This is a genomic window from Nostoc sp. LEGE 12447, from assembly GCF_015206985.1.
In the GTDB taxonomy this organism is placed as follows: domain Bacteria; phylum Cyanobacteriota; class Cyanobacteriia; order Cyanobacteriales; family Nostocaceae; genus Nostoc.
Window position 1 is genome coordinate 1 of record NZ_JADEXT010000020.1, and the last position, 115,343, is coordinate 115,343.

Consider the following 115,343-nt stretch of genomic DNA (forward strand, 5'->3'; position numbering starts at 1 on the left):
TGTTGCGGCAACGATAGTTTAGGGGTCGCCCTACGCAAAAATAGCTCGGTGCCAGGGATATTATTCAACCACAACAACACAAGAAAAGCCTTCTCAAGATTAATTGAGCAGGCTTTTTTTGTTTCACTAACTTATTAGGGCCTCATTCGTCCAATCGTGAGGCTGGAGAAAGATTTCCGTGAGTCGTGCCTCAGGCGTACCTGGTTCTGGCTCGTAGCAATATTCCCAGCGTGCTAGAGACATGAGAATAGATTCCGCTCGTCCCTGAGTTTGCAGACCGAAAACTGTTCCCCTGTCGTACACCAGATTAAACTCTGTATAACGACCTCGACGGTATAGTTGAAACTGGCGCTGGCGATCGCCATAATCTATTTCCTGCCGTCGTTCTACAATGGGCAAATAGGCGGGTAAAAATGCTTGACAGCAAGACTGCACAAAAGCAAAGATATCTTCCCAGTTACGAGATACCATTCCTACTTGCTGACTGTACAGTGCCGCCGGACTATCTATTTGATCTCCAACATAAAGACTTTCCACTAGCATCTTGATAGTCAAAGAAGATACCACCAATGTCCCGTTGTTCTTGGCGATGCTTCAAGTAGAAGTATTCATCACACCAGCGCCACCCTTGTTCAAACACCCGCCCTTCTCGAATCACGCGGGTACGTCCTTTTCCTCCTTCTGCTCGCTCCCAGTAGTCTTGATGAAAGCGTCTTCCCCGTCAAGTTGCTCTAAGCCTTTGCAAATCTCATCCTGTAAGTTCTGCATGAATTGCTGCACTCGCTCCCGTGAATCTTTGGGTGTCATGTTGGTAGGTGATGCCAGCAATACTGTGTTATTTGTGGATTCTTGCAGAGAATTATCGGGATGACGACTCATGTTAAAACTTCTGAAATTTTCCCGTAAATATCTATATAGTTATTTAGTTGTTAAAGTTAGAGGAGTTTCAAAACTTAATAAATTTAGGACTTATACACGGGTTAATCTGTAGGGCATTTCCTCTTTTACTGAAGGATTGTAAAGAGGTCTAGCAAAAGAACCATATTTATTATAACTTGATAACTATAGGACTATTTACTTGCTTACCGCATTACACATGGTTAATACCCTACCCAAGCCAGAAATTAAAACCCCCAGCAAAGAAACTGTACTCACCCCCCGGTTTTACACTACAGATTTTGAAACTGCCGCCAACCTGGATTTGTCTGCCCAGGAGACGGAGTTAAAGGCAATGCTGGCAGAAATGCGGACAGACTACAACCGTCATCATTTTGTTCGGGATGAGGTGTTTAACCAATCTTGGGAACACATTGAGGGTGAAGCAAGACAGGCATTTATTGAGTATTTGGAACGCTCTTGCATTTCTGAGTTTTCCGGCTTCTTACTATTCAAAGAACTATCCCGCAAGCTGAAAAATCGCAGTCCACTGCTAGCGGAGATATTTCAACTGATGGCACGTGATGAAGCTCGCCATGCCGGATTTCTCAACAAAGCAATGGGCGATTTTAAACTCTCCCTGGATTTAGGCAATGTTACTAAAACCCGCACCTATACGTTTTTCCCAATAGAGTGGGTACTTTACACTGTTTACTTATCAGAAAAAATCGGGTACTGGCGTTACATCATTATCTACAGACATCTAGAAAAGCACCCAGAAAACCAATTTTACCCCATCTTCCAATATTTTGAGAGTTGGTGTCAGGACGAAAACCGTCACGGGGATATATTCAAGGCGCTTTTACGTTCTCAACCGCAACTGTGGAACAACTGGAAAGCTAGGTTGTGGAGTCGCTTTTTCTTGTTATCGGTATTTGCTACTCACACTTTGACAGTTCATGAACGGGCTGGTTTTTACACGTCATTGGGACTTGATGCGACGGAATTTGACCGCGAAGTTGTTCGTAACACCAATGAAACTGCGGGCCGAGCTTTTCCTGTAATGTTGAATACCGAACATCCCCAGTTTTTCCCTCGGCTGCAATGCTGTGCGGGCTACAACATGAAAATTGCAGAGATTGAGAGCAGTTCTGTGTCCAAAGTTGTGAAGCTGCTTCGCAAACTACCTTTAATTGCAGCAATTGTTTGGAATCTACTGTTGGTTTACCTGATTAAGCCCATTGATGCTGAGGCTTTGCGGGAAACCGTGCGTTAGATTTAGCACTTATTGATGTAAACTACGCATTCCATGATTCTACAAAATGCGTAGTTTACTGATGTAGGCATCGCCGCAATACGGTTCGGTTAAAATCCTCCCGCCTGCGGCAATCCCCTTAAAAAGGGGGTAAAAGAGGGTTAAAAGCCTCCCTTTTTAAGGGGGTTGGAGGGATCTTCAAAAGATTAGAACGTTAACCGAACCGTATTGGGCATCACCCTCCAAATTCACCAATATATTTCTATTCTGCCTCTGACTTGATTGACACAACCCAGTCCCAGGGCTATTTAATTCTAAAAAGTTGTTTGAGTGTGTCTAATCCAAAAGAACATAAACGTTGAGCTTGTGCCATATTTTCAAACATATTGGTGCGGTATAAATTGAGTGTAAAATTGCGAGCAAGTGCAAAAATTTGAGTCAGGGGGGTAGTACGAATTCTAGACGCATCTTCACCTTGTGTAACGTCCCGAACGTAGTGAACTTTATTCTCAACACCCCAATGTCCTCTGATCCGTTCAGCTATTTCTTGAGCATTTTCACTTAAAGATGAAATGTAGTAACGAGTCTGGGTGGTGACTTAAATTACATTATGTGTGAAAACCTGACGCTCTGATTTGATTTGAATCAAAGTATTAAGCCCAGGCCAAGAACGAATACCATCAAGTGTTTGACAAATATTCACTTGACATTTTTCGACTCTACCATACCAGAATTTACTTATCTGATGACAAGTAAATTCTGGGATAAAATTATTTTTTACATCTTTAAACAAACCCGATTGATTGCCTTTTAAAGCATCGATATAATTATTCTCACTTTCTACAATTAACTGGCAAGTTTTTTTGGGTATTAATAGCATCAAATGCAAAAACAACTTCCTTGAGAGCAAGTTTCTCAATCAATTGCGGTAAAGCTTTAATTTCGTTGCTTTTGGCATCAACAACACAGCGGCTCCAAAATTACTCCTCGCTCCACAAGGTAAACGCTGACCAACATAATTGCTGGGTGGGAATCAGAATAGGGATTATCATTTTCTACTTGATATGAGCTTTTGAGGACTTTACCATCCATAGCAACAGTTTCTCCAGGAACTGGTTTGATCTCAAATAAATTCGTAAGGCATACGAAATATTCCTGCTAACTTATGTGTAATAAAGTAAGGTCAATTAACTGCTCGCGGTAGCTTGAAATCCAATCTCCAATTGCTAAAAATCCTTTATTTCCTGCGGCGATCGCCAGTGTAAAGAGTGCCAGGCATACCCCTCTTCTGTCACTCTCCGGGAGGGCGATCGCTAGAAGCCTGATAAGGCAATCAATACAAGCTATCTATTAGAAAAAAATGGGTCTTGTATTTGTTATTAGAAAATAAGCGTGCGATTGCTTGCTATACAAAAGCTCTAGAATTTAGAAATAGTAAATGTTTTCGGAGAGTGACAGAAGCTGTTCATGAGCGATCGCCCACTATGGATGAAAGAAACCATTCTGTTTTCTTAGGAGAGGGATACAGCAGTTTTCTTTTGCATGAAGTACAAAGAGCAGACTTTTAGCCACTTTGCTACTCATTTGCTACTCAAAACGGTAGCCTTAAAGAAATACACTATATTTTGGCTATGTTGCCTAAACCTAAGAAATATTGGACACCCCAGCACTGGGCAAGTTGGAAACCCTTTGGTATCGGCGAACAGTACCCTAACAACTACTGGGAGGTTTTTCGAGCAATCTGGCTGTCTCGTGACAAACTACCTTATGCGTGGAATATTCTTGACAAAGGTGTTTGTGATGGTTGCGCTCTTGGAACAACCGGGATGAAGGATTGGACTTTAGATGGCATCCATCTCTGCAATGTCAGGTTGCGGTTGTTGCGGATGAATACTATGCCAGCTTTTGACCCTGTGCTATTGGAGGATGTCTCGCAGTTACAAAAACACAAAAGTGCCCAATTACGCAACTTGGGAAGACTTCCTTTCCCGATGATGCGTCAACGAGGGGAAAAAGGCTTTCACCGTATTAGCTGGGATGAAGCTTTAGGGGTAATTAGCGATCGCATCCGCGCCACTACACCAGACCGCCTTAGTTTTTATATTACCAGTCGCGGAACTGTCAACGAAACTTATTATGCCACCCAAAAAGCTGTGCGGGCAATGGGAAGCAATAATATTGATAACGCTGCCCGCATCTGCCATTCTCCCAGTACGGCGGGACTGAAAGCTGCTCTGGGTGCAGGGGCCACCACCTGTTCTTATAAAGACTGGATTGGTACTGATTTATTAGTCTTCATTGGTTCCAACGTTGCCAATAATCAGCCAGTCACCGTTAAGTATCTCCATTACGCCAAAAAAGCTGGCACGAAAATTGTAGTTGTTAACACTTACCGCGAACCAGGAATGGAGCGCTACTGGGTGCCCTCAATTGTGGAAAGTGCCGTTTTCGGTACAAAGTTTGCCGAAGACTTCTTCTTAATTAATATGGGCGGGGATATAGCATTTTTGAATGGCACAATTAAACATATAATTGCTAACAACTGGGTAGACCAGTTATTTATAGATTTACACACAGTTGGCTTTGCCAAACTCAAAACATCTTTAGAAAGCCAATCTTGGGAAGAATTAGAGCGGCTTTCTGGTACATCCCGTGAGCAAATGTACGCCTTTGCCAAAATGGTCAAAGAAGCCAACAAAGCCGTATTTGTTTGGAGTATGGGCATTACTCAGCATGAATGCGGCGAAGATAATGTGCGAAGTATTATCAACTTAGCTCTTACCAAAGGTTTTGTCGGTCGGGAAGGCTGCGGTTTAATGCCAATTCGCGGACATTCTGGGGTACAGGGTGGGGCAGAAATGGGATGTTACGCCACAGTGTTTCCCGGTGGTAAACCCATTACCCCGGAAAATGCTGCTCAATTGAGTCAGCATTGGGGCTTTAAAGTGCCAGCGAGTAAAGGTTTAATTGCTCCAGAAATGATTAACGCCGCATATCACGGGGAATTAGATGTGTTGTTTTCCGTAGGAGGGAATTTTTTAGAAGTGCTGCCAGAACCGGATTATGTGGAAGCGGCACTGAAGAAAATACCATTGCGGGTACATACGGATATTGTTCTCTCCAGCCAAATGCTGGTGGAACCTGCTGATACTGTAGTGCTTTTACCTGCGACGACTCGCTACGAAATACCAGGGGGAGTAACAGAAACTAATACTGAACGCCGGGTAATTTTCAGTCCAGAAATTCCAGGGCCGCGCATTGGAGAAGCGCGTCCAGAGTGGGAAGTTTTTCTAGAATTAGCAAGGCGCGTGCAACCAGATTTGGCAGATAAATTGGCTTTTGCTGACACAGCTGCTATCCGTCAAGAAATTGCTCAAGTTATCCCTCAATATGCTGGGATTCAACACTTACAGCAGGCTGGCGATCAATTTCAATATGGCGGGTCACATTTGTGCTTTGGTTGGAACTTTCCTACATCGGATGGGAAGGCGCACTTTGGCGTATTATTGCCACGCCAAAGGGAATTACCAGAAGGTTATTTCTTAGTAGCAACGCGCCGAGGCAAGCAATTTAATAGTATGGTACAGGAACGTAAGGATGCAATTACTGGGGCGGTGCGAGAGGCAGTGCTAATAAATGCTGCTGATGCGGCACTGTTGGATTTAAAAGATGGGGATAAGGTAATTCTTAAGAATGAGTTAGGGGAGTTGTTCTGTCAAGTTTATATTGCGCCAATTCAGTCAGGAAACTTGCAAGTCCATTGGCCCGAAGGGAATGTGCTGCTAGATAAAAGTAAGCGATCGCTAGAAGGGGTTCCTGATTATAATGCGATCGCACGGTTGGAAAAAATTTGAATCAAGTCTAATTTTTTCAGCTTTAACATTTCCACCAGTAAATCCATTAACTTATATCCCTAAACCCCGTATGAAGAATTACACAGCGATCGCATGAAAAACCCTCTCCTGAACTTAAAATTTCTAAGATGGATATAAATGAACTTCTCAAATCTTATGCTGCTGGAGAAAGGAGCTTCCAAAGACTGAATCTGCAAGAAGCAGAATTAACAAATGCCAACCTCATAGGCGCAGATTTTAGCTATGCTGATTTACGTCAAACGCGACTTGGTAAAACTAATCTTAGCCAAGCTTGCTTACGAAAAGCAGACTTGAGTGAATCTATCCTTTGGGGTATAGATTTGAGTGAAGCAGACTTATATCGTGCTGTTCTCCGAGAAGCTGATTTAACGGGTGGAAAACTAGTCAACACACGCTTACAAGAAACAAATTTAATCAAAGCTAGTTTATGTGGTGCTAATTTGCATGGTGCAAACTTATCTGGTTCTCTGTTATTTCAAGCAGACTTACGCCCCAGTTCTGACCAGCGTACAGATTTAGGATATGCAGTTTTGACTGGGGCAGATTTGAGTTATGCTGATCTCAGAGCTGTTTCCTTGCATCACGCCAACTTAAATAAAGCAAAATTATGTCGCGCTAATCTCTCTAAAACAATACTGTGGGGGAACTTAGCGGCGGATTTAAGTGGGGCTAATCTACAATGCGCTTGTTTCTGTAAACATTACTTGTATAAGCTTACAAATTCACTACTCAGTAATATTAAATATCAACTTAATAAATGAATACTTATTAAGTACGTATACTTAATATTTTAATTGCTATATAGTTAATTAGCGGTCTATCACTTCAACACTTCATCAGTATTGCTACTCATCATTTGTGAATGATGCAGTTCCTTTCCAATACCACGACTACGATCAGGTAGTTTTGACATTAATTTGTTAGGGTTAGATTAACAAATCAATGAACAGTCATCAGTAAATAGCTAAAAACTGCTAATCGGATAACTGTTTTAATTAACATCATCAATGGCTTAAGTTTTCATATCACCTAGATGAAAGATCCAAGGTGAATATTATGCAATAAGGTGATAATTATCTTCTCACATTCAGTAAAACTAAAAATTGATTTTTAGGCTAATAACTAACAACTACCTAGAAAAAAGATATCAAATGGGTTTTATAGAAGGATGGCAATCTGGCTGATGATAAAAATCACTGTTTAGGCGTAGTGAAATCTAGGTATTGCGCTAAAAAAAGATTTTGGTGCTACTAATAATCTGTCAAATTCATTTTGACGGTTAGAAAGACGCGATAAATCGCCGTCTCTACAGGGAATTTATCCATCAATTATTTATTGACAGACTACTAGTCTGGCTATGGGTAAATGAATTTTACAAGCAGCAAATTTACTGAACATTTTCGAAAGATAACTAGGTATGATTGCAAATTCTATTCATGCTGAACACGGAGGCAAAAAATTTCAGGGATTTGGAGAAGACATCGTATTGAAGGGCAACTATAGATATATCTCAATTTCCTATCCAGGTATAATTCAATTGATATCAGGCTATTAACATGATGATAATCAAGGTATAATTTTGTTGAAACGCGATCGCGTTTGTATTTTTAACTTATGAGTCATTGCTCTCCCCTGACAATTCTACTAATTGATGATTGCCCCAGAGATCGGGAAGCATATTGTCGTTTTTTGAAGCAGGACAGGCTGTATATCTATCGTATTGGGGAGTTTGATACAGCAGCGCAGTCCATGAAATGGTGTCAACAGGAGATGCCAGATATAATTTTGCTGGATTTTGAATCGCCTGATGGGGATGGACTGAAGTTTATTCAGCAATTTCGGGAATGCCATAGCAATACCCAAGCTGCTGTGATTCTGCTGGCAGCAGGACAAGGGGATGAAATCATCGCTGTCCGTGCTATGAAAAGTGGTGTCCAAGATTATTTGCTTAAAGATAAACTCACAGCTGAAGTTCTTCAAGGTGCAATTCATCATGCCGTTGAACGGATACAGCTAACTCGACAGCTTGAACAAAGTCGGGAACAACAACAACTGATTGCCGCGATCGCCATTCAACAGGAAAGTAGATATCAGCAAGCACAGGCAGAGCTGGCAAAATGCCAATGGATAGAAGCATCTCTCAGAAGTGTTTTAGCGATCTGTTCTGATCGCGTCATTAAGTCAGATAAAGACGGTAATCCCATCCACATAGTTGATATCTGCGACGAGTTTCTCTACGATACGCTACGTGAACGCTTACAAGCTGAACAGAAACTCATTCACAACATAGATTTGCGAGAAGCAATTTTTAACGAATCTGCTGATGCCATCTTTTTGGTTGATCCACAAACGCTGCTCACCCTGGATTGTAATCGGCGGGCAGTAGAACTGTTTGAGGCGGCTGACAAAACTGAATTGATCGAGATTAATGGGCAGAAACTCCAGCGCCATCCATTCACCGCCAGCGAAACAGATGCGATCTTGACAGATATGCAGTCAAAAGGTGTCTGGAGTCAAGAGATTGAATATGTTACTCTTAAAGGTCAGATTTTTTGGGGAAACATAGCAGCTAAACCCATTACTGTAGCCGGACGTACCATGAATCTAGTCCGGGTAACTGATATTACAAAACACAAACAAGCCGAGGCACAACTGCGGCAGACGAATGAGCAACTTGCTAACACCAACGTGGAACTTGCCCGTGTGACTCGCCTGAAAGACGAATTTCTCGCAAACATGAGCCATGAACTGCGAACACCTCTTAATGCAATTTTGGGGATGTCAGAGGGTTTACAAGAAGGTGTGTTTGGCTCCATTAATGAAAGACAAGTAAAAGCGATCGCCACTATTGAGCGCAGTGGTAGACATTTACTAGAGCTAATCAACGATATTCTAGACTTGTCTAAAATCGAATCTGGCAAATTAGAATTGCAATGGAGTGATGTTTCTGTCAGAAGCCTCTGTGATGCCAGCCTAGTCTTTGTCAAACAGATGGCTTTGAAAAAAAATATTCGTCTTAATATTCATATTGCTGAGAATATTGACAGCATCCAAGTAGACGATCGCCGCCTGCGTCAAGTACTGATCAACCTGTTGAACAACGCTGTCAAGTTCACACCAGAAGGGGGATCTGTAACCCTAGAAGTCCGGCTAGAAGAAACAGGAGAGCATGGCAGCAAAGGAACAGGGGGAGTAAATTTTCCCTTGTCGCCCTCATTTGCCTCATCTTCCCCAAATCTTTGCTTCTATATTAATGACACCGGCATCGGTATTGCTCCTGAAGAAATTGGCAAGCTGTTTCAGCCCTTCATCCAGCTTGATAGCAGCCTCAACCGCCAGTACAGTGGCACTGGTCTGGGTTTGGCGCTAGTACAGCAGATTATTACCCTACATGGAGGAACAGTCTTAGTTAGCAGTGAAGTTGGCCAGGGAAGTTGCTTCACCATCCGCATTCCCTACCGTACTAATTTGCAAACAATACAAGCAACTAATTTATTGCCTAGTTATTGCTTACTTGCTGAGAATGCTCAAGTTTTGATTATCGAAGATTCTGTTGTGGCAGCTGACCAAATTACTCGCTACTTGAGCGAAATGGGAATGGAAACCATCACCTATTCCAAAGGTGAAGGAGCCGTAGAAGAAGTGCTGCGCGTTCAGCCTGGTTTAATTATCCTGGATCTGCAACTACCGAATCTATCGGGTTGGGAGGTACTAAATCAACTCAAGACCAACCCAAAAACCAAAAATATTCCAGCGATTATTATTTCAGTCGTGGATGAGCGTAGCAAAGGATTGGCTCAGGGAGCGTTTGAATATCTAGTCAAACCAATTACCCGCGCTCAACTCCAGGTAACTATAGAGAAACTGCAACATTTTACTGCTTCTGAGTCGCCAAATTTAACTGTATTGCCAAAAGCCGCGAAAAAACTACCTTTGATTTTGCTAGCAGAAGATAATCAAACAAATATTGATACCATGTCCGGTTATCTTGAAAGTCGAGGGTATCATCTCATTTTGGCAAACAATGGACAACAAGCTATTGACCTAGTTAAAGTTCAACGCCCCGACTTAATTGTGATGGACATTCAAATGCCGGAAATGGATGGGTTAGAAGCAATGCGCCGCATCCGTGACGATTGGCAATTTGTAGATATTCCGATTATTGCACTAACGGCCTTAGCTATGCCTGGCGATCGCGAAACTTGTTTAGCCGCTGGAGCCAACGAATATCTTACCAAACCCGTCAAACTCAAGCAGCTTGCACTCACCATTCAACAAGTTTTAGCAAGATAGCAGAAATTTTTAATGAATACTCAACCTTCTATTTTAGTGATCGATGATGAACCCGATAACTTCGATGTTGTTGAAACCTTGTTGGATAATGAAAACTACGAGCTACACTATGCTTCTAGTGGTCAACAAGCTCTGAATCGTCTCAACAGTCTTCAGCCCGATCTGATTTTGCTGGATGTGATGATGCCTGGTCTAGATGGAATGGAAGTATGCCAACGCATCAAAGCTGATCCACAATGGCAGATAGTGCCGATTATTATGGTGACAGCATTAACTGCTAAAGAAGATTTGGCTCGATGTCTCGCAACGGGCGCAGATGACTTCATTAGTAAACCCATCAACGGCGTGGAATTACGAGCCAGGGTTAATTCCATGTTGCGGATTAAGCAGCAGTACGACAGCCTGCAAGTTTTGCTTCAACTGCGAGAAGATATGGCAAACATGATTGTCCACGATCTCCGAAATTCTCTTACCAGTATTGTCCTCGCGGCTGAAATTCTCCGATTTTGCAATTTGTCACCCGAACAGCAACAAGGTAAGGTTGATCAAATTTTATTTGCAGGACAACAGCTACAATCATTGATTAATAGTTTGCTGATCATGGCAAAGCTAGAATCTGGAAAAATGCTTCTCAACTACACAGAAGTAGACCTTTATTTACTCTGTATGTCAGCATTAGCAGATTTTGAAGCGATCGCTACCCAAAAGAACCTGCTTTTGATAGGTGAATTACCTGAACCTGGTGGCATTGTGAAAGTAGATGTAACAATCTTTCGTCGAGTTCTAGATAATTTGCTCTCTAATGCTATTAAGTTCTCCCCATCTAACTCTCAAGTTACCCTACGGGGAGAGTATTTGGCAGCAGGTGGTGCGAAAGTGCAAGTTGCTGATGCAGGCCCTGGAATCCCTGAAGACGTAAGAAAAATCATATTCGATAAATATGAAGTTGCAAGTCGGATACCAGATATTTCGCAAATTGGTTTAGGATTGGCTTTCTGCAAAATGGCAGTCGAGGCACATTCCGGTACAATTACCATCGAAGATAATCATCCAAATGGTAGTGTTTTTACTGTATTTACTCAAAAATAAATTATTAACTCCAAAATTGCTGCATCTAGTCAGATTTTCAATAGGTACTCCTTTTAACTATTAATCAAGTATTTTGTGAGATTAATGTATTATTTTAGTACTATAGGAATCCGGTTTGATTTCTGTTCACGCAGCGTGACGTAGCTATATTTACTTGCGTGGGCAGGGAACAGGGAATAGGAAAGAAGGAATAGATCCATACTGAACTGAATCTTGTTCAAAAATCAAAGTGGGTTGCTATAGCGATAACTCAACTACGCTATTATGAAATTTAATAACTAATTAGTTATTAAAAAAATATTGTACCGACTATTAAATCTCCCTATGCCAAAAACTAAGCCACACAAGTCCGATCCAGCTGTTCTTGTGGCAGTTGCTGACTACTTCAAGGTTTTATCAGAGGCAAGTCGGCTACAGATTTTAGCCAGTCTAAAATCAGGGCCAATGAATGTGATGGAAATTGCCGAGGTTACTAACTTAGGTCAGGCAAATCTATCTAAGCATCTGAAAGTATTAACTCAAGCAGGGATTCTATCTCGTCAGCCCAAAGGCACGAGTGCCTATTACGAGATTGCCGAACCAATGATTTTTGAGCTTTGTGAGTTAGCGTGCGATCGCATTAGTGAACGCGTGCAACAGCAGGCTGAAAGCTTGAAAGTACTTCGAAGCAAAACAGCAGTTTTTTAAAAAATACCTGATGCCTTAATTGGGTAAAAAAATGCCCTCCTAGCTGCTGGTAATTAGGGGCATAATCGTTGTGCCCCTACAAATGATTCATATTCCCTTTAATCTTCGTCAAGGGCTGGGAAAGCTTCTTCAATCTGCCACAACTTATCTTTGTTTTCAACAAACCAAATACGAGTTTCGGGAGTTAATTTACTCCAAATGACTTCAACAGGGATGTGAGGAGATGCATATTGGTACTCCTGACCAAGTGACTTGAGATTGTCTGCCACATCGTGGGGAATTCCGAATTGTTCCCAGTCAACTGTTATATGTCTTCCCGAAACTCCGGCTGTAGGGTCGAAAATCAATTGTGCTGATCTGACTAAATCAGCAAAGTGTTTCGGTTTGAGTTTGGTGATCTCTTGAAGTTGGAGTGATTCGTTATGCTCTTGAGACATTATCGCCGCAGTGGTAAAGATTAGTGGTGTTTGAACTTACTGGCAGAGATTTTGATCCCAATATTTTTACTTTAGCGCAGAGCCGCTAACTTGATCTTGATTTCATCAGACACTGAATTTTCAGACCATCTAGAAAGAAACAATGCGATAGCTGTGCCAACGTCAAGGAAGAACGTACTCATAGCTGTATAATTTGCAGCATTTTTTCATGTCGGGTGGCAATGCAGTGAAATTACCACTGCTTATGTCTCGTTTTTGGGCACGGTATTTAGGTTATAAAGATAGTTACTTTAAAGCTTTTAAAATTTTTCGCTAATGTGTAGAGGCTAGATTCTTTACTGCAATAGCAAATAATAATTACCAAGCCGCACCACACAATTAAGTATGGCTACGCCACACTGCACGAACACGAATTAAAACGGATTTATCTAAAACAGAAAACTATTGCTATATCTATTGCCGTTTAGCTTAGGTCAATGCCAAAATATAAATACATTTTTTGTAGTAAAACAATAGTAAAAAACTATGAGCATGAACGTAAAATTACTAGAATTATCTGGGATTTTAGATGGTGTTAGAGGTAATGAGCTGCGTCGTGAAGTTAGCGACATTCTGGCAAATGGAGCCGATATCTTGTTACTTGATATGAAAGAGGTAAAGTTTATCGATAGCTCTGGTTTAGGTGCTTTAGTCTCAGCAATGCAAATGGCCCGAAATGCTAATACTAAACTTTTTGTTTGTTCGATCAGCGATCAAGTCAGAATGTTGTTTGAATTGACTAAAATGGATAGAATTTTTCAAACCTTCGCTGACCAAGATGAATTCAATCGCCAAGTATTGGCAACACAGTGAGTTCCTTGACTAGCCTAAATTGGAATCTGCACACTTGACTGTACTAGCCAAAATTAACTTTTACCAAAGAGAAGTCATCATCAAGATTATCTTGAGCATTCAAGATAAGAATATTCGCTAATAGTTCATTTAGAACACAGGGGCCTTTTAGACTATATTTAGTTAGTAAGTCAATGAAAGCATCAATACCCCAAATTTTCCCATCTGACTGATTAATTTCATAAACACCATCACTAAAAATGTATAAAATACTGTTCTCTTCGATCTGAAAAATAGCATCTTCAAACTGGACATCAGGTAAAAAGCCAATTGGTAGATCCAAAGAACTGAGCTGTTTAACTCGGATGTTTGTTGTAGAGGCATTTGATAACAGTAAAGCTGGTGGATGTCCGGCACTAGCATAAATAAGTTGACGTTTAAAACGGTGATAAACTCCATACCAGATTGTGAAGTATTTATCACCGTGCTTCGTCATTTGAAAGGCGTGATTGAGTGCTTTCAGGACTTCACTGGGTTGACAAAAGTTGGTGTTTGGTAGAGATTGCGATCGCAAAACATTCAGCACGGATACAGATAAGAGGGCTGAACCCACGCCATGACCTGATACATCCAACAAATAAATTGCCAAATTATCCTCGTCAATCCAATAATGATCAAAGCAATCACCTCCTAGCTGTGCTGAGGGAATAAACAGATTTTCTGTAGTTACTGCTCCTACAAGCGGTAAGGGTAAGAGCGATCGCACATAATCAGCAGCCTCAGCTAATTCTGCCTCCAAAATTTGCTTTTGGGTTTGTAAATCTTGATTTAGTATCTCCAAAACTTCTTTTTGACTTTGTAAATCCTGATTTAACTGGTGTAATCTTAGTCCTGCTCTTACCCGCGCTTTCAATTCATTCATCTCTATTGGTTTAGAGATAAACTCATCTGCTCCAGCGTCAAGTCCTCTAACTCGATCTTCCTCCTCTCCTCGAGCTGCTCCCCTAGCCGTCAATAGAATAAAAAAAGTGGTTGCTAACTCTGGATCTGTTCTAATTCGACGACACACTTCTAGCCCATCTACCTCGGACATCATCCAGTCACAGATAATCAGAGCAGGATGTAGTAATTGTGCTTGTCTAATTCCTTCCTCGCCATTTTTGGCGACACTAGTATCATAACCTTGATTTTGGAGTGTTTTTTTCAGTACTGTTCGCACTATAGGGTCATCATCAATAACCAAAATTTTAAACATAAATTAAAGTTTACTAAGTAAATTGAAGAAGAATTTAGAAGTCAGAATGGGCTACGTGTAGCGTAGCGTCCCGCAGGCTTGACGCTCTGCTATCCGCTCTTTCCGTCAGAATTCAGAATGAATTCTGCTTCGCTTAAAAGGAAGTAATTGCTCTAATTCAACTTATATGCAATTTAGTTTTAAATGTATAGTGAAAATACTCAAATTAAATAAATTAAATACGAATAGGATCGTCTCAAAATATTTTATTGGTTAAGAAGTGAAAAATAAAATTTATCTAAAAGTCAATACAGACCTGACAGCATCGCCTCAAGTATTATTTTGGTTCGATCAGATGAATCACCCGCCTATTTCTAACAAAGAAATTTGGTGGCAATGTCAAACACTGTTGATGGAAGGCTTTACTAACATTGTTGAACATGCACACAAAAACTTACCTATTGAAACTCCTATTGAAATAGAAGCTATACGGGTAAATAAATATATAGAAATTCGTATTTGGTCTCAAGGTGAGCCATTTGACTTAGAGCAGAAATTGCGGCAAATATCTGAATTTGATGAGAATGAGCAAGACCGGGGGCGGGGTTTAAAAATTATGTCTGCCATTGCCGACAAATTGAGTTATGAGCCAACAGCAGACAATCGTTACTGTTTATTTATTAGTAAATATTATTAATTCTCTTATCTAAGCTTTACTAGCTGTTAGCTTAATTATTAACCATAAGCAAAAACATCCTAAAGTGCTTTCTACAGAGAGACTAAATGTTTTACCAACCTTTCCAATAATCCCCCAATCAAGGCAGATAGTTATCGATTTGATTCGGTCGCTGTTAAAGAAAGAATTAACGCTTGAAATTGACGTGGTATTTTTATACAAGAACTATCTCGTGATTAAAAACTCTTGGATACATTTAACAAACTCTTCTAACTCTGAGATTAAGTGAGTAGTACCTCGACGTTCTTGATTGTGAGCTAATTGTTCTAACTTTTGTGCTGCTAAATGCATGGTTGTAGCTCCAATATTGGCACTAGCACCTTTAATTTGATGGGTTTGGAGCGCTAGTTGCTCATAGTCACTATCTGCGATCGCTATTTTAATGATCTCTAAACGAGGTTGCATATCTTCAACAAATATTTGCAGTAGTTCCAATTCAAATTCTAGGTTGTTTTCCGAGAGCTGATGCAAGCGTTCCCAATCAATTGGGAGGTCAACTGAACCTATATCTGTTGTAGAAACTTTCTGCTCTAAAACATATATTTCTTTTGCCTGGAATATCACACTTCCCCAACGCTGTAGCGCCGCCGCTAATTTTTCTTTGATTACTGGCTTACTGAGATAATCGTCCATTCCTGCATCTATACACATCTGTTGATCTTCTTTCATCGCATTAGCCGTCATCGCAATTACTACAGGGCGACGACTATTGACAAAGCTGCTTTCTTGCCAACGACGAATTTCTTTTGTAGTTTCTAAACCATCGAGAACAGGCATTTGGCAATCCATCAAAATTAAATCGTAGGGGATTTTTTCTAATAGCTGCAAAACTTCTTTCCCATTACCAGCAACATCAGCGCTATAACCTAGGCTTTGGAGTTGCTTCAAAGCAACTTTCTGATTCACCAGATTATCTTCGGCTAAGAGAATTCTTAATTTATGGAAGTCACGAGCCAGGAAGCGGGAGCTAGGAGAATGAGCGTTGCTGTTGTTTTCGTAATCTTTTAGTTTGAACTCTTGACTTCTAACTTCTGTCTCCTCCTTTATCTGCGTTCCTAAGATAGTCATGATGGTATCGAGGAGTCGAGATGGCTTAACAGGTTTGACCAAATAAGCCGCAAATCCTATTTTTAGCGCTCGTTGGATTTCATCGCGTTGATTAGTAGAGGTAAGCATAATCAAAGGTAGCCCAGCGATCGCTGAATTTGCTTTAATTTGCTCTCCCAAGGTCATGCCATCTATTTCTGGCATCTGCATATCAATCACAGCAATGTCATAGAGATTTTTTTGCTTGGCAGCCTCCTCAATAGCTTTGAGGGCAATAGTAGCCGAAGCAGCCTGATCTACTAACATTCCCCAACGCGTAGCTTGATGGTGGATAATTTTGCGATTAGTAGCATTGTCATCCACCACTAACAAGCGCCGATTAGTCAGAAGTTCGCGTTCGCTTTCTGAGGAAATAGGGTGAAATTGCTGGGCAAGAGTTACTTCAAACCAAAATTTAGATCCTTTACCCAATCGACTTTCTACGCCAATTTCTCCTCCCATCAAGCTTACCAGTTGCTTGCAGATGGCTAATCCCAAACCTGTGCCGCCATACTTGCGGGTGGTGGAAGCATCTACTTGGGTGAATGGGGTAAAGAGTTTGCATTGGTCTTCAGAGGTAATGCCAAGACCGGTATCTGTGATGGCAAAATAAATGGTGGCTGTAGTAGAGGAAAGCGATCGCAATTCTGCTCGGACTACTACCTCTCCATTGCTGGTGAACTTGATCGCATTGCTGATCAGGTTCATCAGAATTTGCCGCAGGCGGCCAGCATCACCTTGGAGTTGGGTGGGAACGTTGGGATAGATTAACGCTGCAATTTCTAATCCTTTATTATGGGCTGAGGGAGCTAATAATTCCAACACTTCTTCTAGACAGGAAGATAAGTCAAAATCTAGAGTTTCTAGTGCCATTTCCCCAGCCTCAAGTTTGGACAAATCCAAAATTTCATTGATGAGGCTTAAAAGAGCATCTCCACTAATGCGAATAGTTTCGATAAAATCCTGTTGCTCTGAGTTTAGGGGAGTTTCTAACATTAAGCCTGTCATCCCCAACACAGCATTCATTGGAGTCCGAATTTCATGACTCATGTTTGCTAAAAAAGCACTTTTGGTTTTAGAAGCTAATTCAGCTTGATGACGAGCAACTTCAAGTTCTCTTCGCTGTTGAGTTTCTGCATATAACATTTGGGCTTGAGCTAAGGCAATACCTACTTGATCGGCTATTTGTCGTAAAAGATGAGTTTCAAAGCTAGACCACTGGCGGGAACTGCCACACTGATGGACAATCAACAAACCGCAGAGTTCTTCTTTGACAAGAATAGGTATGACTAAATTGGATTTGACCCCAAATTGTTGCAGTAATTCTATATGCCTTTTTTGAATTTCCACTATATCAAAGTCAGCAAGCTCTAGATTCCGTTTTTGACGATATTGCTGTAGATAGTACTGTTGTGTATATTCCGCTTGAAAATAAGAATCAGTGAGCTTATTCTCTTTAATTGTTAACCAGCCAGAAACTACTGCCTCAACCACAGTACTTCCAGATCCATCTGTCAAAGGTTGATAAATCAAAACTCGATCACTATGGAGAATTTTTTGTACCTCCGTAACACTGACTTGGAGAATTTCTTGGATTTTCAAAGACTGACGAATCTTAAGGGTGATTTCAGTAAATAGTTGCGATCGCAAATTTTGGCGTTGGAGTTCTTCTTCTGCCTGCTTGCGCTCAATAAACTGCCCTACTTGCTCACCAATAGAATTCATGACTTTTGCCAAATCTGGGTCAGGTTGCTGGATTTCATGGCTAAAGCAGGTAATGACACCAAGGATGTTTTTACCACTATGGATCGGAAAACCAAAAGCTCCGTGCAGTTCTGCTTGGACAGCGATTTGAGAGCGGATGAAATCTTTGTCTTTAACTACATCAACAATCCAAACAGGTTCAGCACTCTCCCAGACACGACCAGGCAGGCCAATTCCTGGTGCAAAGGTGGTCTGCTGACTAAGGATCTCAAATTCTTGCATTCCTGAAGATATTTTATACCATGAATTCAGTAAACTTAGTAGATTCACTCGCTGATTTACCATCCAAATTTCACTTAGATCCCATTCCAAACTCTCGCAGATTCCTTGCAGGATTTGGGGCATAGCTTCACTGATTGTAGTTGACTCTGCTAAGACGCGCGTTGTAGAGTACTGGGCTTTGAGGTGCTGTTCTGCTCGTTTGCGTAACCGAAGCTCGTCGTAGGCATCGCTAATGTCAATACCTGTAGCAACAATGTATTCAACGCAACCCTCATCATCTTTCAAAATAGCATTAGCCCATGAAATTAGCCGCAGACTGCCATCCTTTGCTACCCAATAATTTTCATATTCTTTGGGCGCTTCACCAGTTCGCAACTGTTCAAAAACTGCTTTAACTGGTTCTACCTGTTCAGGAATGAGAAACAGGTTCCAGAAATGCCTTCCTCTCACCTCATCAAATGAGTAACCAGTTGTTTGTTCACAAGCTTGATTGAAGCGAACGATTTGCCCTTGTGTATCCAGAACTATTACCAAAGCACTAGCTGTATCAAGAACTGCTGAAATAAAGTTGCGTTCTTGGTTTAGCGTTTCCTCTGTTAATTTACGTTCTTTTACCTCACGATAAATGAAGTAGTAGACTATAGCCAGAGTTATAAAACTTAGGCAAATAGCGATCGCAAGTGTCAAAACTGTGTTGTTTGCACTGGTTTTTGCTTCTTGTGACTGCTGTTGAAGCAACCTTTTATCCTCATTTTCGATCTCATGGATGACCTTGCGGATATCATCCATAATATATTTCCCCTGATTTGTCTGGATTACCTGCAACGCTGCCTCGAATCCCTGATTTTGACGCAGGTATATAGTCTGCTTGAGTATGGCAAATTTTGCAGCTATCAGAGATCCAAGGGCGGCAAACTGCTTTTGTTGGCTAGGTTGATCTGCGATTAAATCCTTCAGTTCTACAATTTTTTGATCGATGTTTGCAACTACTGCTTGATAAGGTTCCAGATAACTTTCTTGTCCAGTCAGGATATAACCGCGTTGTCCAGTTTCAGCATCCTTTATCTCGGACAGTAATTCTTCTAGCTTATTGATTTTATCTTGGGTTTTTTGTACCTGATTACTAGCATCAATCAATATGCGTGTATTTTGATAAGAAATCATGCCAATCAAAACTAAAATTGCCGATGCTAACCCAAAACCTCCGGCTACTGTTTTAAAAAATTGTTTGCGTCTCTTGTGTGCCTGTTTGCGTGTATGAGTGACCAATACCAAACTTGCTAAGTTACGCCGCATTTCTAATTGCTTGATTACCTGGCGACCGATAATTCGCAATGCTTCAACTTGTTCTGGAGAGAGGTTTCTTGGTACACGGTCAATTACACAAAGTGTTCCTAGTGCATATCCTTCAGGGTTAGTTAGCGGTACACCAGCATAAAATCGAATATCCGGGTCAGAAGTGACTAGCGGGTTTGTCGCAAACCTTTCGTCTTGTGTGGCATCAGGCACAACAAAAACTTCCGGTTGCATAATAGCATGGGCGCAGAATGCCAAATCTCGCGGTGTTTCTGGGGCTTCCATTCCAACTTTGGATTTGAACCACTGGCGATCGCTATCAATTAAACTGATTAAGGCAATAGGAGTGCCACAAATATATGAGGCTAAATGGGTGAGATCGTCAAAGGCAGCTTCCGAATGAGTATCGAGGATCTTATACTCCAAAAGAGATTCGATTCGCTGTATTTCGTTATCAGGTAATGGTGCTTTCATTCTTCAGCCTTATCAGTGACTACTAAAATTTGACTCGCAACTGTCCTGTCAAGGAATTACCACCGTAAGCACTTCCCCCGGTTTCTTGATTTCGGACATTACTAAAGCTATAGCCAAGGTCTGCCTCTATATTTGGTGAAACCTTTACCGTACAGCGTGTTTGATAGGTATTGGCGTTATCAAATTCTCCTTTAAGTCGCTGCTGTCCTAAGTTGGCAGCGAGGCGACAGCGTAAGAAATTAGCAATATCTCCTTCCCAAGCCACCTCAGCGTTGTAAACCAGAAAATCTGGTGGGGAAAAATAGCCACTTGTGCGTTCTAAATCGCGATTGAAACTCAAATTGAATAAGTTAGCTGCCAGAGAAAACTGTCCGAACTTGCGTTCTAGCCGACTAAATGACTGCACCTCGGAATTACCATCGTTGTAACTACCTAAACGCAATGATGAAAACAAGCTGGTGTTACCGTCAATTTGCCAGTATAAATCAGGCCCAAATCGCCAAGCAGTAATTTGATTTGCTAAAGTTCGGGCATTGGATTTATAAGGGCCTTGTTCTAAATTACCTGATAGTACTACTACCGATAGCAATCGACCTGATGACGAAACTTGCGGTGGCGAAATGGGAGCCTCCACCTTAGCATTGAGATTGATAGCTGTAGGTAAACGATTGAAGACATCGACTCCGGCTGCTGTTTGCAGAGTCACTTGACCAATTTTTCCTTGCCATCCAACTTGCAAGGGAAAATTCGTAATTGATTCAACACCGCGTTGTTCAAATAAGTTAAAACCTGTTTTCACAAATATTTTATTGCCATTACTCAATCGAAACTGAACCGTTGGTTCAAAAAAGAAATTGGTTTGGCCAAAGTTATCTGTGTCATAGCGATAGTCCGTATGAATGCTTTCCAAAACTGCATTCGGCGTTCTTGGTTCGGTGGAAGTTTTTGGTGGACTAGAATTCTGCGGGAGTTCGGGTAGCGCTGGCCGTAATTGCAAATCAGGATTGAAGTTTTCGGGTGCCGCCATCAAAATAGGTGTTGGCTCAGGATTTACTTTGGTGACTCCCTCAATCAATTCTGAAGGTGATTTCCAGGTCTGATGTGCTTGGGTAGCTTGTAACTTAGCTTCTGATAATGTCCAAATACCTACGCTACAGATTACTCCCAATTGAATCTGTAGGCATCTCCAAATCAACCCAGTGTACGAACTATGTCGAGAAATAAAGAAATAAAGTATAAAATTATCTGCCATAGGTCAATACTATAGTTGTAAATAAAAAACTTGCTGCCAAAGAGTTTTCTGGCTGCTAGCTCATGTATTCAGCTTGGAATTATGATGCCCAAAATATATGCTTGTTAAGACATGGCAAAGAAAAAAGGTATTAATTTTATATACCTGCCCCTTGACTGTCTAATTAGTATTTTTTGCAAGAGCATCTTGCAATTTTTAATTAATAATTTTTAATTGGAGCGTACTCTTAGATAGAAGCAAGCTAGCAAGAGCGTCTCGTAGAGAAGCGACTTGACCGCTCAATGACCCAGGCAGCAACGAGAATAAACTCAGATTGCCCTCAATACTTGTCGGTTAAGGAGAAAAGGGGAATGGCAAAGGGGAAAGAAAAACCTTTAATCCAAACCCAGCAACCTTTTCCCCAAACCAAATTTCAGTTTAAAATCCAAAACCCAAGCAGTATTAGGTTCTATAAATAGCTATGCCCCACTATTAGGAGTATGTTCTGAGAAAAGTTTAAGGGAACAAGGGTAAGGGATGAATTTAAACCCTTACCCTTTTCCTTTAACCGAGAAGTATTGCCTTGAGTCCTATTGGTAATTCAAGATAGTTAGCAGATTTTTGAGATTAGGCGGGATATTCAGGTGAATAGTTACTGTGATTTTGACCCACTACCAACTGTTGTTTTTGAGTCTGCTGTTGCCATTTCAGAGTTTTTAGTATTGTCAACCTCAAGAGATCGGAGTAATTCTCGAATTACGTCTGTTGCTGGTCTTCCTGTCAAAGCACAGTAGTGTTCAAGTTTCTTCATTTCCTCAGCGGTGAGATTTACTGTTAGCCGTTTAACAGCCCATTTTTTATTCATAATCCTCTGTTTTCTTTCAAGTTTTGCTTTTTGTCGAACTCATCAAGCCATTATGATTGTTCCCGTAGTGCATAGCCTACACCACGGACTGTATGAATCAAACGCTTTTCATTATTCTCTTCCAATTTGAGTCGCAGATAACGAATATATACTTCAATAATATTAGAATCACCCATGAAATCGTAACCCCAAACTTTCTCTAAAATTTGATCTCTAGTAAACACCTGACGGGGATGTGAGAGGAGATATTCTAATAAGTCAAACTCTTTTGCTGTTAACTCAATGGTTCGTTTTTCCCGAAAAACTTCACGGGTGCGGCGATTTAAGCTTAAATCTTCAAATTGCAGCAAATCTTCGGCTGTTTCTTGCGTGCGGCGCAGATGGGCGCGAATTCTAGCTAGTAATTCCTCAATGCTGAAGGGCTTAACTACATAATCATCGGCTCCCGCATCTAATCCGGCGACGCGATCGCTCACTTCATCTTTTGCTGTCAATAAAATTACTGGTACTGTACTACCTGTTGCTCGCAAACGGCGACAAATTTCTAAACCTGTTAAACCTGGTAACATCCAATCTAGAATCGCTAAATCTGGCGATGAGTCTCGCGCTAGGGTAAGACCGGCAATCCCATCATGAGCTACACTTACTTTGTATCCTTCGCTACTTAGTTCTAATTCGACAAATCGTGCTAGTTTGACTTCATCTTCCACCAAAAGGATATGTGCTGTCATAAGTTTGCTCCTGCTGCCTCCTCTGTCTTCTTTTCTGTTTATCAGCACTGAGGGATATTTTGAATAATGTGACAAATTGTATCTTCATACTGGTCGCCGATATTCTTCCAGCCTGAAAGTAATCCCTTTATTTCAGATCGCAAAGTTAACAACTGATCGATTTGGCGATCAATTTGCAAAAGCTTGTCCTGGAGCTTTTCTTTGATTTCACCACAGGGAGCTTGCCCTTGGTCATAGACCTGAAGAATATTTCCAATCTCCTCTAAGCTCAGACCAAGATTTTGTGCCCTTTTAATGAAGGCTAGACGAGTCAGCACATCCAATGAAAACTGGCGGAAGCCTCCCTCTGTTCGTCTTGATGATTTGATTAAACCTAAACTCTCGTAATAGCGAATTGTCCTGATAGGGATTCCGCTTATATCTGTTACCTGACCAATTAAAAGCAGTTTTGTCTCCTGAGTTAACACGGCAGATTTTCCCAAATATTGTAATTATTATTACATATTTATACTAACTTCTGAATTCAGATGAGAGTTTAGCCAAATCTTGGTGCCAGTAGTTGAAATTTTTATTTAATTAGAGATATTACTAAGTTTTGATTTTTCAGATATCTATTCATAATAGATATTGGCTGATACCATCTAATAATTAATTAGTATAGTTTTAACATTTTTAATCTAATTTACTCAATATTTTACTCCTCGAATTTTATCTATTTGTTGAGTTACTATTTCTCATGGTACTGAAAGTAACTGTTTTTTTTTAGTTCGCATGTTACTTCTAGATCAACTGCTTCACCTCAAGTGAAACCATAAAAATGAATCTCAACTCGCAGACTTCTAGCTCAACCCGTAAACCTAAAACTTTCAATAATCCAGAACGTTTTATTGAAGGATGGTATTGGGTAATACCCTCTCGAAATCTGCGGGTGGGTGAAGTAAAACCTGTCACGATTTTGGGCAGAGAACTAGTGATTTACCGTGGTAAGGACAGAAGAGTAACTACCTTTGATGCCTACTGTCCCCACATGGGCGCTCATCTTGCTGAAGGCAAAGTTGAGGGTAATGCACTCCGTTGTTTCTTCCATCACTGGAAGTTTGATGCTGAAGGGATGTGTATTGATATCCCATGTTTAGAGACGCCGCCTTCCCTAAAGTTACAAAGTTGGCCCACTGCTGAAAAGTACGGCATGATTTGGGTTTGGACTGGAGAAATACCACAACAACCCCTACCTTTCATTCCCGAATTAGAACAAAAAGAGTGTGATATCGCTATCCATTCTCACTTTGTGATGAACTGTCATCCCAATGTGGTGATGATTAATGCGATTGATACTCAACATATCAATACAGTCCACAAACTGCCAATAGAAATTATTTTTGAAAGACAGGAACTGAACGAAAATGCAATTATCTTCAGTAACACTACAAACATTAAAGAGAATTCATCTTTCATTAAACTCATCCGTCTTTTCTACAAAAATGCCATAACTTACAGTATTTGCTATTGGTACGGTAGCATTGGCATTGTGACACTTGGCCCCGATTTCTTCCATATCCACACAATGTTTGCAGTTCGCCTCCATGAAGGTGGAAAAACTGAAGGTCAAATCCTGTTAATTACTAAGAAACGTAAAGGATTTTTTGGTTGGCTATCCAATCGAGTTGTGTTATGGCTGACTAAGATTGCAGGTAAATTTTTTCTCATGGGTGACATCAAGATTGTCCAAACAATTAAGTTTGATTTGAAAACTCCAATCAAAGCAGATCAGTCAATCATGCAGTTTATTAACCATGTTGAAAGGCAGCAATCTCTAATGTGGGGGACTTGGCAAGAAGCGCGATTGCGCGATGTAGAAAGCAAGCCTAAGCGTGAGAGATGGCAAGATACAACGAGTAATGACTAATATCATGTCTACATTGACCAAAATTCTGTTGAAGCTTACAAAGCTATAGCTTGACAGAATAATTATTTTATGTGTCAATTAAATGGACATGATATAACAGCTAATAAAAGTTAAAAGTTCAAGAAATTACTTTTAACTTTTAATTTATTTTTACTGGGTTCCTAAATTAATAAAAAGAAGTGGCAAAGCCACTTCCTAATTCCCAGGTAGAACCTAAGTTATGAGTATAACGATTACAAAAATTTGAAATAGTATAAACAAACACCAATTAGCGGAATATCTGTATTTTCCTTGTTTTCTGGGTGAGAAAATCGTAATTTCGATGCGCTAAATAACTGTATATTTACATAAGTCTTATGATTATAATGCAGACTCAAATGTAAGTTTTTCTACTGCATAGGCAGCGCGATCGCTATCAAACAGTATATTTACTATAGCCTTTGTATCTTTGAGCGTGACAGGTAAATCTGCATTTACGCTAATGAGTAAGGGATAACCGTTGGTAAAGCTTTGGTTCGTCATACGGTGGGTGAAGAATGCGATCGCATTTTCCTAAAACTTACCCGATGCCAACTGCGATCGCAATTCCTCTCTAACTGCTTAGATGCAATTATACGCATCTTGACTCAATTCTTAATTGGCACATCCCGATATTTTATTAACTGGCCACAGTAATTTACTAGTTCTAAACTTAGTATAAAACGTCGCCTCCAGATTCTTCCTACACCATAGCAAGCAAACCGATGTTTAGCATACTACTACTGACCTGGGTTCAGCACAACGATAATTTCTGTAAGTGTGATTCCCAAAGGTTTCCAATGGCGATTGCTGGAGGAAAAAGTACTATCCCCAGAAACAGCTTGGTAGTCATTGGCAAACTTTTCGTAAGCATTGGGAGCAGCGTCTACTCGTAAAATCAGTTTGCCTTGATAACGGGATAATTTACTACTATCCAACAAAATCGTACCGCCGTAATCCCACGCCAATCCATAAAGTTTAAAATTACCTAATTTCTTGCGTAACTCGCTCAATGGGGTTCCAACACCAATACCTTCGCGGGTTTTCCAAGCTGAACCCAGGTTACGCACATCTAAAGGTTTAGTACGAGTATTATCACTCCAAACTACTAAGAGCGTAGATGCGGAGCAGCTTGTCGTTAGACATCGCCCCTGATTTAGGTTTACCTGAGTAGCAGCGAAACTCCCTATTCCTTCAGCACCGGAAATGGTTTTATCAACGAGATGGGATGCACCAAACAGCTTCACTAAATCTTGCTTGGTGGTTGTGCGTGTTATTGGTCCCACTCGTTCGCCAGGAACAATCAAGGTGTTTGTTAATAATTGCGATTTAGCAACAGTAATTGGATGATTTATTTTCTGGGGTAGTGCAAAGGCTGGGTTTGCTGAATAGTTTAGTAATAAAGCTAAAGTAGCTGTAGCAATGCCTTTGATTGATGAATTCATCGGTTCTATTCTTGGGTAGTTAAACTATGAGTCAAACGTACTCATAGTTTAACTACTACAATTTACCAACTCCAGATTCCCGATTTTCCAAAAATTTTATTTCATCGCTCTAGTTGCATTTAAAATTGCCAGCAATGCTACTCCAACATCAGCAAAGACAGCTTCCCACATTGTCGCTATACCTAAAATACCCAATCCAATAAACACAGCTTTAATTCCTAAAGCAAAGCCAATATTTTGCCAAACAATTTGCCTTGTTTTTCTGGCGATTTGTATTGCTTCTGCTACCTTTGATGGCGCATCTGTCATGATGACAATATCAGCAGTTTCGATGGCTGCATCTGAACCTAAGCCACCCATTGCCATCCCAACATCGGCTCTGGCAATCACTGGTGCATCATTAATACCATCCCCAACAAAGGCAACTTTACCATGCTTGCCGGCGGTGCTGAGTAATTTCTCAATGGCATTAACTTTTTCTTCTGGTAATAAGTCTGCTTCGTAAGCATCTATGCCTAGCTGTTCAGCAATTCGGGAAGCGATCGCTTGATTATCTCCTGTCAACATTACTGTTCTTTCTACACCCATTCGCTTGAGTGCTTGAATAGCGTGTCTCGCATCTTCTTTGAGTTCATCAGCAATGACAATATACCCAGCGTAAATATTATCCACTGCTAAATGAACAACTGTTCCCTCTAACTGGCAATTATCATGAGCAATATTCTCTTTGTGGAGTAGGCGATCGCTTCCCGCTATCACGACCCTATTTTCAACCTTGGCTCTAATTCCATAGCCTGCAATCTCTTCATAATCTCTCACATCAAATTCATCAATCTTTCTGCCATAAGCCTTAAGGATAGATTGAGCAATGGGATGATTTGAGTGCGATTCTACTTGGGCGGCTAATTGCAGCAATTCTGTTTCATTGTAACCATTTAATGCTACTATTTTTACTACTTTAAATACGCCTTTAGTTAACGTTCCAGTTTTATCAAATACAACTGTGTTGACTGCATTTAGAGTATCTAAAAAAGTAGAGCCTTTAACCAAAATACCCCGTCTAGCTGCACCTCCCACTCCTCCAAAGTAACCTAACGGAATACTGATAACGAGTCCACAGGGACAGGAAATAACTAGCAAAATTAAGGCACGATAAATCCATTCTGAAGAACTTGCACCAGAAATGAATAAAGGAGGTAATAAAGCAACTGCTAGAGATATAAAAACTACTATTGGCGTATAATATCTGGCAAATTTAGTAATAAATTTTTCTGTCTCTGCTTTTTTGCTTTTGGCATTTTGCACCAAGTCTAAAATCTTGGCAATAGCAGAGTCATCAAATAGTTTGGTGACTCTAATGCTGAGAACACCCATTTTATTTATCATCCCAGCCAAAACTATTTCACCTAGCCTCACTGTTCGCGGTACAGATTCTCCAGTTAATGCAGATGTATCAACTTGCGAATTTCCATCTATAATCTCACCATCCAAGGGAATCTTCTCGCCCGGTTTGACGACGATAATATCTCCAATATTTACTGTTTCTGGGCGGACTTTTTTTAGTTCCCCTTCTATTTGGATATTTGCATAGTCTGGGCGGACTTCTAATAAGGCTTTGATGGAACTACGGGAACGACTAACAGCAATATCCTGGAACAATTCGCCAATTTTATAAAATAGCATGACTCCAACAGCTTCGGGCAATTTATGAATTGCGATCGCCCCTAGTGTCGCTACTGTCATCAAAAAAGTTTCATCAAATAATTTACCTTTAAGTATATTGCGTCCAGCCGTTTTTAAAACACTCCATCCACTCAATAAATAGGCAGGGATGAAAAGCAGATATTCACCTATTGAGTAGAATGTATTGTGTAATTGATTTTCAAAAATTACACCAGGCACATATAAACTTAAAATTGCTACCAAAGGCAATATCTCATTTTTTAGATTTAATTCTCCACCGTGATCGTGATTGTGGTCATGGTTATGATTCTCATCATGAGTGTGATTATGATCATGGTTATGATTCTCATGATGGTTGTGTTCACCGTTGCAACAACTTGAAGATTCTGAATGTATTTTCTGCTTCATATTTTGTGTTGAGGCTAGTAAATTACTTGGTATATAAGCCTTTTTTCAAATGTAATAAAAAAAAGAGATTTTTACAAGTTGAACATTTAAGAATGAGAATCTATATCAGATTTATTGTTAAATACTTATGTTATATTTTGGTTCAGATTAAGATTTATAGTTCTGTAAAGATAGCTATATTAGTTATCAATTTTGTAGAATAATCTAAGATATAATTTTTGTTCGTAGTGAGCAATGTATCACTTTGTATAAGATTTTAAAGTCTTGTTCCATAAACTTCAAGCCTGTTTGACTGCTTAATTCTGCTATGACAACTACTTTGCGATCAAACTTGGTAGATATGGAACTTTCTTAAATAACAAGTGTCAAGCTAGCTATTCTTAGGGGAAACCCACTTGAAGTTTGAAAGTGAATCGAATACCCTAAGCTAGTAGACAATTTTCTCAAGGAAATCTATGAATAAAAAAATTCTTCTGAATTTGCTTTCCACTTCCTCAATCTTTGTGTCGATGATGTCTACGCTGGTGGCATTTCATCCTGCCCATGCTAGTGGTGGTAGTATTACACAGCGATTACTGCACACAGAAGACGGTCGTACCTGTATCACTAACCCACATGGTGGAAAAGATTTTGTGTGCATTCGAGATTCAGAGAGAACAAAACCGTATACCTCCACCCGTTCTGCAACTATTGTCACATCAGTATCAGATCAGAATGTTGCCATGTTGAACTTTACTGAAGAGGAAAGTGATGCAGCAATCAAAGTATTTGGATGCGACTGTCCATTATGTATAAATTCTTTGCGTCAGTTGCAGGGTACTGGAAACTTGGTGTACTAAGGTTGAATAGCGCTGATAGCGACTACAACTTCTGTTAAATACATGTGATTAATTACGTATAGAAGATATACGAAACCAAAAAAGCATTTTTAACTACGTACCACTACTATTAAATTTAAATTCATTCTTGGGACAGTTCTTAGGGGCAATTCATGAATTGCCCCTAAAATGTAAATGTCTAGTTTTGCGTAGTCCTGAAAGAAAAAAACGCAAATAAATTATCAAAGACTCTCTGTGCCTAAGAGTGTGCTGTTTATTCCACCACCTCATTTACAGGGAATCTATCAATCAACTGCATTGCCCGATAAGCATTACGCTGGAAAGAGTCTGGCAAATGGGGAACGTGGGGTATTTGTGATAATAAATCCAACGTCCGGCGGAGAATTCTCACCACATCGCCTTCGTCCAAGGTGGTGTTTTCGCAGAGTTCTGTCCACTCCATTCCTAGCGCCCATTGTTCTACTATGGCAATTAACTCAAACTCCAACCATATAGGTAGCGCTACATTATACCGCCGTTGTAGTTGGAACATTTGGCGACGAATTCCCCGCAATTTTGCTAAGGCTTCTGCCACTTCATTACTAAGCTCAAAGTTAACCTTGCTATCTGGACGGGGTGTTTCCATCACCAAACCGGCGGCGGCGGCGGCTAAATGGTGGGGATCTAAGTTGTCCAATTCACCACTAGCGAATACCAAACCCAACCACAATTCATTCTCACCCCGAATGGCGGCAGCAATTCGCCCTAATTGTGTGGGCACTAAGTTATCTAAAGCGCCAAAGTGTTGCAGAATTAAGATTAAATTGAGAAATTCTTCCCAATGACGTTGTGACTGTTGCTCTACTTGCCCTTGCAACTGTTCGAGTTCGGCTTCTAGTTCGACATATTTGGCGCGACGCTTGAAAAGCGTGGCAGCATTGCCTGATTGATGTAAGGGATGAGCTTCTAATTGCTCTTGGACGGCAGCAGTACGACTGATTTGTTCTGCTACTTCTGGTGCCAGATGCAAAGATTCTACCGGATTGGGAATACGTACAGCGATCGCAAAGCTTTCTTCGTTACCACGGCGTGACTGTCCTGGCTTCAAAGGCATCTCTGGGGGTGGTAGTAAATCCGGTGACACTTCAATGCGTGGTAATTCGGCATATAAATCGACTACATCCCCTGTGGTTGCCACATACCAGCGATTATCATGCCCCAAGCATACCAAGTAGGGAGCTTGACCAGAACCAGGCGATTTTCCCACTAACACTGCGGTTACGGGTGAAGACACTGTGATGTTTTTGCCTTTGAGACTCAACAGAGTTCCTGACACTGCAAAGTCTAACATCATCCCTAATTCTTCTTTTCTATCTTCCTGTGCTTGCTCTTGCAGGGTTTTTAATATTTGGCGTTCTACTTTCAAACGTTGCCGCAATTTTTCATAAATAGCCAGTTCATTTTCATCAACGGCGGCGATTTGCTCATGTAGTTGAGCTAATTGTTTTTCCAGTTCGGCAATCTCATCGTATTCTGGTCTTAAATGCAATGTCGCCATGTACTGCCCAAAACTGCGCTCTATCAGTTCCCTGGTTTGTTCTAGGGTGTGGGTTTGCAGCAAGTTGAGTACCATGCCATAACTGGGCGTAAACTGGCTTACCAAGGGATCTGGCTTGGATGTCCCCAAATATGCCGCTTCTTTGGCTCCTTCAAAGGGAGTTTGGACTGTCACCACATGACCTTGTTTATCCATCCCCCGACGGCCTGCTCGTCCCGCCATTTGCAAGAATTCGGAAGCATTTAACAGGCGGTGTCCGGTGTCAGTCCGCTTGGAAAGGGTAGAAATTACCGTTGTCCGAGCGGGCATATTAATTCCCGCGGCCAGTGTTTCCGTGGCGAATACTACTTTAATCAGCCCTTGCTGAAATAGTTCTTCTACCAGTGCTTTCCATGCAGGCAGAATCCCGGCGTGGTGGGCAGCAATTCCCCGGTATAGGGGTGCAATTTGTCCAGAACGCCCGGCTTCAGGATTGCGGGCTAAAAAGTCATCAATCTGTTGCCGCAATATCTGGGACTCTTCGTTATTTACCAGCCATAAATCACCCACTTCCGCCACCGCTTTATCACATCCCCGGCGGCTGAAAATGAAGTAAATCGCAGGTAGCATATCTCGTTGCTCTAACTGGCTCAAGGTATAGATTATGCCAGGAGCTTCCGGTCTACCATTTCTTCCCCTGTCCCTTTCTCCCCCTCTGCCCTTCTTCTTCTGAAGCAGGCGGGGGTTAATTTTGGTTTTGCTATCATTCAACAGGGGAAATAACCCTTTGGGATTGCAAAAGTGAAATTCTAAGGGAACTGGGCGAAAATCAGAGTAAATCAGGTCTGTTGGACCGTGAACGCGATTTAACCAATCGGTGAGTTGATCGCTGTTGGCAACCGTTGCTGAGAGGGCTGCCAGTTGCACTTCCCGGGGACAATAAATGATGGATTCTTCCCAAACTGTACCGCGCTGGCGATCGTTCATGTAGTGGCACTCATCAAGTATCACCGCTTCCACGTCTACTAATGAGATGCCGACTTGCCCGATGGGTGTGCCATAGAGCATATTTCGGAAAATTTCTGTGGTCATCACTAAAATCGGTGCATCCCTGTGAATGGAGGCATCTCCAGTTAACAGTCCGACTTGATCAAACCCAAATTTTTCTCGAAAGTCACGTAATTTTTGATTCGACAGCGCCTTTAGGGGAGTAGTATAAAATACACGTTTTCCTCGCGACAGGGCGCGATAAATGGCGTATTCCCCGACTAATGTTTTGCCCGAACCTGTGGGCGCACACACGACTACGGAGCGTCCAGCGTTTAGGGACGCGATCGCTTCTTTTTGAAACTGATCCAGATCAAAGGGAAATATAGACCCTAAGTCAAGTTCTGGAGACGGCGCAGGATAATTCACTCAATCACATTTGCAACCAGATTGTTTACTATACTAACGAGTCTTTTGTCAACTTCGTTAATAGTCATTTGTCATTAGTCATTAGTCATTAGTTTTGCACAAAGGACGAATGACAAAGGACTCTTTAATTATTTTCCCAGTTCTTGCGATCGCTCTGTGGCAGCTTTCACTGCTTCAATTAAAGCTGAACGAAATCCTGCCTGTTCTAGCTTGGCAATTCCCGCAATGGTTGTACCACCAGGACTGGTAACGCGATCTTTAAGTTCTGCTGGGTGCATTTTGGTTTCATACAACAGTTTCGCTGTTCCCAGTACGGTTTGCAATGCTAATTGATTGGCAATTGCTCTAGGTAAACCTGCGGATACTCCGCCATCAGCTAGTGATTCTACTAGCAACGCCACGTAAGCGGGGCCGCTACCAGATAGCCCTGTAACTGCATCCATCAGCCCTTCTGAGACTTCCACAACTTCGCCCACAGCAGAAAAAATTTGTTGTGCTATTTGGTGATGCTTGGTATTGGTATATGCACCTAAACAAATAGCGGTAATTCCTGCTCCTACAGTGGCTGGGGTGTTGGGCATTGCTCTGATAACTGGCAATTGCACAAATGCAGCTTCTAGCTGATTTAAGGGCACACCCGCCAATATGGAAATTATCAGGGGTGATTGTTCTCTATTAATAATATCAATATCTGCTAATTCTTGAGCGATCGCGCTGAACACCTGCGGTTTCACTGCCAAAAATACAACTTCTTTGGCTTGGGTGAAAACCTCACTATTATCTGTCGTCACAGCAACATCGTATTGCTGTTGTAAAAAATCTAGACGTGAAGGTAGCGGTTCGCTAACTATGACTTCTGATGATTGATAAATTCCACGCGCGATAAGGCGGGATAAGAGCGCTTCTCCCATTACCCCACCACCAATTAAACCAAATTTTATAGTCATTGATCGTTAGTCATTTGTCATTAGTCCTCTGTCGTTTGTCATTTGTCACTACGATCAAAACCCGAGATAAATGACAAAGGACAAAGGACTAACAACTAATTTAACTCTATTGTGCCATCCGGTTAGTTTCGTTGCCCCAGGTTTGATTTGGAGAACCTGTAGGCCGAGAAGGACGTGCTGGCGGTTGTGGTACTTCATGAAGAACGCCACCTTGGGTGCTAACTTGGACACAGCTTGGTGTAAACAAGAAGATGCTCTCACCGATGCGCTCTTGATGTCCATCTAGTGCGTAAGTACCACCTGCAACAAAATCTACTGCCCGTTGTGCTTGGTCTGGGTCCATGATTGTCAGATTTAATACCACTGACTTCCGTTCTCGCAACGCTTGAATTGCCTGGGGCATTTCTTCAAAGGTGCGTGGTTCGAGGACTAAAACTTCCGAAATTCCGTTAATTGCTCCTGGCATACCAATCACATTCCCCATTGGCTTTGAACCTGCTGCGATATCATCTCCCATTGTAGGCACTGGTTCCCGCCAGCGTCGATTCTGAGCGGTTGCGCTCTCTTGTGGGGCTGGGGGTTGGGGATTTTCTTGCTGATACAGATTTTGGTAATTATTATTATCTGTTTCTGGTTCTTCTTCGTAATATTCGTATTCCACTTGCTCATTTAGACCTACAAAGTCTCTGAGTTTGGAAAAGATGTTGTTCATTGTCTGTGTACTCTCCTGGTGCGAATAGCCGTATTGACTTGGCTTAGGATTTATTGAGATAGGAGCGATGCCTACGGTAGTAAACTACGCTACATGGGTGGATACTTCAGCAAGTATATTGCTATTTGTAGCCCATACTACGCGTTTTGGCGATGAACTGACACTTATTGGAAAGGTCTGTGCATCGCCTAAACATAATAATGAGTCAAGATTATATCCTAAGGTTTATCCGAAGGAAAGTTCTTTTTACCCCATTTTCCCTTGGCGATTGCTCTTGTCAATACTATATCCTTTGTTTCTAATTGCACCAGTCTCTTACAAAATTCTTGTCATCAAATCCTGATCTCTATTAATACTGACCTGGAAAGCTGACGTTCGAGGGCTAAGAGCGATCGCCAAACAAAATTGTTCCTAATCGTACCATCGTTGCGCCTGCTTGCACTGCCAGTTCGTAGTCGCCTGACATACCCATAGATAGTTGCTGCATTTTTATGTGCGACCAGTTTTGCTCCTGGATTTTCTTTGCTAGCTCACGATTGAGATTAAATACATTCAAAATTTCGGGATCGTTTAATCCTGAAGGTGGAATTGTCATCAAACCTTGAATTTGTAAATTTTTGTATTGATCGAGTGTGGGTAAATCAGCCAAAAGTTCTGGCACACTCCAACCAGACTTGTTGGGATCGGGGAGAATTTTCACTTGCAGGCAAACCTGGGGACTCACTCCTAGCTGTTGGGCTAATTGATCTAAGCGCTGTGCCAGCTTCAAATTGTCCACGGAGTGAATCCAAGGGAATTGTTCGATTGCTTTTTTGGCTTTATTGCTTTGCAAATGTCCAATAAAGTGCCAGGTAATATCTGGTAAGTCTTGCAACTCGGCTTGTTTGCTGGCGGCTTCTTGGATGCGACTCTCTGCAAAATCACGAATCCCTGCGGAGTATGCAGACCGAATGGCCTGGGCAGAAACTTGTTTGCTAACAGCAATCAATTTGACTGAAGTTGGTAGGGATGAACGAATGGAAACAATACGTTCGGAAATCGAACTGTTCATTGGAAGGTGCGTTGGAAAACACTTTGAAGTTGATCGTACTCCTGAGAATGTCCACTGCGCCGCAGGGTACGTAAGCGGTTTTCCAACATCATTCTAGCCTCAGTCCTTCCTATTGGCTGGAATTTGACACCTTTAACGTCATTTGCGACCAAAAAAAACAGGCGCTGGGCATAAAGTGTAGTGAACAAATCCTGGGTTTCATCAACCATACAGATTTTGTAGAGTAAACCCCAAGTTGGATGGTTTATGTAAGTTTCTGCGTTTTCTGGATTCATTTAAGAGTCAAGGTGTAGTCAAGGTGGGAGTATATATATCTTTTCGCAGTGAATTACAAACATTCAGACGATAATACCAACATTCGTCAGAATATTTGCTTAAAATGCAAAACTGCGGTTACGAAGACCTTGATCTAGTTTCTAATTGGCAGATGAAGCTAGTGGTAGTGAAGCGAAATGGTACAACAGAAGCCGCAAAGCGTGGATTCAGAGAGTAGAGGCTGGTTGAGAAACATCACCATCTGCTTTGGTGACTTCAATTTACCAATTTGTAGGGACAAGGTACAAGATAGTCTTGATCCTCTTGTTAAAAGTTCGACGTAGCAAGGGAAAACACCCTTTGAAGCTCCCAACGACAACAGCGAACTTTTCAACTTCTTTCCATACTGCCACAACTATTGCTAAATGGCACAAAATAGCTAACTTAAGTGGGAAGTGGGGAATGGAGAATGGGGACTAGAAAAAAACTATTCCCTATTCAGCATTGTCAATTGTGCCTGGGCTTTGTGCAGAGATTCATACCATGCTTTATTCAGGATCGCTGTCTGCGACACTTCCCGCACCCACTTGCACACTGGATGGTTAGCTAAAAACTTGTTGCACGCAATCTAAAATAGGAAAACAATCTGATTAAAACTAAAAAGCTACGTAAAATGGTATGGGATCAATTTTCTGGTGGGATAACTGTTCAATTTCCCATACCACATTCAATACTTTTCGGTTAAACCCAATAATCTCTCTTTTGGTCTGGGGAAAGGGAAATTCAAACCCTTTCCCTTTCCCCTTTCCCCCTTAACCGAAAAGTATTGATACCACATTGTAGTCTAGACAACCTAATCAAGCGCCTGTAAAGGGGAGATGAGAAAGCGCGAAAAGAAAATACTACCTCTTACCATTTTCTGGGTGCAAAATTAGACCTGAGTTCCTATAGCTAGCCGTATTCCCCAGAATACAATTAAAGTTGCAATAGCAAGCCAGTCACGCCCTTTGAATCGTAAGTCGTGCCACTGCACTCGGTGCTCGTTGGGACTGGTAAAACCCCGCACCATCATTGCATTCGCCATTTGATCGGCTCGTAAGAGCAGATTTTCTAACAATCTCTCTGCGACTGTCATCCAAACTTTGAAGCCTCCTTTCAATCCCAGCTTTTTCCAATTAATTGCCCTTGTCATCACAGAGCGAAATAAGTTTTGCACTTCTTCTAAAACTAGAGGAATAAAGCGCAAAGACAAGGTTAAAGTTAAAGCAATTTCTGTGACAGGCAATTTGAAGCGTCGTAGGGGTTGCATTAAGCTTTCTATGCCAGATGTGATTTCTTCTGGTGCGGTTGTTAGCAGATAAAGGTTGGTGCTGTAAATTACGGTAAATATAATTGTACTCAGCCGTACTGCCAAATCCAAGGAGCGGCGAGTTACTTTGACTGGGCCTTTCTGCAATAGCACATAGTTGTATTTTTTGTTATTACTTGTTTGCTCTGGAACAATATTTTTGGATAATGGTTGCTGGGTTAATATTTGTTCATTAGCTGGCAGGCGTGGCTGATAATCTACACCCATTCCATCAGGACTGATGGCTCCGATCGCTAAGACAAAAAACGATAGCATTAATAGCCAGCCCATTTGTTGCTGCCATACTCGCCGGGGAATCCTAGCAATCAAGGTGGCAATAATCAATAGCACCACCAGCAGCACCCGCCAAAAGTTGTTAGCTAAAACATAGCTTGTTAAAAAGCTCATCAACCAGGCGAACTTGACTCGCGGATCGATTTTATGCAGCCAAGTTTGGGGTTGTTCTAAATAAAGTCCAAGTGGCAGCGATCGCAATAAATCCATTTTAGAGTTAAGAGTTAAAAGTAAGGAGTTAGGAGTAAGGAGTTATGAGTGTTGACTTAAACTCATAACTTTCTACCTTGTGTCGCTATCAAACTCTAGTCGATAGGGTTTTATAGTTAGCAAGCAATTCTGACTTTAACTCATAACTCTTGTACAGACGCGATAAATCGCGTCTCCTAACGATTCATCGCGTCTCCTAACTTAATTTGACGCGAGTTGCTCTATTAACATTACCAATTTCGGCATCCCGGACTTTTTTACTGCGCCACAGTAAAATAATTGGCGTGCCTTTAAATCCTAGCTGTTGACGGAATTGACGTTCAATGTATCGGCGGTAGTTGTCATTGAAGCGTTTGGAATCATTGACAAATAGTGCGATCGTTGGTGGCTGGCTACTTACTTGTGTACCATAATAAATCTTACCCTGACGACCACCACGGGATGCTGGCGGTGAATGCCAGCTAACGGCATCTGTTAAGACTTCATTAATAACTGATGTGCTGACACGCCGTTTGTGTGATTCAGCCGCCGTTTTCACCAACTCTAGAATTTTTTCTACCCGTTGCCCTGACAAAGCACTCACAAAAATTGTTTCTGCCCATTCGGTAAAATGTAACCGTGATTGCAGAGTTTTTTCGTAGTCGTAGATTGTGTAAGAGTCTTTTTCGACAGCATCCCACTTATTAACGACGATGATGCAAGCTCGACCTTCTTCGATAATCCGCCCAGCTAATTTTTGGTCTTGCTCTGTGACTCCATCTACAGCATCTAGTACTAATAAAACCACGTCAGCGCGACGAATCGCTTTGAAAGCACGGTTAATACTAAAGAATTCTGTGCCGTATTCTATATGTTTCTTTTTGCGAATGCCGGCGGTGTCAATTAAGCGGTAGGTTTGCCCCTCTCGTTCAATGACGGTATCAATAGCATCGCGGGTTGTGCCGGAAATTGGGCTGACAATTGCTCTTTCTTCGCCAACAAAAGAATTGAGTAAGCTCGATTTGCCCACATTTGGGCGGCCCACAATTGCTACTTTGATTTCATTAGTTTCTGGGATGTCTTCAACAGCAGGTATGTGATTAACTAACTCGTCGAGTAACTCTCCTGTGCCACTACCATGAATTGCGGAGATGGGGTATGGTTCGCCCAAACCCAATTCCCAAAACTCGGCAGCTTGCATTAAGCCTTGGTCAGGAGATTCACATTTATTTACAGTTAGTAGCACAGGTACGCGTTGTTGACGCATCCATTCGGCGATTTCTTGGTCTGCCGATGTGGGGCCTGTTTGACCATCGACGACAAAAATTGCGGCACAGGCTTCAGCCAGGGCTGTCATTGCCTGCTGGCGAATCAGTGGTAGAAATTCGGTATCATCATTAAAGACTAATCCACCAGTGTCTACGACTAAAAATTCGCGACCATTCCAGAAAGCTGGCATGTAGGTGCGATCGCGTGTCACTCCCGGTTCATCATGGACAATCGCCGTTTGTTCCCCGGCGAGTCGATTAACCAGGGTGGATTTGCCCACATTTGGGCGTCCGATAATTGCAACAATTGGCAGTGCCATAAAACCAGGGTAAGTGAGAGACGTAGTATATCATGTACTTACATTTTACTCACTTTAAGTTTTAATTTAGTTTTCCCATAATCTGAAGCGATGGGAGAGGTTTTTCTAATTCAAGTTAGTTGAAAAAATAAAAAAGGTAGGAAATCCTACCTCTTACCCAAAAAAAGCATTTTGTAACCAAATACCAAATTCAATATCACACAAGCTTTTGACAAATCTATTGCAAAGCTATGACAAGGATATGACGTTTAATTTGCAATTGACTTCGCTATTACTCCCAGTTGCAAGCCAGGCGGATAGCTACCTTCTTCTTTTATCCGCTTGATTTCTGCGTCTGTGAGCCGTAAATTTAACTTTTGGGCCAATGTTCGCACAATATCTCCCCGGTCAATTACACCAGCTACAGCACCGGCAGGAGAAAGTACAGTAATTCGAGGTAACTGCTCATTTTCCAGCTTGTTAATTACCTCAGCTATGGTTGTTGCTTCAGTAACAGTGGGTATTTCTGTTAGGGGATGCACAATGCTGTGTAAGGTTTGGGTTTCCCATTCACTCCTTTGGGTTAAACGAAAATCGTCAATGGAAACCAAACCTCGGTAACGTCCATCAGAAGCAGCAAAATAAACTTGTGAAGGAGCGGTTTCCAACAAGTATAAATCGGCAAAGGAGCGCAGTGTCTGGTCAGCATCGATAACCCGAAAGTCACGAGTCATCGCATCAGCCGCCACCACTTTAAGCAGGCTTTCCTGCAACGTAGTCATGTTGTCGTATGTGTTAGCGTTGCGGACAGCAAACCAACCTAACAGCGCAATCCACAAACCAAGTGCTAACTCCCTTGTCAAGAAATCTACAACAAATCCTAAAGCGATCGCACCATAACCCAAAATTTGCCCAGCCCTAGCAGCCCAGTGTACGGCTTGAAAACGATTACCTGTTATTTGCCATAGTGCTGCTTTTAACACTTGTCCTCCATCTAGAGGTAAGCCAGGAATCATGTTAAATAGTGCCACCACCAAGTTAATTCTCGCCAAATCTCCAACCATGATACTGAGTGGGCTAGTATCTGGGATGACAAGAACTCCTAGACTGAGCAGGAAAAATAGTATGATACTCACCAATGGCCCAGCGATCGCTACTTGAAAGGCTTTGAAAGGAGTTTTAGATTCTTCTTCAATAGCAGCAATCCCGCCAAACAGAAACAGAGTAATTGAATTAACTTTAATACCTTGCGATCGGGCTACCAAGCTGTGACCCAACTCATGTAGTAAGACCGAACCAAATAGCAGGAGTGCCATAACTATTCCAGCACTCCAAGCTATAGCAGTCCCCCATTCCTGGTAAGCTACCCCAAAGTTAAGGGTTGCCAACCCTAAAATCACAAACCATAACGGGTCTAGAAACAGGGGAATTCCAAATAAAGACCCAATTTTCCAATTTGTTTGCATTACATTGTCCTAAAACTAGATATCGCCAGTAGTTCCTATACAGCAATACTTGCGTATATACTTACACGTATATATCTGAGCATCAATTTGGTAGTGCCGAGTTCCAAAATGCTCTTATTTCTAGAATAAACAATTAATGCCTGTTAGACATTGGGCATTGGGCATCGGGCATTGTGCCAGAGGATGTCAAATCATAGTTCTTTCTTCTGCATAAATTAACTAAATAAGCCTTACAGAGGGATTAATCCCCTCTATAAGGTCATATAAATCCTCCTCTGATGAAGTAGTTGTAGCGTCCCTTAAGGGGAAGGTTAATGCCTCCCCCTTAGTTAGGCTTACTACACGGAGGCTGACTAATGCTTATGAGTTACCTTGCTGGAGAAAGAACTAAAATCGTTTTGAGGAGTTTTGTATTGATCGCAGCGTCACAAGTAACGCCGCGATCATCGCAAAACTACAAACGACCGATGTTAGTCAGTCCTAAAACGATACCAACGCCAACAATATGACCAAAAGCCATCGCACCAACAAATGTTGGAATACTAATTGGCAGGATGGGGAACTTGGGGCCAACTAGGGGTTTTTCGATCCTAGTACTTAGTAAAACCATTACTAAGCTACTGATGCTGATGATGATGCCTACTGTAGGATTCCACGCAGGTGTGGCGGGAACAGTTGCAGCTGCTGCTAGTAAAATAGAGGAAATCAAGCTTTTGTCTCCTAAAATGTAGACCTACAAAATTATAAAATTACCAAGGTACAAAAGTTTTTCGGATAGTTTAGACTTTTTTGCTAATTATTTTAGATTTGTTATATTTTCATGCGCGTTAAAATTTGCGGCATTACTCAACCACAGCAATCTATAGCGATCGCTTCTCTGGGCGCAACAGCGCTAGGATTTATTTGTGTACCAAACTCCCCTCGCTACGTGACTACATCCCAAATTCGGGCAGCAGTGGCAGAACTGCCGACAGATATTGACACAATTGGAGTTTTTGCCAACGCTAGTATTCTTGAAATCAGCCAGATAGTTGTTGATTCTGGGTTGACGGGAGTTCAGTTACACGGAGATGAGTTACCAGATTTTTGCTACCAATTACGTCAAGCTTTACCAAATGTCGAAATTATTAAAGCGCTTAGAATTCGCAGTCTTGAGCATCTGGACACGGCGGCTGATTACACAAAATATGTAGATACTTTACTACTGGATGCCTACCATCCCGAACAACTTGGTGGTACAGGTAAAACCTTAGATTGGAAAATATTAGAACAATTTAACCCCAATTGTCCTTGGTTTTTAGCTGGGGGATTAACAGCGGATAATATTCTGGAAGCTTTAAGTCAGGTTAGTCCTAGTGGCGTTGATTTATCTAGTGGTGTAGAACGCGCACCTGGAGATAAGGATTTAGATAAAGTAAGCAAGTTGTTTGAGAAATTAGGGAGATGAGGGAGCAGGGGGAAGAGGAGCAGGGGGAGCGGGAGGAGAATTCGTAACTCCTAACTCTTCACTCCTCATTCAGCACGGGCTAAACCTTAGCTATCCGCTAACGGAACTGTTTTGCCCATTCCCCATTTCCCATTCCCCATTCCCCATTCCCTAAAAGAATGCTGGTTGATGGCGAATCAAGTTAAAAAATTCTTCGCGGGTTTTATGCTCTTCTTGGAACACGCCAACCATTGCGCTAGTGACAGTCCAAGAACCTGGTTTTTGTACGCCTCGCATCACCATACACATGTGGCTAGCTTCCATCACAACGGCTACGCCTCGAGGTTCTAGAATGGTCTGAATTGCTTCGGCAATTTGGCGGGTTAACCTCTCCTGGACTTGCAAGCGACGGGAATACATCTCAACAATGCGGGCCAGTTTGCTCAGTCCTACAACTTTTTGGTTGGGGATATAAGCAACGTGCGCTCTACCCATAAATGGCAGCATGTGGTGTTCGCACAGACTAAAAAAATTAATATCTCGGACTAGTACCATCTCGTTATGCCCTTCATCAAAGATGGCATCGTTAACGAGTTCTTCAAGGGATTGGTTGTAGCCACTGGTAAGAAACCGCATTGCTTCGGCCACTCGCTTTGGTGTTTTGAGGAGTCCTTCGCGTTCAGGATCTTCGCCAACGCCCAATATTATTTTCCGCACTGCATCCTTCATTTCCTCTATCTGTTCCTCTTTTGGCGGGAACACATCAGCTTGTCGCCCGTTATTCGTATTGCGATCGGGTCTAGGAGTTATGGCTTCTGCCAAGTCGGGAATCAGAGGCGATTGAGAGTAATTGGAACCGTTGGAACTAGCGATAGTCATGATTCAGTCTTGGTTATGGTTTGAAAGTTGGTCATTAGTCATTAGTCATTAGTACATTGGTCATTTGCAAAGGACTGATGACAAAGGATAAATTAAAGTGCGCCAGCACTGGGCATCAGGGTCAATTCGTCAATAACTGCCTGTTGTGGTAACAGAACTGTGTGGAGAATTGACTGAGCCACTATCTCCGGGGTTAACATCTTAGAACGGTCTAAGTTGACATGGACTGTTTCTGTGTCCCAAAGTTCGGTATTGACTGCGCCAGGAGAGATAGCTGTGACACGAATGCCGTGGGTGCGTTCTTCTTGTGCCAGGGTTTGAGAGAGGGCAATCAAACCAGCTTTGCTGACGCTGTATGCTCCCCAACCGGGAAACGGTTGCTTGGCGGCAATTGAAGCGACGTTGATAATTGTGCCTGTGCCCCGATCGCGCATTGAAGGTAAAATTCCTAAAATGCACTGAAACACGCTGGTAAGATTCAAGTCAATTACCTGCTGCCATCCTTCTAGGGGAGTTTCGCTCAAAGTGGCTGTATAGGCAATGCCCGCACTGTTTACCAGAATGTCTATATCACCAAAGTCTTGGGCGATCGCTTGGATTTTTTCTTTTACTTCAAAGATCCGCGCTAAATCTACAGCGTAAGCTTTCGCTTCCACCCCAGTATGCTGTACAGCTTCTGCCACCGCCTCTAATTTATTCAAAGAACGGCTGACTAAGGCGACATCTATTCCGGCTTTGGCAAAGGCTAAAGCCGTTGCTTTCCCAATTCCACTACTGGCCCCAGTAATCAGGGCGCGTCGTTTTTGCTCAACATTCATGATGTCTCCCAATTTTTTGGCAGTTCCCAAAGCCTAGTACCACCCAATTATTCACATTGATCGGTTTAGATAGATTAAAGGAATCTAAAAATCTGATGATTTCTATTAAGCAACTGCTATGATGCAGTGCAATAGTGGGCATATTGTGGGTTTTATCAGTGAAGACAACAAATCGTCGCCCGGAAAACCACGCCGTACACTCAAATTAGATTACTCAATAACACAAAAGCTACTCAATTTGATTGAGTAGATTTGCCAAACATACAAATGCCTATGGCCAGATTGTTAAAAATCTTTAAGCACATAGGCAATTATAGCATTGCTGCTTTACTAATCCATCATTAGGCAGTGGTTTTAGTGGGCAACTTCTGTAAAAACACCAATTTTACGGAATTTTTCATAACGTAGTTGTCGGCGTTCTGGAGCGGTTAAATGGTTAAGTTCGTCCAAATTTTCTAGCAGCACTTGCTTGAGCGTGGTAGCAGCTTTTAAAGGATCGGAATGAGCGCCACCAGTGGGTTCAGGCAGTATTTGGTCGATAATTCCCAATCTTTTGAGGTCGTGGGAAATAATTTTCAGCGCAACGGCGGCTTGAGGAGCTTTACCAGCATCTTTCCACAAAATGGCGGCACAGGCTTCGGGGGTGGCGACGGTATAAACGGAGTGTTCAAACATGAGCAGGCGATCGCCTACACCAATACCAAGTGCGCCACCAGAACCACCTTCACCAATAACTGTGCAGATAATTGGCACATCTAAGCAAAACATTTCCCGCAAGTTGTAAGCGATCGCTTCTCCTTGACCTTGATGTTCTGCTTCCACTCCAGACCAAGCCCCTGGTGTGTCGATAAAAGTTAGTATGGGCATACTAAACTTGTTAGCGTGTTCCATCAACCGCATAGCTTTGCGGTAGCCGCCAGGATAAGGCATTCCAAAGTTACGGGCAATATTGTCTTTGGTATCACGACCTTTTTGATGACCTAACATCACCACAGGTTGCCCACTCAGACGACCGACACCACCAACTAAAGCCGGATCGTCACCACCACAGCGATCGCCATGCAATTCCATCCATTCATCACTAATAGCCTGAATGTAATCGAGAGTACTGGGACGACGCGGATGACGAGCGACTTGCAATCGCTGGGAAGGCGATAGACTAGTAAAAATTTCCTCACGTAGTTGCATGGCGCGTGCTTCTAGTTGACGAATTTGACCAGAAACATCAACGCCATTTTCTTCTGCAAGTTGCCGAATTTGATCGATTCGGGTTGCAAGTTCTGCTAGGGGCTTTTCAAAATCTAACAGTAGCGGTTTACGCTCGGTAGTTGCCATCGTAGGGTTTATCAATTACGAGTTATAAGTTATCTATCTTTTGTCCTTTGTCCTTTGTCCTTTGTCCTTTGTCCTTTGCAAATAACAAATGACCAATGACTAATGACCAAGGACAAATGACTAAACCAACAACGGTCTAAATCCATGTTTTACTGACACCCGGCCAATCTGCTCCATTTTATCTACGGTAATCTGATTCCGTCCCCACGAAAAGTTCGTGTATAACTTCTCAAATTCCAGCAGCATTGATTCGGCAAAACAGGCAAACAACTGACGGGCTGGCACGTCCATATTGACTATTTTCATAATTTTCCAGTCAATATCCAGGGAATGCTCTACAATCCCACCATTTAACACGTGTACGCCAGGATATTGAATTTTTGTCGCTAAGTTTTTAGGATAGCCACCATCAATCAACAAACAGGGTTGTTTCAAAGTGGTAGGGTCAATTTCCACGCCTCTGGGCATACTAGCAACCCAAACTACAACATCGGCTTGGGGTAGTGCTTCTGTCAAACCCATGATTTTCCCCCGCCCCAGTTCGCCTTGCAACTCTTTGAGACGTTCTTGATCGCGGGCGATTAGCAGGAGTTCTTGGACATCTGTTCTCGCATCTAGCCAGCGTGTAACGGCACTACCAATATCCCCAGTTGCTCCACATACCGCAACAGTCGCGTTTGATAGATTAATTCCCAGTTGTTTGGATGCTTCTTCCACCTGCTTACAAATAATGTAGGCAGTATGCGTGTTTCCTGTGGTGAAGCGTTCAAACTCTAGTTTGATATTGCGGACTTGGCTAAACTGCTCTAACTTAAAGTTTTCAAAAATAATCGAGGAAAATCCGCCTAAAGCTGTGATGTTAATGCCGTGCTTCTGTGCATGGGCCATAGCGTTGAGGATTTTCCGTGTTGCGGCTTTGATGCGGCGACTAGCTAGCATTTCCGGCAAAAAGCAAGATTCTACATACCGTCCTTCAATTTGTTGCCCAGTAACACTGGTGACAATAATAGTATCGACAATTTGCGGCGGGGCGCTGCACCAAAAGTCTAGCCCTTGATCGGCATATTCTGGGTATCCCAATTCTTGGGCTACCGCTTGAGCGTGTTCTAAACTAGTCAGATGTCCAATTAGACCAAACATGTAGTGATTATTAGGCTTATGCTGTCTTGAGGGGGGGAATTTAGGAGAGTTAGGAGGAGTTGTGGGTTAGGAGTTCTGAGTTCTGAATAACTACTCAGCACTCAGCACTCGTTACTCAGCACTTTTTTAAGCACCTATGAGTCCGTAGGCTGACAAGCGCATAATATCGCGAGTCGTAAAACCAATGTTACTCAATGCTTCACCATACTGAATCATGAAGTCTTCTACCAAAGCATCTTTTTCCATTGCCATTGTGTGGGCATCACCTTCTACTTGGTTGAGCATTTTCCAGACGATGGGTAGGTTCTGGCGATTTGCAAGTTCAAGTTCAGCTTTGGATTCTGCAAAGTGTTCTTTCAACCAAACTTCTCCAAAATTGAGGTGGCTGTATTCTTCTTTAACTACTCCTTCAGTAATTTTACGGGCAAAATCGTCGGCAACGGGGATGTAAATGTTATATGCTGCGATCGCAAAACATTCAATAATTAAAGACTGAATCAACAGACAAGTAACCACTTTCCCTTCTGCGGCAGCTGTTTGAAAATTTTGGTGTAGGCCGGAGAAAAACTCTTTGGCAAATTGCAAATCTGGGGTAACAGCCAAATTGCGCCCACAAGCTTCAAATCCTTTCTTGTGGCGGCTTTCCATCTTGGATAGGCGAATCAATTCATCATGAGATTCTGGCAGCAGTTGGGCTAGTGTGATGTAATTTTCATGGGCTTCTTGTTCCCCTTCAATCACGATCGCATTAATCCGGCTATAAGCATCTTTGTATGTTTCGCTCTTGAAATCTAATTCTTTAAATTGGTCTGTAAGCTGCTGCATGGTTATGTTTACTCCCGTAAAACTGAATTATTTGACACCAGGATTCGATTTACCCTATGAACTGAGGGTAACAATCACTGTGGTTTAATTTAACTTAACAAGTAGACTATGTTTATAGATTAATGGTTGCTGGGGGCAATGCTCTAGTACTAGCGAAATAAATGCTTTGCGGCTCAAGTTATGTCTAAACCAAACCCGAATCTGAAATCTGGTGATTTTTTGAGCCTAGTAGTCTTACTGCTAGGGGCATTTATCGTTTTACTACCGCTATTTGTGGTTTTTCTCACCTCCTTTGCATCGACAGCCGCCAGCCCAGAAAATTTGTCTAAAAATAACTGGTCTTTAGCTAATTACCGCGTTGCATGGCAACAGGGAAAATTTTTGCTGGCGTTTGCTAATTCTACCTTGGTAGCGATCGCTGTGACGGCGTTTCAGATTGTCACTTCTGCTTTGGCTGGTTACGCCTTAGCACGGCTGAAGTTTCGGGGACGGCAAGCACTGCTATTGGTTGTTTTAGCAACTTTGGTAATTCCTTTTCAGTTATTGGTGATTCCCATCTTTTTGGTTTTGAAGTGGGGACACCTGATAAATACATACTGGGCGCTCATTTTACCCACTGCTGTCAATGGGTTTGGGATTTTCTTATTACGTCAGTATTTCCAGACAATTCCTGTGGAATTAGAAGAAGCCGCAGCCATCGATGGGGCAACCAGACTACAAATATTGTGGCGGGTAATGTTACCTTTAGCCCGTCCGGCCTTGGTGACGCTGTTTTTGTTCACTTTCATTGGCGAATGGAATGATTTGTTTAAACCTCTGGTATTTACAACCCGTCCCGAATTAAGAACAGTGCAACTGGCGTTGGCTGAATTTCAAGAACAATTTACGAATAATTGGCCTTTGATGATGGCGGCGGTGACAATAGCGACAGTTCCAGTGATGGTATTATTTTTCATCGGTCAGCGTCAGTTTATTCAAGGTATTGCTGCAACGGGAATTAAGAATTAGCAAAGGAAACTATCTGAATTTTAGATTTTGGTGAAGCGCGAGATAAGTAAAATATTAATTTTTATGATGCTATGCATAATTGTTCCGGGCCCAGCTGAAGCAGAATTATACGCATTCTGTAGGAAATGGAAACAGTCATGAATTCTGAAACATTACAACAGTTACAAGCCGAAATTGAGCAAAAACTGCTTGAAAGTGTTAATAATGCTGATTTATACAGTGTGCTTGAGAAGTACGGTGTATTAGATGATAGAGCTTTAATCGTTCAATGGCAGTGTAATCTTGACCCAAATAAAATCAAATCTGGTGATGCAGCTAATATACAGCAAATAAATGAATTGTTGCCAGCAACTCCAAAACAGGAAATTGTGCTGATGGAAAAATCATGGTGTATTCCTTGCCCTTCAACTGGCAGTCCTCTAGGTTGTAACTGCTAAATAATTTAGTTTTTACACTGTAAAAAGTTTATTCTAGTGAGTATAAAAATACTGAACTTTGCATTTACTAGTTAGGGTACAGAGATAATTTCAAGTATCACCATAAGTTAGTGAGCAAGGACAAATAAAATTATCTTACGCAATGTAAGATGATTAATTAGATAGGCTCGTAGTCAGGGCTGAATCCCTTATTACAAACCTTTAATTGTTCACACTCACTTAACTTATTTAACTAGCAAAGAGCAGTATTCTAATATACTCTTATTTTTTGGGTGCAAGTTTGTCATGTCTCGATACCGAAGTAGTTGGTACTGGGAGTTAGGGATAGTGAGTACATTAGCAATTGCTGGAGTACTCACTTTCTTTGAGAGTTTTGTCTTAGCCCAAATACAAAAAGATGGCACACTTGAATCTGAAAGTTCAATCATTACACCAAAGCTAATCGATGGTCAGCTTATAGACCAGATTGATGGTGGGGCAGTTCGTGGTACGAACTTGTTCCACAGCTTTGAACAATTTTCTGTCTCTCCGGAAAGGACAGCCTACTTTAACAATGCAATAGATATTCAGAACATTATCAGTCGGGTGACAGGTAACTCGATTTCTAAGATAGATGGGATTCTGAAAGCTAACGGCACGGCGAACCTGTTTCTGATTAACCCTAACGGCATTATTTTTGGGCCCAATGCTTCTTTAAATATTGGCGGTTCATTTGTGGCAAGTACGGCGAGTAGCTTGAACTTTGCTGATGGTACAAAGTTTAGTGCTACATCTCCTCAAACTACACCTCTACTGACACTAAGCGTTCCTATTGGCTTACAATTTGGAGCAACTGCGGCTCCCATCCGCAATCAATCCCAAGCCAAACCAGATGGCGCAGTTAATATCTTTAGGCAAGGTGTTGGTCTACAGGTGCAGCAAGGCAAAACTTTGGCACTTATAGGCGGTGATATAACGTTAGAGGGGGGAAGTATAACTGCAAAAGACGGAAGAGTTGAGTTAGGAAGCGTCGCTGGTAATAGTCTGGTCAGTTTAAGCCCAACCAACCAAGGTTGGGTTTTGGGATATGAAGGTGTTCAAAATTTCCAAAATATCGAACTAATCAAGTTAAATAAAATTCCATCGATTGTAGATACTCATGGAAAGGGTAACGGTAATATCCACATACAAGGCAGGCTCATGCGGGTAGCTGGCAGTTTCCTAATTCTAGTTAATCCCTTTGGAGAGCAATCAGGAGGGGATTTGACAGTGAACGCCTCAGAGTCTGTAGTAGTTGAACAAGATGCACAACTGTTTACTCAGAGTGTATCCAACGGAAACTCTGGAAACATAAATGTCAATACTAAGAAGTTGGTGGTCAAAAGTGGAGCCCAATTGCAGGGGCAATTGACCATAAACGCTTCAGATTCCGTGGAACTAATTAGCGGCACTAACATCCCTCTCTTTCGAGATGGTAGTGATTTAATATCCAGTGGATTATTTAGTGCAACTTCTGGCGATAAAAACGCTGGCAACATCATAATTAATACTGGAAGGTTGCGTATCGAAGGAGGAGCAAGAATATCAACAAGCTCTGAGGGTATATACAGGTTTATTACTAACCAACTTACACCAGCTACAGGCAATGCAGGAAACTTGACCGTGAACGCTTCCGAGTCGGTAGAATTAATTGGAACTTCACCAAATGGTTCTAAGCTCAGTAGCTTGTTTTCTGGGACTCAAGGGCCTGGAGATGGTGGAAACTTGACCCTAACTACAGGGCAATTGATTATCAAGGATGGGGCTGCAATAAATGTGAGCAGCCAAGCTCGAAAAAATGTAATCTATATCGGAGATCCAAATAATCTAGGAAAAGCAGGCGATTTAAATATAATCGCTCGCTCCATACTTCTCGACAACAAAGGAAAACTCATATCTAATAGTGAGTCAGGTAAAGGTGGGAATATTACCCTACAGGTGCAGAACTTATTATTGATGCGCCGCGAAAGTCAAATCACCACTAACGCAGGTACAACAGGACTGGGTGGAGATGGCGGTAATATCATCATCAATGCACCTAATGGCTTCATTGTCGCTACTCCCTTGGGAAATAACGATATCACTGCCAATGCCTTTTCTGACTCCGGTGGTAAAATCACAATCACCGCTAAGAACATTTTTGGATTTGTACCACGCACTCGTGCAGATGTAGAAAAACTCGATCGAGAAGAAATCAACCCGAATAACGTGCGAACAAGTGACATCACGGCGTTTTCTCAACAAAACCCTTCATTAAATGGCACGGTACGAATCAACTCACCAGATGTTGACCCTAGTCAAGGATTAGTGGAATTGCCTGTAAATTTGGTTGATGCTTCCCAGCAAATTGTTGCTGGTTGTAATTCTGGTGGGAAAATAGCCAGAAGTTCATTTATTACAACTGGGCGTGGAGGGATAGCGCCCAATCCCACGGAGCCATTGATAGCTGATGATGCGGTGCTAGCAGATTGGATCACACTCTCTCCAGAGAGTCAGAATCATGCTGAGGGTATCCAGAAGAGAGTTGTTGTTCACAAGCAGAGAAACACAGAAGAATCACAGAAAGGTAATTCTGTCAATGAACCTACTCAAATTGTGGAAGCTCAAGGATGGGTAGTGGATGCCAATGGGAACGTGGTTTTGGTTGCTCAAGTACCCACTGCGTCGCCTCATAATTCTTCACTCATTGCTACATCTTGCGCTGGTAATTAGAATTTGAGATTCTCGTAAGTTTTGTTAGTGCGTTGGCGTAGCCCGTCGTAGATATCGCTTTTTCGCAATGACTTTTATGTAAGCAAGCGATCGCTCTCTCTCTCAACTCATCTGTCGGTGCGTTGGTGTAGCTCACCGTTCGCGTGTAGGGTCTCGTAGAGAAGGTATAGCCTCTTTGCCAGGTTGGTAGCCAGATTCATGAAGGCTTTAAGGAAATCTAGCAGAAATATATAAAGTTTTGTTACACAATGCGTAATTATAACTAGCCAAGCTGAAGTCATAATTATGCAAGTTCGCAAGAGCGTTAGAAACCTAATGCTATCGTGCCACTCTAGACTCCGTATCTTTGATTCCTTCGTTGTGAAGCTGTACTAATCGAAGTCAGGTTAATTTAGTACATCACAAAATAAGTTTACACATCTACCAGTCTGCAAGGAGAGCAAAATTCATGGAATCTCAAAACACACAACAGCTAACAGACGATATTCAAAAAGAAACTAGTCAGAACTTGAATAACTCTGAATCTAGCCGTGTAAGCGAAAATGATGGTACATCAGAAGATAATTATCATGACTTGCAAAGCAATATAGACCTTAATAAAACTGAATTGAATGACCTTAGTGGAGAGAAGGATGTCCAGAATTTCTCCGAAGGAATTCCGCCTAGAAAGAAAGAGCTAAAGAGTTGTGGTTGGTATAATGGCAAATATATTTGTCCATAGTTCTTATGAATAGCTTTTCTTTATATTTTTATTGTCTCAAATTGTTGAGAATAAAGACAATAAAGCCGTTTTGAATTGTTTGGAATACAAGTCTTTCACAGGGGTATAATATTGTTGTGCCCCTATAAAGTATTGTTTACAAAGGATAAATTCTAGAAGGTTTGGAAAAGAGCGAAAGATAAATTATCGATTTCAATCTAGTCTAGTTAATGCAACGTGAATTAGCAACGAAAAGACTTCGGATACTTTGAAATAAACAGAAGTTTTTTGGAAGTTTGAATAACCTCCCGATCTCAAATTTCTATTCTAAAATTGGAAATAAGATTAATGCAAAAATCTAACCTGATTTTTAAACCTCTCTCCACCACGAAGCAGAAGCAAGCTACCTAGAAGAGAAGCCAAATCAAATTTCATCACACTTACGTTATACAGGTACAGCATCACTGTTGTTCAGCAACTGATACTTTTTTAGAGCAGTACAATATCAAATATGAGTAATCTTTGGGTCTGGTTTAAAAGCTTAGGATTTGCAGTATGTAGTGCAATAGCTTTCTACGAAAACTCCGTTATTGCTCAACAAATTATCCCGGATAGTACTCTAACTACTAATTCTCAGGTTCAAACGCAGGGTAATATCACAATTATTGAAGGTGGAACCAGAGCAGGAAACAATCTGTTCCACAGTTTTGAGCAATTTTCCATACCTACAGGGATTACAGCTGACTTTCAAAATCCTACGGATATTCAAAATATTGTTAGCCGAGTAACAGGTAAATCTATTTCTAATATTGATGGCATCCTAAAAACCAACGGCACAGCTAACATATTTCTAATTAATCCCAACGGGATTATTTTTGGTCCCAATGCTTCTTTAAATATCGGCGGTTCATTTGTGGCGAGTACTGCAAGTAGTTTGAACTTTGCTGATGGTACAAAGTTTAGTGCCACAGATCCCCGAACCATACCTCTGCTAACAGTAAGTGTACCCATTGGTTTACAATTTGGAGCAACTGCGGCTCCAATTCGTAATCAATCTCAAGCAAAAAGTTCAGAGAGCACGATTACTAATATCCTCAATCAACCCGTTGGTCTACAGGTCAAGTTAGGCAAAACTTTGGCACTTGTAGGCGGTGATATAACGCTGGAGGGCGGAAATTTAACAGCAGCATCTGGACAAATTGAGTTAGGAAGTGTAGCTGCTAGTAGTATAGTCAATCTGAATCAAACAAACCAAGGCTGGTCTTTAGGATATCAAGATGTCCAGAATTTCCAAAATATTCGATTAATCCAGCGAACTATTGACGGTTCGGAAATTCCATCTACTGTAGATGCCAGTGGCAACGGTGGTGGCGGCAATATCCAGTTACAGAGTAGGACAGTGGAACTAGCTGGCAATCTTGTAGTTTTGACAACTCAGACTACGGGTGCGGAAAAAGGTGGAGACTTAACGATTAATACTAAGAAATTAGTTGTTAGGGATGGTGCACAAGTATTCACTAGTACTACAGGCAAGGGGAATGGAGGAAATTTGACCGTGAATGCCTACGAGTCAGTAGAGGTGATTGGTAGCGGTCGCTATCCAAATACTGATTGGGCTCAACCTAGTCTACTATCTACTTCAACTGGCACAGATGGAAAGGCAGGTGATATGACGATCAACACTCAGAGGTTGCGTATTCAAGATGGTGCAAAAGTAACAACAGAATCAAATGGTATATTCCAGCTGGGGCAGGAGGGCTTTCAATTAGTAGCAGCGAAAGGAAATGGCGGAAATTTGACAGTGAATGCCTCTGAGTCCGTAGACCTAATTGGAACCTTGGAATCTGGTAGTCCCAGTAGCTTAATTGCTTTGACTAACGGTTCCGGAGATGCCGGGAAAATAACAATCACCACAGGAAAATTGATAGTTCAAAACCAGGCTGTAATAGCTGTGAACAGTGAATTTTCTACATTTACCTACTTAGGGGCTTTACCCAATTTAGGTCAAGCAGGCGAACTTAATATAACTGCTCACTCCATCCTCCTTGACGAAGGAACACTCACATCTAATAGTGAGTCAGGTCGGGGTGGTGATATTTCGCTACAGGTGCGGGACTTATTACTAATGCGGCGCAATAGTCAAATATCTACTAATGCAGGGGGTGATAAAACTGGTGGTAATATCACCATCAAAGCATCTAATGGTTTCCTCGTCGCCACTCCCTTCGGAAACAATGATATCACCGCCAACGGCTTCTCTGGCTCTGGTGGTAAAATCACAATCACCGCTAAGAACATCTTTGGTTTTGTGCGGCGCACAGGTGCAGATGTAGACAGGCTTGATCCAACAGGCGAAAGAAACCCGAATAACCTGCGAACAAGTGACATCACCGCATTTTCTCGACAAGACCCTACATTAAATGGCACTGTCCAAATCAACTCACCGGATGCTGACCCCAGCAAAGGATTAGTGGAACTACCCGTAAATCTGGTTGATGCTTCTGAGCAAATTGCTGCTGGTTGTAATTCTGGTGCAAAAATAGGAAGGAGTTCATTTATTGCTACTGGACGTGGAGGATTAGTAGCCGATCCCACGCAGCCATTGATAGCTGATGATGCAGTGCTGGCAGATTGGATCACACTAGAGCCAGAGAGTAAAAATAGTGCTGCTGGTATTCAGAAAAGAGCGGTTCTTCAGGCGCAGCAAAACATAGAAGAAAAATCACAGAAAGTTAATTCTGTCAATGAACCTACTCAAATTGTAGAAGCCCAAGGATGGGTAATGGATGCCGATGGTAATGTGGTTTTGGTTGCTCAAGTACCCACTGCGTCGCCTCATAATTCGTCACTCACGGCTACATCTTGCGCTGCTCGTTAGACTTTGAGACAAGTTAAACAGTCTCTGAATTAAGGTTCAATTTCTGTAACTTGGCAGTAATCACGATCGCAATTACTGCCCATAAGTTCGCCTATTACCTATTCCCTAACTCGTCTCCTGAATTTGCAAACGAACAGTGTGTTCAGTTGCACCACTAAGTTGCAATTCCATAATTTCACCACCCAGAGGTTCCAAGCAAGTGAGGAGCGATCGCAAGTTGGGTGTACTTGCACCAGTATCTACATACAATCTATCTGCCAAATTGCCGATTCGTTTCCACGTCATGTAGAGTTTAGCGATCGTTTGTTCAATCTGCGATGCTTGATTGACCAAATCAGCAGCTATGCTCAAACAGCCGACTCTTTGCGCTTCTTCTAAGGCTGTTTCAATATCAACATTTTCCTGCGTCAGCGCTTGGACTTGAGCCGCCCCTTTGAGATATTTGGCCAAGTTACGCGCTTCGCTAGTTACCTGTTTCAGGGTATCCACATCAGGATTGGCAGCAATTTCTTTCTGGATAAACTTTTGGTGCGATTCTGGCAGTTTTTCCATTTCCTTCACCAATGGGGCGATGTAGCGCGGCGGAAGGGTGTTATCTGCGGCTTTTTCCTTGACTGATTCAGGTAATAAATCTGAGGACATGGCTGTCCATTCATCGCTGAGTTGACGCACTTCGCGCCTAGTGATGCGATCGCCTTTTTGGGCGGCTTCACTCACCATCTGTTGCACTTCTGGCGATGCTTTGGAGGTTTCAACAAATGCCCGTTTACTGAAGTTATTTACAGAACCGGGGTCGAGTTTACCGTCTTCAATGAGAGTATCGGCACTATTGGCCAGTTGAATCCATGAGTATGCTTGACTTTTGCTGATTTCCCGCTCTTTTAGCCATCGCAGAAAGCCAGTACCGCGCCCATCACCACCCACTTTTTCTCTGTCGCGGATCGCCCGTAAAATTCGCCCCCGCCAGATTTCAGTTTGCAAATCAAAGCGATCGCATACCTGCCAAGCTATTTCGAGTTGCTGTTGAAAATCTGATTCTAGAATCTGTTCATCTTCTGGATCGGGCAGTTCAAAGCTGATATCTGCTGGCTGTAGTAAAGCAGCAGCAAGGTCGTTGATGGAGTCGGTGTCTTGCACGATTGATGATAACTAGTGGATGCGATCGGCTTATTATGCCACAATCTGTGGACTATCACTTAAGGGGGAGTACGGTATTTTGAATTACTACACATATAGTAGGAAGGGGTAAACCACCCCAGTAAGGTATTTAATTGATCAGAGAGAATAAAAATAAAACGATGAACCAGGTAGACTACCTCCGCATTAGTTTAATCGATCGCTGTAATTTTCGTTGTCAATACTGTATGCCAGAGGGAGTAGAACTGGATTATATTCTCAAGCAACAGCTATTAACTAATGAGGAGTTACTCACCTTAATTAAAGAGGTATTTATTCCAGTAGGCTTTAATCGGTTTCGTTTGACAGGGGGTGAACCCTTATTGCGTCCACGTGTGGTGGATTTGGTCAGTGCGATCGCAACTTTACCCCAAACTCAAGACCTCTCTATGACCACCAACGGGTTTTTGCTGGCTCCGATGGCACAAAACCTCTACAATGCTGGTTTGCGACGAATTAATATCAGTCTAGACTCTCTTCATCCTGACACTTTTAACCAAATTATCGGTAATCAGGGGCGTTCTCGTTGGCAACAAGTTTGGCAGGGCATTCAAGCTGCCCATCACGTCGGATTCGACCCACTGAAGCTGAATGTGGTAGTGATTCCTGGCGTTAATGACCACGAAATTCTAGATTTAGCTGCCCTGACAATTGATAAACAGTGGCACGTTCGATTTATTGAGTTCATGCCTATTGGTAATGTGGATTTGTTTGGTGTTCGCGGTTGGGTATCTTCAGCCGATTTACGGCAACAAATCCGCGATCGCTGGGGCTTGACAGAATCTCAAGTTCGTGGGGCTGGCCCTGCTGATGTTTTTCAAATTCCTGGTGCGAAGGGGACACTAGGATTTATTAGTCAGATGTCAGAATGTTTTTGCGATCGCTGTAACCGGATGCGCCTGAGTGCTGATGGCTGGCTGCGTCCGTGTTTATTGAATGAAACTGGTCAAATAGATTTAAAAACTGCTCTGCGTTCTGGCAGTAGCACCACTCAATTACAAGAGCAGGTGAGGCATTTGCTTGGAATGAAGCCAGAAATTAACTTTAAAGGGCGCGATTCTGGAATTGTCGGTACATATACTCGCACTATGTCACAAATTGGTGGTTAGTCATTGGTCATTTGTCCTTTGCAAATAACTAGGGACAAATGACTAAGGACAAATGACGATTACGCTTGTCGTGAGTAGTACTCAACCACAAGTAGTTCATTAACTTGTAATGCCACCCATTCCCGTTCAATAACGCTGTTGACTTTACCAACCAACTTATTTTTGTCAAACTCCAAATGACTGGGAAGGTTTGCCAAACCGGGATATTGCAAGTTAGCTTCCACCAATTTGCGTGATTGTGCCCGATCCCTGACTGCAATTGTTTCACCAGGACGGCATTGGTAGCTGGCAATATTCACCACACGACCGTTAACAGTTACGTGACCGTGATTCACCAGTTGGCGAGCCGCTGGGATAGTCGGGGCTATACCCAAGCGGAAAACGGTATTATCCAAACGCATTTCTAGCAATTGCAGCAACACTTGTCCGGTAGAACCAGTAACACGTCTAGCTTTCCGCACATAGCGAAGCAATTGCTTTTCAGTCAAACCGTAATTGAAGCGGAGTTTTTGCTTTTCCTCTAGACGGATAGCATACTCAGAGCGCTTCTTACGGTTCTGACCATGCTGACCAGGTGGGTAAGCGCGTCTAGCGCTTTTACGAGTCAATCCTGGTAAATCGCCCAAGCGGCGTACAATTCTGAGGCGGGGCCCTCTATATCGGGACATGAGTTTCCTTAATCTAATCCTGTTTAAACTTTACCGAAACATTCAATTTTGACACTCCCCTGATTAAGAATCAGGGGATTCTTGGTTTTTTGAAGCTGCTTACCGAGGTAAGACGTATCTCACCAAGGTAGACGCATCGATTTTGCGCCAGTTGCTTTTAATCGGTAAACCCGACAAACTAGCCTCCAAGCCTGAATTCCGACCTGTCACGCCGTACTCCTGCCCATAACTTTTTTGTGTTTATTTAGTTTCGTAGGCTACTCAATCATTAGATTGGTTTACGTAGTATTCTTAACTTTGAAATACTTTTTACGTTGCCTACTTATCTTTCAAACAGTTATATTAACACAATTTCCGCCATAATTAATTATGTCTATACCTTGCTACCGCTGAAATTCTTGAATTGCAGAGGATTTTTAAAATATTTAAGTTAGCATAACTTTGGGTGTTTGGAGAATGGCAATGTCAATGAGCAAAAAAGTGGTTAACAGAGGGAAGAACAAACAAGCTAGTTCGACCTCCAGGAATTTAACAATACCAGTTTTGGCTATAGCTGGATGGTTGACAACGATCTTACCCAATCCAGCGATCGCTGCTTCCTACAGCAATGATTATAGTAACTGTGCAGGTCGTCTCCTAAAAGTGGGCGTAACGGCAGAAGCGGCATCACAAGCTTGTGCAGCTGCATTGCGTCCAACTGATTTGGCTGCTTGCGTGGTTAAAATTGATAAGGAAACCCAAATTGCTGCGACAGATGCACTTTCTTCTTGTGGGAAGGCCCGGCGACCTGAAGAGTTAGCTACCTGTGTAGTCGGTGTCAGTTTAAGTACTAAGGAAGAAGCTAATCCGGCAGTTTTAAATTACTGTGGACGTAGTTTGTTACCTGTGCGTTTTGGGCAGTGTGTGGTTGGCTTGCGTAGTCAAATCGATGTTCCTCCTGCTCAAGTCTTAGATACTTGTATTAGTGCTGATGATAGTGTTATCGGTGCTTCATCTTCAACACCACCAACCATCATTCCTGCGGGATCAAGTATCGAGACCGTTCCATTTCCAACGCAACAGACTGTTCCAGCACAACCTACTATTCCAACGCAACCCGGCGCTAATTAAATACAGTGCTTTGTAATTGCTGAGAATATAGGTTAATGAGTAAGGTGGGCATTAAAACGCCCATCTTATGAGTCTGTCCAGTTTAAATTTATAGGTAAGCAAGTTCGTAGAGGACTTACACAAAAAAATAGTCCAAACCTATATTTTCTGGTAGACGCAAATCATGTAGACGCAAAGCTTAGTCTACGAGTTCTCCAACAGAGTACTTGTAGGGTATTGCCCCTACTGCGTGTAGTTTTGAGTAAGTCCTATTGGAGTCAAAACTAGCTTGATTGAAGCAACAATATCTATATAATAAAATCCGTCATAATTGCTTTACGCTTGCAAATTATGCAAACTAAATACTTACAATACAAAAGTCACAAGCAGTTTTGTGACTTTTATACTATTGGTACAGTATGACAATGTAAATAGACCAATCATCCCCCTACTTTTAAGTAAGGGACAAAAGCGGTGAAAAGCTTATAAAGTAAGCTTTTTGAGTTTTGCGTAGTGCTACTAGTCTTCTTTTTCACCAAAAACCGTCTGTAAGACCACTGCAATACCACCGTCTTGATGATATTTATCTGCCCAAGCACGGATAACTTCATCCAATTCTTCCATAGCTTGCTCCATTTTTTCTGGGAGAATATCAAGTTCTTCTAATAAGCGCATGGCATTTCGTCGCCGTTCTGCCCAATTTTTCATCATGCGGAAATACCGAGCGGTATCTTCTACCATGATGTAAGTGCGTTCTTGATCGTCTGCTGGGGCGTAAAAAGGACGAGTAAGTGCGTAGAAGGGCATTCCCCAAGGAGAATCTATGCGTGTTACTGTGCCTGAGTAGAGTAGACGACGCTTGATATGCTCACCCAAAGCTTCACTCAAAGGCATTTGGTGTTCGGTTGGCAAGTCTTCTTGCGATCGCCTGTGCAAAAACTCAATCAAATCCAGAAACTCAAAAGAGCTAACTAACTGGGCATCTGGTAAATTACTTGGCAGTTTTTGCTCAATTTGTCTTTTTTCTTCACTTGTCAGACTTGTACCAGGTACGCGCGATCGCCCCGGTTGCCAAGGATACTTTTCTAGCCAGACGTAAGGCAATTGAATCAAATAGCGAGGTTCTTGAGAACCCAACATTTTTAACAGTTTGCCTTCTGTTAGCGCCTGTCTGACTTCTTCTACAATAATTTTTACTCGTTTCGGCTCTAAGTGGTGCAGATGCCCTGTCATCCGCAGGTTTTGTCCCTGCTCTAGATAGGTCATGTAAATTGCACACTTTGCTGCTGTTGCGGCTGCGTCTAAAAATGCCCCATGCCTGTGCCCACTCGTCCGCATGGCACTAAAAGCCAGATAAAGCATGATCTGATCCATCGCACTGGGGTCAAGACGTTTGATCAGATCTATGTCGTTACTCATATTACAGACAATTGAATAGCACGTTTACAGAGTTTTTAATCGATTGAGAATAAGGTAGTATACACCTGGCTGAAGCCGATTTTTCACTTCAGACTATATTAGTATGCGATAACCATGAAATCGGCGGTAGTGCAAACTACCATTTTCGCATATTTTCTAGTACACAGGCAGATTTAGTTGTTGTTACCATAACTGTCTCTGCATCTGACTGGAAAATTATAGATATCACTAAGTCCAGCTTGACTGCGGTTGACTTCCCAAAAGTTAACTGTGTTGCAAATAATCTACAAAGTTTTTAACTTCTCTGGGATTATTCTCATCTTTCAAGAGCAACAAGATCAAACTGCTTATACCTAATTATGGCACTATGCCGACTCGGAGTAAAAACTAGTTTGCGCGGTTCATCTGGGGTATTTGTTACTCGAAAAAGATGCTTTATATTCAGCTTTGGTGAATTATTTGTAGTACACAGGTGGTCGGAGATCGTTGGGAGTAATTTCAAAAGCAACCGCTTACCAGGTGTAGCAACATTCAGAGGTTGAGCCAAACGGCTCGTTGGGAACTATCATTTCGTTCACAACCTCCTGTGATGTCTCGGCAGTATAAGCCGTTGGCTTGAGAGAATATAGTAGACATCAAGTAGATCAATTAATTCCAATTTTAAAGTACCTATTGTTCTTTCAAATATCGCTTTTTATCATACCATTGTTTTCTGCTTTTGGAATAAAATTATGTATTTTAAAGTTTATAAATTATGACTATTTAAATATTTTATATTCTGAGTAAATCAAGGTTTGATGATATTTCTATTTTGACTTTCAAATCTAAGTCTGATTTATCTTTTGGTGTTGATGATTTGACACAGAAAGCTGCGATTTATTCAGACTGAATCGCATAGCCATGAGGCTTTTTGGCTCGTGTTAATCAACGAAAAATTAGTTAATAGGCATATATATAATAAAACATATTGGATTCCATCTGATAATTATTTAGAGATTGTTTTTCAATGGAATTATATTTTTTTCATGAAAGAATTTTAAAATTCCATGATTTAACTAATTCATCGGCTACTTGAAAGTATATTTTGACAGCGCTGTTTTATATACTTGAGAGACTGTAATTGCGTAGATAGCGTGTTACTAAAAAAAGACGAGAATCCGCAGCCGACTACGATATAAGCATCTTTATCTAAGTATCTAGGCGATCGCAGACTAAGTTGACGAGGACACAAAGGCATTAATAAAGATACCATCTCGTCAACCTCAAAAACATACAAACGAGGCATTTTGAATTCTGCCTTACTCGCAGGGCTTTTAGTAGGATCAAGGGACTAGCTGTTTTACGGGCGCGATCGCTCCATGTATTCATGTACCTTAAAAAACGGGTTACTCTCAACCCTTGTACTACTTTTTCATCTTCTAGTTCCAAAATATGCTGCAATGGTCTTCACTCCTTGCAAATTTCCTGTTTGAGCAAGTACTTGCGCTCAATTGCTTGAGTCAGTACTACTCGTACTGCTTATATATACGTGTTTTCCCTATCTGTATCAGGCTAAATTGCTAAAAATATATTACAAGTCAAGTTATTTTGATTACTCTTCGCTCAACTAGAGTGGTTCTCAATTGCATAGAATACATACCTAATCCCCGGATTCGTGGGTTGGGTTGAGCGTAAGCGTTACCCAACAAAGCCTTAATAATGTTGGGTTTCGTTCCTCAACCCAACCTACCGGTCTGTCCCATTAAATTTGATAGATAAGAGAACAAACCGCGATCGCGTAGCGTCTTGCACAGAAGGAAGAAGGAAAGATTAGTATTATCTGCACCTATCCGGCAGTCCTAAATCAACCGTGAAAACTTAAAGATCCCCGAATTCTAAAAATAATTCGGGGATCTTGGGCGGATTAGCGTCAGGATTGATGGTGAAAGTGATAGAAGGTAAACTAGCACCCATTACACCCAAACTGATTAAACTCGCCATTTAATTCGTGTTACTGGAGGGTTTAGCCTGATTTCGCATCGTTTCTAGGCTAAAAGCCGCCGCGCCAAAGGTTACTAACAACACTCCCAGAATTTGCACAATCTCTAAATTTTCTTGAATGATTAACCCAGCAAAAATCACGGTTAAAACTGGGATGCTACCACCGATAATCGCCGATCGCGAAGCACCTAATTTACTGATACCAACATTGTTCAGCAAATAGCCAGCAAGAGTCAGCACACCCAAGATAAATGCGCTTAAAACCAGTTCTAGCATTTTAGATGAGTCAAAAACTATCAAGTTCCAATTGCTTGGTAAAGGTAGCATCAAGCAGATAAAACTCAACAACAACATGGTAGCGAAGTTAATTAAGGTAAAAGTCACGGGATGCAGCTTGCTAGCACATACCCGTGTCAGAATTATGTAGGCAGCAAAAGCTACGCCCGAAAGAATGGCGGTGCTGCCTCCTAGTGAAGGATTACCGATACTGGTGTTGGGAGAACCTCCTAAAACTAACAATTCACCGCAGCAAATGGCTGCGATCGCACCGAAGCGGAATGTGGTAGGCCGATCGCGGAACAGAAACCACGACAATAACCCACTAACCATCGGATAGATAAAGAACAGTGCGATCGCCATTCCAGTTGTGACTTGAGCGATCGCAATGTAGATTAGCACTTGAGACAAAAACAAAAAGCACCCACTCACAACCGACAACAGCAAAATCCGCTTGGTAGCTGTATTAGCAGCTGTGGGATTTCCTCGCACTGAAGCGGCCAAATTTTCTAAATCTTGCCATAGTGTTGGATGCAACATGGGAGATAGCAATACCATCAGTGGTACTACTACCATAAACCGGAGCGTCAAAATCAACAGAGTATTGCCCAAAGTCGGCGGTAGCAGGCGTTCTACATCTACTACTCCAAAAATTTGGGAACCTTCGTGGAAAATCACCTTGATGGCTATGTTGTAAAGCGACGATATCACTGCCGATGAGACAATCAACAAGAAACCGACTTGCAACTGCGAAAAGCCGGAGGAATTAGGCGATCGCGATTCTGAGGGTTTTGCTGGCGGCTGCGGCTCTAGCGCAGTCGAAGGTGGTGATTTGGGTTTGCTCTGCGACACTCTGCGGATCACAGAATTTGGCTCAGTAGCGTTTCTTCTTCGTAAAGGTTGAGGTTGTATTGCTTCCGGCTTTGGCACAGATACAATAGGAGGCTCTGATGTTGTTTCGCTTTCTGACAAATCCTTATTGAGGACAGAAAGAGGTTCGGCAGCGTTTTCTTGTGGTGGCGGAACTACAGGAGCAGTAGGCTCTGATGTCGTTTCTCTTTCCGACAAGTCTTTGATAGGGACAGAAATTGGGTTCGGGGTGTTTTCTCTAACAACGGGAGACTCTGATGTTGTTTCTCTTTCCGACAAGTCATTGCTAGGGACAGAAATTGGGTTCGGGGTGTTTTCTCTAACAATGGGAGGCTCTGATGTTATTTCTCTTTCCAACAAGTCTTTGATGGAGACAGAAATTGTGTTCGCGGTGTTTTCTCTAACAACGGGAGGCTCTAATGTGGTTTCTCTTTCTTCTAAAAATTGATTCGGGATCGCGGAAATTGGCTCAGAGGAATTTTTTACTACTTCGCTAAAGGTTGGCGGGGATGGCTCAGAAGAATTGTTTTTTTCTGGCTCAGTAAACTGTAAAACAGTAGGCGTACCTGCTGCTGGTTTGCGTGAAGTTTCTTCTATAGTTTTTTCTAGTTCTCCATGCAGGCGGTTAACAAACTCCGCCAAAATCGTTTCCCCTTGCTGTTGCTGGCTATACATCCGTGACAACTGTTGGGAAAGATTACTTTGATAGTTTTTTAGCTCCTGTTGCAGCGAGTTAAAAGTAACAGTAACGGTGTCATCCAGGCTGTCAAACATGTGTTCGACTTTTTCATTGATTTCACCTACTACATTGCTGCTCACTTCAGCGGACTTCAGCGCAGCTTGTTCGTAAGACTTACCCTCTATGCTTTGGTTAGCTAAATTTGCCAGAGAGGATTGCAGTTGTGAAGATATATGTTTTGCCAGAACTTCTGCCAGTTGACGAATTAAGACTTGCTGTTCGGTGATTTGGCGCACTTGTTGTAAATGCTCTTTTTCCTCTACCAAGCCTTGAATCTCATCGGATAACCGATTTTTTTCTGACTGAAGTCGTTTTACATCTTCCTGCAACGCTCTGAGGACATTCTGCTGAAGATTTTCTAAGTCTTCAACTACAGCCCAAAGAGCATTTTCTGCTGCTCTAGATAGCTCGCCTCTGACTCTTGGGTTTTCTGGTTGCTTCTCGAATCGCCCCATTAGCTTCTAACCTCTAACACCTTGACGATAAAGCTGCTTCCGGTACGCTTTATTGGCGCTCATCCTAATTTCCTGTATTTTGTCAGATAAATTAAAAATTTTAACAGCACTTCCGCATTTCAACGTAATTCTGTCATACTGAACACAACTTGGCAAAGCACCAAATATACCTTACTGCTTAATAATCAGTATTTTTTCAGCATTGATTAAGTATTTAACCATTCGATTTTGGACTCCGGTTTTCCTCAGTCGAACGATTTTAGATTGTCGTATGGCTGTAACTAGCTTGAAATGATACCTTTTTTATTTTTGATCCGTTTCATGTACATCGATATAGTATTTGCCAATGAGATTTTTACTTTTAAATAAATCTCACTCCAAATAAATATTTATTGTTTTGCTACCAATAGTAATTGTCAAAGACTTGTAGATGCGTGTGCTTAGAGGATGTTTGAAAAATCCTCTTCTTGGTAGCAAAACGTTTTAGATCCTCCTAAACCACGCCAGTTGCTCATGGGGGAAACCCCCTTCTCTACGAGACGCTCCGCGAAGGCGCTAGCCTCTCCCTTTGGGAGAAGACCGCACTGGCTCCCCTTAAAAAGGGGGACTTTGATTCCGGTTCCCCTCTTTTTAAGGGGGGTTAGGGGGGATCAATAAGTGCCTAAAATCACAACTAACCACTTTTTAAACAACCTCTTAGGCAGAAAGTTATCTGACTTGCGAAACTAGTTGTAAATTTCTATGGAATGTAACTTGTGTGACAGTTTATATCTCTAAATGGAGATTAAAGTATCTTTCTGTGGAAATTCAAAGTTACGCTATCCCCTGCACAACATTCTAATGAATGAGCAGCAATTCTGCAAAAACACGCTTTTTTGCTGTTGTTGCAGTTTAAGTTCTACTTTGAGTAGATTTAGTAGATGAAAAATTTAGGAAAAGATTAATAATTCTTAGCGGAATAAAATTCGGGCGATGCTAAAAATGGCAGCGCTAAGTAAAGCACTCACAGGGATTGTAATTAGCCATGCAGCAGCAATACCTTTTAGTGTTTGGAACTTAATCGATTTAATATTTTGCACTAGTCCAATACCAACGACACCGCCGACAAGAGCGTGGGAAGTAGAGACTGGTAAACCTAGCCGGGAGGCGATGAGGATGGTGGTAGCAGTAGCAAGTTCGGCACAAAAACCACTACTAGGTTGCAAGGCAATAATGTTTTCGCCAATGGTGGCGATGACTTTTTTACCCCAGACAGCTAAACCACCAACAATACCAGCACCACCAAGGATTAAAATCCAAAGGGGAATGGTAAGACCATCTGTAGGTACGCTACCAGTGCGATTGATGTAAACGATCGCAGCTAAAGGAGCGATCGCATTTCCCACATCATTAGAACCGTGAGCAAAGGCGACAAAGCAAGCACTTAGTAGTTGAAATCGACCGAATAATCTTTCTACAGGATTAGGGAGTATTTCTCCCTTGTCTCCCTTGTCTCTCTTATCTCCCAATTGTCGCCAACTAAAGATTGTGAGTCCAACTGCTGCGATCGCACCTGTTAAAAGTGGGATGTCATGAGAAGGGATCGTAAAACCAAGCTCAATTACAAAATTGGTTAGCGGTTCAGTTAGCGATGGTAATACAATCACGCCGAATACACCTAGCAGCGCAGTACTCAACCAGGGAATCCATTCTTGTAACTGGACTATTTGATTGGGTTGATCTAAAATCCAGTGCTTGATTTGACTATAAAATAAACCAGCGATCGCACCACTAATTAATGGCGTTAAAACCCAGCCAATGCTAATTAAGCCAATTGATGACCAATCAATCGCACCTACTCCCAAAGCCACCCAACTAAATCCAGCGATCGCACCAACAACCGCATGAGAAGAGGATACAGGTAAACCGCGTGATGTGGCAATTTGCAACCACACACCACACGATATTAATACCGTTACCATCCCAGTAACTAATATTTGGGGTGTAGCCGCGAATAAGGCGGGATTAGCAATTTTCGTTGCGAGAGTTTCCGTTACCTCATGTCCAAACAATACAGCACCCGTAAACTCTAATACCCCAGCAATAATTAGTGCCTGTTTGAGAGTAACAGCTTTGGAACCAACAGAGGTTCCCATTGCATTAGCAACATCGTTTGCTCCGAGATTCCAAGCGACGTAGAAAGCTAGTAGAGCTACGAAAAGTAGGGTAATAAGCATTTTGTTGGGGACAAGGGGAAAGTTAAATGGGCGGTTAGAAATCGCATCTATACAGGCAAAACCCACACTTCGACAAGCTCAGTGACCGCCTGCGTGGGTTTCAAACACTCAATTTTTTGAGTCCGCACAGGCGGACTTTGTTTGTGTAGCCGCGTTCGCGTAGCGTGCCGGAGGCTCTATTCCATTCGCCCAGGCTTAAGTTGACTTCATCGTTGAACCTTTGAGCTTCATCGTTGAACCTCTGAGCTTCATCGTTGAACCTCTGAGCTTCGTCGTTGAACCTTTGAGCTTCGTCGTTGAACCTCTGAGCTTCGTCGTTGAACCTTTGAGCTTCATCGTTGAACCTTTGAGCTTCGTCGTTGAACCTTTGAGCTTCGTCGTTGAACCTCTGAGCTTTAAAATTCTAGTTTTAACACTCCCTAATCTTCCTTTTACGGATAAATTAAGATTTTATAAGTATCCGGTGTGGGTGCGATCGCTTGCTCAACAGCTGCTGATAAATCTTTTAATGGATAGCGATCGCTAATCAAAGTTTTTACATCAATTCGCTGATTAAACACAATATCAGCTGATAAACTCTGAAGCCGATAAGAGGAACTGTAACTGCCTATCAAGTCAATTTCTCGACGGTAGAGAATATTGGGGTTGATGGGAATTTCCACCTCATCAGGAAATTCGGCGAAAAATAAGATTTTACCGCCTTTGCGGGTACTATCAAGTGCTTGAAAGAAGGCTTTTTCACTGGGAACAGCCAACAAGGTAACATCAACACCTAGTCCACCAGTTAAGGCAGAGATTTTGGCGGGTAAATCAGGATCGCGCGCATCAAAAGCCGCTTCTGCACCGACACTCAAGGCTTTATCAATTCTAGAGGGTAGTAAATCAGTAGCGATCGCTTTTGCTCCGAAATACTTCACCAACATAATGAACATTAACCCAATTGGCCCAGCACCAGTAACTAACACAGTTTGTCCTGGAGCAATTTGAGCTTTTCTCACCGCCTTCAAACAGCAGTTAGTTGGTTCTACAAAACTCGCTTCTTCAAAACTAATATTATCCGGGATGGGAATCAACCCACCATTTTCCACAATATGTCCAGGAACCTTGACATAATCAGCAAAACCACCGCCACTGGCGTTAAAGCCGGCAGTAGTGGAGATGTTTTTGTAAACATCACACATAGAGAAATTATCATTTAGGCAGTAGGCGCAACGCATACAAGGGATGTGGTGCATCACTGCTACCCGTTGTCCAACTTGCCAACCTTTGACATTATTGCCTATTGCTGCGATCGTGCCGGCAGTTTCATGTCCAAAAATACGCGGCGGTTCATACAGTGGATAACGAATTTTCTTAATATCTGACTGACACAACCCCACAACCCGCACCTGTACCAGCACTTCATCTGGTTCCACAGTTGGGACTGGGATATCTTCGTAAGACAGTTGATTAACGCCTCTAAATACCTGTGCTTTCACGCTGGTTTTTCCCCACTCAACGATACTAGATGTAACATTAGTGGTGAACTTTAAGCTATCAGATTTGAGATTTCTGTGTTTTAGCTCGATAGAATTTTACGGGCGCATATCAGTATTTCTTTGCTGAGTAAATCAAATAGCTTTCTAAGAGATAAGGGTGTGTTAGGGCTTGCGTAACGCTGTATTATTTTTAAATATTTTCTCAATATTTTCTCCGAGACGCTAGCAATGACTATTCGCCATGCGACTGAAACTGACTTACCTGCAATTGTGGCAATTTATAATGCTGCAATTCCTAGCCGCATGGCAACTGCTGATTTAGAGCCAATATCTGTAGAAAGTCGCCTTCTTTGGTTTAAGGCGCGATCGCCTTCACAACGCCCGCTTTGGGTAATCGAAGTGGAGGGAGTAATTGCTGGATGGCTTAGTTTCCAATCCTTTTATGGGCGGCCCGCCTATAATACGACTGCCGAAATAAGTATTTATATAGCCCCTCAATTTCATCGCTGTGGTTTGGGACGACAACTATTAGCACAAGCAATTAGCGAAAGCCGTAGTTTGGGTTTAAATACCCTATTAGGCTTCATCTTTGCCCACAATCAGCCTAGTTTAAACCTTTTTAAAACATTTGGTTTTCAACCTTGGGGACATTTACCTAAAGTCGCCGAAATTGATAGCGTTGAACGAGATTTAGTAATTATGGGACTTAGAATTATTGACATTCCCACAGATTAAAACCGTAAACTGTCAATGATTGTGATTGAGTTTTCGTAAAAAGACATTTATTTTATAATCATGAGTTTTTATTGTAATAAATTATTTGTTTTAGCTAGTTTTAGCCAGTTAGGATATTCAGTCATCAGTAAATCATAAAGTTCTTGATCTGCTATACTTTCTGGATCTTCTAAACTAAAAAAATCTGAATTATCAATATAGCGATCGCTCATTTCATCCAGTCGTTCTAAGAAGGTAAAATCACTTGTTTTTGCTTGAGCTAACCAGCCTAAAATCCCTTTACCCTTAGCATCCTTACGTGACTTGCCAATAGCCATAAATTGCCAAAAAATAGGTTCATAGGAAGACTCTTTAAGATACTGTTCTGTTTGCGGCTCGTCAGACGTTGCTCCATCTGTAACAAACATGATATAGACTGGTTGACTTAAGGGTGTAGTATTTTTTTGGCTTCCTTTTTTAGATACTGGAAAAAAAACTTTTCTAATCATATTGATAGCTTTACCATAGTAAGTACCACCTTCGAGCGGATACTGTTTTAGTAGATTTGGAATAAAGCTTTTAAAATTTTCAATAGTCATTGTACCTACATTATGGGTTTCAACTCCGAATAGAAATATATCAATAGAGGCATTTTCATCAAAACGACATCCTAAAGCAAGGATTTTTTCAGCGAACCTCTGGATTTTACCTGTGCAATAGAGCGAACTCATTGAACCAGAGATATCAAGGCAAAGCACAACCTTAGCTTTATGATTGGTGAGATTTACTTTTTGAAGTGATATATCTGCTTTTTTAGTAAGATTAAAAATATGTGGTGCTTCACGTTCAAGCTTTTTATCTAATACTATATTTTATTGATTTTTATAGGCTGTTTTCTCACTTTCTAATTTCGGATATTCTTGAGTTTTTTCTTGTTTAGTTTCTCCAATATCAATATATTTATCTACAAAACTTTGTAGCCCAGAACTATATCCTTCTCCTACTGCTTGAAATCTCCATTCATTGTCCTTTTTATACAAGCGTCCAAATTCCAAAGATGTCTCTTGAGAAAAAGCCTCTTTTAAGTTATACCGAGCTAGAGAATTTTCGTTTTCGTGATTGTAAATCTTGATAAAGGCATTTTTTATTTGGCTAAAGTTTTGATTTTTTTCTTGCCCTTCATGAATAGTGACAACAAAAACTATTTCCTGAATAGCTGGATTGACTTTTTCCAAATCAACATAAATTGTCTCGTCATCTCCATTACCTTCTCCAGTTCTATTATCTCCTGAGTGTTTTAAAGAACCATCGGGTGATTGTAGGTTATTGTAGAAAATAAAGTATTTTTCATCGGGTATTTTAGCATTCGCATCTAACATAAATACGGAAGCATCAATATCATAATTTTGCCCAGCTTGATTTGTTTGCCAACCCAAGCCAATAGCTACTTTCTTTAAATTGGGAGATTCTTTAGAAAGATTAAATCTCCCACCTTTGCTTAATTCAATTTCCATTTCATATACATCCTATAACTTTAACTTTGGTTAATTAATTCATACAAAAAAAGGGGGGTATTCATGACTGTTACCCCCTTTTTACTTATTACCTTTTGAGATAGCTACTAAGCAGCATATCGTTCTACAAAACTTTGTAGCCCTGATTTATAACCAGCACCGACAGCTTGGAATCTCCATTCCCCATCTTTTCGATAAAGCTTACCAAATTCAATTGCAGTTTCTGCGGAAGCATCTTCATCTAATTCATACTTAGCAATTTGTTTTTCTGTGGCGTTATCATAAATTCTGATAAATGAGTTTCTGACTTGTCCAAAATTTTGCTTTCTTTGCTCTGCTTCATGAATGGTGACGACAAAAACTATTTCTTGAACCGAAGCATCAACTTTGCTCAAATCAATTTGAATTGTTTCATCGTCTCCAAGCCCTTCTCCGGTTCTGCTATCTCCTTCATGTTTTACAGAACCATCTGGTGATTGGGAGTTGTTATAGAAGACAAAGTATTTTTCATTAGGAATTTTCCCGTTAGCACCTAACATAAAGATAGAAGCATCAAGGTAAAAAACTGTACCTGTATCTGTAACGTTGATATCCCATCCTAAACCAATACCAGCATTTTTTAAGCTTGGCACTTCTTTTGAAAGATTGATTCTTTCGCCTTTGCTGAGGTTTATTGACATAATTACTCCCTATTTTTTCAAAACGAATTTTATGCAAAGTTGTTATTGAGTTGGGTAACTCAATAAGTAGTTAAGCATAGACTTTCATAAGTCCCTGCAAACCATTAACATTAATGCCGTTACCAATAGCTGCCATTTTCCACTCATTATTGTGATTGTAAATTTCAGCCATAATCATCCCGGTCATTCCTTTGTATTCAGAACCAGATAAATTATATTTGGCCAGTTCTTGATTGTTAGATGTATTAACCAAGCGCACAAAGGCATTTTGTACCTGTGCAAATTCTTGCTTACGAGCAATACAGTCGTAAATATTAACCGTAAAAACTAGTTTGACAATCTCTTTTGGTAGTCGAGCTAAATCTACAATAATTTGCTCGTCATCACCTGTACCTGCACCAGTGAGATTATCACCCAAATGGGTAATAGCTCCTGATTTGTGCAATAAATTTCCAAAGTAAAGAACGTTACCGATATCTGTTATTTTGTCATTTTTATCTAAACAGATTACAGAAGCATCCAAGTCGCAGTTTTGAGTATTACCGAAAGCCCCAAAAAAACTGCCACCAGAACGTTTTGCTATATCCCAGCCTAGCCCACACATCAGCTTTGTTAGCCCAGGTGCTTCTTTAGAAAGTGAGATACGTTGCCCTTTTTGTAGGTTGATTACCATGTGATAATTTTGAATATATTCAAACTGCGAATGTTTTTAAGTACTTGATTAGGTAGCTATTCGTATTAGTCTTCATTAAAAATTACTTCTAGCTTTTTAACTTTGTTAATTTCCACTAATTTTTGTAACTCAAAATTGGCATACAAAATCATGCTCCATTAAAGTAATGAACAATAAAGCTACAAATTTTTATTGTATGATTTCGTTTTTATGTCGGAGTTAGCTAAGGCGTTTATCTATTTGAGTTAAATAATAATACGCCGCATAATTGAAGACATATCATATTGTTATGCGCTCTATCGTAGTCACATTTAAAAGCAGTGTAATCAGGAAAAACACGTAATATCCAAGATTTTTGTATTTATACCACATATTTTTTGCCAGTATTACTGATCTAATTGTCGTTATAAAGTAGACTATAACTGCGCTAAACTATTAAAAATTATTGTCTTTATGTTTAAATCCAAGTGAAAGCTCGGAGTCTAGGACTTTATTGTCAATAAGTTATAGCAGTACCAATGTTCTGATCGTTTGATACTGCGATCGCTACAATTATTTATCAGAGCAAGCAAATGTAGAGACACAAAATTTTGCATCTTTAAATATTTGTTAACAACGCTGCAACTGCGTTAACAACACAACAATTTCATCAATAGCCTGACGCAGAATGGTTGCAGGTTGCTCCGATTGATTCACAATAATACTAAAAACTAACGGCTCATATTTAAGCGCATTTATATATCCAGATAGAGAGACTACACCCGTTAATGTACCTGTTTTTGCTTGCACAATGCCCTCAGCAGATGTGTTTTGAAAGCGCCCTTTTAAGGTTCCAATTTTACCTGCTACGGGTAAAGATGCGCGATACACATATCCTGCTGGTGTTCTTGCCATCCCTCGCAAAGTTTGTACAAAAGCTTCTGGTGTCGCTAAGTTCCGACGTGATAAACCTGAACCATCTACTAAAATATAATTTGCTGGTTCAACTCCCAATTGAGTTAAACTCGCTTTGACAGCTTCTAAACCAATATCAACGCTAGTTTTAGTTTTCACTCTGGGTTTTTCCCCAGCTAATGCTCTCAATAGTGCCTCAGCATAAAGATTATTACTATTTTGAAGAGTTTCCATTAATAATTCAGATAAAGGTGGTGACTCTACAAAAGCTATTTCTTCTTGATTAATACCACCATTTACTACTAATGTTTGTCCCAAAGTAATTTTCTCTGTTGCCAAAGCAGTACGGAAGCGCCGTAAGAAGTAATAATTAGGATCAACTACAGGCAAATCTATTAAAGACGGTTCTGAATTCGTTGTTAGTTGTCCTTGAATTCGCAATACTGTTCCTGATAATTCACGGGTAACATTGATGTAGCTTGGTTGATTTTGGGCAACGGTTACGGACTGATTAATTGTCCGCCACTGTTTCGCCTCGCCAACATCAGTCCATACCACTTGTAAAGATTTACCTACAGCCTGCGGTACAAGTTTTAAGCTAAAAATATTTTGATTCAGAATAAAGCTGTTAACTGGTGCGCCATAGTCTGACTGCACATCTTCCCATTGCCAGGTTGGGTTAACAATATCCCCTTGAATATAACTATCATCAGCTATCAACCTCTGAATTTGAGTAATACCTTTCTGTTTTAGCTGCTGTGCTAATGTTTGCAGTTGAGTATCACTTAAGCTGGGATCTCCCCTACCGACAACACGTAAAACACCATTGCCATTCTGATAAATAGAGGTGCGAATCCGAAAATTAGCACCCAATTGCTGCAATGCAGCTGCTGTTGTCAGCAATTTGAGGTTAGAAGCAGGAGTAAAATATTTTTGAGCATCCCGACTATAAAGAGTTTGCCCACTTGACAGGGGTTGTACCAAAATTCCCCAGCGCACCCGACTAAATAAAGGACGATTGATTACAGCATCTATAGCTGTTCCCAGTTGGGTAGAGCAAATTGATTTTGTACTGGTTGTTGGCGCGACTTGGGTTTGTGCTTTCGCAATAGGACTAAATCCTATCTGGCTAGTCAAGAATATTAACAAAACACCCAGTGGTTGATTAAAAGTCTTAAGTCTCACCAATTTTTCTTATCCCAAAGATAGATATTTTTAGCTTGCCAACAACTTCTTTCCGGAGAGAGAAGAATTGGCTCAGTAAAGTTACTTAACTAGTATAGGGAAAATGTTCACATGTTTCATACGTGGGCGATTGCACAAACATAATTTATGGGACTACAAAATAGAAACGTAAGTCAACCTGCACATACTACAGAAATACGAAATCGAGGCAACAGTGTGAGTACATTTTTATCTGGGGTAGCTGTATTACTCTCTACTTTGGCTTTGGGATGTAGCGGCTATGTAGCTTATGAAGTTTTCACGTTACGGCAGACACTAAATGCTAGTAATACAGTCAGCAGCACCATTCCCACTCAAGTGCCAAGTCCTACAGCTACAACTTCTCCACAAGCAACAGCCTCACCATCTCCAGCCAGTGCTACAACTTCAGCAATTAGCCCTGGTCAATTTGTGCAGCCTGCTTTTGGCAAAAAGGCAGAAGTTGAGTTACTTTCAGCAAAGCGAATTAAAGATCCAGAAACTGGAAACCGTGATGTGGTAAATCTGCAAATGCGGATTCGTCGCCTTGCCACAGACGGAGTTGTTGGTGATATTATATCGGTGGCTAGTACAACAGCCCGTAATGCTGAGACTAGCGTAACCTACAAAGGAGTTGCTCTCAATCGCTCAACAGGAAGCGTTTCTTTGTTTCAAGTACGCCCACAAGCCTCCGCAGATGCTTATATCTGGCTAAGAGTTCCCGATGGTGTTAATAACTTGGACATTTTTGTGCCAGATACAGCCGCATTTAAAAATGTACCAATTTCTAATTAGTCCTCTATCGGACAATACGGTTCAGAAGACGCGATAAATCGCGTCTCTACAATAAGGGTTTTGTTGCTCATTCTGAACTGTATTGCTCTATCGGATTAATTTTGATAACATGCAAGATTCCCAACTTCTTTATGAAGTCGGGAATCGGAACAACTTAACTCAAACAAAATTATTTCATACTCTAAATTAGCAACCTCAAATTAAAGATGGTAGATGACTGAGGTTGCAATTCAATAAAGATTACTCCTCTTCTTCTTCTTCGTCTTCTCCGAACACTGCATCTATAAGTTCTTGTGCGCGTTCGTCTGAAATTTTTAAGGCTTCTTGAAGTTCAGATATATAATCTTGTTCAGCTTCGGGTACTTCTTCGTCAATCCCCACAACTAAGATAGCTGTGATGTATGCAGCTTCACGATAACCTCTATTGGGTAAGGATTCAATGGACTGGGCGATTAAATCTTCTGGTTCTTCTTCTTCAATCAAGCTGACGACTTTTTCGGTCAATTCTTCAAAGTCTTCTTCAGAGTAATCTTCAAATAAGTCAACCCGACCGAGAAATTCACTTAAAGCATATTCTTCTGTGGAAGAAATACCTTCACCATCGGCTGCTGCGGAAAAAAGTCCAAGGAGTGCGATCGCAACTTCTGGTTCTAGAGCAACTGAACTAACACTACGGCCTTTGGGCAACTTGCGTTTAGACATAATTATCCTCTAAAAGTTACGTGATATTTCAGGAAGTCATATTTTGCGGTTTATCATGCTTCCTCGATTTATGATTCCCAAAATAATGCGGAAATATACATTGGGATGAATCTTTTTTTCATAAAAAATACGCAGAGAATATATTTGTCTGCGTATAAAAACGGTTAAATTGCCTTAAGCGATCGAGGTTTTTAGTACTTGTGTGTACACCATAGCTTGGCGGGGTAAAGGGAAAGGGGGAAGGTGGGGCCCCCACGAAGTGGGGATAAGGGGCAGGGGGAAAGGTTTTAAATCCCTTACCCTTTACCCTTTACCCAGACCTCACAAGCGCATTTTTGGGTTGGCAGACTACTAGTTTCCCCTTTCTAATGTTATTTTGGCGATCGCATTTGTTGATTTAGCGTTCGCATTTGCTGATTTGGCGTTTGCATTTGTTGATTTAGCGTTCGCATTTGTTGATTTGGCGTTTGCATTTGTTGATTTGGCGTTCGCATTTGCTGATTTAGCGATCGCATTTGTTGATTTAGCGTTCGCATTTGCTGATTTGGCGTTTGCATTTGCTGATTTGGCGTTCGCATTTGCTGATTTGGCGTTTGCATTTGTTGATTTGGCGTTCGCATTTGCTGATTTGGCGTTTGCATTTGTTGATTTAGCGATCGCATTTGTTGATTTGGAGTTCGCATTTGTTGATTTGGCGATCGCATTTGTTGATTTGGCGTTCGCATTTGCTGATTTAGCGTTCGCATTTGTTGATTGGGCGTTTACATTTGCTGATTTAGCGTTCGCAGTTACTAATTCCACTTATTCTCAAACAGCAAAAACAATCTGCTCAAATGCGATTCTCTAATAGAGAAGCAATTAAACACTTATTGATTGGTTCTTCGAAAGCCGTCACCAGTACAATTCACTATTTGCAGGTAATTGGCTATGCAAGTGTTGGAGACTGGAGTCAACTACTACCAACCGCTAATCCTGGCGAAGTAAGAAGATCCCACACCACTGCTAGCTAACCCTGCACTTTTACCACTGGCGACATTAGCCAGAACCGACTCACCCGCAGACTTATTAACTCAAGTCGCTACTGCTGTGAGGTGCTACAACTGATTATGCGTCTTTTGACACGACGCTTTGCTGCAATTGAACCAGAGATAGAAAAGCAGATTTGCACATTATCCATTGCTCAACTAGAAGACTTAGCTGAGGCGCTGTTAGATTTCTCCAGTCAAAGCGATTTAGTGAATTACTTAAGAAATATCTTTTTACCTCAACCCAATCAGGAAGATTAAGCTATCTCTACGCAAAAGGAAAGGGAGCAGAATTAGGGGAATTCCTGTATCTTTCTCCCCTTCTCTTTGCTCCCCTACCTCTCTAGTCTGAATTATCAAAAAGCGTTACAGCTTCGTCCCACACTCAGCACAGAAGTTGTGGTTAGGAGCATTTTTGGCATTGCAGTTACTACAATAAACTGGCTCTGCTGCTGCTTTGGGCGGTTGCTTCTGCAAGCCGACCATTTGAGCGTTGCTCTTGCCTGGAGCTACCATTGGATAGCAGTTTTCGTCTCTGGTGACGTGGACATTTAAGATTACTGGCCCTTTGTGTGCCAGCATTTCGGCGATTGCATCTTTTAATTGACTGCGATCGCTGATTACCATACCCTTAATCCCATAAGCTTTTGCCAATAACTCTACGTCTGGCATTCCTACTTCCATATTGGAGCATGAGTAACGCTCACCATAGAAGGCTTGCTGCCACTGGCGCACCATTCCTTGCCAGCCGTTATTGATAATTATTGTCTTGACATTTATTCCATACTGTGCAAGTGTACCAAGTTCCTGCAAACACATTTGGAAACTGGCATCACCGCTAATACAGATGACTTCTTCATCAGGAAATGCCACTTTCGCGCCCATTGCAGCAGGTAAGCCAAAACCCATCGTTCCCAAACCAGCGCTAGAAATCCAGCGCCTTGGGCCATTCTTGAGGAATTGTGCTGCCCACATTTGATGTTGTCCCACATCTGTGGTGTAGAAAGCGTTGGGTGCTTGGCTATTGACTTCTACAATCACTTCTTGGGGTGAAATGCTGTCGGCGTGATGCGGCACTATTAGAGGATACTCATCGCGCCAACGGTTAACTAAATTTAACCATTCTTGGTTTTGATTAGGTGTCGCCTTAACCCCTGTTTCTTTGCAGCGACGCAACAAGTCTACTAAGACGTTCCGCACATCGCCGACAATGGGCACTTCGGGAACGCGGTTTTTGCCGACTTCTGCGGGATCGATGTCGATGTGAATGACTTTAGCGCGAGAGGCGAATTCGTCTAATTTGCCTGTAACGCGATCGTCAAATCTAGCGCCGACGCAAATCAGCAAGTCACAATCACTCACAGCAAAGTTAGCGTAAGCTGTGCCATGCATCCCCAACATTCCCAAAGCTAGGGGATGATGTTCGTCAAAGGCACCGATCCCCATTAAGGTGGTGGTGACAGGAATGTTGAATAATTCAGCTAGTTCTTTGATTTCTTCATGGGCACCAGCTGCGATCGCACCACCACCGATATACAGTAGAGGACGGCGACTTTCAGTAATCAACTGAATTGCAGCATTAATTTGCCGGGGATTTCCCTTCACCGTAGGACGATAACCGCGTAACTTTACTGAACCTGGTTTTACAGGTACATAGTCAAATTCTTCTAAAGCTACATCCTTGGGGACATCAATTAAAACTGGCCCTGGTCGTCCAGTGCTAGCGATGTGGAAAGCTTCGGCGACAATTCGCGCCATATCTTTGGGATCACGCACTACATAAGAGTGCTTCACGATGGGTAGCGTAATGCCGTAAATATCGGTTTCCTGAAAGGCATCTGTACCAATGGACGGACGTGCTACCTGCCCCGTAACCACAATCATTGGGATTGAATCCATGTAGGCGGTGGCGATCCCTGTCACCAAGTTGGTTGCTCCTGGGCCAGAAGTGCCAAAACATACTCCTACCTTCCCAGTTGCACGGGCGTAACCGTCTGCGGCGTGGGCTGCGCCTTGTTCGTGTCTCACGAGAATGTGCTTAATAGCACCAGTTGCTTCCACCTTATACAGGTCGTCATAAATTGGTAGAATTGCCCCACCAGGATAACCAAAAATATAATCAACGCCGTGGCGATGAAGGCTGTCAAGTAGAGCAAAACCGCCAGATGCACGTTTGGGCAAGATTGGCGGGCTAGAAGCACGAGACTGTTTGTGATTCTCAGTTTGTGGGAGACTAATTTGGGAGAGCGATTCTCCTGCGGAGACACTTCGTGAACGCACGGTCAAACCTCAGACTATAGCTAAAGTTAATGCTGAATTCTGTAGTTAAGATTTCATTTTAGTTGAAAACTTCAATGAAAACCTGATTAATTTTTATATTAGATATAAAGATAGATTATTAGCCTACATTAATTAAATTACGTCTTGCAAGACATTGCGGGTATTTTTCCAAGCCCAAACACCAACAACAACAACAACAACACTCATTGCTACCAGCACAGTTCGCAAGCCCAAAACATCAGTTAATGGCCCAGTAATTGCTAGGGGTAACGCCAGAGCGATGTTTACGGCATGATTTTGAAAGCCAAATACTTTACCGTGCATGGTAGATGGTGTTTGCTGTTGAATTAAAGTTTGCATGGGTACGCCAATTAGGGCAGCACCTATACCCAAAAATGCACAGAGTGCTAGCGCCAGTAATAAGTTGTGCGTAAAAGTGAACACCCCTAAAACTAGTGCCATCATCAAAAATCCAATTAAAGGTAAGGGTTTGTGATGCAATTTATCACCCCAATGACCTAAAATCGCTGCACCAGATACCATACCCACCCCTGCTGCTGCTAAGAAAAAGCCAAACTGTTTTTCTTTTAAACCAAACTCTTCAGCTAATCGGATTGTCAGCACTGTTAACGCTGCAAACACACAATATAAAGTTGTCAGTTGCAGCATAGCGTTCAAGATCAAAGGGTTTTTCTTGAGATAGCGTAGGCTTTCAGTGAATTCAGCCCAAGGGTTATTTGATGCCCGATGTTCCCTTGGTCGTTTGGGTTCTTTAAACTTAATCGGTTGCATGATTGCAGCCGACAATATGTATAATCCACCAACCACAAGCTCTTGACCGTATTCTTCTCCCATCCAGCTTTTCGCCAAACTCAAAATCGGCTCTCCGATAGCAAAGCCAACAATTAAAGCTCCCATCATCGTGCTGGTAAACAGCGCATTGGCTGCTAACAAATTTTCTCGCTTCACCAACAGGGGAATGGCTGCTTGTTCAGCTGGTGCAAAAAACTGCGTCACCGTAGAGATGGCAAAAGTCAGGATTAATAGAATCAGAAACTGTCTTGGTAACAAGGGAAGACACAGTGTTAATATTCCCCGCACAACATCTGAGCCAACCATAATTAGCTTTTTTGGCAAGCGGTCAACAAAGATACCACCAGCAGAGCCAAACAAAATTGCTGGTATTGTAAAGGACAGCATCAAAGTTGAGTACATCGAGTTTTGTGCCAACCCAGGAAGCGGTGAATAGTTCTCCAAGAGAGCAATCATCAAAACGAAGAAAACCTTATCTGCTAACTGGGACACTAGTTGTCCAATCCACAGGAGCATAAAACCACGGTTTTTTAGCAGTGCGCCAAACCCGTTATTAACAGCAGCTGGTTCAGTTGGAAACATTTAGATACTTTCTTTCTTTGGGTAGATGGGACATGGGGAATGGGATATTGGGCATTGGGTATGGGCTATGGGCTATGGGCTATGGGGTATAGTTTTTCTTGACTGTCCCCTGTACGCTATCACCTGTAACCTTTTCCCTTCCCCACTCCTAACTCCTAACTCATAATTCTATTGTCCGGACTAATTTGCTTCATAGCGCTTTAACAGCATAAGCAAAAACTCAGCTGCTGTCAGATAACCTTTGGATGGAGAAATTTCAATGGATGAATCTACCCACCAGCCTTGTACAGCTTGGGAGGTAGATTCAGAGGGGCTTTTCGTTAGACATCGCCACATAGACAAATGATCAACTGCTGGTTGTGCATAAAAGTTATTTTGCCCACAACCTAGCAAACAGGAACTCCAATGCGTGAAATAATCATGACTCATCCGATGAATCGGAAAATTACCCTGTAGTGGTACTCCCCATCCATCTATAGCAATAAAAGCTTTGACACTACCACCCAAGAGTTGCCACAAATGCGCTGCCCCTATTGCCCCCACTACGCCAGCACTAAAGCTAATGAATATAATTGGTGATTTTAAAGAGTCGGTCAAGCTATACCTGCGGTGAGCTACGCTAACGTGCAAAAACTGCAAAATGTGAAACGCCGATAAAACCAAAACATCTTTACCTGGATAAACCAGTATATTTGCGTAATTATGTGTGATCGCGCCATTAGAAACCATATCTAATAATCCGACTTTAAAGCTTTCAGTTAAGTCTGGTTCATGAATTCCAGGGCAAATAATTATAGTCATCTGTCTATTCTGATTGGGCATTGGAAGATAATTCTACGGTTGGGTTAGGGTTTTTTGATGAAGATTCTAAATCACAAAGATGCGATAAATCGCCGTCTCTACAATAATCAATCCTTCGTTTTGACGGCGATTTATCAAGTCTCTTGGCTTAACCGAACTGTATAATTTTCCATGCCACTTGCCCTGAGCCTCCCGCAGAGAAGGGATGCCCAATGCCCCACGTAAGTTTTGTATGTCTTTTGATGTATTATCTTGATTTCCCCACCTATCCTATCCCCCTGGATGGGATAATAAGTTACAAGTAAGGAAGGGACATGTGTAAGCTATTCCCTTATTTTATATTTCTCTGCACTCTGGTTATATTGAGGAACTAATTGTGGTTGCCACGCCGGAAAAAGTACAACACACCCACGAGCATCTATCAGGTAAAGACCGTGTAGCCGTACTGCTTATGGGCTACGGCGAAGTCGAAAGCTACGAAGATTTCGCCAACTATAACGAACAGGCTTTAAATCTACTGACAGCCAAATTCGCACCAGTACCGACCTGGATTTATCCCCCTCTGGCAAAGCTTTTGGCGCTATTTGACCGCCATGAGTGGGGACACACACACCACGATTTTATCTCTCCACACAACGCCATCTTTGAACAGCAACGGGCTGGGATTGAGAAGAATTTACAAGAAAAATGGGGCGATAAGGTTCAAGTTTTCAAGGCTTTTAACTTCTGCGCTCCTTTCCTACCCAATCAAGTCTTGGCAGAAATCAAAAACCAAGGCTTCGAGAAGCTGCTAATTTACCCACTGTTGGTTGTTGATTCTATCTTTACTAGTGGGATTGCGATCGAGCAAGTTAACAATGCTCTCGTTGAGTTGGCTGATGGTGAGGAACACTGGGTTAAAGCACAGCGTTACATTCCTTCTTTCTTCAACGAACCAGCTTACATCGATTTGATGGCTCATCTGGTTGAAGAGAAGATTGCTGAGTTAGCAGGAGCTTATCTCCCTTCTCAAATCGGGATTGTGCTAATGAATCACGGCTGTCCCCATAAAGCTAAAGGCTTTACTTCTGGGATTGCCGAAAGTGAAGCAATGTATGATTTAGTTCGGGATAAGTTGATTAACCGTTATCCGTTAATCTCGGTGGGTTGGCTCAATCATGATACGCCCTTAATTGATTGGACACAGCCAAACGCCGAGCAAGCTGCAAATAACCTGATTCAGTTGGGTGCAAAAGTGGTAATTTTTATGCCAATTGGCTTTGCCACAGAAAACCACGAAACGCTATTGGATGTACACCATATCATCCATGCTTTAGAGAAACAGCATCCTGGTACGAACTACGTACAAATGGCTTGCGTTAACGATCACCCAGAATTTTTGGCAATGGTGGCCCAATGGGCTGATGATCATATTGCAGAGTTGTTGTCAGAGCAACCTTTGGCAGTTAATCCCCAACTCGCTGGAGATCACCATCACCACCATCATCATTAAGTTTTGAGTTTACGAGGGTGGGTCTAGCTTTGCCCACCCTACAACTAATTTACGCCTCGCAGCTTGCGAGTATTATCAACTAAACTCTGAGCAAATTCATCAAATCTTTGAGAAAGCTTCTCATCTACTAGCTTGCCTTCAGGACTGAATGCACCCCAAGCTTGTCCGATCGCAATTTGTTCTGGAATTACCCAACCATGCACCCATCTGACAATTAGCCGTAGGTCATTTAATGCGTTACTATTTGACTGACCGCCCAATACGCTGATTAGTCCTGTCACTTTATCAGACAGTTGCTCAAAGCTCATCAAATCTAGAGCATTTTTCAGGACACCACTAACCCCACCATGATACTCAGGTGTGGCTAAAATTAATCCATCTGACTGGCTGACAGTATCCTGTAACCGCTTAACATCTGGGTATTCTAGATACTCTTTTGCGCCAGTGCAAAACGGTAACTGCAACTGTCTTAAATCAAGAATTTCTACCTCTGCACCAAGGGCTTCTACCCTTTGCACTGCTACTTGTAAAGCAAGCTGCGTATAGGAGTTTGGTCTTAAACTACCACCAATACCAACAATTCTCACCATAATTAACCTACAAACTATTAACTAGCTACTATCACCAGATTTCTTAAAAAGCGGAATCGTTATGACTATGTTTATCTTAGCGATTTGTGTCCGAATGTGTCAAATTAATCTCTGCTGGAAAATTTGAGGATGAAAAAGTTAGGAGTTAGGAGCCAATACGGTTCGGTTAAAGGGGAAAGGGGAAAGGGAAAAGGTTTTGAATAAATTTTTACCCTTTACCCCTTACCCAGACCACAAGGAAAGTGAAAAATGCTTATCCGAACCGTATTGAGTTAGGAGCCAGAATAATTATCCAGGTTGCTCAAATTTATGTAATAACCGGAGAAACATGGGAATGCTTTTGTGTGGAAGTTAGACTAGATAAGAAAAGTGTAATTTCCAGTTATTACAATTTTTGGTAGAAGAATAGGCATAAAACCATAGCTCAACTTGTGCCAGCAGACAAAGGGTAATTATTATGACAAATTTGGGAAAAAAAGCATTGGTAAAAAGGCAGTCATCAAAGCGAGTTGCTTGGGTTGGTGCGAAGGCATTGCCCGCCGTAGGCATCGCAGCTAGCTTGATTATGTTACCAGGAATTTTCGGGAGTAGCCCCGTCTTGGCACAAAAACCAGAGAGTACTTCTAATACTTCTAGTACCTCTCTAAACTATGGTGATTTGCTTAAGAAAGCGAAGGCGGGAGAAATCCAAAAAGTAGAGCTTGACGAAACCGAACAGCTAGCCAGAGTTTATCTCAAAGGGCAAAAGGAAAATACGCCACCGCAACAGGTGAGACTTCTGGCACAAAACACAGAGTTAATTAACATACTCAAAGATAAGAATGTTGAATTTGGCGAGGTTTCCTCTGCTAACAGTCGAGCTGCTGTTGGGCTGTTGATTAATCTTATGTGGATTTTGCCACTGGTAGCTTTAATGCTATTGTTCCTCCGACGCTCTACAAATGCTTCTAGCCAAGCGATGAATTTCGGCAAATCCAAAGCTCGTTTCCAAATGGAAGCCAAAACCGGAGTGAAATTTGAAGATGTCGCCGGGGTTGAAGAAGCTAAAGAAGACCTTGAAGAAGTTGTTACTTTCTTAAAACAACCAGAAAGATTTACGGCTGTAGGTGCGCGGATTCCCAAAGGAGTGCTCTTAATTGGCCCTCCTGGTACTGGTAAAACTTTACTAGCAAAAGCGATCGCAGGTGAAGCTGGTGTCCCATTCTTCAGTATTTCCGGTTCAGAATTCGTGGAAATGTTCGTTGGTGTGGGTGCATCTCGCGTGCGTGACCTTTTCAAGAAAGCCAAAGAAAATGCCCCATGTCTAATATTTATCGATGAAATTGACGCAGTAGGTAGACAACGGGGTGCTGGTATCGGTGGCGGTAACGATGAGCGCGAACAAACCCTCAACCAACTGCTCACCGAAATGGATGGTTTTGAAGGCAACACAGGCATTATTATTATTGCTGCCACTAACCGCCCAGATGTTCTAGATGCAGCGCTGCTCAGACCAGGACGCTTTGACAGACAAGTGATGGTGGATGCACCGGATCTCAAAGGGCGACTGGAAATTTTGAAAGTCCACGCACGCAATAAGAAAATTGACCCTAGCGTATCATTAGAAGCGATCGCTCGTCGCACTCCTGGATTTACTGGCGCAGACTTAGCCAACCTACTCAACGAAGCTGCTATTCTCACTGCTCGGAGACGCAAAGAAGCTGTCACCATTTTAGAAATTGATGCTGCTGTAGATAGAGTCGTTGCAGGTATGGAAGGTACCGCCTTGGTAGACAGCAAGAGCAAACGTTTGATTGCCTATCATGAAGTTGGACACGCTTTAGTAGGCACATTGCTCAAAGACCATGACCCTGTGCAGAAAGTTACATTAATTCCACGGGGGCAAGCACTCGGATTAACTTGGTTTACTCCTAACGAAGAACAGGGGTTAGTTTCCCGTTCCCAACTCAAATCCCGGATTACTGCTACTTTGGGTGGTCGCGCCGCCGAGGAAATCGTTTTTGGTAAGCCAGAAGTTACCACAGGTGCAAGCAATGACTTGCAACAGGTGACAGGGATGGCGCGGCAGATGGTGACACGCTTCGGGATGTCAGAATTAGGCCCATTGTCTCTGGAAAACCAGAGTGGAGAGGTATTTTTAGGACGCGACTGGATGAATAAATCAGACTATTCTGAAGAAATTGCCGCCAAAATTGATTCACAAGTACGCGAAATTGTCAATAACTCTTATATCAAAGCAAAAGAACTGTTGGAAGAAAACCGCATAGTTTTGGAGCGTTTAGTAGATTTGTTAATAGAAGAAGAAACAATTGAAGGCGATTCATTCCGCCAAATCGTTGTTGATAACGCCCAAGTAGCTGATGCACAATTAGCTGTACCTCATTAGACATCTGATGAAAAATAATGTAGAGACATAGCAGTGCTAAGTCTCTACAATAGTTCTAAAGAACACATAACGTAAATACGTCGTTTCAAATTTTTATTAATCATTACTTTGATAGAAAATAGACCCACAGTGTAGGGGCAATATATGAATTGCCTCTACACTATATAATTTTGCGTAAGTCCTAAAATATTTTGGGAATCTTCTTGTGCAAAAGTAGAAGGCTACCCAATACGGTTCGGATAAGCATTTTTCACTTTTCTTGTGGTCTGGGGAAAGAGAAAGGGATAAAGGGTAAAGGATTTATTCAAAACCTTTCCCCTTTTCCCTTTCCCCTTTAACCGAACCGTATTGGAAGGCTACCTCAGCATTTCCACAAACTGGTACATAAAGCCTTACTACTGTAAAGCTTAAGGTATTGTATTATATAGACCCAATCAACGTACTACAAGTGGAAATAGACATTATGAAACATAGATTTTGGGCAAGCTATTTGCTTGCGGCTTTAGCATTTCTTCCTTTAGAACCTGTAATGACTACACAGGTTTTGGCAACAGAGTCGGTTGTCCAACTGGCACAAGCCAAATCTGCTTATACGCAATATATGCAACTCGGCTATAACGAAACCAAACGGAGAAACTATCGAAAAGCTTTAGGATATTTTCAGCAAGCAGAACGGCTACGTCCTGGAGATAGATATGCTACTTCTGCAATTAGAAATGTTACAAGTTACATCCAACGCGGTAGAAATCGTATTGCCTTTGTCCCAGGTAGACCTGGTAGGGTAAGGTCAGCAGGAACACGAGGAAGTTGCTTTCAAACTGGACAAAATATCATTCCTCTGACACCGACAGATAAGGAAGCTCAACGAACCACAGCAGAGCGTCCCACATTATTTTTCTATGTTCCTCAAACCTCGACAACAGTACAAGCACTAGAATTTGTTTTGCGGGATGATGATAGCTCCGACCCATTGTATAAAGGAACTTTCAAACCTGTTGGGCAGAATGGTATTGTTAGTGTAAATGTACCTGCTAATCAGCCATCTCTACAAATCGGTAAAGAGTATAGTTGGACTTTTTCAATGATTTGTGATACCAACAACCGCGATAAAGACTCTTATGTAGAAGGTACAATAGTGCGATCGCAAGATGAAAATCTATCTCTTCAATTAAACCAACCAAACACAGACTTGGATCGCGCAGTTCTATTTGCAACTGCTGGATTTTGGGAAGATTCCCTCAGAACTTTAGCTAATTTACGCCGCCAGCGTCCTAACGATCCTGAAGTTCAGAAATATTGGGAAGATTTGTTGAATTCAGTAGAGATTAAAGAAGTTGTAAACAAGCCTTTATTGCCCTGTTGTACTGTTCAAAAATAAATTAAAAATTACTTAAAAACCCGGTTTTGATAGAGAAGCCGGGTTTTTACCATTCATAGGTTTTGAGACGCGATAAATCGCCGTCTCTACAAGATTTTATGTTACAAAAACGACGTTCATTTCTAAGAGGATGTTTGAAAAGTCCTCTTCTTGGTAACAAAACGTTTAGATCCCCCTAAATCCCCCTTAAAAAGGGGGACTTTGACTCCGCTTCCACCCTTTTTAAGGGGGGCTAGGGGGGATCAATGAGTGCCTAAAATCACAGCCAACTACTTTTCAAACAACCTCTAAGTGTGCTGCGATCGCGTACCCGCTCACCGGAGGCGATGGTCTCCGACCGACCGGAGGTCATCGCAAACGAGACAGTTAATCTGAGATATCGAACAATTAGTTTGCAATACTTAATATTAGATTATCTAATAATTAGTTTTCCATGATATTGTGTTCATCAGTACATATTTTTTTGTATGCATCGTGTAGACTCTATTTGCGGAGTAAGATTGCTACATAAATTTATGGTAATTCGAGCGCCAAGCAGCAGCAACCCTAGTTTTGCTGTGGTATTAACCTGACTTACAGTTTGGTTATTTCATTCCATATAGAGCAACTGAAGTCTACATTTTAGTTGCTTTGAAAGCATTCCATTATTACATTCAGTGTGGAGTTAGCAGTAAATGCTAGCCCAAAACTTTGTATGGAAAGGATTTTATCAATCTGCCATTTGAGTATTTTTTAGGTGGATGTCAGCAGTTGAAAGCAAACATATTTTTGTCTACTCATCAGACACTATGCCACGTAGTTATAAGGATTTTACAAACAGTTAGGAATTAGCGATCGCACACTGACGTTAGACGAAAAGCCATTAGCTATACCCAAATCAGCAATCACACTAGAGAAAACAAAAAAGCTTATGAATACAACACGCAAGTTTCGTTTAGGTGCATTCGTTCAAGCCACCGGTCATCATATATCCTCTTGGCGACACCCCGATGCACAAGCAGATGCTGGATTGAATTTCGAGCATTACAAGGAAATTACCCAGACTGCCGAACGCGGCTTGTTTGATGCAGTTTTTCTAGCAGATAGCCCAGGAGTCTGGGGTGGCGCTCCAGAAAGTCAGTATCGCAACGGTAAAATCGCCCATTTCGAGCCGGTCACTCTTTTCTCAGCCTTGTCCTCTGTTACCAAAAACATTGGCTTCATTTCCACCGCCTCGACTACTTATGAAGAACCCTACACCTTGGCCCGGAAGTTTGCCTCGTTGGACTACTTGAGTAACGGCCGCGCAGGGTGGAATGTAGTCACTACAGGCAATGAGAACGCCGCCCGTAATTTTGGGCTTGAGCATCATCCAGAACATAGCCAGCGTTATGAACGCGCCGAAGAGTTTGTGGAAGTGGTAAAAGGTCTGTGGGATAGCTGGGAAGATGATGCTTTTATCCGTGACAAAGAATCTGGTGTCTATTTCGATCCAGACAAACTCCATACACTTAACCATAAAGGCAAATATTTTTCTGTCCAAGGCCCTTTAAACGTCGGTCGTCCGCCTCAAGGCTACCCCGTGATTGTTCAGGCTGGAGCCTCGGAATCTGGACGGGACTTAGCTGCACGCACCGCCGAAGTGATTTTCACCGCCAATCAAACCCTAGCTGATGCCCAAGAATTTTATGCTGATGTGAAAGGGAGATTAGCACAATATGGGCGATCGCCAGACGATCTAAAAATTATGCCCGGTGCCTTCCCAATCATTGGCCGTACCGAAGCAGAAGCTCAAGAGAAATACGAATTTCTGCAATCTTTGATTCATCCTGATGTCGCCTGGGGAATTTTAAAGAACTACTACAAAGGTGTGGATCTGTCGAAATATTCTCTAGATGATGTGGCTCCCGAACTGCCCAGCGACACCAACACTAACAAGAGTCGTCTCAAACTAGTCAGAGATTTGGCAACTCGTGGCACTCTCACACTGCGTCAGTTGTATCTCTCTCTTGCCACCGCACGAGGACATCGCACCATCCTTGGTACACCCGAAACCATTGCTGACCAGTTAGAAGAATGGTTCAACAATGGTGCAGCAGACGGCTTTAATATCATGCCGCCAATTCTCCCCACAGGATTAGATGAATTCGTTAACCAAGTCGTTCCCATCTTGCAAAAACGCGGACTGTTCCGTACCGAATACGAGGGTGGTACCTTGCGTGAAAACCTAGGATTGCGTCGTCCGGTCAATCGTTTTGCTGCAAAACAAGTAGACAAGAGCCTCGTGTTGGCGTAAATGACTTTGTAAGAATTCAGCACCCAGGAGTCAGAATTCAGAATTTAAAAGGAATGTAGTATGACCGGGAAATTTATGTATGAAGTATTCTTCTGATTCTTTAACTATTCTGACTTCTGAATTCTGACTCCTGAATTCTTACATGACTTTTAATATCTGCACTGTGCTTAAGCAGCCATGAAAAGTCATTAGCTATACACAAAACAGCGATACCAAAGGTAAAGCTACCGCTAACGCAATATAAGAAAAAAGCTTATGACTACAACACGCAAACTTCGTTTAGGCGCATTCATTCAAGCTACAGGTCATCACATATCAGCTTGGCGGCATCCCGATTCACAAGCAGATGCTGGGCTAAATTTCGAGCATTACAAAGAAATTACCCAAACTGCCGAACGCGGCTTGTTCGATGCGGTTTTCCTTGCCGATAGCCCCAGTTTACAAGACAATAGTGAACCGGAGGTGCTGAAGCGCAACGGTAAATTAGCAAAGTTTGAGCCAGTGACGCTATTTTCCGCACTAGCACCATTAACCAAGCATATTGGCTTTGTTGCTACCGCTTCTACCACTTATGAAGAACCTTATACCCTTGCTCGGAAGTTTGCCTCGTTGGACTATCTGAGTAACGGTCGGGCGGCGTGGAATGTAGTCACCACAGGTAATGAGAATGCCGCCGGTAATTTCGGACTTGAGCATCACCCGGAACATAGCCAGCGTTATGAACGCGCCGAAGAGTTTGTGGAAGTGGTGAAAGGCTTGTGGGATAGCTGGGAAGATGATGCTTTCATCCGCGACAAAGAATCTGGTGTATATTTCGATCCAGATAAACTGCACACACTCAACTACAAAGGCAAACATTTTTCTGTCAAAGGCCCTTTAAACGTCGGTCGTCCGCCTCAAGGTTATCCAGTGATTGTGCAAGCTGGTGCTTCTGAAGTCGGTAGGGATCTGGCGGCACAGACTGCTGAAGTTATTTTTACTGCCAACCAAACCCTGGAAGACGGGCAAGAATTTTATGCCGATGTAAAAGGCCGATTGGCTAAATATGGTCGCCAACCAGACGATTTGAAAATCATGCCGGGTGTGTTCCCAGTGATTGGACGCACTGAAGAAGAAGCCCAAGAAAAATACGAATTCCTGCAATCGTTAATTCACCCATCGGTGGCATGGGGCTTACTCAAAACACGTTATAAAGGCATCGATTTATCTGGCTATTCACTCGACGATCTTGCACCACCGTTGCCCAGCGATACCAACGGCGGTAAGAGCCGCCTCAAGTTACTGACGGATCTCGTCAATCGCGGCAACCTAACGCTGCGTCAGTTGTATCTCTCTGTCGCTACCGCGCGCGGTCATCGCACCATTATTGGTAGCCCTGAAAGTATTGCTGACCAGTTAGAAGAATGGTTCAGCAATGGTGCAGCAGATGGCTTTAATATCATGCCGCCAATTCTCCCCACAGGGTTAGATGACTTCGTTAACCTAGTTATCCCCGTCTTGCAAAAACGTGGATTGTTCCGTACTGAATATGAGGGCAATACCTTGCGTGAAAACCTGGGATTACATCGTCCAGGTAACGGTTTTGTTGCCAAACAAGTGGACAAGAACCTGGTAGTAGCGTAAATAAATTTTTCACAGATGCTTATGCCATACCTTTTAAACTGCACCTTCTGTAGATCGCCGCCTACAGAATTTAGAAAATTGTAGAGACACGCGATTGTAGAGAGACGCGATAAATCGTCGTCTCTACAAAAAATGTATTCGTCAATAGCAGCATCGGACGCTGAAAAAAACCTGTAATTTTTGTGCCGTAGGCAAGGAAAAAACATGACTGAATATAGCCGATTAAAGACCTCACGCTCCGCCGCAATCAGAGCAACCCTTGATTATCCGGTAATCGATACCGACGTTCATACCAATGATTTCACACCAGCGTTTGAGGATTACATCGCCAAGTACGGCGGCGTGAAACTTGTAGATGAGTTACGTAAAACCGAAGCCTCCCGTCTTAACTCCAAGAGCAACGGGAAAGATTGGTATCAACAAACGCCTGAAGAACGCCAATACAACCGCACAATCCGATCGCCTTGGTGGGCGAGAGTTACCAAAAATACGCTGGATCTCGCTACTTACACCCTTCCTGAATTGCTCTATGAACGTCAGGCGGAGCAAGGCTCAGACTATTCCGTGCTGTTTCCGAATAATGTCCTAGCACCTGCTGGAGCCAGTGCAGAGAATCGTCAGGCACTGCAACGCGCGGTTAATCATTATCATGCTGATATTTACCGCAAATATAGCGATCGCCTGACACCGGTAGCTGGTATTCCCTTAACCAATCCCCAAGAAGGCATTGAGGAGCTAGAGTTTGCAGTAAAAACACTTGGGTTAAAAGTGATTAATATCACTGGCGGAGTAAAACGGCCGATTAAAGCGATCGCTGATAAATATCCAGCCGATAAATTCCCCGAAATCGCCAAATATGCGTCTTATATCGACTTTTACGGACTAGATAGTGAATACGACTACGATCCTTTCTGGGCCAAAGTCGTGGAATTGGGCGTACCCGTCACCACCCATTACGGTAGCCAAGGTTGGACTGGACGCTCTTCCATTAGTAACTACATGAACAACCATATTGGTCACTTCGCCGATGGTTCGGAAGCATTTGCGAAGGCGTTGTTCTTCGGTGGTGTTACCAAGCGTTTTCCACAGTTGCGTGTAGCGATGCTCGAAGGTGGTGCAGATTGGGGTGCCCGCGTCTACATTCATTTGGTAGATCGTTTCTCCAAACGCAATATCAAGGCACTGGAAAATTACAATCCAGCATTGACAAATCCTGATGAGCTATTTGAAATATTTGAACGCTATGGTGCAGAAATTACTCAAGGGCATTCCCTCGATAAGGATGAATTGACCAAGACTGTACTGGGAGCTTCATTTAGCCGTCATAGCCGTGCGCCAATTGGTAGCGAATTGGATGATTTTGCAGCAGCAGGTATTGAAACAATTGAAGACATCCGCGATCGCTGGGTGAATAGTTTCTTCTTTGGTTCCGAGTCTGACGATCGCACGATCGCTACAGCATTCAATGACAAAGCCAATCCCTTGGGAGTCAAAATCAACGCCATCTATTCCTCCGATGTTGGTCACTGGGATGTACCAGACTTAACTTCCCCACTAGCTGAAAGTTGGGATTTAGTTCAAGAAGGCGTTATTTCCGAAGCCGACTTCAAATCCTATGTATTCGCTAATCCCTACAAGTTTTACACCCAAGCTAACCCTGAATTTTTCAAGGGTACTGCGATCGAATCCAAGGTAGGTAACACCGAATTTAAACAAGTGGACAAGAGTCTGGTGGTGGCATAAAAACCGAGATGAGGGCGTGGGGAGGAGATGAGGAAAAATAATCAATGCCCCATGCCCCAATACTACTCGGTTAAGCATTTTGAACTCAGAATTTGGTTTGGGGAAAAGGTTAAAGGGTAAGGGTTAAAGGTTTTTTCTTTCCCTTTTCCCCTTCCCCTTTTCCCCTTAACCAACAAGTATTGCCCCATGCCCCATGCCCAAATAAATTAGGAGTCACAACCATGTCCGTTGAACAACGCTCTTACAATGGTTCCTTGCCTTATCTTTTCTCGCCTGTTTCTGATAATGCCAAGCAACCTGCACCCTTAGTACTGTTTCTGCATGGAGGACGCGATCGCGGGACGGATCTGAATGTGCTACTAAAATGGGGTCTACCTCGTTTCGTAGATTTATCCGACTCATTACCTTATGTCTTCGCCGCACCCCAGATTTTGGCTGAACAAACTTGGGCAGATCGAGCAGATGACGTGCTGGCTTTGCTTGATGAACTGATTGCTTCCCAGCCCGTTGATCCAGCGCGGGTGATATTAGCCGGGTTTAGCTTAGGCTCGGCCGGGATCTGGCATATCGCTGCTTTGCATCCCAATCGGTTCACCGGTCTAGTACCTGTATCTGGACGTGTACCCAAGACACTTGGAGAAAGCGAACTAGCTGCACTCAAAGATATTCCCGTTCAGATATTTCAAGGTGGACAAGACAAAAATCTGCCAATAGAGGATACAGAGAATTTTGTTGAGCGCTTACGCAAAGTCGGCGGAAAAGTCGATTTGACAGTGTTGCCAGAAGGCGATCATTTTATTGCAGATGAGGTATACAGCGATCCGAAGTTGCAACAGTGGCTAGTTTCCCTGAGCCGTCGCAACACTGCTTTAGTTGTCTGAGGCACAAAACCCCAAAAGTCAGCGCTCAGAGACTTGGTAAGAAGCAAGGGAGCAGGGGGCAGGGAAGCAGGGGAGGCAGGGGGAGCAGGGGAGGCAGGGGAAGAAGAACTATTTATTGATTCTTGAGCCATTCCCCATTCCCCATTCCCCATTCCCCATTCCCCATTCCCCATTCCCAATTCCCAATTCCCCATTCTCCATTCTCCATTCCCATGACTTTAGCAACCACCAATCTTGGAAAAACTGGATTAACTGTTTCCCGCCTTTGTCTTGGTACCATGACCTTTGGATTGCAGACTGACGAAGAAACTTCTAGAGATATCCTTGACACGGCAGCCGATGGCGGAATCAATTTTTTGGATACAGCCGACGTTTATCCCCTCGGCGGCGGGCTTGCCACTGCTGGACGTACCGAAGAAATCGTTGGGCGCTGGCTCAAAGGGAAACGCGAACATTTTATCTTAGCTACCAAGTGCGTCGGCCGGGTTGGCCCTGCACCTTGGGATCAGGGTGCTTCGCGCAAACATATTTTAGATGCGATCGATGCTTCCCTACGACGTTTGGGAACTGACTATATCGATCTGTACCAATTGCACTCCGATGATGCTTCCACCCCACTCGATGAGACTCTAGAAGCACTAGACGCGGTAGTTCGTGCTGGCAAGGTACGCTACATCGGGGTTTCCAACTTCTTAGCGTACCGACTCGCCCGCGCCTTGGGTCGCGCCGAAACGCGCAATCTAACCAGATTCGTCTCAATTCAGCCCCGCTACAACCTGTTGTTCCGCGAAATTGAGCGAGAACTATTGCCCCTAGCCAAAGAAGAAGGACTGGGTGTAATTTCCTACAATCCCTTGGCGGGTGGTCTGCTCACGGGGAAACATATTCTCGCTCAAGGCCCCACTTCCGGTACACGTTTTACGTTAGGTGCTGCCGCAGAACGTTATCAAGAACGCTATTGGCACGATCGCGAGTTCGATACTGTAGAGGAATTACGCACAGTCGCGGATCTCGCCGGATTTTCCCTCACCACCCTAGCAGTAGCTTGGGTTTTATCTAATCCCATTATTACTGCCCCCATCATCGGCGCTAGTCGCCCACAACAACTTGCTGACAACCTCAAGGCAGTGGAAGTAAAACTCGACGACAGTTTGAAACAAAAGTTAGATGACTTAACCGCCGAATACCGAAGGGGAGATTCTCTTCGTTAGTTTTAACTGATTTTCATAATTACGAATTGGTATTAGTCGCTTGCAAACTGGAAGATTTAAGCATATTAACGCCCAGAGTTTTTGGAAATGACAACCAAAATTCCTTCAAATCAGAAATATCTCATGGATAAAATAGCTAGCATTAAACGCCGTCGTTTTCTCCATTTCGCTACTTCAGGGCTATGCGGCTTTTCTATGGCATATCTGTTAGGGAGTTGTAGCGATCAAAGCGAACAGTCTTCTTTGCTAAACAGTACTAATGCCAGTGAAACTTCCCTTGGAATAAAAACGAAAGTTCTCCGCATGGGATATCAAAGTGCGGGGGATCTCTTCAGAAATCGGAAAGTTTTAGAGAAACGCTTGGAACCGTTGGGGATTAAGGTGGAATGGGCACAATTTGTCCAAGGGCCCCAACTTATGGAAGGGATGGCTGCAAAAAAAGTTGATGTGGGATCTGTGGGAGAAACACCACCAATTTTTGCACAAGTGGCTGGGTCAGAACTTGTTTATGTAGTCGGTACACAAAGAAACCAAAGGACAGGGACAAGTAGTGTTATTGCCGTTCCACCGGAATCTCCCCTTCAGAAGTTTGAGGATATTAAGGGTCAAGAAGTTTACTTTCAAAAAGGCTCGGCATCGCATTACTTTATTATCAGAGCCTTGCAATCAATCGGCTTGACTCTCAAAGATATTAAAATCAGAAGTCTTCCCACAATCGAGGCACGGGCTGCTTTCCTCGAAGGTAAAATTCCCGTTTGGATGACAGGAGATCCCCACTATGCGATCGCCCAAAAGATGGGTCGAATTCGAGTCCTCAAAGATTCTGTTGGGCTAGATTCTCCTGGTGCTTACTATATTGCTGACAGAAAGTTTGCCGAAGAAAACCTTGGTTTGCTAAAAATTATCATTGAGGAGCTTAATAAGCTCGATAAGTGGGCAGAGGCAAATCGAGGTGAAGTTGCCAAATTGATGATTTCTGAACAAAAGCTCGATCCAGATGTGGTAGAAATAGCGATGTCTCGTCGCACTTTTGTAGGACGTAGAGGACTTAGCCCTACGCTGATAAAAGAACAACAACGTGTAGCGGATTTATTTTTTGATGAGGGTGTAATACCAAAGAAAATCAACATTCAAGATGCGTTACTTCCGCCTGATATCTATACTGCAATTACCCCACCAGAAATTATGATCTAGTGATGTACAGTAGGGAGCAAGCTTGAAATTCTTTTGGTAGTTTTTCTCATTCATTTATGTCTTAACTTATCTGATAGCTACTATAAGTATTGCTAAAAGACACACATCAAGCTTGTAATTTTCATAATAGTGAATGGGCAAAATATCCGTCCCAAAAAAAACTTTTTTTCTAGCTAATGTGCAAATTTAATGTCCAAAAGTTTATTAATTAAACGAGTAAGTAAGTCAGCTACAACCAAACAGCAAAAGTTTTTAAACAGTGCTGCCAGAAGTCCTTAATACCACCGGACGGCTTATATAGTCGTCCATTTTTATCTTGCAGAACAGCCAAAATGATGCTAGTGGATCGACCTTCATGACGAAAAAGACCAGACAATTCAAACCCTTTCAACGTGCTGCTGATGCACCAAACCTACCATCAACTCCATTCAGGTTCATTTTGTATTTCGTTAACCAGTTTCGCTGGTGGTATGTGTTAATGGTGAGCCTGGAGATGGTACACGCAACCTGTGGCGTTATGTTGCCTTATGCCATTGGTGAGATCATCCGAGGTGTGACGAAATCAACGGGCGACAGCCAGCCCATTTTTGATGCCATGAGGCAACCCCTGATGCTGTTCATCGCCTTGAGTGTGGGTGAAGTAATATTCGGGCGTTCGGCTGGACTCTTGCAAACTATCCTCCATCCAATCCACCGACAACATATTGTGCGATCGCTATATGCCTACTTGCAACACCATTCGCATCGCTATATGAGCAGCAGTTTTTCCGGGGCATTAGCACATCGGATTAGCGAAACTTCTCTGGGTGTTACTCAGACGATGCAAATGTTAATTACTGAATTTATGGCAGTAATTGTTGTGTATATTGTTGCCACGATGTTACTGTATCGCGCTTATCCTCCCCTGGCTGCACTCGTGGGCGTGTGGGCAGTTCTTTTCATCACTATTTCGTTCTGGCTGGCAACTCGCTGCCGAATTTACTCTCGGAAAGCCGCAGCCGCAAGAAGTGAGACAACTGGTATCATTGTAGATACAGTAACAAATCTTACCAGTAGCCGATTGTTTGCTCGTTTGGGTTTTGAACGACGTTATTTGAATGAGCAATTAAGCCGCGAACTCAAACAGGTGAGAAAGTCCAACTGGTATTCGGAGCGAATTCGCTGGTTTCAGTTCATCTCGGCAGCCATTCTGAAAATCAGCACCCTGTATTACTCGCTCTTTCTCTGGAGTCAAGGGAAGATCGCTACTGCTGATTTCGTCGTCGCAACTAGCCTGTCGCTATTGATCATCATTGAAGCCCGGAATTTGAGCCGCCGCTTTCTGGAATTTTTTGAACATATCGGCAATGTTGCCAATGGTGTCTTTACCATCGTTCAACCCCACGAGTTGGTCGATCGCGATCGCGCGATCGCACACCCAATTACCCAAGGTAAGATTGAGTTTCGCCGGGTGAATTTCAATTACTCTGATGAAAAGAAAGTTTTCAACAACCTTTCTGTCACCATCCAAGCCGGACAGCGTGTCGGATTGGTAGGTTTCTCTGGTTCGGGAAAATCCAGCTTTGTCAATCTCATTCTGCGTTTATTCGACCCCCAATCTGGACAGATTATTATTGATGGGGTCGATATTCGAGACATGACTCAGGATGCCCTACATGCTCAAATCAGCTTGATTCCCCAAGATCCATCTCTGTTCCATCGCACTCTGCTAGAAAATATTCGTTACGGACGCTTAGATGCAACCGATGAGGAAGTGTTCGAGGCGGCGCGAAAGGCTAATGCTCACGATTTCATCATCCAAAGTCAGGATGGTTATAATTCTCTGGTGGGTGAACGTGGTGTCAAGTTATCTGGAGGACAGAGACAACGTATTGCGATCGCTCGCGTAATCCTCAAAGATGCGCCGATCCTGATTTTAGATGAAGCCACCTCTAGCCTCGATTCAATCACCGAAAAAGCGATCCAAGATACCCTCGACTTAGCAATGAATGGGAAAACGGTCATTGTGGTGGCTCATCGACTATCTACCATCGTCCATCTAGACCGGATTTTGGTGTTCGATAAAGGTCGCATTATTGAAGATGGTTCCCACGCTAAACTACTGGCACTTGGCGGTGCTTATCACAGGTTATGGAAAATGCAAGCAGGTGGATTTATCCCAGAAAATCCTGGCGAGGAACGCATACATGAGGTTCGCAGTGGCACAGATAACGTTCAAAAGGGAATGATCGCTTGACATTTGCCGCTACTTGAGGTTCAATTCCAGATTTAATTCAGGAATTGTGCGGGAAAGAGTCTATAAAACTTATGACTTCAGATATCAAACCCATTTTTGATACCCTGGCTGATGAGGAATCTGCCATCGACTGGAATCGTTTGTTGGTCGAAATCCTGACCGTTTTCGACTGCTCTACAGGTACTATCCATACCCTAGATTGGGAAAGCCAGTTATTGCACCTAAAGGCTTACCAAAGCATTCCAGAATTTCTGTTGCCTAAAATGACGGTAATTCCTATCGGCAAAGGGATGGCTGGTGTCGCCGCCGAACGTAAGCAACCCGTACAGATTTGCAACCTGCAAACTGACGAACAGGGGGTGGCCAAACCCTCAGCAAAAGAAACTAAGGTAAAAGGCTCCATCACAGTGCCACTTATGCTAAATGGCAGATTGTATGGAACCTTGGGTATTGCCAAGTCTGTTTCTTATGAATTCACTTCCAAAGAGGAAGAGATATTAATGGAGATTGGAGAGGCCATTAGCCGGAAAATCGTCAGTTAACAGGATTAGCAACTTTGCTAAACTGATTTAACTGACGTTCTTGGCACTATTTCTGACTAATGGTTTCTGGTGTGATGGCTGCATATTGTTCGCTACTCAGCATCGCTTCCTTGATATTGATTGGTTTAGGAATCACTTTTTCTGTGGCAAACAAATCTGCAATTTTCTGTTGATTTTCCATGATTTCTGGCGTAATGGGTCTTAAGCCATAAGTTCGCCTTCCAATCATTGTTGCTAAAATATCTTCATCAATTTTGAGATGAGGAATAGTCAGCTTTACAACTTCTGCTCGGTTCTTTTCACCCCATTGACCTGTGTTATCTATCTCTTCAAGAACCAATCGTACTAATTTCGGGTTTTCTGTGGCAAATTTTCGCGCAGCCATGTAATATCCGCCCTGAGTAGAGATGCCGCTAGCATCTCTCAAAACACGAGCATTTGCCTTTTTTTGTGCTACAGCTAAATAAGGGTCCCAAGTTACCCAGGCATCTATTTTTCCTTGAATAAAAGCATCACGGGCTTCTGAAGGAGGGAGGCTAATGGCTTGAATATCACTATATTTCAAACCAGCCTCTTCTAAAGCTTTTATTAATAAGTAATGGGAAGCAGAACCCTTTTGGAAAACTACTTTCTTACCTTTGAGATCAGCTAAAGTGCGAATTGACGAATTATTTTGGACGATAATTCCACTTCCTTTACCTGTGCTGGGTTTATTACTAGCAACATATACTAAAGATGTACCAGCAGCTTGGGCAAATATCGGTGGAGTTTCGCCTACAGAACCAATATCAACTCTACCTACATTCATTGCTTCCATCAGTTGCGGCCCAGCGGCAAATTGTGCCCATTCAACGGAAACACCTAAAGGCTGTAAACGCTTTTCTATCAATCCTTTAAGTCTGACTAGATCCCCAGAGCTTTGATATCCCATACGGACAGTTTTAGTTTTAAAACCAGTGGTTTCATTCCCTGCATTTGGGGTTGTCACTGAACAACTAATTAAGGTAGTTGAGATTGTTAATAATCCAGGTAATAGGAATAGTGAAAAACGCTGAAAAATATTAACTCGTGGCTGTTTGAAAGCGGTAATCATGGACGTGATACTTTGTTTTTATTTTGCTAATAGTTACCGATGTTCAGTAGGCTCACATCTGTAAATTGGTGTCAACTTAAGCGCCAATCCTTTTAAAACTTCATTTCCAGGCAGAGGCTAGAAATATTCCTCATTGATTGGGCATTCTGAAAGAAGACTGAACACCTATGACATCTGTTCGTCTCTACTGCGTATTGCTCTTAATGTAAGTTCAATGAAACTCTTCTAGACTTGAACTTAAGTTCAAGTTTCTCTCTGATTCGGAGAGGGGCGGTTTTGTGTGGTAAAGCCTTTTATAGGCCTTTTTATTCATATTGTTAAGCGAACACCACATAAACCGTCAAACATTACATTATCCTTAACCCAAAGATTTAAACTTTTTGAAGCTGAAGGTTCTTCTGGAAAAGTTCTTGAACGTTTTTCCAAGCATCGGCAGCAGCTTCGGCATTGTAGCTAGGGCGATGGTTGCAGAAAAAGCCATGTCCTGCACCAGAATAGCGAAATATAGCATGAGGAATCTGATTTTTCTTCAATTCAGCCTCAATCTGTTCCGTTTGTTCTAAGGGGATTCCCTGATCGTCAAGGCCAAAGAAGGCGTAAATGGGGCCTTTGATATCAGGAGTGCGGGTGATGGTTGGTTCTCCACCACCGGGAGTTGAGTTGGGAATACCGCCACCATAGAAGGAAGCTGTAACTTTAATATCTGGTAAAGTGGCAGCTAGATAAACTACGTGACCACCAAAGCAGAAACCAATGGAGCCGATCGCATCTCCTTGCACATTTGGTAAGGTTTTTAAATAGGCGATCGCAGCCTTAATATCACTCAATATTTCCTCGGCTGTTGTCTGTTCCTTATATCCTCTTCCTTGCTGGACATCTTCAGGGGTGTATCCACCCTCAAAACCGGGAGCAGTGCGTTGAAATAAAGTCGGTGCGATCGCAACATAGCCTTCTTTGGCAAATTTCTCAGCAACTTCTCGAATGTGAATGTTAACCCCAAAAATTTCCTGAATCACAATAACGGCTGGGAAGCTTCCCTTTTGTGCAGGTTCAGCTAAGTAAGCATCAATTTGCAAATCCCCGTTAGGAACTTTAACTTGAGTGGTGCGAATTTCTGTGTTTGTCATCTTAGGGATTAGCCTGTAATTACTTTGAGAACGAAATGTTTTGTGGTAAGTTTTGTACAAAAATACTTAAACTTTACCGATTTACCGTAGTTTATAGAGTAGTATTTCACAAACAATGTCCAAAGGCAAGTCCCAATACTTGTCGGGTTTTGAGGAAAAGGGGAAGGGGAAAGGGAAAAGAAAAAACCTTTAACCTTTACCCTTTAACCTTTTCCCCAAACCCAATTCCGAGTTAAAAATGCAAAACCCGAGCAGTATTGAGGCAAGTCCTTATTTAAGAAGGAAATAGCTTACGGGAATAGGGAATAACTTTTTTCTGTCCCCTAAATTCTGAGATATCCCAACAGGAGAATGAAAATGGCGCTCAAAGCAGTTCATCATATTCAGGCAACTTATCCTCAAGAGGTAGAGGATGCAATGCTATCTTTCTACAGCAGAATTTTGGGATTGACTGAAATTCCCAGACCTGATGCGGTTAAAAACGATTCAGGAGCCTGGTATCAGGTGGGAAACATTGAATTGCACGTTAGTAGAGAGAAAAACGCCAATAACCAAGTATCTAGAAGACATTTTTGTTTCCAAGTCGATGACTTGAACACCTTTGAGAAACACCTAAAAGAATATGGAGTAGAAATTATTCCCGATCAACGACCACTACCAGGATGCGTGCGGTTTTTCCTCCGCGATCCCGGTGGGAATCGTATAGAGATCGCAGAGTTCGTCAAGAGTACTTAAAAAGTATATTCTTTACATTTTGATTGTCTAAGAATATGCACAAAGCAGCACCAACATCCCGAATCCTGATAAAAAATACTTAATATTGAAAAGAGCGATCGCTCTTTTCAAAACAAAACCAGTAACTAATCTGTTACGCAAATAAGATTGCACATCAACTGGTGAGGTTGTCCTTTGTCCTTGGTAAACACTAATGACTAATGACTAATGACTAATGACGGTCTACACAGAAAATATTGCAATATGTAGCGCGTTAGCTTAGTGAGGTATTGTATTCAAACAAGAATCCCTAGCTAGCAACTAAAAAATTATAAACGCAGAGATGATCAGACTTAGCCCAGAACACTTGCAAACTATCCGCACCCATGCCGAAAGCACTTATCCAGAGGAGTGTTGCGGTATGATTTTAGGCTATTTGGCTAGTGAGGGCAAAATTGTAGTAGAAGTCATGCCAACAGAAAATGCCTGGAATACAGAAGCGGGTGCTGAGTTTTCAGGGGAACGCACAGCAGAGAGTAAAAGACGGCAATATGCGATTGCACCCGAAGTTATGCTAAAAACCCAAAAGGAAGCACGTAATCGCTCACTGAACATCGTCGGCATTTTTCATTCCCACCCAGATCATCCTGCTATCCCTTCAGAATGCGATCGCTTATATGCTTGGCAAGGATACTCGTATATAATAGTTACCGTCCAAAACGGTAAAGCTGGAGAACTTAAAAGCTGGAGCCTTGACGATCGTCATCAATTCCAAGCAGAGACAATTGAAAATTTAAAATAACTGGCTTAGTTCAAAGACAGTCACTCGTAGCGGTTTTAGCCGCCAACACGGATAGAAAATTCATCTTCCCCACTCCCTATCTCCATAAGAGATACAGTTTTTCGATAGGATTAATATTCCGCTCTCCCAGATCATAACTGCTATGCTCAATCCCAATCTGGACGAAATCCAGTTGACCAAAGACGATTACGAACGCTACTCCCGACACCTGATTTTACCGGAAGTAGGACTAGAAGGACAGAAACGCCTGAAAGCCGCCAGTGTACAGTGTATCGGTACAGGTGGACTAGGTTCACCACTACTTTTATATCTGGCGGCGGCGGGTATTGGACGCATTGGGATTGTCGATTTCGATGTTGTTGATACTTCCAATCTGCAACGCCAAGTCATCCACGGGACATCTTGGGTGGGTAAACCCAAGATTGAATCGGCAAAAAACCGCATTCACGAGATTAACCCCTATTGTCAGGTTGATTTATATGAAACTCGCCTGACTTCCGAAAATGCTCTGGAAATCCTTGAACCTTACGATATCGTCGTAGATGGGACTGATAACTTCCCCACTAGATATCTAGTTAACGATGCTTGCGTATTGCTGAATAAGCCCAACGTCTACGGTTCAATTTTACGCTTTGAAGGGCAAGCCACTGTATTTAACTACCAAGGTGGGCCAAATTATCGTGACCTTTTCCCAGAACCACCACCACCAGGAATGGTTCCCTCTTGTGCCGAAGGTGGCGTACTCGGTATTTTGCCAGGAATTATCGGTTTAATCCAAGCAACCGAAACTGTCAAAATCATTCTGGGACAAGGTAATACTCTAAGTGGACGATTGCTGCTATATAATGCCTTAGATATGAAATTTCGGGAGTTGAAACTGCGTCCTAACCCGATTCGCCCAGTGATTGAAAAGCTGGTAGACTACGAAGAATTCTGCGGGATTCCACAAGCTAAGGCAGAGGAGGCAAAACAGCAGTTGGAAAGTCAAGAAATGACTGTTAAGGATTTGAAGGAATTGCTGGATAGCGGTGCAAAGGATTTTGTACTACTGGATGTCCGCAACCCCAATGAGTACGATATTGCCAAGATTCCTGGTTCAGTGTTAGTACCCTTACCAGACATTGAAAATGGCAATGGCGTTGCGAAGGTAAAGGAAATATTGAACGGACACCGCTTAATTGCTCATTGTAAGATGGGCGGGCGATCAGCAAAAGCCCTCGCCATCCTTAAGGAAGCTGGGATTGTCGGGACAAATGTCAAAGGCGGAATTACCGCTTGGAGTCGAGAAATCGATCCTTCAGTTCCAGAATATTAATAAGAGAGGCAGGAGGCAAGAGGCAGGAGAAATACTGCTTTGCCTCCGTTCTCTTTTACACCATGAGCAGAGCTAGTTTGCGCTTTAAGTCTTCCATTCCCTTATCTCTTGATCGCTTTTTTGGAATTAAAAGTTAAAAATTAAGAAAAAGAATAGTTTTTAATTAATTAATTTTGGTACAAAGCCAACAATAATATATAACGCAGTGTTAGCGAGTCCACGTACTCCTTCCCTACGGGACGCTGCGCTAATGGAGAAGCAAACTACCCGCAGCGTCTGTCTGCGACACGCTCCGCGAACGTAGAGAGCGTTTTGGAATTTTTAATTAATAATTTTTAATTTTTAATTGGAGCGAAGCGACTTGACTACCTCAAAATCTCATCTCAATATTTTATGGGTGCAAGTTTGGGTGTTAGCAGTAGTGCAGGGAGCAATTACTCTCACCTGGTTAATTTATAATATATATTTGCCACAACTTTTGACTCAGTTTGGTTTTCCCGCCTCGCTGGCAGTTGCTTTGGTATTAGTCGAAAATGCCTTTGGTGCGGTGCTAGAACCATTGATGGGTGGACTTTCAGACCAAGCTAGACGCTGGGTAGGGACTCGATTTCCCTTCATCTCAGTAGGTATGATTTTGGCATCGGCTTTGTTTATTGCCATACCATGCGTTGTGAGTTTGATTCCACCTACTACTGTAATGCGATCGCTCTTACCTATAGCATTGGTAGCCTGGGCATTAGCAATGACAATATTTCGTTCTCCAGCGATGTGCCTCCTGGGGATGTATTCTACACCAGCCCAGTTACCTTTAGCAGTAAGTGTTGTAACTTTGGCAGGTGGTGTAATTGGGGCTTTTAGACCGATAAGCTACAAGTTTATTCTCAGCTTAGGGCCAGTTTATACTTTTGCGATCGGTTCTTTCGTCATGCTGGCGGCGGCGGCTGTGTTGCGGTTAGTCAATGCTCCAGAAGCACCTGTGGATAGACACCAAATAGAAGTAGTAAAGTTGCCGTTACAAAAATTGGCTTTGATTTTAGGAACTGGTTTTGGTGTAGCGTGGGGTATTAGATTCCTCTTTGATGTTTTGGGTAAAGTACTCAAGACCCAACTGAATACTGATAATGTTGATCTGCTTATGGTGTGGATCGGATTAGCGATCGCAATTGCCAGCATACCAGCAGGAATCTTCGCCGTCAAAATTGGTAATCGTCAAGCAATGCTTTGTGGGATCTGTGCAATCATTCCTTCGTTAGTAATAATGATATCTGTGGGCGCACAAATCCCGATAATTCTATTAATCGTTGCTAGCTTTAGTTTAATTGTCAATGGCGCAATTCCTTTTGCTCTAGGACTAGTACCTCCTCGGTGGGCGGGATTAGGAATTGGGACGTATTTTGGTGGATTCGCTTTAGCAATGAGTTTGTTTGGTGTCATCTTTCCCAAGTTACAAGCAATAACACCTTTTGTTGGTGCAGTTGGAGGTGCATTGGCATTTTTGGTTGCTGGTGTTTGCATTGCGGTAAGTGGCATTTTTGAAACGCAGAGGAACGCAGAGGTTTAACGCAGAGGGACGCAAAGTTATCTTCTGCGTCCCTCCATGTATGAATTACGAATTACCTACGGGTTTAACTTGACTCAACAAATCGTGCAGTTTTTCGCCTTCAATGACTTCTGTTTCTAAGAGTTGAGTAGCGATCGCTTCTAGCAAGTCTCGATTCTGTCTAAGAATCTCTAGGGCTTGTTCGTGGGCTGTTTCCACGATTTCCTTGACTTCGCTATCAATAGCTTTTGATGTGTCTTCACTCACCGCCCGCCGAGGATTAGCCCCGCCATTACCCAAAAACATCGATTGTTGTCCTTGTTGGTAAGCTAATGGCCCTAAGACTTTGCTCATACCATAAGATGTTACCATCCGTTCTGCCAAGTCAGTTGCTCGTTGCAAATCGTTGGAAGCACCTGTTGTAATACTGTTAAACACAATCTCTTCGGCGGAACGTCCACCTAACAGAGTTGCAATCTGACCCCGCAATTCCTCTTCATTCATCAAAAAGCGGTCTTCAGTTGGTAATTGCAGAGTGTAGCCCAAGGCAGCCATCCCACGGGGAATAATCGAAATCTTTTCTACCCGACCGTTTCCTGTGGTTAGCGCCCCGACCATTGCATGACCAACTTCATGGTATGCAACAATCTTTTTCTCAGTCTCGTTCATGACGCGACTCTTTTTCTCTAAGCCGGCGACTACCCGTTCAATTGCTTCGGCGAAGTCTTCTTGAGCAACACTTTCACGCAGATTACGAGCTGCTAATAATGCTGCTTCGTTGACCAAGTTTGCTAAATCTGCGCCAGCAAAACCAGGAGTACGAGTAGCGATCGCTTTTAAATTTACATCATCTCCTAATTTTACCTTTTGAGCGTGAATCTTGAGAATTGCTTCCCGACCAGATAAATCAGGACGGTCTACCAACACTTGGCGGTCAAAGCGACCTGGACGCAGCAATGCAGAGTCAAGACTTTCAGGGCGGTTGGTCGCTGCTAGGACAATCACCGTTGCATCACCAGCCGCAAACCCGTCCATCTCCGTTAGTAACTGGTTGAGAGTCTGTTCTCGCTCATCGTTACCACCGTAGAAGCCGTTACTGCTACGAGACTTACCGATCGCATCTAATTCATCAATGAATATAATACAAGGAGCCTGTTTCTTTGCCTGCTCAAACAAGTCCCGCACTCTGGAAGAACCCACGCCGACAAACAATTCTACAAACTCGGAACCAGAGATGCTGAAGAATGGAACACCTGCTTCTCCTGCTACGGCTTTCGCTAAAAGTGTCTTACCAGTACCAGGAGGGCCAACTAACAACACACCTTTAGGAATTCTCGCGCCAATTTGCGTAAACCGTGCTGGAGTCTTGAGGAAATCTACAATTTCTACTAACTCAGTTTTTGCTTCTTCTACGCCAGCCACATCTGCAAAGGTGATTTTAGCTGATTCGCCTTCAACGTAAACCTTAGCTTTGCTCTTACCAATGGAAAGCGCACCTTGAGGACCACCGCCGCCACCACGTGACAGAAAGAATTGCCAAATACCAATAAAAATCAGTGGTGGAATCACCCAACTTAAGAGGGTTGTAAACCAAGTATTTTTGGGTGGAGGTGTAGCAGCGAACTCAACTCCCTTTTCTTCTAGCAGTTTGGGTAACTCTAAATCAAAAATTGGTGTAGTTGCAAACACCGGGCCCGGCTCGCCATTTTCTGTTTTTAGTTCGTAGAGAATCTGGTTTTGACCAACAGAAACGCGATTAACTTCCCCTTCTTGTACTTGATGAATAAATAGGCTGTAAGGAACACCAGTAGGGCCAGAAGCAAATAAACCAGGCAAAAATAGATTTAAGAGCAGGAATATTCCTGATACTGCCAGTAAGATATTAGCAATAATCCGAAACCGAGGTGATTTAGGTTGTTCTTTAATTGCCATAGATGTTGTTACCAATCCTTAAGAATGAAAACTGTTGAGAATGTAACTTTATAGTAGAGTCTCTTTTTAAGTCCATATAATTGAAGCAGCTTATACTGTTTCCAACCAATCAAAAATTTGAGCTAACTGATCCAGTGTTACCAATCCATATTGCCAGAGGGTCATAGCCAGGAAGTTGGGGGTCTGCTCACAATGTCGCAAAGCCAGAGAAATTGCTCCACCAGAAATACCCAACTCTTCTTCTAAAAAATGCACCAATTGATCTGTAGCTTTCATCGCAATGTTAAACAATGTTAAATAAGTTTTATTTCTGAGAGAGTTTGACTTGTGTGATGCAATGTCCAGGTTGCATTGCAAAGTTGTTCAATTTGTCTTAGATCCTTAAGGATACTACCTATTTTCATAATTTCTCCTGTTTAGCAATGTCGTAGCATTTTTTTATTTATGTAACTAAACTTAACAATTAAATTAATCTTTGGGAACTAACAAGCAAATACGGTTTACCGTACTCAAAGGCTTAACACCAATGGAAATGAGAAAATTTAATGAACAGAACGCCGTTCAAGAAGACGCAGAGATTGTGAGAAGCGAAGAGAAATCCCCAGCCTCCTCTTCCATATCCTGACTTTTCATGTTATGTGGAAAAGTCCACCAAAAACCTAACCCTCTAACCCCCTTCCCGACGCGGGAAGGCTACGGTGTACACACAAATCATCTGATCCCCCTAAATCCCCCTTAAAAAGGGGGACTTGAAGAAATTTCCCCCCTTTTTAAGGGGGGTTAGGGGGGATCGAAACACTGTTAGACAACTTTATAAGACTTGTGTGTACACCGTAGCCCTTTCTAAGGGGGGTAATTTAACTTGTGTTTACACTGTGGCTACGGTGTACACACAAATCATCTGATCCCCCTAAATCCCCCTTAAAAAGGGGGACTTGAAGAAATTTCTCCCCTTTTTAAGGGGGGTTAGGGGGGATCGAAACACTGTTAGACAACTTTATAAGACTTGTGTGTACACCGTAGCCCTTTCTAAGGGGGGTAATTTAACTTGTGTTTACACTGTAGGCTTTTAGAAGAGAGAAATAGAAGTGAGGTTTTCCAGATACCGTGAAACTGGGTTGGGGTTAAAGGTTTTTTCCCTTTTCCCCAAAAGCCGAGAAATATTGGTTGTTATGTTCCTTTTTCAGCAACAAAACTAACTAATACCACAGGCTGCTAGTTTTACAGCTAAAGCATTCGAGTATCGCCACGGTTGAGAACCTATGTCTGCGTTTATAATTTTGTTAAGCGATCGCATTTTTGCCCAAAATTCTCCGTGGGTAAAAGGGTGAGAGTATAGTTTTTCTTGCCACTTTACCAAGGATTGCCAACCATTGTGAATCCAGACCAATAATAAGGATGGGTAAGTAATTGCTCCCCTTCATCAGCACTGTTAGTAGGTAAAGACAAGTTCCCCAGTACTCCCAAACCTTCTAATTGACCATTTTTAACATAAATTTGCCCTTTGGCCATAGCTACCTGAGCCTGTCTGAGGGCTTCTGCCTTAATTGGAGCTGTCCTCAAGTTTTGATAAAATTTTGTCATCAAGGCTGCTGTACCAGCATCATTAACCGACCAAAGACTAGCAACACTAGTTTTCACGCCTGCCAGCACTGCTAAACCTGCAAATCCAAGCTCCGACTCTTCATCTCCTAATGCTGTTCTACAAGCACTCAGCACCAGCATTTCAACTTCGGGTTCATTAAAGCGCAACTGTCGTAATTGGTTCAAGCGTAACTTGTCTTCCCACAGTTGAATATAAGAATTACTCAAAGCGCCGGTAGTAAAATCGGCATGGGTTGCCATGTGAATAATCCCAAAAGGTTGTTGGCGGCGGATAGTTTTGAGATTTTCTAAGGTAGCTTGCTTATCTAACAATAATTTGCCCTGCCAAAGTTTAGACACCAGTGTTGATAACTCCAGGGGAACTGCTGGTAAAGGCTCTTGTCCTTGTGTACTCTGAGAAACCCCTAGCGCTAAAATTTGAGATTTTTTAATGTCTTTATAAAGGGTGTTAGTCAAGCTGATACTGGGCATCAAGCCAATGCTATATTTTTCTACTAGAAACCCCTTGCCATCATGAAGTGCTGCCATTGGAGTTGAACGTAACCCCATATCTGGTAAAAATACCAAATTATTGATTTCTCTTGCCTGCAAATCGGCCTCTAGTGGTGCAATTATCCAGCGATAAAGTTGTTGAGATGGACGCAAATAACCAGTGCGGCGACGGTTTTGTGGACTAACTATTTGGTCACGAAATTCTTGAGCTACTTGGAGAACTTTGGCTCTGGTAGTTTCTGGGATACGCTTGCGGATGGGGTCGCCTTTTCCAGTGACTACGACTATTTCCAGTTGGTCGCTATTCTGCTCTGCTAGAGTATTTAATTGTTTAGTAAATTTTTGAGATTTGCCCAAATTTCTCTCTGGTATTATCTCCACAGGAACAAAACTGATGTAAATAAATGCAGGTTTAACACCAGTTGCTTCTTCAATTTTGCGAGCAATTTCTTTGGCATCATCTAGTGTTTTAATTTTAGGATTCGGGATGCCTAAATGGTCGGCAAAATCATCTGTGAATTGATCTTCGGGTGTGGGATCGGTATTAATAACAGGGTTATCAATCTTAGGATTATTGAGACCAGGGACATTCGGTTTATCTGGAGTGCATTGGAATGAGCAAGGGGGAGGATTCGGGGTAAAAGTCGGAGTAGGGATTGGGGTAGGAATGGTGGGAGGAATCTGACTGACGTTGATTCCTATCTGTACAGGTGCAGAAGAGGAAACGCGGTCATTTGCACTAATTACAAAGGCATTTAGTGACCCATTTACATCAGTCGGAGGGGTATACACCAAAGTATCGCCGCTAGATAAGGTAGTTACACCAGGAATAACGGGAAGTCCATTGACAGTCAGATTTCCTGTATTCACTACATTAACTTGGATGGAGGTGATGTCATTATTAGCATCGCTGACCAGTGCAGCCAGACTAGAGAATGTCAAGGTAACAGGTTGATTGGTCTGGGTGTTGGGTAGCGATGAGTTTGCTGTTAATACAGGCGGAGTGTTGACGGAAGTAATGGTGATGCCGGTTGGGGTACCGATGGCATCTCCGCCAGTTGGCAAGACTGGAAAGTTATTTGAAGCGATTATTGAAGTGTCGCCTGTATTAATTGACCCTGTTGTGCCATTAACACTTGCATTACCGACGATAAAATCTACATTGTTTGGGCCACCATCATGTCGAATTCTAACCGTACCTCCCGTTGAAGGTTGGACGTTACCGCCAGTAAAAAATCCACCAGTTGCGATCGCTTCACCTGTTCCTGTTCCTTGAATCAGTCCGTTGGTTAGCACTTGCACATTGCCACCTTGAACAGTGTTTCCATCAACCAAATCGTCTGCTACGGACTGTGTGTTGATGTTGGTAAAACTAATATTGCTACCAGCAGTATTGGTAGTCTGTAAAGTAACGTTGCCACCTGTAACATTTCCAGTTCCATCGACTCCAATGGCGATCGCTGAGGCATTAATGGCATCATTAACGGTGATATTCTCTGTGGCAGTTAAGGTGACTGCGCCAGCCGTGCCAATAAAACTGCCACCTCCAAACTTGGCTACTGAGGAGTTAATCGCTCTAGTGGTAATGCTACCTGCTGTAGTTGTTGCGACTATATCGCCACCCGTACCTAAGCCACCAGCATTACTGGAAAACGAATCGATAGTATCAGTGAGGATATTGCCTGCCGCAGTCAAAGTCACCGTTCCACCCGTGGCATTGCCAACCCCTCCACTATCGCTGGTGTTGATCTGATTTAGGGTAATTCCACCATTGCTACTTACGACTTGAACATTACCTGCTGAATAGCCTTGTCCACTGGCAATAATGTTGCCTGCACTAATGTTGCCTGTCGCCAACAAACTTACATTGCCGCTTGTAAGGAAATTACGAGTTGTGTTTAGATTTCCTAGTAATAAGCTGGCTCCCGAAATGTTTATTGCTCCTCCGGTTGTCTGGATTGTGTTGGTAGGGTCAACAAAGTTTACAGAGCCACTTTGTGAGTTTAGGCTGAAGCTACCGCCGCCCAAGGCTAAAGTAGCTACACCATCGGTAGTTACTCCGGGTGTAGCTCCGGTGATGTCATTGATCGTAATATTGCCTGTAGCTTGTAAGCTGATATTTACACCCGAAGCTGCGATCGCACCCCATGAAACTGTATTCGCCCCAATATCTGCATCGCCAAAGGCAATATTGCCAGCTGTGCCATCAAAACTACCCACTCCACCATCGATAATTGTCAATGTGCTGGGGTCTAATAATAAAGTGCCAAAGCTACCATTTGCGGCTGAAGTATCTACCAAACCGTTGAAAGTCAAGAAATTTTTGCCTGATACTTCGACATTTCCACCATTCCCAAAATTTGCTCCTCCACGTGCCGAAATGTTACCAAAATATTGAGTTGTATCGTTACCCCAAACAATTACCCGTCCGCCGTTTCCATTCAAATTGCTATCGGCATTAATGACAGAGTTGGAATTAACATAAGTTTGATCTGCGTTGGGTAAAGTCCCCTTACCTTGGTAATCGCCGCCAATTAACACAGTACCGCCGCCATTGCTTCCAGAAGCGTTAATATTGGCATCAACCAACGCAACTTTTTTACCCAAAGCAATTACCGTACCGCCTATTTGACTTGATACATCCACTGTCCCAGAAACAATTGTTGTGCCTGGAGTTGTGGGAATCGTCACATTAGAGCCTGTCAATTTTACAGTCCCATCAGGATTGGCAGTTAACCCAGTGTTACCAACAGTGAGCAATTCAGGTATTGAGGCGATGGGAATTGTCCAGTTATTGGGTTGGTTGCTACTAGAGGCGAGGGGCTGAATTTCCAGACTCAGCAGATTTCCTGGCTGACTGAGACGCACCCAATTTTGCCCTGGTACAGATGTGATAGAAATCTGCCCTCCCGGTGCCGAAAGTTGCCCGGTGTTGACTACAGTACCACCCAATAAATTCAAATTTTGCCCAGCACCTACTGCCAAATTTCCAGCATTTGCGATCGCTCCTGGCTGGTTCATACTAAAGGCAAATCCGTTGGGGTTGCCAACTAAAGCGGCATAGTCATTAACACCAATAGCGTTGAACCAACTGCTGCCAAAACCAATGCCATTGGCTGTTGTCACCGTGAAAGCACCAGGTACATTTAAGCTGGCGTTTGATCCAAAAATAAATCCGGCTGGATTCATCAAGAAGAGGTTAGCATTGCCACCTGTTACCTGAATTAAGCCATTGATAACCGAGGCATTCCCGCCTGTAATTCGACCAAGGATATTTTGCAGCGCCGGACTAGCTTGAAAGTTGGCGATTTGTTCTGGTGAAATCCCAAATTGTTGAAAGCTGTGAAAGAGGTTAGCACCATCTCCAGAAGTTGTACCGCCAGTGATATTAAGTTGATTACCGTTGGGTGTAACAATTGTGTTTGTCCCATCGGCAGCAGGGACAATTTGTTGTGTTTGGGCTAATGCCGTACTAGTGACTGTCACCAGAGGCAAAATAGCTAAGACTGAAGCGGCGATTTTGTGTAGTAGAGGTTTTTTACGCCGCAAGATGAAGCGACCTGTGGGCAATTCTACATCGATTTGTAACTTGTCTCCTAATCCGCGTCGCCAAAGTGCTTGAGCGATCGCCTTCTGTGACCAGAGTATTTGTTCTGTTCTTCTAGTAACAGAGATGCTTTGAGAATGATTTCGGTAAAAGTAGAGGGGCTGTTTGACTCGGCGTACCTGGGTTACTTCTGAAAGTCGGAGACACAAATCGTAATCATAAGCACTACTTGTAAAGGATGCGTTCACACCTCCCACCCGATCGTAAACTGAACGGCGCATAAGACGGAAGTGGAAAGTCATGAAGTTTACCAATAGCCCCTCTGGGGAGTAAGGAATGTCACAGCGATGACCGTAGCCGATGACTTTACTTTTTTCATCAATATTTAAGTAGTCGGTGTAAACAAATCCTGTTTCTGGGTGGTGATTCAGTACTGTAGCGGTTTGGGCGAGGGCGGTGGGGGCTAGGATATCATCACTGTCTACGATACCGATGTAACTGCCGCTAGTTTGGGCGATCGCTATTTTACAAGCCGCAGAAACTCCTTGATGCTGTGCTTCTACTACCCGCACTCGCCTATCTTGTTGAGCATAAGCGTTTGCGATCGCCACTGATCCATCTGTAGAGCCATCATCCCAAATTAGCAGCTCAAAGTCTGGCCATGTTTGCGCTAAGACGCTGGCGATCGCTACCCCAAGGTAAGACTCCCGGTTGTAATTGACGATGACTATGGAGATCAGTGGTGGCATCGAAGTATTCCCAAGTTTTCTACCTGTTATCACAATATAATGCTAAGGGCTATCACTTAGAAAAAATTGCTGTTAAGTATTGTTTTAGTTACAAATCTTCTGAAATCTGAATGTCAAAAATATGATATTGAAATATTCATACAGCCATAGCACACTCAAAAATCAAAATTAGCCCAGTCGTAAAATAAGGCACCCACTGAGGAGAAATGAGAAAAGAAACAGAAACTGGCATTAAGCCGAAAACAATTACTCACAAAAGCATTATCTGTTTCTCTCATCAGTTAAATACTTGGCATCTAGCAACTACTACATGGAATAAGCACAGTTTCAGTTTTCAGTGCGGCTTGCTAATTCTTCCTGCGGTCTGGATTTTAACTGCAAATGGACTGAGAGCTACGGCGAATATATTGACACCAGACTCAACTCAAAAGATTAGTCAGCCAGAGTTACAAATAGTACAGGCATCAGAAACTGCCCCGGAAAATAACCCCAATCAAACCGAACCAAATCCCCAACCAGAAACACCACAACGAATTCGGGTTCGCAAAATCCAGGTTGTAGATAGCACAGTTTTTAATGAAACTGACTTTAATCCAGTTGTCAAACCCTTTGAAGAACGGGACTTAACTTTAGAAGAAATTAGACAAGCCGCAGATGCTATTACCCAGCTTTACTTAAATAAAGGCTATATAAATTCCAGAGCAGTTCCAGACATTCAGCAACCTAGTACCGCCGATGGTGTTGTGGTAATTAGGGTAATTGAAGGGCGTTTGATAGAGATTGAGATCGAAGGAACGCGACGATTAAATCCATCTTATGTTCGTAGTCGCATCCAATTAGGTGCCGGTACTCCTCTGAATACTAGTAAGCTCGAAGATCAACTGAAGCTGTTGCGACTCGATCCCTTATTTACAAATGTAGAAGCACGTCTGCGTCCAACGGGTAAAGTTGGTCAAAGTGTTCTCATTGTTAGAGTTGAAGAGGCTAACCCTTTAACTGGTAGCTTGGGTGTAGATAATTATTCGCCTCCGAGTATTGGTGCGGAAAGATTGGGTATTGAACTGCGCGATCGCAATTTAACTGGGATGGGAGATGAGTTAGCAGGCTCCTATTACCACACCCTTTCTGGTGGTTCCGATGCCTTTGATTTTAGCTATCAAGTTCCTGTGAACGCCATGAATGGCAAAGTGCAGATTAGAGCCGCATTTAATCGCAATGAAATTACTGAGCCACCCTTTGATGCGCTTGGCATTCGCGCCAACCAGGATCTTTATGAAATCAATTATCGTCAACCATTGATGCGATCGCCAAGAGAAGAATTTGCCCTATCTTTGGGATTTACCTATCAAGATGGTCAAACCTTCATCCTCAATAATCTCGCACAACCTTTTGGTATTGGCCCTGATGCCAATGGCGTTAGCCGCACCAGTGTAATTAAATTTGGTCAAGATTATATTAAGCGCGAACCTCAAGGAGCTTGGTTTTTGCGATCGCAATTTAATTTTGGCATTGACGTATTAGATGCAACCATCAACAACGACCCCATACCCGATGGTCGCTTTTTCAGTTGGTTGGGTCAAATACAGCGCGTGCAGCAACTCAGCGCCGATCATCTGTTAATTATCCAAGCAGACTTACAGCTAACACCAGATAGCCTTTTACCCTCCCAGCAATTTGTAATTGGTGGTGGACAGTCTGTAAGGGGATATCGCCAAAATATCCGCTCTGGGGATAATGGATTTCGTGTAGCGATCGAAGATCGGTTCACAGTCCAGCGCAATGAATCTGGATTATCCACAATTCAACTCGCGCCATTTCTAGATATGGGATCTGTCTGGAATCAGTCTAATAATCCGAATCTGCTACCCAATCAAACTTTTTTGGTAGGTGCAGGCTTGGGATTATTATGGAATCAAGCAATGGGAATTGATAATCTATTTTTACGGCTCGATTATGGACTTCCATTTATCGATCTGAGCGATCGCGGCAATAACGCTCAAGATGATGGCTTTTACTTTAGCCTTCGCTATCAACCTTAGTACACCAATATGGGTAGGCTTTCTTTCTGTAGCTATGCTGAGTGCTGTTAGCAGTAGCGGGGCGTTTAGCCCGTGCTGAATTATGAGTCAGAAGTTAGTATTTTTCCCCAGTCCCTAGTCCCCAGTCCCCAGTCCCTTATCTTATCAATCTTTCCTGACCTATGTCAGCATTTTTTGTTTTAAAAATCGCTGAAAAAACGTATTTTCAGGTGATTGGCGATTTTTGGTCAATTTATTTTTGATTATTTACTGAGCTAATCTGCATTTGGGGTGTACTCTCAATATACGGTAACTATCACACTCGACCTTTGAGATAAATTACACCCAGAGGTGAATACCATGAAAAATTATGCTGATAAGCAAGAATTTGTATTAAGTCAAATTACAAGTAAATATTTTCAGCGCCGAGATTTCAGTGGATGTGACTTGAGTGGAATTGACCTAAAAGGAATTAATTTAACTGGTGTT

General features: G+C 42.4%; 91 protein-coding genes and 2 pseudogenes (1 of these 93 running past the window's edge). 40 read left to right on the top strand and 53 right to left on the bottom strand.

From position 1 onward, the window contains the following. Nucleotides 1–126: 126 nt before the first annotated feature. Nucleotides 127–879 (bottom strand): annotated as a pseudogene (locus IQ274_RS19990) (coproporphyrinogen III oxidase). Between the two features lie 217 nt (nucleotides 880–1,096). Here IQ274_RS19990 and acsF point away from each other — a divergent pair. Further along, nucleotides 1,097–2,152, top strand: a complete 1,056-nt coding sequence (gene acsF, locus IQ274_RS19995; RefSeq protein ID WP_194143216.1) for a magnesium-protoporphyrin IX monomethyl ester (oxidative) cyclase — start codon at nucleotides 1,097–1,099, stop codon at nucleotides 2,150–2,152. 283 nt (nucleotides 2,153–2,435) lie between these two features. Here the strand turns inward: acsF and IQ274_RS38045 are convergent. Together IQ274_RS38045 and IQ274_RS20005 are read right to left on the bottom strand one after the other, a co-directional pair. Then, nucleotides 2,436–2,714 (bottom strand): annotated as a pseudogene (locus tag IQ274_RS38045) (ISAs1 family transposase); the annotation flags it as partial. 15 nt (nucleotides 2,715–2,729) lie between these two features. Further along, nucleotides 2,730–3,020: a hypothetical protein gene (locus IQ274_RS20005; protein ID WP_194143217.1), complete on the bottom strand. Its 291-nt coding sequence runs from the start codon at nucleotides 3,018–3,020 to the stop codon at nucleotides 2,730–2,732. Nucleotides 3,021–3,762: 742 nt separating this feature from the next. Between IQ274_RS20005 and IQ274_RS20010 the strand changes: the two genes are divergently transcribed. The 5 genes from IQ274_RS20010 to IQ274_RS20030 all read left to right on the top strand — a co-directional run bounded on the left by IQ274_RS20010 (nucleotide 3,763) and on the right by IQ274_RS20030 (nucleotide 12,075). Continuing rightward, nucleotides 3,763–5,985 (top strand): FdhF/YdeP family oxidoreductase, encoded by a 2,223-nt coding sequence (locus IQ274_RS20010; RefSeq protein WP_194143218.1) that lies wholly within the window; start codon nucleotides 3,763–3,765, stop codon nucleotides 5,983–5,985. A gap of 128 nt (nucleotides 5,986–6,113) precedes the next feature. Beyond that, a complete protein-coding gene (gene hetL / locus IQ274_RS20015; protein ID WP_194143219.1) occupies nucleotides 6,114–6,767 on the top strand; it encodes a heterocyst differentiation pentapeptide repeat protein HetL in 654 nt (217 codons plus the stop codon). Between the two features lie 853 nt (nucleotides 6,768–7,620). Then, nucleotides 7,621–10,299: a response regulator gene (locus IQ274_RS20020; RefSeq protein ID WP_194143220.1), complete on the top strand. Its 2,679-nt coding sequence runs from the start codon at nucleotides 7,621–7,623 to the stop codon at nucleotides 10,297–10,299. Nucleotides 10,300–10,311: 12 nt separating this feature from the next. Continuing rightward, nucleotides 10,312–11,388: a hybrid sensor histidine kinase/response regulator gene (locus tag IQ274_RS20025; RefSeq protein WP_194143221.1), complete on the top strand. Its 1,077-nt coding sequence runs from the start codon at nucleotides 10,312–10,314 to the stop codon at nucleotides 11,386–11,388. 324 nt (nucleotides 11,389–11,712) lie between these two features. After that, nucleotides 11,713–12,075, top strand: a complete 363-nt coding sequence (locus tag IQ274_RS20030; protein ID WP_163929547.1) for an ArsR/SmtB family transcription factor — start codon at nucleotides 11,713–11,715, stop codon at nucleotides 12,073–12,075. Nucleotides 12,076–12,173: 98 nt separating this feature from the next. Here IQ274_RS20030 and IQ274_RS20035 read toward each other — a convergent pair whose 3' ends face one another. Next, nucleotides 12,174–12,512, bottom strand: a complete 339-nt coding sequence (locus tag IQ274_RS20035) for a hypothetical protein (protein ID WP_163929548.1) — start codon at nucleotides 12,510–12,512, stop codon at nucleotides 12,174–12,176. Nucleotides 12,513–13,037: 525 nt separating this feature from the next. Here IQ274_RS20035 and IQ274_RS20040 point away from each other — a divergent pair. After that, nucleotides 13,038–13,364 carry an STAS domain-containing protein gene (locus IQ274_RS20040; RefSeq protein WP_163929549.1) on the top strand — a complete coding sequence of 109 codons (327 nt, stop codon included), beginning with the start codon at nucleotides 13,038–13,040 and terminating at the stop codon, nucleotides 13,362–13,364. A gap of 43 nt (nucleotides 13,365–13,407) precedes the next feature. Here IQ274_RS20040 and IQ274_RS20045 read toward each other — a convergent pair whose 3' ends face one another. After that, nucleotides 13,408–14,598, bottom strand: coding sequence for a SpoIIE family protein phosphatase (locus IQ274_RS20045; protein ID WP_163929550.1), 1,191 nt, complete (start codon nucleotides 14,596–14,598; stop codon nucleotides 13,408–13,410). 259 nt (nucleotides 14,599–14,857) lie between these two features. Between IQ274_RS20045 and IQ274_RS20050 the strand changes: the two genes are divergently transcribed. After that, complete coding sequence (locus tag IQ274_RS20050) at nucleotides 14,858–15,274, top strand: ATP-binding protein (protein ID WP_163929551.1); 417 nt, start codon at nucleotides 14,858–14,860, stop codon at nucleotides 15,272–15,274. 204 nt (nucleotides 15,275–15,478) lie between these two features. Here IQ274_RS20050 and IQ274_RS20055 read toward each other — a convergent pair whose 3' ends face one another. The 5 genes from IQ274_RS20055 to IQ274_RS20075 all read right to left on the bottom strand — a co-directional run bounded on the left by IQ274_RS20055 (nucleotide 15,479) and on the right by IQ274_RS20075 (nucleotide 23,449). Next, nucleotides 15,479–20,155 (bottom strand): response regulator, encoded by a 4,677-nt coding sequence (locus tag IQ274_RS20055; protein WP_194143222.1) that lies wholly within the window; start codon nucleotides 20,153–20,155, stop codon nucleotides 15,479–15,481. A 22-nt stretch (nucleotides 20,156–20,177) separates the two neighbouring features. Beyond that, entirely contained in the window at nucleotides 20,178–21,407 is a 1,230-nt protein-coding gene (locus tag IQ274_RS20060) for a hypothetical protein (protein WP_194143223.1), read from the bottom strand. Between the two features lie 631 nt (nucleotides 21,408–22,038). After that, the gene (locus IQ274_RS20065; RefSeq protein WP_163929554.1) at nucleotides 22,039–22,251 is read right to left on the bottom strand and encodes a ribbon-helix-helix domain-containing protein; all 213 of its coding nucleotides are present in this window, start codon (nucleotides 22,249–22,251) and stop codon (nucleotides 22,039–22,041) included. Nucleotides 22,252–22,301: 50 nt separating this feature from the next. Then, a complete protein-coding gene (locus IQ274_RS20070; protein WP_194143224.1) occupies nucleotides 22,302–22,982 on the bottom strand; it encodes a response regulator transcription factor in 681 nt (226 codons plus the stop codon). A 41-nt stretch (nucleotides 22,983–23,023) separates the two neighbouring features. After that, nucleotides 23,024–23,449 (bottom strand): heavy metal-responsive transcriptional regulator, encoded by a 426-nt coding sequence (locus IQ274_RS20075; RefSeq protein ID WP_194143225.1) that lies wholly within the window; start codon nucleotides 23,447–23,449, stop codon nucleotides 23,024–23,026. A gap of 350 nt (nucleotides 23,450–23,799) precedes the next feature. Between IQ274_RS20075 and IQ274_RS20080 the strand changes: the two genes are divergently transcribed. Next, entirely contained in the window at nucleotides 23,800–24,888 is a 1,089-nt protein-coding gene (locus tag IQ274_RS20080) for an aromatic ring-hydroxylating oxygenase subunit alpha (protein ID WP_194143226.1), read from the top strand. A 360-nt stretch (nucleotides 24,889–25,248) separates the two neighbouring features. On the opposite strand, the gene IQ274_RS20085 is transcribed toward IQ274_RS20080, so the two are convergent. Beyond that, a complete protein-coding gene (locus tag IQ274_RS20085) occupies nucleotides 25,249–25,410 on the bottom strand; it encodes a hypothetical protein (RefSeq protein WP_194143227.1) in 162 nt (53 codons plus the stop codon). Between IQ274_RS20085 and IQ274_RS20090 the strand changes: the two genes are divergently transcribed. Then, nucleotides 25,399–25,563 (top strand): hypothetical protein, encoded by a 165-nt coding sequence (locus tag IQ274_RS20090; protein ID WP_194143228.1) that lies wholly within the window; start codon nucleotides 25,399–25,401, stop codon nucleotides 25,561–25,563. The two genes, IQ274_RS20085 and IQ274_RS20090, sit on opposite strands and share 12 nt — an antisense overlap. 83 nt (nucleotides 25,564–25,646) lie before the next feature. Here IQ274_RS20090 and IQ274_RS20095 read toward each other — a convergent pair whose 3' ends face one another. Together IQ274_RS20095 and IQ274_RS20100 are read right to left on the bottom strand one after the other, a co-directional pair. Continuing rightward, nucleotides 25,647–26,351, bottom strand: a complete 705-nt coding sequence (locus tag IQ274_RS20095; protein WP_194143229.1) for a hypothetical protein — start codon at nucleotides 26,349–26,351, stop codon at nucleotides 25,647–25,649. A 96-nt stretch (nucleotides 26,352–26,447) separates the two neighbouring features. After that, nucleotides 26,448–28,442: a heavy metal translocating P-type ATPase gene (locus IQ274_RS20100; protein ID WP_194143230.1), complete on the bottom strand. Its 1,995-nt coding sequence runs from the start codon at nucleotides 28,440–28,442 to the stop codon at nucleotides 26,448–26,450. Between the two features lie 455 nt (nucleotides 28,443–28,897). Here IQ274_RS20100 and IQ274_RS20105 point away from each other — a divergent pair, with 455 nt between their 5' ends. Continuing rightward, nucleotides 28,898–29,281 carry a hypothetical protein gene (locus IQ274_RS20105; protein WP_163929561.1) on the top strand — a complete coding sequence of 128 codons (384 nt, stop codon included), beginning with the start codon at nucleotides 28,898–28,900 and terminating at the stop codon, nucleotides 29,279–29,281. 253 nt (nucleotides 29,282–29,534) lie between these two features. Here the strand turns inward: IQ274_RS20105 and IQ274_RS20110 are convergent, their stop codons facing one another. From IQ274_RS20110 to psaK, 9 genes are all read right to left on the bottom strand, one after another. Next, the gene (locus IQ274_RS20110) at nucleotides 29,535–32,213 is read right to left on the bottom strand and encodes a DEAD/DEAH box helicase (RefSeq protein WP_194143231.1); all 2,679 of its coding nucleotides are present in this window, start codon (nucleotides 32,211–32,213) and stop codon (nucleotides 29,535–29,537) included. 128 nt (nucleotides 32,214–32,341) lie between these two features. Further along, nucleotides 32,342–33,160 carry a pyrroline-5-carboxylate reductase gene (gene proC, locus IQ274_RS20115; RefSeq protein WP_194143232.1) on the bottom strand — a complete coding sequence of 273 codons (819 nt, stop codon included), beginning with the start codon at nucleotides 33,158–33,160 and terminating at the stop codon, nucleotides 32,342–32,344. A gap of 106 nt (nucleotides 33,161–33,266) precedes the next feature. Then, entirely contained in the window at nucleotides 33,267–33,872 is a 606-nt protein-coding gene (locus IQ274_RS20120) for a cell division protein SepF (protein WP_114080912.1), read from the bottom strand. Between the two features lie 382 nt (nucleotides 33,873–34,254). After that, nucleotides 34,255–34,923 carry a YggS family pyridoxal phosphate-dependent enzyme gene (locus IQ274_RS20125; protein WP_163929564.1) on the bottom strand — a complete coding sequence of 223 codons (669 nt, stop codon included), beginning with the start codon at nucleotides 34,921–34,923 and terminating at the stop codon, nucleotides 34,255–34,257. Further along, nucleotides 34,920–35,198 carry a transcriptional coactivator PipX gene (gene pipX / locus IQ274_RS20130; RefSeq protein ID WP_012408389.1) on the bottom strand — a complete coding sequence of 93 codons (279 nt, stop codon included), beginning with the start codon at nucleotides 35,196–35,198 and terminating at the stop codon, nucleotides 34,920–34,922. The genes IQ274_RS20125 and pipX overlap by 4 nt, the downstream gene beginning before the upstream one ends. 911 nt (nucleotides 35,199–36,109) lie before the next feature. After that, complete coding sequence (locus IQ274_RS20135; protein WP_163929565.1) at nucleotides 36,110–37,030, bottom strand: energy-coupling factor transporter transmembrane component T family protein; 921 nt, start codon at nucleotides 37,028–37,030, stop codon at nucleotides 36,110–36,112. Nucleotides 37,031–37,226: 196 nt separating this feature from the next. Then, entirely contained in the window at nucleotides 37,227–38,597 is a 1,371-nt protein-coding gene (der, locus tag IQ274_RS20140) for a ribosome biogenesis GTPase Der (RefSeq protein WP_114080909.1), read from the bottom strand. A gap of 248 nt (nucleotides 38,598–38,845) precedes the next feature. Further along, nucleotides 38,846–40,042, bottom strand: a complete 1,197-nt coding sequence (locus IQ274_RS20145) for a site-2 protease family protein (protein WP_194143233.1) — start codon at nucleotides 40,040–40,042, stop codon at nucleotides 38,846–38,848. A 454-nt stretch (nucleotides 40,043–40,496) separates the two neighbouring features. Then, on the bottom strand, nucleotides 40,497–40,751 hold the full coding sequence (gene psaK / locus IQ274_RS20150; RefSeq protein WP_194143234.1) for a photosystem I reaction center subunit PsaK: 255 nt from the start codon (nucleotides 40,749–40,751) through the stop codon (nucleotides 40,497–40,499). Between the two features lie 111 nt (nucleotides 40,752–40,862). Between psaK and IQ274_RS20155 the strand changes: the two genes are divergently transcribed. Further along, nucleotides 40,863–41,489 (top strand): phosphoribosylanthranilate isomerase, encoded by a 627-nt coding sequence (locus IQ274_RS20155; protein WP_194143235.1) that lies wholly within the window; start codon nucleotides 40,863–40,865, stop codon nucleotides 41,487–41,489. 150 nt (nucleotides 41,490–41,639) lie between these two features. Here IQ274_RS20155 and folE read toward each other — a convergent pair whose 3' ends face one another. From folE to IQ274_RS20180, 5 genes are all read right to left on the bottom strand, one after another. Continuing rightward, nucleotides 41,640–42,347: a GTP cyclohydrolase I FolE gene (folE, locus tag IQ274_RS20160; RefSeq protein ID WP_163930364.1), complete on the bottom strand. Its 708-nt coding sequence runs from the start codon at nucleotides 42,345–42,347 to the stop codon at nucleotides 41,640–41,642. A gap of 92 nt (nucleotides 42,348–42,439) precedes the next feature. Next, a complete protein-coding gene (locus tag IQ274_RS20165; protein WP_194143236.1) occupies nucleotides 42,440–43,165 on the bottom strand; it encodes an SDR family oxidoreductase in 726 nt (241 codons plus the stop codon). A 354-nt stretch (nucleotides 43,166–43,519) separates the two neighbouring features. Next, on the bottom strand, nucleotides 43,520–44,500 hold the full coding sequence (locus tag IQ274_RS20170) for an acetyl-CoA carboxylase carboxyltransferase subunit alpha (RefSeq protein ID WP_114080903.1): 981 nt from the start codon (nucleotides 44,498–44,500) through the stop codon (nucleotides 43,520–43,522). A gap of 120 nt (nucleotides 44,501–44,620) precedes the next feature. Beyond that, nucleotides 44,621–45,640, bottom strand: coding sequence for a long-chain acyl-[acyl-carrier-protein] reductase (locus IQ274_RS20175; protein ID WP_114080902.1), 1,020 nt, complete (start codon nucleotides 45,638–45,640; stop codon nucleotides 44,621–44,623). 126 nt (nucleotides 45,641–45,766) lie between these two features. Beyond that, complete coding sequence (locus IQ274_RS20180; RefSeq protein WP_163930369.1) at nucleotides 45,767–46,465, bottom strand: aldehyde oxygenase (deformylating); 699 nt, start codon at nucleotides 46,463–46,465, stop codon at nucleotides 45,767–45,769. Nucleotides 46,466–46,645: 180 nt separating this feature from the next. Here IQ274_RS20180 and IQ274_RS20185 point away from each other — a divergent pair, with 180 nt between their 5' ends. The 5 genes from IQ274_RS20185 to IQ274_RS20205 all read left to right on the top strand — a co-directional run bounded on the left by IQ274_RS20185 (nucleotide 46,646) and on the right by IQ274_RS20205 (nucleotide 54,218). Beyond that, nucleotides 46,646–47,473, top strand: a complete 828-nt coding sequence (locus IQ274_RS20185) for a carbohydrate ABC transporter permease (RefSeq protein WP_185585999.1) — start codon at nucleotides 46,646–46,648, stop codon at nucleotides 47,471–47,473. A 137-nt stretch (nucleotides 47,474–47,610) separates the two neighbouring features. Beyond that, complete coding sequence (locus IQ274_RS20190; RefSeq protein WP_194143237.1) at nucleotides 47,611–47,910, top strand: hypothetical protein; 300 nt, start codon at nucleotides 47,611–47,613, stop codon at nucleotides 47,908–47,910. A 285-nt stretch (nucleotides 47,911–48,195) separates the two neighbouring features. Further along, a complete protein-coding gene (locus IQ274_RS20195) occupies nucleotides 48,196–50,640 on the top strand; it encodes a filamentous hemagglutinin N-terminal domain-containing protein (RefSeq protein WP_194143238.1) in 2,445 nt (814 codons plus the stop codon). Nucleotides 50,641–51,088: 448 nt separating this feature from the next. Then, nucleotides 51,089–51,361 (top strand): hypothetical protein, encoded by a 273-nt coding sequence (locus IQ274_RS20200; RefSeq protein WP_194143239.1) that lies wholly within the window; start codon nucleotides 51,089–51,091, stop codon nucleotides 51,359–51,361. A 490-nt stretch (nucleotides 51,362–51,851) separates the two neighbouring features. Further along, nucleotides 51,852–54,218 carry a filamentous hemagglutinin N-terminal domain-containing protein gene (locus IQ274_RS20205; protein WP_194143240.1) on the top strand — a complete coding sequence of 789 codons (2,367 nt, stop codon included), beginning with the start codon at nucleotides 51,852–51,854 and terminating at the stop codon, nucleotides 54,216–54,218. Nucleotides 54,219–54,323: 105 nt separating this feature from the next. Here IQ274_RS20205 and IQ274_RS20210 read toward each other — a convergent pair whose 3' ends face one another. Continuing rightward, nucleotides 54,324–55,355: a hypothetical protein gene (locus IQ274_RS20210; RefSeq protein WP_163930380.1), complete on the bottom strand. Its 1,032-nt coding sequence runs from the start codon at nucleotides 55,353–55,355 to the stop codon at nucleotides 54,324–54,326. A gap of 161 nt (nucleotides 55,356–55,516) precedes the next feature. On the opposite strand from IQ274_RS20210, the gene moaA reads away from it, so the two are divergent. Then, nucleotides 55,517–56,503, top strand: coding sequence for a GTP 3',8-cyclase MoaA (gene moaA, locus IQ274_RS20215; RefSeq protein ID WP_194143241.1), 987 nt, complete (start codon nucleotides 55,517–55,519; stop codon nucleotides 56,501–56,503). A gap of 59 nt (nucleotides 56,504–56,562) precedes the next feature. On the opposite strand, the gene rpsD is transcribed toward moaA, so the two are convergent. After that, on the bottom strand, nucleotides 56,563–57,171 hold the full coding sequence (gene rpsD, locus IQ274_RS20220; protein ID WP_069071263.1) for a 30S ribosomal protein S4: 609 nt from the start codon (nucleotides 57,169–57,171) through the stop codon (nucleotides 56,563–56,565). Between the two features lie 456 nt (nucleotides 57,172–57,627). Here rpsD and IQ274_RS20225 point away from each other — a divergent pair, with 456 nt between their 5' ends. Beyond that, the gene (locus IQ274_RS20225) at nucleotides 57,628–58,281 is read left to right on the top strand and encodes a hypothetical protein (protein WP_163930384.1); all 654 of its coding nucleotides are present in this window, start codon (nucleotides 57,628–57,630) and stop codon (nucleotides 58,279–58,281) included. A gap of 498 nt (nucleotides 58,282–58,779) precedes the next feature. Here IQ274_RS20225 and hetR read toward each other — a convergent pair whose 3' ends face one another. The 6 genes from hetR to IQ274_RS20250 form a co-directional block, all read right to left on the bottom strand. After that, nucleotides 58,780–59,679, bottom strand: coding sequence for a heterocyst differentiation master regulator HetR (hetR, locus tag IQ274_RS20230; RefSeq protein ID WP_163930386.1), 900 nt, complete (start codon nucleotides 59,677–59,679; stop codon nucleotides 58,780–58,782). Nucleotides 59,680–60,739: 1,060 nt separating this feature from the next. After that, on the bottom strand, nucleotides 60,740–60,964 hold the full coding sequence (locus IQ274_RS20235; RefSeq protein ID WP_163930388.1) for a hypothetical protein: 225 nt from the start codon (nucleotides 60,962–60,964) through the stop codon (nucleotides 60,740–60,742). 572 nt (nucleotides 60,965–61,536) lie between these two features. Next, entirely contained in the window at nucleotides 61,537–61,659 is a 123-nt protein-coding gene (locus tag IQ274_RS37440) for a hypothetical protein (protein ID WP_265578559.1), read from the bottom strand. Next, complete coding sequence (locus tag IQ274_RS20240; RefSeq protein ID WP_194143242.1) at nucleotides 61,660–63,999, bottom strand: EamA family transporter; 2,340 nt, start codon at nucleotides 63,997–63,999, stop codon at nucleotides 61,660–61,662. It lies immediately after the preceding gene. A gap of 950 nt (nucleotides 64,000–64,949) precedes the next feature. Beyond that, entirely contained in the window at nucleotides 64,950–66,215 is a 1,266-nt protein-coding gene (locus IQ274_RS20245) for an inorganic phosphate transporter (RefSeq protein WP_194143243.1), read from the bottom strand. Between the two features lie 431 nt (nucleotides 66,216–66,646). Beyond that, nucleotides 66,647–67,693 carry a zinc-dependent dehydrogenase gene (locus IQ274_RS20250; protein WP_194143244.1) on the bottom strand — a complete coding sequence of 349 codons (1,047 nt, stop codon included), beginning with the start codon at nucleotides 67,691–67,693 and terminating at the stop codon, nucleotides 66,647–66,649. A 228-nt stretch (nucleotides 67,694–67,921) separates the two neighbouring features. Here IQ274_RS20250 and IQ274_RS20255 point away from each other — a divergent pair, with 228 nt between their 5' ends. Further along, nucleotides 67,922–68,428 (top strand): GNAT family N-acetyltransferase, encoded by a 507-nt coding sequence (locus tag IQ274_RS20255; protein WP_194143245.1) that lies wholly within the window; start codon nucleotides 67,922–67,924, stop codon nucleotides 68,426–68,428. Between the two features lie 68 nt (nucleotides 68,429–68,496). On the opposite strand, the gene IQ274_RS20260 is transcribed toward IQ274_RS20255, so the two are convergent. The 5 genes from IQ274_RS20260 to dacB all read right to left on the bottom strand — a co-directional run bounded on the left by IQ274_RS20260 (nucleotide 68,497) and on the right by dacB (nucleotide 73,356). Next, nucleotides 68,497–69,165, bottom strand: coding sequence for a VWA domain-containing protein (locus tag IQ274_RS20260; RefSeq protein ID WP_322745263.1), 669 nt, complete (start codon nucleotides 69,163–69,165; stop codon nucleotides 68,497–68,499). Nucleotides 69,166–69,279: 114 nt separating this feature from the next. Then, nucleotides 69,280–69,921 (bottom strand): TerD family protein, encoded by a 642-nt coding sequence (locus tag IQ274_RS20265; protein WP_194143246.1) that lies wholly within the window; start codon nucleotides 69,919–69,921, stop codon nucleotides 69,280–69,282. 107 nt (nucleotides 69,922–70,028) lie between these two features. After that, nucleotides 70,029–70,601 carry a TerD family protein gene (locus IQ274_RS20270; protein WP_194143247.1) on the bottom strand — a complete coding sequence of 191 codons (573 nt, stop codon included), beginning with the start codon at nucleotides 70,599–70,601 and terminating at the stop codon, nucleotides 70,029–70,031. A 70-nt stretch (nucleotides 70,602–70,671) separates the two neighbouring features. Then, nucleotides 70,672–71,274 (bottom strand): TerD family protein, encoded by a 603-nt coding sequence (locus IQ274_RS20275; RefSeq protein WP_163930404.1) that lies wholly within the window; start codon nucleotides 71,272–71,274, stop codon nucleotides 70,672–70,674. Nucleotides 71,275–71,883: 609 nt separating this feature from the next. Next, a complete protein-coding gene (gene dacB, locus IQ274_RS20280; RefSeq protein ID WP_228058266.1) occupies nucleotides 71,884–73,356 on the bottom strand; it encodes a D-alanyl-D-alanine carboxypeptidase/D-alanyl-D-alanine-endopeptidase in 1,473 nt (490 codons plus the stop codon). 213 nt (nucleotides 73,357–73,569) lie between these two features. On the opposite strand from dacB, the gene IQ274_RS20285 reads away from it, so the two are divergent. Beyond that, complete coding sequence (locus IQ274_RS20285; protein WP_194143248.1) at nucleotides 73,570–74,166, top strand: hypothetical protein; 597 nt, start codon at nucleotides 73,570–73,572, stop codon at nucleotides 74,164–74,166. Between the two features lie 240 nt (nucleotides 74,167–74,406). On the opposite strand, the gene IQ274_RS20290 is transcribed toward IQ274_RS20285, so the two are convergent. Both IQ274_RS20290 and IQ274_RS20295 read right to left on the bottom strand, forming a co-directional pair. Continuing rightward, nucleotides 74,407–74,868 carry a tellurite resistance TerB family protein gene (locus IQ274_RS20290; RefSeq protein ID WP_163930407.1) on the bottom strand — a complete coding sequence of 154 codons (462 nt, stop codon included), beginning with the start codon at nucleotides 74,866–74,868 and terminating at the stop codon, nucleotides 74,407–74,409. 371 nt (nucleotides 74,869–75,239) lie between these two features. Beyond that, nucleotides 75,240–75,614, bottom strand: a complete 375-nt coding sequence (locus IQ274_RS20295; protein ID WP_194143249.1) for a hypothetical protein — start codon at nucleotides 75,612–75,614, stop codon at nucleotides 75,240–75,242. An 87-nt stretch (nucleotides 75,615–75,701) separates the two neighbouring features. Between IQ274_RS20295 and IQ274_RS20300 the strand changes: the two genes are divergently transcribed. Both IQ274_RS20300 and IQ274_RS36630 read left to right on the top strand, forming a co-directional pair. Further along, nucleotides 75,702–75,878, top strand: coding sequence for a hypothetical protein (locus tag IQ274_RS20300; protein WP_175586911.1), 177 nt, complete (start codon nucleotides 75,702–75,704; stop codon nucleotides 75,876–75,878). A 96-nt stretch (nucleotides 75,879–75,974) separates the two neighbouring features. Beyond that, complete coding sequence (locus IQ274_RS36630; RefSeq protein ID WP_228058267.1) at nucleotides 75,975–76,154, top strand: DUF4351 domain-containing protein; 180 nt, start codon at nucleotides 75,975–75,977, stop codon at nucleotides 76,152–76,154. A gap of 105 nt (nucleotides 76,155–76,259) precedes the next feature. On the opposite strand, the gene ilvB is transcribed toward IQ274_RS36630, so the two are convergent. The 3 genes from ilvB to IQ274_RS20320 all read right to left on the bottom strand — a co-directional run bounded on the left by ilvB (nucleotide 76,260) and on the right by IQ274_RS20320 (nucleotide 80,369). After that, entirely contained in the window at nucleotides 76,260–78,173 is a 1,914-nt protein-coding gene (gene ilvB, locus IQ274_RS20310) for a biosynthetic-type acetolactate synthase large subunit (protein WP_194143250.1), read from the bottom strand. A 132-nt stretch (nucleotides 78,174–78,305) separates the two neighbouring features. After that, nucleotides 78,306–79,568: an MFS transporter gene (locus IQ274_RS20315; RefSeq protein WP_194143251.1), complete on the bottom strand. Its 1,263-nt coding sequence runs from the start codon at nucleotides 79,566–79,568 to the stop codon at nucleotides 78,306–78,308. 180 nt (nucleotides 79,569–79,748) lie between these two features. Beyond that, complete coding sequence (locus IQ274_RS20320; RefSeq protein WP_194143252.1) at nucleotides 79,749–80,369, bottom strand: hypothetical protein; 621 nt, start codon at nucleotides 80,367–80,369, stop codon at nucleotides 79,749–79,751. A gap of 376 nt (nucleotides 80,370–80,745) precedes the next feature. Between IQ274_RS20320 and IQ274_RS20325 the strand changes: the two genes are divergently transcribed. Further along, complete coding sequence (locus IQ274_RS20325; RefSeq protein WP_194143253.1) at nucleotides 80,746–81,861, top strand: ferrochelatase; 1,116 nt, start codon at nucleotides 80,746–80,748, stop codon at nucleotides 81,859–81,861. 44 nt (nucleotides 81,862–81,905) lie between these two features. Here IQ274_RS20325 and IQ274_RS20330 read toward each other — a convergent pair whose 3' ends face one another. Further along, complete coding sequence (locus IQ274_RS20330; RefSeq protein WP_114080879.1) at nucleotides 81,906–82,451, bottom strand: NADPH-dependent FMN reductase; 546 nt, start codon at nucleotides 82,449–82,451, stop codon at nucleotides 81,906–81,908. Between the two features lie 457 nt (nucleotides 82,452–82,908). Between IQ274_RS20330 and ftsH the strand changes: the two genes are divergently transcribed. From ftsH to IQ274_RS20360, 6 genes are all read left to right on the top strand, one after another. After that, a complete protein-coding gene (gene ftsH, locus IQ274_RS20335) occupies nucleotides 82,909–84,837 on the top strand; it encodes an ATP-dependent zinc metalloprotease FtsH (RefSeq protein WP_194143254.1) in 1,929 nt (642 codons plus the stop codon). A 463-nt stretch (nucleotides 84,838–85,300) separates the two neighbouring features. Further along, nucleotides 85,301–86,215 (top strand): DUF928 domain-containing protein, encoded by a 915-nt coding sequence (locus tag IQ274_RS20340; protein WP_175586912.1) that lies wholly within the window; start codon nucleotides 85,301–85,303, stop codon nucleotides 86,213–86,215. A gap of 910 nt (nucleotides 86,216–87,125) precedes the next feature. Next, a complete protein-coding gene (locus IQ274_RS20345; protein ID WP_194143255.1) occupies nucleotides 87,126–88,490 on the top strand; it encodes an LLM class flavin-dependent oxidoreductase in 1,365 nt (454 codons plus the stop codon). A 255-nt stretch (nucleotides 88,491–88,745) separates the two neighbouring features. Next, entirely contained in the window at nucleotides 88,746–90,113 is a 1,368-nt protein-coding gene (locus IQ274_RS20350; RefSeq protein ID WP_163935394.1) for an LLM class flavin-dependent oxidoreductase, read from the top strand. A 204-nt stretch (nucleotides 90,114–90,317) separates the two neighbouring features. Beyond that, nucleotides 90,318–91,856, top strand: a complete 1,539-nt coding sequence (locus IQ274_RS20355; RefSeq protein WP_194143256.1) for an amidohydrolase family protein — start codon at nucleotides 90,318–90,320, stop codon at nucleotides 91,854–91,856. A 221-nt stretch (nucleotides 91,857–92,077) separates the two neighbouring features. Beyond that, nucleotides 92,078–92,737, top strand: a complete 660-nt coding sequence (locus tag IQ274_RS20360) for a dienelactone hydrolase family protein (RefSeq protein ID WP_194143257.1) — start codon at nucleotides 92,078–92,080, stop codon at nucleotides 92,735–92,737. A 112-nt stretch (nucleotides 92,738–92,849) separates the two neighbouring features. On the opposite strand, the gene IQ274_RS20365 is transcribed toward IQ274_RS20360, so the two are convergent. Continuing rightward, nucleotides 92,850–93,017, bottom strand: a complete 168-nt coding sequence (locus tag IQ274_RS20365) for a hypothetical protein (protein WP_194143273.1) — start codon at nucleotides 93,015–93,017, stop codon at nucleotides 92,850–92,852. Between IQ274_RS20365 and IQ274_RS20370 the strand changes: the two genes are divergently transcribed. From IQ274_RS20370 to IQ274_RS20385, 4 genes are all read left to right on the top strand, one after another. Then, nucleotides 92,950–93,948: an aldo/keto reductase gene (locus tag IQ274_RS20370; RefSeq protein WP_194143258.1), complete on the top strand. Its 999-nt coding sequence runs from the start codon at nucleotides 92,950–92,952 to the stop codon at nucleotides 93,946–93,948. The two genes, IQ274_RS20365 and IQ274_RS20370, sit on opposite strands and share 68 nt — an antisense overlap. 87 nt (nucleotides 93,949–94,035) lie before the next feature. After that, entirely contained in the window at nucleotides 94,036–95,142 is a 1,107-nt protein-coding gene (locus IQ274_RS20375) for an aliphatic sulfonate ABC transporter substrate-binding protein (protein ID WP_228058268.1), read from the top strand. 355 nt (nucleotides 95,143–95,497) lie between these two features. Then, on the top strand, nucleotides 95,498–97,378 hold the full coding sequence (locus tag IQ274_RS20380; protein ID WP_194143259.1) for an ABC transporter ATP-binding protein: 1,881 nt from the start codon (nucleotides 95,498–95,500) through the stop codon (nucleotides 97,376–97,378). Nucleotides 97,379–97,449: 71 nt separating this feature from the next. Then, nucleotides 97,450–97,920, top strand: a complete 471-nt coding sequence (locus IQ274_RS20385) for a GAF domain-containing protein (RefSeq protein ID WP_163929604.1) — start codon at nucleotides 97,450–97,452, stop codon at nucleotides 97,918–97,920. 46 nt (nucleotides 97,921–97,966) lie between these two features. Here IQ274_RS20385 and IQ274_RS20390 read toward each other — a convergent pair whose 3' ends face one another. Next, nucleotides 97,967–99,013: a sulfonate ABC transporter substrate-binding protein gene (locus IQ274_RS20390; RefSeq protein ID WP_194143260.1), complete on the bottom strand. Its 1,047-nt coding sequence runs from the start codon at nucleotides 99,011–99,013 to the stop codon at nucleotides 97,967–97,969. Between the two features lie 371 nt (nucleotides 99,014–99,384). Beyond that, nucleotides 99,385–100,140, bottom strand: a complete 756-nt coding sequence (locus tag IQ274_RS20395) for a dienelactone hydrolase family protein (RefSeq protein WP_194143261.1) — start codon at nucleotides 100,138–100,140, stop codon at nucleotides 99,385–99,387. Nucleotides 100,141–100,497: 357 nt separating this feature from the next. On the opposite strand from IQ274_RS20395, the gene IQ274_RS20400 reads away from it, so the two are divergent. From IQ274_RS20400 to IQ274_RS20415, 4 genes are all read left to right on the top strand, one after another. Continuing rightward, nucleotides 100,498–100,875, top strand: a complete 378-nt coding sequence (locus IQ274_RS20400; RefSeq protein ID WP_163929601.1) for a VOC family protein — start codon at nucleotides 100,498–100,500, stop codon at nucleotides 100,873–100,875. A gap of 322 nt (nucleotides 100,876–101,197) precedes the next feature. Then, nucleotides 101,198–101,656 (top strand): Mov34/MPN/PAD-1 family protein, encoded by a 459-nt coding sequence (locus tag IQ274_RS20405; RefSeq protein ID WP_194143262.1) that lies wholly within the window; start codon nucleotides 101,198–101,200, stop codon nucleotides 101,654–101,656. Nucleotides 101,657–101,798: 142 nt separating this feature from the next. After that, on the top strand, nucleotides 101,799–102,971 hold the full coding sequence (gene moeB / locus IQ274_RS20410; RefSeq protein WP_163929599.1) for a molybdopterin-synthase adenylyltransferase MoeB: 1,173 nt from the start codon (nucleotides 101,799–101,801) through the stop codon (nucleotides 102,969–102,971). A 361-nt stretch (nucleotides 102,972–103,332) separates the two neighbouring features. Next, on the top strand, nucleotides 103,333–104,532 hold the full coding sequence (locus tag IQ274_RS20415; protein ID WP_194143263.1) for an MFS transporter: 1,200 nt from the start codon (nucleotides 103,333–103,335) through the stop codon (nucleotides 104,530–104,532). A gap of 45 nt (nucleotides 104,533–104,577) precedes the next feature. Here IQ274_RS20415 and ftsH4 read toward each other — a convergent pair whose 3' ends face one another. From ftsH4 to IQ274_RS20435, 4 genes are all read right to left on the bottom strand, one after another. Then, a complete protein-coding gene (ftsH4, locus tag IQ274_RS20420; protein WP_163929597.1) occupies nucleotides 104,578–106,443 on the bottom strand; it encodes an ATP-dependent zinc metalloprotease FtsH in 1,866 nt (621 codons plus the stop codon). A 90-nt stretch (nucleotides 106,444–106,533) separates the two neighbouring features. Continuing rightward, nucleotides 106,534–106,719 carry a DUF2949 domain-containing protein gene (locus IQ274_RS20425; RefSeq protein WP_114080862.1) on the bottom strand — a complete coding sequence of 62 codons (186 nt, stop codon included), beginning with the start codon at nucleotides 106,717–106,719 and terminating at the stop codon, nucleotides 106,534–106,536. 919 nt (nucleotides 106,720–107,638) lie between these two features. Beyond that, nucleotides 107,639–107,803 carry a hypothetical protein gene (locus tag IQ274_RS20430; RefSeq protein WP_163934581.1) on the bottom strand — a complete coding sequence of 55 codons (165 nt, stop codon included), beginning with the start codon at nucleotides 107,801–107,803 and terminating at the stop codon, nucleotides 107,639–107,641. Beyond that, nucleotides 107,797–112,836 carry a CHAT domain-containing protein gene (locus IQ274_RS20435; protein ID WP_194143264.1) on the bottom strand — a complete coding sequence of 1,680 codons (5,040 nt, stop codon included), beginning with the start codon at nucleotides 112,834–112,836 and terminating at the stop codon, nucleotides 107,797–107,799. Before IQ274_RS20435 ends, IQ274_RS20430 begins: the two co-directional genes overlap by 7 nt. 206 nt (nucleotides 112,837–113,042) lie before the next feature. Here IQ274_RS20435 and IQ274_RS20440 point away from each other — a divergent pair, with 206 nt between their 5' ends. Then, complete coding sequence (locus IQ274_RS20440; protein ID WP_194143265.1) at nucleotides 113,043–114,875, top strand: ShlB/FhaC/HecB family hemolysin secretion/activation protein; 1,833 nt, start codon at nucleotides 113,043–113,045, stop codon at nucleotides 114,873–114,875. Nucleotides 114,876–115,214: 339 nt separating this feature from the next. Next, nucleotides 115,215–115,343, top strand: partial view of a pentapeptide repeat-containing protein gene (locus tag IQ274_RS20445; RefSeq protein WP_194143266.1) — the start only. 528 nt of this gene lie beyond the right edge of the window; the window shows 129 of its 657 coding nt (coding positions 1–129); it begins with the start codon at nucleotides 115,215–115,217; the stop codon falls past the right edge of the window.

What these genes read in the sequence shown, in the direction of transcription:
- IQ274_RS20055 (WP_194143222.1), bottom strand. Translation starts at nt 20,155, where the DNA reads ATGAAAGCACCATTACCTGATAACGAAATACAGCGAATCGAATCTCTT.
- IQ274_RS20175 (WP_114080902.1), bottom strand. Translation starts at nt 45,640, where the DNA reads ATGTTTGGTCTAATTGGACATCTGACTAGTTTAGAACACGCTCAAGCG.
- IQ274_RS20435 (WP_194143264.1), bottom strand. Translation starts at nt 112,836, where the DNA reads ATGCCACCACTGATCTCCATAGTCATCGTCAATTACAACCGGGAGTCT.
- IQ274_RS20205 (WP_194143240.1), top strand. Translation starts at nt 51,852, where the DNA reads ATGAGTAATCTTTGGGTCTGGTTTAAAAGCTTAGGATTTGCAGTATGT.
- IQ274_RS20200 (WP_194143239.1), top strand. Translation starts at nt 51,089, where the DNA reads ATGGAATCTCAAAACACACAACAGCTAACAGACGATATTCAAAAAGAA.
- IQ274_RS20380 (WP_194143259.1), top strand. Translation starts at nt 95,498, where the DNA reads ATGACGAAAAAGACCAGACAATTCAAACCCTTTCAACGTGCTGCTGAT.
- IQ274_RS20275 (WP_163930404.1), bottom strand. Translation starts at nt 71,274, where the DNA reads ATGGTAATCAACCTACAAAAAGGGCAACGTATCTCACTTTCTAAAGAA.
- IQ274_RS20100 (WP_194143230.1), bottom strand. Translation starts at nt 28,442, where the DNA reads ATGAAGCAGAAAATACATTCAGAATCTTCAAGTTGTTGCAACGGTGAA.
- IQ274_RS20125 (WP_163929564.1), bottom strand. Translation starts at nt 34,923, where the DNA reads ATGAACAGTTCGATTTCCGAACGTATTGTTTCCATTCGTTCATCCCTA.
- IQ274_RS20185 (WP_185585999.1), top strand. Translation starts at nt 46,646, where the DNA reads ATGTCTAAACCAAACCCGAATCTGAAATCTGGTGATTTTTTGAGCCTA.
- hetL (WP_194143219.1), top strand. Translation starts at nt 6,114, where the DNA reads ATGGATATAAATGAACTTCTCAAATCTTATGCTGCTGGAGAAAGGAGC.
- IQ274_RS20395 (WP_194143261.1), bottom strand. Translation starts at nt 100,140, where the DNA reads ATGACAAACACAGAAATTCGCACCACTCAAGTTAAAGTTCCTAACGGG.
- IQ274_RS20035 (WP_163929548.1), bottom strand. Translation starts at nt 12,512, where the DNA reads ATGTCTCAAGAGCATAACGAATCACTCCAACTTCAAGAGATCACCAAA.
- IQ274_RS20165 (WP_194143236.1), bottom strand. Translation starts at nt 43,165, where the DNA reads ATGAATGTTGAGCAAAAACGACGCGCCCTGATTACTGGGGCCAGTAGT.
- IQ274_RS37440 (WP_265578559.1), bottom strand. Translation starts at nt 61,659, where the DNA reads ATGGCGAGTTTAATCAGTTTGGGTGTAATGGGTGCTAGTTTACCTTCT.
- IQ274_RS20010 (WP_194143218.1), top strand. Translation starts at nt 3,763, where the DNA reads ATGTTGCCTAAACCTAAGAAATATTGGACACCCCAGCACTGGGCAAGT.
- IQ274_RS20400 (WP_163929601.1), top strand. Translation starts at nt 100,498, where the DNA reads ATGGCGCTCAAAGCAGTTCATCATATTCAGGCAACTTATCCTCAAGAG.
- IQ274_RS20375 (WP_228058268.1), top strand. Translation starts at nt 94,036, where the DNA reads ATGACAACCAAAATTCCTTCAAATCAGAAATATCTCATGGATAAAATA.
- IQ274_RS20370 (WP_194143258.1), top strand. Translation starts at nt 92,950, where the DNA reads ATGACTTTAGCAACCACCAATCTTGGAAAAACTGGATTAACTGTTTCC.
- IQ274_RS20225 (WP_163930384.1), top strand. Translation starts at nt 57,628, where the DNA reads ATGGCAATGTCAATGAGCAAAAAAGTGGTTAACAGAGGGAAGAACAAA.
- IQ274_RS20295 (WP_194143249.1), bottom strand. Translation starts at nt 75,614, where the DNA reads ATGCGAACGCTAAATCAGCAAATGCGAACGCCAAATCAACAAATGCGA.
- IQ274_RS20070 (WP_194143224.1), bottom strand. Translation starts at nt 22,982, where the DNA reads ATGACAGCACATATCCTTTTGGTGGAAGATGAAGTCAAACTAGCACGA.
- IQ274_RS20315 (WP_194143251.1), bottom strand. Translation starts at nt 79,568, where the DNA reads ATGTTTCCAACTGAACCAGCTGCTGTTAATAACGGGTTTGGCGCACTG.
- rpsD (WP_069071263.1), bottom strand. Translation starts at nt 57,171, where the DNA reads ATGTCCCGATATAGAGGGCCCCGCCTCAGAATTGTACGCCGCTTGGGC.
- IQ274_RS20065 (WP_163929554.1), bottom strand. Translation starts at nt 22,251, where the DNA reads ATGAATAAAAAATGGGCTGTTAAACGGCTAACAGTAAATCTCACCGCT.
- IQ274_RS20045 (WP_163929550.1), bottom strand. Translation starts at nt 14,598, where the DNA reads ATGTTTAAAATTTTGGTTATTGATGATGACCCTATAGTGCGAACAGTA.
- IQ274_RS20385 (WP_163929604.1), top strand. Translation starts at nt 97,450, where the DNA reads ATGACTTCAGATATCAAACCCATTTTTGATACCCTGGCTGATGAGGAA.
- IQ274_RS20265 (WP_194143246.1), bottom strand. Translation starts at nt 69,921, where the DNA reads ATGGAAATTGAATTAAGCAAAGGTGGGAGATTTAATCTTTCTAAAGAA.
- IQ274_RS20390 (WP_194143260.1), bottom strand. Translation starts at nt 99,013, where the DNA reads ATGATTACCGCTTTCAAACAGCCACGAGTTAATATTTTTCAGCGTTTT.
- IQ274_RS20355 (WP_194143256.1), top strand. Translation starts at nt 90,318, where the DNA reads ATGACTGAATATAGCCGATTAAAGACCTCACGCTCCGCCGCAATCAGA.
- IQ274_RS20340 (WP_175586912.1), top strand. Translation starts at nt 85,301, where the DNA reads ATGAAACATAGATTTTGGGCAAGCTATTTGCTTGCGGCTTTAGCATTT.
- IQ274_RS20425 (WP_114080862.1), bottom strand. Translation starts at nt 106,719, where the DNA reads ATGAAAGCTACAGATCAATTGGTGCATTTTTTAGAAGAAGAGTTGGGT.
- IQ274_RS20405 (WP_194143262.1), top strand. Translation starts at nt 101,198, where the DNA reads ATGATCAGACTTAGCCCAGAACACTTGCAAACTATCCGCACCCATGCC.
- IQ274_RS36630 (WP_228058267.1), top strand. Translation starts at nt 75,975, where the DNA reads ATGCGTCTTTTGACACGACGCTTTGCTGCAATTGAACCAGAGATAGAA.
- IQ274_RS20170 (WP_114080903.1), bottom strand. Translation starts at nt 44,500, where the DNA reads ATGGCAACTACCGAGCGTAAACCGCTACTGTTAGATTTTGAAAAGCCC.
- IQ274_RS20360 (WP_194143257.1), top strand. Translation starts at nt 92,078, where the DNA reads ATGTCCGTTGAACAACGCTCTTACAATGGTTCCTTGCCTTATCTTTTC.
- IQ274_RS20060 (WP_194143223.1), bottom strand. Translation starts at nt 21,407, where the DNA reads ATGGCAGATAATTTTATACTTTATTTCTTTATTTCTCGACATAGTTCG.
- IQ274_RS20270 (WP_194143247.1), bottom strand. Translation starts at nt 70,601, where the DNA reads ATGTCAATAAACCTCAGCAAAGGCGAAAGAATCAATCTTTCAAAAGAA.
- IQ274_RS20135 (WP_163929565.1), bottom strand. Translation starts at nt 37,030, where the DNA reads ATGGATTTATTGCGATCGCTGCCACTTGGACTTTATTTAGAACAACCC.
- IQ274_RS20025 (WP_194143221.1), top strand. Translation starts at nt 10,312, where the DNA reads ATGAATACTCAACCTTCTATTTTAGTGATCGATGATGAACCCGATAAC.
- IQ274_RS20190 (WP_194143237.1), top strand. Translation starts at nt 47,611, where the DNA reads ATGAATTCTGAAACATTACAACAGTTACAAGCCGAAATTGAGCAAAAA.
- IQ274_RS20120 (WP_114080912.1), bottom strand. Translation starts at nt 33,872, where the DNA reads ATGAACAACATCTTTTCCAAACTCAGAGACTTTGTAGGTCTAAATGAG.
- IQ274_RS20345 (WP_194143255.1), top strand. Translation starts at nt 87,126, where the DNA reads ATGAATACAACACGCAAGTTTCGTTTAGGTGCATTCGTTCAAGCCACC.
- IQ274_RS20085 (WP_194143227.1), bottom strand. Translation starts at nt 25,410, where the DNA reads ATGACGAACCAAAGCTTTACCAACGGTTATCCCTTACTCATTAGCGTA.
- IQ274_RS20030 (WP_163929547.1), top strand. Translation starts at nt 11,713, where the DNA reads ATGCCAAAAACTAAGCCACACAAGTCCGATCCAGCTGTTCTTGTGGCA.
- IQ274_RS20155 (WP_194143235.1), top strand. Translation starts at nt 40,863, where the DNA reads ATGCGCGTTAAAATTTGCGGCATTACTCAACCACAGCAATCTATAGCG.
- IQ274_RS20020 (WP_194143220.1), top strand. Translation starts at nt 7,621, where the DNA reads ATGAGTCATTGCTCTCCCCTGACAATTCTACTAATTGATGATTGCCCC.
- moaA (WP_194143241.1), top strand. Translation starts at nt 55,517, where the DNA reads ATGAACCAGGTAGACTACCTCCGCATTAGTTTAATCGATCGCTGTAAT.
- IQ274_RS20330 (WP_114080879.1), bottom strand. Translation starts at nt 82,451, where the DNA reads ATGGTGAGAATTGTTGGTATTGGTGGTAGTTTAAGACCAAACTCCTAT.
- IQ274_RS20080 (WP_194143226.1), top strand. Translation starts at nt 23,800, where the DNA reads ATGAATCTCAACTCGCAGACTTCTAGCTCAACCCGTAAACCTAAAACT.
- ftsH4 (WP_163929597.1), bottom strand. Translation starts at nt 106,443, where the DNA reads ATGGCAATTAAAGAACAACCTAAATCACCTCGGTTTCGGATTATTGCT.
- pipX (WP_012408389.1), bottom strand. Translation starts at nt 35,198, where the DNA reads ATGAATCCAGAAAACGCAGAAACTTACATAAACCATCCAACTTGGGGT.
- hetR (WP_163930386.1), bottom strand. Translation starts at nt 59,679, where the DNA reads ATGAGTAACGACATAGATCTGATCAAACGTCTTGACCCCAGTGCGATG.
- acsF (WP_194143216.1), top strand. Translation starts at nt 1,097, where the DNA reads ATGGTTAATACCCTACCCAAGCCAGAAATTAAAACCCCCAGCAAAGAA.
- IQ274_RS20145 (WP_194143233.1), bottom strand. Translation starts at nt 40,042, where the DNA reads ATGCAAACAAATTGGAAAATTGGGTCTTTATTTGGAATTCCCCTGTTT.
- IQ274_RS20235 (WP_163930388.1), bottom strand. Translation starts at nt 60,964, where the DNA reads ATGCCTCGTTTGTATGTTTTTGAGGTTGACGAGATGGTATCTTTATTA.
- IQ274_RS20255 (WP_194143245.1), top strand. Translation starts at nt 67,922, where the DNA reads ATGACTATTCGCCATGCGACTGAAACTGACTTACCTGCAATTGTGGCA.
- IQ274_RS20290 (WP_163930407.1), bottom strand. Translation starts at nt 74,868, where the DNA reads ATGTCTAAACGCAAGTTGCCCAAAGGCCGTAGTGTTAGTTCAGTTGCT.
- IQ274_RS20300 (WP_175586911.1), top strand. Translation starts at nt 75,702, where the DNA reads ATGCGATTCTCTAATAGAGAAGCAATTAAACACTTATTGATTGGTTCT.
- IQ274_RS20245 (WP_194143243.1), bottom strand. Translation starts at nt 66,215, where the DNA reads ATGCTTATTACCCTACTTTTCGTAGCTCTACTAGCTTTCTACGTCGCT.
- IQ274_RS20040 (WP_163929549.1), top strand. Translation starts at nt 13,038, where the DNA reads ATGAGCATGAACGTAAAATTACTAGAATTATCTGGGATTTTAGATGGT.
- IQ274_RS20240 (WP_194143242.1), bottom strand. Translation starts at nt 63,999, where the DNA reads ATGGGGCGATTCGAGAAGCAACCAGAAAACCCAAGAGTCAGAGGCGAG.
- moeB (WP_163929599.1), top strand. Translation starts at nt 101,799, where the DNA reads ATGCTCAATCCCAATCTGGACGAAATCCAGTTGACCAAAGACGATTAC.
- folE (WP_163930364.1), bottom strand. Translation starts at nt 42,347, where the DNA reads ATGACTATCGCTAGTTCCAACGGTTCCAATTACTCTCAATCGCCTCTG.
- IQ274_RS20365 (WP_194143273.1), bottom strand. Translation starts at nt 93,017, where the DNA reads ATGGTACCAAGACAAAGGCGGGAAACAGTTAATCCAGTTTTTCCAAGA.
- IQ274_RS20195 (WP_194143238.1), top strand. Translation starts at nt 48,196, where the DNA reads ATGTCTCGATACCGAAGTAGTTGGTACTGGGAGTTAGGGATAGTGAGT.
- der (WP_114080909.1), bottom strand. Translation starts at nt 38,597, where the DNA reads ATGGCACTGCCAATTGTTGCAATTATCGGACGCCCAAATGTGGGCAAA.
- IQ274_RS20350 (WP_163935394.1), top strand. Translation starts at nt 88,746, where the DNA reads ATGACTACAACACGCAAACTTCGTTTAGGCGCATTCATTCAAGCTACA.
- proC (WP_194143232.1), bottom strand. Translation starts at nt 33,160, where the DNA reads ATGACTATAAAATTTGGTTTAATTGGTGGTGGGGTAATGGGAGAAGCG.
- IQ274_RS20180 (WP_163930369.1), bottom strand. Translation starts at nt 46,465, where the DNA reads ATGCAGCAGCTTACAGACCAATTTAAAGAATTAGATTTCAAGAGCGAA.
- IQ274_RS20440 (WP_194143265.1), top strand. Translation starts at nt 113,043, where the DNA reads ATGAGAAAAGAAACAGAAACTGGCATTAAGCCGAAAACAATTACTCAC.
- IQ274_RS20095 (WP_194143229.1), bottom strand. Translation starts at nt 26,351, where the DNA reads ATGAATTCATCAATCAAAGGCATTGCTACAGCTACTTTAGCTTTATTA.
- IQ274_RS20105 (WP_163929561.1), top strand. Translation starts at nt 28,898, where the DNA reads ATGAATAAAAAAATTCTTCTGAATTTGCTTTCCACTTCCTCAATCTTT.
- IQ274_RS20320 (WP_194143252.1), bottom strand. Translation starts at nt 80,369, where the DNA reads ATGACTATAATTATTTGCCCTGGAATTCATGAACCAGACTTAACTGAA.
- ftsH (WP_194143254.1), top strand. Translation starts at nt 82,909, where the DNA reads ATGACAAATTTGGGAAAAAAAGCATTGGTAAAAAGGCAGTCATCAAAG.